Raw genomic sequence first — 115,343 nt, forward strand, 5'->3', positions numbered from 1 at the left:
TCCTAAAAACTTCATTGTGAAAAACTATGTTCCACAAATTGAGGTACTTACGTATACAAAATTATTTATTACACACGGTGGAATGAATAGTACACATGAAGGACTTTATAATGGGGTTCCACTAATTGTAATTCCACAAAGTGCGGATCAGCCAGTAATCGCAAAGCAAGTGGAGAATCTTGGGGCAGGAATTAAGTTACATACGAAAGAATTAACTGAGGATCAACTACGTGAAAGTGTAGATCTAGTATTAAATAACTCTTCATTCAAAGAAACTGCTTTGAATATGAAGGAGTCTTTCCAAAAATCAGGTGGGTATAAAAAAGCTGTTGATGAAATTATTAAATTTACAAATCGGTATTAAAAATATACATGTGAAAAGTGTCTATATGAAGCGAGGAATGGATTATATGGAAAGAATGAAAATACTAAATGTGAATTTTGATGATATGAGAGCTACACCCTTTTTCCAAGTGGAGGTGAAAAATAGAATTAGATTTGACACAGAATTATTTGAGGGTAATTTGAGAAAATTAAGAGGGATTTTGACTGAACTTTTTAAAAGTCCTGATGCAATTGATATTTCATTTACTTCCGGTTATATAACATATGGTAAAAGTAAGAGAATAAATGAGAAAACAAAAATCGGAAGATTCATGAAGATTAAAAATTGGACAGAAACGCAAGTAGACGATGATGATCTTAAAAGTACAATAATATTTACTACGATTAAAGGTGTACATAAAGATGAAGTATATAAGTATTGCAAGTATATCATAAATGGTGGTCAGCAAGCGTATATTTCTTTTTATAACGATACTTATTTGTTATATATAAATTCAGATGTAATTGATATTATTTCAGCAGATGCAAGTTTAATAGAAAAATTAAAACTTCAATACAGAGAAGAATATGATAAGTTTTATCCCGCATTAACGGGCAGTAAAACTCCCACCTCAAAATTCAGGTGGAGCAAAGAAGTTAGGTGGGAGATCAACTGCCCGTAAACGCCCGATTGGTTCAACTAATAATCAGTGGGGGATGAACAAAACCCCCACTGATTAAAGTTTCACTTTATGAAATAGAAGAATTAGAATAGGATACAGAAAAGGTGTTATATAAATCAATAATGCAGATTTATATAACACCTTTTCTTATGATAACACTTTCGTCATAAGAATATGCGCAATTCCATCTTCCATAAATACATCAGAAGAAGTTTGATAGCCTAATTTTGTATAAAACCCTTCAGCTTGTGTTTGACCGTGTAGTTTAACTTTGTTTGCTTCTTTGTTACGAGCAATCTCTTCTAATGCTTGGATTATTACTTTTCCTAATCCGTATTTGCGATAGTCTTTTAAAATACAAATTCTTTCTAGTTTACCCATTCCGTCCACAAAACGTATACGGCCAGTTCCTACAGGAAGTTCATTATAATAAACTAATATATGTTTGCATGTCTCGCCAATTTGGTCATATGTATCGAATTCATCCTCAAGAGGGACACCTTGCTCTTTTACAAACACTTCTTTTCGAATGTGAAAGGCAGTTTCTAAATCAGTAAGTTCTGTTATGAGTTTTGATTGCAAATTGTTCAGCCCTTTCTAGTGTGATATGAATGTGTTTTCATAGTATATCATACTGTAATGCTATAAAAGAAAAAACTGACTTGCAAGAGTCAGCCTTTAAAATGGTCAATATTTTTTTATACCGTTTTTTGTTCCGATGATCGCTTTACTCGTCATATTGATAAATAATCCTGTTTCAACTACACCAGTAATCATCTTTAACTCTTTATTTGTATCATTTGGATTCAATATTTTGCTTGGAAAAATACAATCAATAATTAAATTGCCGTTATCAGTTATAAATGGTCTGCCATCTTTCATACGTAAACGTGTTTCACAACCTAAAGATTGAACTCTCTTTTCAGTTTGCTTCCAAGAGAAGGGGATGATTTCAATAGGAAGTGGAAAGGCACCTAAGTGTGAAACGAGTTTGGATTCATCTGCAATAATAATAAGTTCTTTAGAGGAGGCGGCAACAATTTTTTCGCGAAGTAATGCACCACCGCCACCTTTTATTAATTGTAAATCATTATTGATTTCATCTGCACCATCGATTGTAAGATCGAGTATGTCGGTTTCATTTAAAGAGATTAACGGAATAGATAGTTGTTTAGCTAATACTTCAGTTTCTTTTGATGTCGGTACAGCTTGAATAGATAAACCTTCTTGCACACGTTTCCCTAACTTTTGTATTGTCCAATATACAGTTGAACCCGTACCAAGTCCAACCTTCATTCCATCTTTTACAAAGCCAGCAGCATATTCACCGGCTAGCTGTTTTAAATTCATTATTTTACTCCGCCGGACGTGGTCCAGCATCTAAACCGGAACTTTCAACTGTAAGTATTGGGCGAACAGTAATATCTTTATGTACACGCATTTGGCACGATAATCGTAAGTGGTCTTCAATTCCTTTTTCCGTAATAGCTTGTTTTTCATCATTTGTAGCCTCACAAAAATCACCTGCAATGACTTCAACTCTACAAGTTGTACATCTTGCTTTGCCACCGCAACGATGAAGAATGTGTACACCGTTATCTTCAAGTGCTAATACTAGTTTTGTCCCTTCTTCAACATCAAAAGTTCCGGTACCTTCAACTGTTAATTTTGGCAAATTGATTCCTCCTCATGTAAAATGCTATATAACATATTTATGACCCGTATTCATGAACATAAACATAAAATTTATTATAAGCCCCGTAACTTTTTTATTTGTTCAATCGTTTATTAAGTAAGCGCTGAAAAGGAGTGGTTATTTTGTGCACAAAAATAACTCAGGTTTTAAAGGATCATATCGATATGAATCATTCAAATATAAATTTTTTAATTACACATTATGCAGAGGTAAAAAGATACTGTACGTTTTTGACGAAAAACAAATGGGATGGGGAAGACCTTGCCCAAGAAGCAATTTGCAAAGTTCTTCAAAAGTATAGTGAGAAGGAAATTTGTATAACGCTTCTGTATAAAATAGCAAGAAACCGGTGGCTAGACCAAATGAAGTCAAAATCAGTTCAAGAGAAAATAGAGGAACAAATTACATTTGAAGAACCACATGAAAAAATTGCAGATTTGCATGAAATGGTAGGGAAAGTATTATCTTCGTTAAATGTGCAACAATCTGTAATTTTATTATTAAAGGATGTTTTTCAATATAGTATCGCGGATATTGCTAAAGTATGTTCGGTATCAGAAGGTGCAGTGAAAGCATCGTTATTTAGGAGTAGAAATAGGCTGAAAACTGTAAGTGAAGAGGGTATTGAAATAGTGGAGTACACGGATGATGTTGAAATCGTTGTAACTTCTATTCGAGAAGAAAGACCTGAATTGTTGACGAAACTTCTCCCAACAATAGATTTCACTAAGTTACCATCAATACAACCGGTGTTATTATTCAGTATGAAAAAACCTTATTCTTACAGTTGTATGCTTAATGCGGCATAAAACAGATGGAGGGATTTATAATGAGTGTAATTCCTTACGTAATAGAACAAACGAAATTAGGAGAACGCTCCTATGATATATATTCAAGATTATTAAAAGACCGAATTATTATGATTGGTTCAGAAATTAACGATCAAGTTGCAAGCAGTGTAGTAGCACAATTATTGTTTTTAGAAGCGGAAGATGCAGAAAAAGATATATTCCTGTATATCAATAGTCCAGGCGGTTCAACGACAGCGGGATTTGCAATATTAGATACGATGAACCTTATTAAACCAGATGTGCAAACACTTTGTATGGGCTTTGCGGCATCATTTGGTGCGCTTTTACTATTAGCTGGCGCAAAGGGAAAAAGATTTGCGCTCCCTAACAGTGAAATCATGATTCATCAACCGCTCGGCGGTGTAAAAGGGCAAGCAACGGAGATTGAAATTACAGCAAAAAGAATATTAAAGTTAAAACATGATATTAACAAAATCATATCTGATCGAACAGGGCAACCAGTAGAAAAGGTAGCTCATGATACAGAAAGAGATTATTTTATGACGGCAGTAGAAGCGAAGGAATATGGAATTGTTGATGCAGTTATTGAGAAAAAATAACATAAAACAGGCTAGAGAATATGCTAAATCCTCTAGCCTGTTTTTGTTATTCTTTATTCTTTTATCCATTCATCAACTAAAGCTTGATTCTCTTTAATCCATTTTCGCGCGGCTTCTTCTGGATCTTTCGTTTTATTTAGCATGACCATTAAAGTACCTAGTTGTTCATCGCTCATTTTCCATTTGTCAAAGTATTTCACAATATCAGGATGATCTTTTTCGAAACCTTTACGAACGGAGTAATAAATGTCATCTTTTTCACCATATACTTTCTTAGGGTCTTTTAAATATTTTAAATCGAATTCTGAAAAGCCCCAATGAGGATTCCAAAGCGTAACAGCGATTGGTTTCTTTTTCGTATATGCCTTCTTTAGTTCGCTCATCATCGCAGCTTCTGAAGATTGGACAAGTTTTAGTTTTATATCATATGCCTTCATTGCTTTATCCGTTAAATTCATCAGGCTACTGCCAGGTTCAATCCCAACAATTTTATTATCTAGCTCATCTTTATGTGCATTTAAATCTTCAATACTGTTAACGTTTTTCACATAAGAAGGGACGACTAAACCAAGCCCGGTACCTTCATACCATTTTGATTTTAAAACAATGTCATTTTTATAGCGAGCATTTAATGGTTTATCCGTAACAGGAAGCCATACTTCTAGATTCGCATCAACATCACCACGTGCGACGCCAGTCCATATCGCAGCTTTTTCTAAATACATGAGTTCAACTTTATAGCCTTTTTCTTCTAATAAAACTTTCCACATATTTGCGGTTGCGATATTTTCTTTCCAACTTGTTACACCAAGTTTAATTTTTCCTTTCGAATTTGCATTTGTTGCATTACAAGAAGTGAAAATCATACTAATAAATAGTAACAGACTTATAATCCATATTTTTTTTCGCATTCAAAACCTCCTGTGAAGCTTTTGCTTTTTATAAATTAATCTATAAGTGAACCTTCTTATTATGAACGGAAACAAGAATTTTTAAAGAAATCTTATATATGTCATTTTTATGTAATATTTCTCTGTAAAATCGCAACACTATGTAAATAGATGGGTAGAAAAGGAGTAGTGACATGGATAATACAAAGGTACGTGTTGAAAATGTAACAAAAGTCTTTGGGAAACATCCGCAACGAGCGCTTACCTTATTAAAAGAAGGAAAAAGCAAATCGGAAATTTTAAAGGAGACAGGAATGAACGTTGGTGTGAAAAAGGCAACGTTTGAAGTATACACTGGAGAAATTTTCGTTATTATGGGTTTGTCTGGTAGTGGGAAATCAACGCTAGTTCGAATGCTAAATCAATTAATCAAACCGACAGCCGGGCATATATACATAGATGGTGAAGACATCGCAACGATGGGAAAAGAAGAATTGCGAAGAGTAAGAAGGACGAAAATGAGTATGGTTTTTCAGAAGTTTGCTTTATTTCCACATCGTACGGTAATACAAAACGTTGCGTACGGGTTAGAAATTCAAGGAGTTCCAGTAGAGGAACGAGAAAATAAGGCGTTAGAATCGCTACAGTTAGTAGGACTCGATCATCATAAAGATAATTACCCTAGTCAACTTAGTGGTGGTATGCAGCAGCGTGTTGGAATTGCAAGGGCACTAACGAATAATCCAGATGTATTACTAATGGACGAGTCATTTAGTGCATTAGATCCACTAATTCGAAAAGAAATGCAAGATGAATTGTTAGAGTTACAAGATAAAATGGAAAAAACAATTATTTTTATTACACATGATTTAGATGAAGCTCTTCGAATTGGTGATCGTATCGCATTAATGAAAGATGGAGAAATTGTCCAAATTGGAACACCGGAAGAAATTATGATGAGCCCTGCAAATGAATTTGTAGAGAAATTCGTTGCGGATGTGAATTTAGGAAAAGTAATTACGGCAGAATCTATTTTAAAAAGACCAGAAACGTTATTAATCGATCGTGGGCCGCGTGTAGCTCTGCAAATTATGAGAAATGCAGGTGTTTCTACGGTATATGTTGTGAACAAAAAGTATGAGTTTTTAGGTATTTTAACAGCGGATGATGCAAGTAAAGCAATGAAAAAACAATGGCCAATTGCTGATTTATTACTTAACGATATTCCACACGTTTATCTAGATACATTACTGGAAGAAACGTATGCAAAAATGGCGGAGATGAAATATCCATTACCCGTAATTGATGAAAAGAAAAGGTTGAGAGGAATTATTAAACGTGAAAGTGTCATTCAAGCTCTTGCAGGAAACATCGAGGAAGAGGTGAAAGACGATGAATAATATTCCGCGCATTCCATTAGGAGAATGGGTCGATTCATTTGTTGCAAGTTTATATGAGCACTTTGAAGGCTTGTTCCGAGGATTCTCCTATATTATCGGTGGATTTGTTGATTTACTCACTAATTTTTTAACAATAATACCAGCCATAGTGATGATTATCATCTTATGTTTCCTCATTTGGTACACAACGAGGAAATTATCTTTAGTCATTTTTACGCTCATCGGATTATTATTTATTTTAAATATTAACTACTGGGCACAAACGATGCAAACATTAGCGCTCGTACTTACGTCAGTTATTATTTCAATTATTATCGGCATTCCCATTGGCATTTTAGCATCTCAAAATGAACGTTTCTCAAAATTTTTAAAGCCGACATTAGATTTTATGCAAACAATGCCGGCATTCGTCTATCTCATTCCCGCGATAACATTTTTTGGAGTAGGCGTCGTACCAGGCATTATTGCTTCCGTTATTTTTGCTATGCCACCGACAATCAGATTTACAGACTTAGGGATTAGACAAGTTCCAGAAGATTTAATTGAAGCTGCGAATGCATTTGGCTCTACCGCATCACAAAAATTATTTAAAGTACAATTACCGCTCGCAACCGGAACGATCATGGCTGGCGTGAATCAAAGTATTATGCTTTCGTTATCAATGGTTGTAACAGCTTCACTTGTAGGAGCGCCAGGACTTGGCGTCGATGTATATCGCTCTGTAACACAAGTAAATATCGGAATGGGATTTGAAGCTGGACTAGCTATCGTCGTGATTGCGATTATATTAGACCGAATTACGCAAGGGTTTTATACAAAAAGAAAATAATTCAAAAAACACACTTTATACTACAAAGTGTGTTTTTTGAATTCGAATTACATCCGAACAATAACAGAACCTCCAGCTGGTGCACAAACTTGGTTTTGCTGTTGTTCCATTGATTTAATTAAATGATTATTTTCTTCGATTAAAGAGATCAATTTAGCTAATTGGCTTTCAAGACTTGCGATGCGCTGCATCATGTATTGCGAATCATAATGCAGTGTATTCCTTACTGGATGGAGGGAGTAAGCATATTGTTGATTTATATTTGGATTCCAATGAGGATACATTTGAATCGTTCCTCCTTCAATAAATTACTGATCTTTCTTATAGTAAATGCCTATGTATATGTAATGGTGACTTGAAAATTCTTTCAAACGAAGAGGATTATGTAGGGGGAATGGAAAAGTAATAAAGTACATTTTTTGGAAATTTTCAAGCGGAATAGTAAATATATTAGGAGACAGCAACGTTCATGTAAATGGATATTATATGGGGAGAAATTATGAGAGGAGATGCTATTTTGTCTAATAATAAAAAAAGAAATGATGCTATGACAATTGGTGTCGCTATAGGTGTTGTAATTGGTGTAATTCCTGGTGTATTTACTGATCATATAGCAATCGGAATAGCGATTGGGATTGCAGTTGGAATGGGGATTACGCTTTTGAAGAAATAATGAGTTGTAAATTATTTTAATGTGAAAATTATCGATTTAAGAGATTGAATTTTCGGAATATAAAACCTATTTTTCCTTTTTTTATGATATTATATATGCAAAGGATGGTGATGGATATGCCAATACACAATCAAGCAGAACAAAACTGCTTCATTTGTGAAAAACATAAAGGGAACATTACAGTTCCAGGTGGAGCTATTTACGAAGATGAACTCATTTACGTTGGACATGTCCATTGGGATGCAGAAGAAACATATCTTGGTTATGCAATGATTGATATAAAGAGACATGTACCTGGTCTCGCTGAATTAACTGAAGATGAGGCAAAGGCATTCGGACTGATAACAAGTAGAGTAAGTAAAGCGCTTAAAGAAAGCGAAGGAGCAGAACATATTTATACTTTCGTTTCAGGTAATGGTGTACCACATATGCATATGCACATTATACCGCGTTATCCAAATACACCAAAAGAGTTTTGGTCACCGACTGAAGTAGCAAATTGGACTGGTGCACCACATGGAGATTCAGAGAAAATTAAAAAACTATGCGAAAGAATACGAAAGTATATGGTAAATGAGTATGCATACAACAAATAATACACAATATTCATGGGTTGGAAGTAGGGAAATGTGTTTAGACGAAGTTTCAGTAAAGCAATATGGTGATATCGTACTTGGTAGATACGGCGGGAATATAAGTGCCGGAGCAAAAAAGAATGAAGACGGTGCATTAGTTTTGTCGAATGGTGATTGGGAATTCGCCGTTATATTAGACGGACATAATAGTACAGAAAGTGTGGATTTAGTAGTACATACAATCCAAAAAGAATATGAAAATATAAAAGTGATTATGAAAGAATCAATTGAAACCGTATTTCGATCTGTTGAAAATTATATACTTACGATATTTCAATCCCGCTCATTTAAAGAAAAGTGCGAAAGGGTAAAAGGTGAAACTGCTTGCTTAATATGCGTAAGAAAAGAAAATTACATATGGTGGCTTTCCATAGGTGATTGCTTAGTTTATGTATTTCATGATGAATTACATAAATTAGGACAATATACATTGAATCAACGCCACTTTTACGAATGGATTGGAAATGTAAACACATTTGATTTACCCGTTCCTTGCTATTCTTCAGGAATTCGTGAACTACGTACTGGAAAGAATCGAATTGTAATGGTGACAGATGGGGTATTAGAATGCGGGGAACGCCGTTATGAAACGCCATTAAACCTATACAGTGATATGAATAAAAATAATATAGCGCTTAAAGAAAATGTTCACAATATTTTAGAACACGTTCATCATCAATTAGGACGAGATAGTGCGACCATTATTAGTTGGGACCTAGAAAACAAAACAAATGCTACGTATCCGAGTGATCAGCCGGAGAAAATTAAAGTGAAAAAATAAAAAGGAGAGGGTTTTCTGTCAGTTACAAAAATATCCTTATTAATTTTATGGGTGCTATCTTTATTGGTTTTTGAAAGAATAGCGAGAAGACAGTTAAATATACCGAAACAAAAAGGATGGAATAACCAATATGTGAATGATACACATAAGTGGGGAAATAGAATTATCATTTCCTCTTATATAGTTGTTATTGCTATAAGCACTTTTCTTCCAAATCGTATATATATGGGCTATGTACCTCTTTTATTTTTTATTACGTTATATGGATTTCAATCATATATGGAGTGGAAATATGATAAGGAATCGCGGGAGTTTTTGATTTCATTATTAGGAGTTGCAGCATTAATAATAACAGGGTTCATACTATATTTCTTCCTTTAATATAGTATAAATTTAAGGCAAGAAGGAGAGAAGAAATAAAAAGACCTTTATTACGTGCAGAAGTGATCATTTTTAATGAAGATCATTCAAGAATACTCGTTCAATAACCGTTAATATAGTCCACTTTATTTTAAACAATTCAATGAAGTAATAGGAGGAATGATATTGAGAACCTATACATTTTGGATTATAATTTTTGTTTTTTGTATAGCGGGCTACTTTTTGGATCGATTTTTAAGAAAAAAATTGAATATGCCAAAGAGCGGGTTTTGGGGATATAATAAATATGTAAATAGCTTACATAAAAAATTGGAAATAGGACTGCTTTTTGTTTATTTAATAACTAGTTTTATTTACATCTTTAAATTCGAAAGCACTAATATTTGGTTTATCATTTTCACTTATTTAGGGGTTACGTGGATCCTAAGGACATGGATGGAATGGAAGTATGATAGAGAATCGAAAGAATATATTTTTTCGATAATTGGATTATTTGCATTTATTTTTATGACTTCGATGCTATTTTACTTCGTTCCACCTGCTACATAATAAAAAAATATTGATGCAAGAGATATAAGGGGATGGATTATGTTGGATTTAACCGTAATTTTAAAATGGATTCGTGAAAAATATAAAGAGAAATCACTTATAATAATAGGTATTGATGGTACAGATGTTGAGATCATAAAGTAAATAGTAACCATTTATCTGAAAGGTGATAAATGGTTACTATTCGTGTGAAAATTACATTTTCTTAAAGCTCCTCAATACAAGAAACTCCCACAATCTCCAAGGAAGAACCTTCTTCGCAAAGATCATAAATTTTACACCTTTCCCAATTGGGTATCGTAATGTAGTACGCCTTGCTTCAGCAATTTCTACGATTTTATTTGCAACATCTATCGGATTACCAAGTGTATCGTTGCCATTGTTTATGTGCTTTTGTATTTTATCCATATATTCTTTGTAAGGAGAGGTTGTATCAGATTGGTTTTCAGCTAATTGTTTCCCAACTTCCCATATGTTCGTATTATAAGAACCAGGTTCAAGTAAGGCAACGTCTATTCCGAAAGGCTTTACTTCTAAGCGAAGTGATTCACTCCAGCCTTCTAATGCATATTTTGAAGAAACGTAAGGAGATAGTCCAGGGAATCCGACTTGACCGCTAATGCTGCTTATATTAATGATTTTTCCACTTTTCTGTTCTCTCATAAATGGTAAAACAAGCTGAGTGATTGATATAGCTCCAAAAAGATTCGTTTCAAATTGTTTTCGGTAGTCCTCTACAGGGAGTTCTTCTATAAAGCCCCCAGTTGCATATCCTGCATTATTTATAAGTAGGTCTATTCTGTTTATTTCTTTTAAAAATAATTGGAAGTTATGTATAGAATTTTGATCTGTTACATCTAATTGTTGTACTTGTATATGTTGTTGTAAGTTGAGTTTAGTAGCTTGAGATATTAATTCAACTTGTTTTTCAAGATGTCGCATTGTAGCAATGACTAAATAGTCTTTTTTCGCAAGTTCAAGTGTCGTTAATAGTCCGAATCCACTTGATGCCCCTGTAATAACCGCGATTTTTTTATTCATTGGTCGCTCGCTTTCTTTTTCTTTTATCATAACGAGTTATGGGGATAAAATCTATTTATTGTATAAGGATATTTGTTATAATTGAAAATAATTATCAATTAAATTTTAGTTTTATATAAAAGGAGTGTGGATTTCATGAAGACTAACGGTTTTCATGATATTTTTCATAAATACTTTCATGGTTTACAAGTTGTAGAGGAAAAACATATGAATATGCCCAAAACAATAGGTAAGGGTGAAATACGAAGATGGACTTCATTTTCAGGAATGGAAATTGTGTTATCAAATTATCAATTTCATAAAAATCATCGCATCCAGTTTGCATCTGATGCAGCAATGGTGGAGCTTAATTTTTGTTTACAAGGGTTCGGAGGAGTGCAAGTTGGTCATTCTTCGTATGAATTAATGAATGGAAATAGCTATTTATATTTTATGAATGATTTTGATGTATTATTTGAATATGAAAAAGAAACGCCTCTATATTCATTAGCGATTGGGATTCCTGTACAATTGTTTAATCATTTCATGATGAATAATGCTATTGAAAAAAGTCTTGATTTTCATTCTATATTAGGAAATCAATCTTTTAAAAAGTTTCAAAATCCAATTGATTCTATAACATCTAATCTTATTAAGAGAATGATAGAGCATCCCCAAAAGGATCGTATTAGTCAACTAGAATTAGAAAGTAAAGCGCTCGAATTGCTTTCTATACATTTTGGGAGAGTGTTGCTTAATGATTGTGACGCAAATAAAAGGAGTCAATTATCAAAAAAGGATTTGAATAAAATAAAACAGGCTGAAGAAATTTTACTTCAACGAATGGAATCACCCCCATCATTATTAGAATTGGCTAAAATAGTAGGATTAAATGATTATAAATTAAAAATTGGATTTAAAGAATTATTTGGGATGTCCACATTTGCATATTTACGAGAGAAACGTATGGAACATGCGATAGATTTACTACGTTCGGGAAATAGTAATGTGACCGAAACGGCATTTGCAGTTGGATACAATAATGTCAGTCATTTTTCAGAGTTATTTCGTAAAAAATATGGAATGAATCCATCAAAACTTTTACGTATTTATTAACGTAAAACAGGAATAATCCGCTATACCGTAAATTCCTCCGTCATTTGGTAGTTGCTTTTTGTAATGGTCATTATAATTACAAACAACATCCAATTGGAAATAACTTTTTATGGAGGAATTTAAATGAAAGAGCGGAATGAAAGTCATTTTTGGCTATTTGTATTAACAGGGATGTTTCTTATTATAACCACGACTGGATTTGCTCGTATGGCATATGGAATTATATTGCCATTTATGCAGGAAGGACTCAGTTTGTCTACAGCTCAATCAGGTATGTTAGGAACTATACTCTTTTTAGGGTATTTATTAACAGTCGGAACATCTGGAATACTTACTATCCGTTTTGGAGCAAAATCAGTTTTATTAATAGGGAGTTGGCTCGTCGTTATAAGTTTAATAGGATTAGCATTTGTTTCCTCATTTTGGATAGCCTCTATTTGTATGCTATGTTCTGGAGCTGGAAGTGCTCTTGTATATACACCACTCATGTCAATAACAGTAGGATGGTTTCCAGAAAAAAGAGGAACTGCAATGGGGCTGTTATTAAGCGGTGCTGGCATAGGCATGCTATTTAGTGGAATAATTGTTCCTTATATAGTACGTATATTTCCAGAGTATAGTTGGCGTGGTTCATGGCTTTTGTTTGGCGTTATTACATGTATTGTTGTATTCGTTGCCTCAATTGTTTTGAAAAATCCAGAAGTTACTGAAGATGAGGGGGAAAGGAATAATAAGTCGTTTTTATGGAAAACGAAAGAGTTATACATCATTGCATGGATGTATTTTATTGTGGGCGTTGTTTATTTAATTCCAAATTTATATCAAACTAGTTTTATGATTAATAATGGTATTGCGGCATCAATTTCGGGAACTGTTTATGCGATTGCAGGAATGTTTTCAATCGTAGGAGCTCCTGTCTGGGGATTGATTTCGGATCGGATTGGTATAAAGAAGACGTTATGTATTGCACTTTTATTAGCTGTAATAGGTGATATGATTCCAATTATATTTGGACATATCATTGGCTTTATCATGTCGGCAATTATTTGGGGTTCCAGCCTCGGAGGTATCCTTTTATTAATTCAAGTTGCTGCTTCAAAGCAAGTATCTCCGAAATATGTCTCAATGGCAATTAGTTTTATATCCGTTTTCTATGCAGTTGGTCAAATGATTGGACCAGGACTTGCAGGATGGATTATCGGGGAAAGTGGTTATACAACAGCTTATGGATTAGGTGCTTTCGGTTTCTTTATGTGCATATGTTTGGGATTAAGGCTAAAAAGAGGGGATCTGGCAAACTCAGCGTATATAGAGAAGTGAGTATTGTCTTGAAATGAATCTTTTTAACGGGGGGAAGCAAAGTGTTCCATGTTAAAGACGTATTAGCAGATCAGTTATTAGCAAATGCGAATGATCCTAGTTGGTATATTCCGTTTTCAGATGCAGTTAAGGATTTATCTGAGAGAGAAGCTTTCTGGAAACCGAATGAAGAGAGTAATAGTATAGCTGAAATTGTACAACATTTACTGTATTGGAACTCGACGTGGCAAACAAGGTATAAAGAATCAAATGTTAATGCCGTGCCCGCTATTGGTGATAATAACAAAAGTTTTATGCTATCTGATAATCAAACATTTGAAGAATTAAGAGAAAAACTCCTAGAGAAACTGTTACAATGGCAAAATCTCATAAATGAAGACAAGGTTGAAAGTGATGTAATTGGATTTCCTGTATCTGCAAAGTGGTGGGAAATATTAGCTAATGTAACGACTCATAATGCGTATCATATTGGTCAAATTATGTACATTCGGAAATTGCAGAAGAGTTTTGATAGTGAATAATGTAATGATTCTCTAATTTATTTGAAGCAAATTATGAAGCATTATTGTAGGCCGTAAGACACGCTGTACATGCTTGAAGGTAGAAAGACCAGTCTAAAATGACTGGTCTTTCTACTATCTAATAATATTTAAGTAGCAATTTAGGTGAAACTATATAAAAATATAGTTCCACCTATTCAATTGAAATGCCCTGTTACTATTTAATTTCAATAGCTGAAGTTATATCGTTCCAATCTGCAGCTAAATTAGCAGTTTGACCATACCAATCAGAGTGTCTAAAGGAGACACCTTTTCCATATCCTTGAGTTGAAGAATGTTCCCATAGCGTTGTTGAATAACTTGCAGAAGGTGAAGCTGTACTTACAGAAGAAATTCTGTCGTTCCAGCTAGAAGGTAGGTTTTTAAAGCCACTGCTCCAATAAATATACTGTCCACCTTTATTTTGATGCTCATAAAAATCGGTACTACCAGCACCACTACCTAAAGGGTTAATTTGATTTTTAAGTGCCTTTTTATCCTTTTCAATAAAAGCATTCAATGTTTCTCTGCTAGTAAAGCCATAAGCTAACCAATCTCCATTTTCATTTTGCTTAGGTAGTACCATAGTAATTTGGATGTCTTTTTTTGATTGATCGCTTAATTTTGTGAATGAATTAACATTCTTTTCATCAACTTTTAAATAATCAAATGATTTAATTGTATTATCTTTTTCTGCAGCACTTACTACTCCTAATCCTCCAGTTAATGCAAAACCTGCTACTAATGTCCCTGCTACTAATTTCTTCAACATATAACCATCCCTTTTTGTTTAGATTTTTGTACAGGAAAATCTTGTACAAGTAAAATGTAATCTAGTTTTATATTTTTGTAAATATTCTGAAGTTTTAGAAATAAAAGGCGGAATATTTACAGTTTTACATTTTCTTTTTAGAAAAAACAGTTATTAGAATGATATAATAAATAGATTAATTACTTTTTCTGGATATAAATATATTTTAGGAGAAATGTCTTTGAAATATTTCACAAAAGATTGGTATAAAGAAATGCAAATTTCAGGATTTGTAAAATTCATAGAGTCGATAGAAGAATGGGAAGCGATGGAGCAAGATTATAAACAAAGTTTGAAAGAAGAGGTGGAAGAAAGGAAAGAAGAATTATTAAAGTTTCTTCCTGAGTCACTGCATCCGTATATTCATAACAACACAATTAATTCAGAATGTCCGCCCGATAAATTAAAGAAATTTTTGCTGGAGTGGAACGAGGATTACGAGAAAAGAATAACTCATTTAGATCAATCCTATATAGAACATTTTAATTTTATTAAGAAAAATCTTCCGTCAAATGTCGTTCAACTTCATGAGTTCTCTCTACATGATAGTGTGGTTCTCTCAGCAGAGAGAACATCAAAAGATACACTAACTATATTTTTGGATTGTAGTGGTACTTTTAGCGATTTCGATAAACTTCAAGTTTCTTTTACAGGAGTGACAAAATGTTCTATACCTGAAAATTTTGAAGGTGCTTGGTGGCTATACCATGAAATAGAGCTTACTGAAGACGGTTTTGAATTGGGTGTTTTATTTGATTGTCCATTTGAAGAAGTAACGATTTGTGCAAAAGATGTATTGCTTGAGAAAAAATAACTTAGTCATTTGTATATTAACTTATAATAAAGAGAGTTTCTTTTGCTGAAGTTTACAAGTCCGATAACAAAAAAACAGTCATTTAAGACTGTTTTTTTATTTTGATACTAGATTCTCAAGCTTCCAATATGTATCTGTTAACGGAGCAACTTTACTATCTATGTACAAATACATATTATTTAAATCTTTTGGTGAATTTTTCATATTAAATACAATGTCAGTAGTTAAAGAGAACTCAGATGGAACCTTTTCAGCGTTCTCATTTTGTATAAATTCACCTTTGTATTTTTCACCAGTTTTTTCATCTTTTATGAAATATTTTATTTCTGTAAGATCTATTGTTTGTCCGTCAGCACGAGCATTATTAATTGTAACACGAGCTGTAAGACGCCACTCTTTGTCTATTTTTTCGAATTTTGCATTTTCAACTGTTGCTCTATAGTATCCGTTTTTAAATATTTCCCCATAATGCATTGCATTCTTTTCGAGAGCGCTCTTTTCTTGTTTTGGTGTAGTACTACCATTACATCCTGCCATGATTCCTGTAAATATTAATGCTGTACAAGTTACTTTAATTAAAGATTTCATAGTAATTCCTTTCTGTATTTAAAAGTAAAACATAGGAATAATTTTACATCATCAGGAAAATAAATGGGAGTCTTTTTGTGGAATATGCAAATATGCATGTATTTGGTATTAAAATTAATGAAATAGAAAGAGAGAAAAAACTCGCATAAAGCTGGGGGAATAAGAATTGAAAATATTGTAAAACGGAAGAAACGTGCATATAATTAACATGAAGTTTAAATTTCTGAATCTTCAATAATGGTGGTGAGAACATGTTCACGGAAGAGCGTAGAGAGAAAATTTTAGAGCTACTTAAAAAAGACGGAAGAGTAATCGCAAAAGATCTTGCAGAAATATTTGATATGTCTATTGATTCTATAAGAAGAGATCTATCTATTATGGAAAAGGATGGTTTTTTAAAAAGAACTCATGGAGGTGCAATAGAGTTTGCCCGAGTGAGGAACTTAGCCGCAGATCCATCTAAACGTTATAGTAATGGCTCTAAATATGAGGATGCAATTGCAAAAATCGCAGCTTCTTACATACAAGAAGGTTATTCAATTTTTATTGGGGGCGCTTCTATTCATTATGCAATGTTAAAATATTTACCTGAAACATCATTTACAGTTATTACGAATTCTATAGAAATAGCTAGTAAGTTACGGGAATATGAGAACATTGATACGTACTTAATTGGTGGCAAGGTGAAACCATCAGGAAATATGACGGATACACTTGCCTCTGAATCGATTAGTAGTTTTACTATTGATCTTTATTTTTCTACAGGTGGTGGTATTTCATTACACGGTATAAGTACTGCAACACCTGAAGTTGCTTATTTTAGCAAAAGGGTAAGTGAAATTGCTAGAAAAAATATTTGTTTAGCTCCCCATAATAAACTCGGAATAGATTGCTTTATTAAAGGAGAGTCCTTAAAAGAAATTGACCTTATAATAACAGATGAAGAGGCTAGTAAAGAAACTATTCAAGGATTTGAGAAACAAGGTAAACAAATAGTAATAGCGCCAATAGACTGCATTTAAAAGGAGTTTGAAATGATTATAAAAGGACAAGAGTTTCATATAAATGGATTAACTTATACAATTCGTTCTGCAGCTGAAACAGATGCAGATCAGTTATCAAAAATACGAGTTCAGATCGATGGAGAAACTGAAAATATGGATAGAGAAGAAGGTGAGGGGTTTATAGATACGGAGGGATTCCAAAAAATAATAAAAACAGATAGTGAAAAAACGAGAAATCTCTTTTTAGTTACGGAAGTACATAACCGTATCGTTGGATTTTCGAGATGTGAAGGATCTGATTTAACGAAATTATCTCATAAAGTAGAATTCGGAGTTTGTATTTTTAAAGAGTATTGGGGATATGGAATTGGGAAAAATCTATTACAAAAATCAATAAAGTGGGCTGATGAAAATGAAGTGAAAAAGATAGCATTACAAGTGCTAGAGACAAATGAGAAAGCCATTCAGCTTTATAAAAAGTTAGGTTTTGAGGTAGAAGGTATTCTAAAAAATGATAAAAAACTGTCGGATGGTAAGTATTATAATACGGTAGTAATGGGAAGGTTTACTGATACTTTTCATAAAAGAGGTGCAGAAGTATGTTTTACAGAAGGAAGTACTATGTAGTAAAAAATGAATTCATAGAAATATTTAATGATCATTTCAATGATACTAATTTACCTAATCAATTAAAATATGGTTCTCGTTTAATAGGACGCTGGATGAAAGATAATAATGATGGTACGACTGAAGTATTTGCAATATGGGAATACGATAGTTATGAAGATTATGAAGAAATTGAAACTAAAATTAGAAGTGACAAGATGCATGTTAGAAGAATACATGATTGGTATGAAAAACATGGAGGGAAAGAATATGTTTTACGAGAGTACATAATAGAAATGAAAAATGAAGAGTTACTATGTACTGTAAAATGATAGGGAGTGAAGCCTAATGGAGATTAGAACGAAATTATATATTAGCTTAGCATCCACTATTTTATTCGCAATAGCGATGATAGTTTTCTTTATAAATAACAATCCGCAAAAGTGGTTTTGGTTATGTATTTTCTTTGGATCCATTATACAAAATATAGTGCTACTAAAAAAGAATAAAGAAGCGCATTAAAATATTCGAATTTTTAACATACTTGTATCTTTTTCTAATTATGTTGAAAACACTATTTCTCCTGTTCGATTGAGTCTTCACATCATGGTAACTTCAATTGCCCATGCGTTTGAACGTGAATTAGCATTCAAATACATCAAAATAAACTATATTTAATTCACCGCTTTTTAGATGAAATTGCTAGTGATGGAGAAGTTGTTATTTGTAATCAATTTTCAAAATATAAATGGACGGGAAATATGCGAAACGTAAATATCATTTTATTACAGACAATGATGGGAAATCAAAATAAATTGAGTTACAAAATGGAAATGTTTCATTAGCTGCAAAACTATTAGATGTGCCACGCAGTACGTTTTATAAACGTATGCAAAAATTCAGGCTAAAAAGTAGATTTTTGTAATCTGCTTTTTCTTTTTGGACTCACGTTCTGTCGGAATGTGCGCTTGCCAGGGAAATAATAGAATAGTCAGAAGAGAAATTTCCTATAGGGGGGTAAAATGTGAAGTATATTGAATTTGGAATCGGGAATAGGTGGTTTGTTCGAACTGAAACTGAAAATAAAGATGGAACTGAATTTGAGGAACGCGGAATTATAAAACCGATTTATTTTGAGTCTTTATATGTACGAATTTGGTTACGGAAAACGTGTTTTATTTTAGATACGAAAGAAGGCTTTAAGAAAATAAGAAAAAGTAGAGCTGAGTATAAGTTTATTGTTGGAATGGTGAGTAGGTTAAAACAATAGAATCAAACAGGGGGTGTTCTTATGATTAGAATTACCACATTCATACTCGCAATTATTGTAATGGTCTATTCCATCTATAGTTGGAATGATGATTCGAAACAAAGTATGCTCATTTTACAATTACTTTTAGGTTTTATGCTTGCTGGGATGGGGATACAAAACTTTAAGAAGGATGAAAAAGAGAATAGGAATATGGGGCTTTTGCTATTACTTACATCACTTTTTTGTATTATTGTATCGTTAATAAAATATTTTAAATAAACCGTTACTAAGCATATTGAGTAACGGCTTTTTGAGGTTATAATGTGCTATTTATATAACCCCGTCGTATACATTACCGTTAAAGTATGTACAATTTCTTCTAACTCTAGTTCTTTATCATTTTGCACGATTGTCCAAAGAAACGTTTCATTCATCGCGAACCAACCACGTGCTACAATCTCTTTATTTAATTCAGGCTGCGCCAATCCACTTTCTTGAGAGTAAGTAATATCCTGTGTAATACTTTTTATAAAGCGTTCACGAATCTCATCCCATTTTTGACTTATCTCTCTTGATAATCCTATTGCTTCTTCGACAACTTGCAAAATATCCCGTTCTTCTTCCGCTAATTGTAAGAATGCTCTAACTTGACTTTGAATCATATCACATGCTTCTAACTTTGTTTGAGGGGAAAAAGAACGATCTGCAATATCATAAAAGCGATTCATCACATCTTCCATCAAAACGACGAGGAGAGCATCTTTGTTTTTAAAGTATACATATGCTGTTCCATAACCAGTTTCTGCATGTTTAATAATTTGCGTGATTGTAGTTTTCTGAAATCCGTTTTTTATAAAAATAGTATAACCGGAATGTAATAGTTTCTTTTTCGTTTCTAAGGAGCGGTGTTTTCTTGTTGAAAGAGTAGAGTTTTTCAAAGAATCACCTCTTTATACTGAAATGTCTGAAAATATAATTGTATTGTAAAAGAAGTTCGTATATAAAGTCAACTGACATAATATCATTGACGTTATATCAATTTAAGTGATATATTTCAATTAGTTAGAATAAAAAGAAAATTAAAAGAAGGTGACACCATGTATAAAGAACCATTTCAACCAACTTATGAGTATGCGCTTGAATGTGATAAACATGATGAACTGAAAGATTTTCAAACCGAATTTTATAAAAAAGAAGGAACAATATATTTAGATGGTAACTCTTTAGGGTTGCTTTCAAAAAGAGCAGAGAAAGCGTTACTTACTTTGCTAGATTCATGGAAAGAGTTTGGAATTGATGGATGGACTGAAGGTGAGCATCCGTGGTTTTTCCTTTCGGAGAAATTGGGTGAATTGACAGCACCTCTTATTGGAGCTTTGCCGGAAGAAACAATTGTAACCGGTTCCACGACTGCGAATATACATCAAGTTATTGCGACGTTTTATGAGCCGAAAGGAATACGTACAAAAATTCTTGCGGATGAATTAACATTTCCGTCAGATATTTATGCGCTTCAAAGTCAAATTCGTTTAAAAGGATTAGATCCAGAGGAACATCTAGTTCAAGTGAAAAGTAGAGATGGTAGAACACTTTCAGAAGAAGATATTATTTATGCGATGACCGATGATATCGCTTTAATTTTATTGCCTTCTGTACTATATAGAAGCGGACAAATTCTTGATATGAAGCGATTAACAGCTGAGGCTCATAAACGTGGTATTCATATCGGTTTTGACTTATGTCATTCAATCGGTTCTATTCCGCATCATTTTAACGAATGGGATGTAGATTTCGCTGTATGGTGTAATTATAAATATTTAAATGCAGGTCCTGGTGGTGTTGCAGGTTTATATGTGAATAAAAAACATTTCGATAGACTTCCAGGATTATCGGGTTGGTTTAGCTCTAGAAAGGATAAGCAGTTTGATATGGAACATTCATTAACTGCGGCTGATCATGCTGGGGCCTATCAAATAGGGACACCTCACGTATTAAGTATTGCACCATTAATCGGTTCTCTTGAAATTTTTAAAGATGCCCGTATTGAGAAATTACGTGAAAAGTCATTACATATAACAAGATATATGCTCGATTTAATTCAATTGGAGTTAAATGATATGGGATTTACAATCGGAAATCCGCTAGAGGATGAAAAACGAGGCGGGCATATTTATTTAGAACACGCTGAGGCGGCGCGTATATGTAAGGCGTTAAAAGCAAATGGAGTGATTCCAGACTTTAGAGCTCCAAATGGAGTTAGACTTGCGCCTGTTGCTTTATACAATACGTATGAGGAAGTATGGAACTCTGTACAAATCTTAAAGAAAATTATGAAAAATGAAGAATATAAAAACTTTGAAAATAAGCGAGAGGTTGTGGCGTAAGCATGAAAACATCGCAGTGGATTGATATTTCACAACCGCTAAATAATGATATCGCGACGTGGCCAGGGGATACACCGTTCTCGTATGAAGTTTCATGGGCAAAAAAAGACAGTGGTTCAGTAAATGTCGGAAAGTTAACGATGAGTATCCATACAGGTACTCATATTGATGCACCTTTTCATTTTGATAATGACGGTAAGAAGGTGTTGGATTTAGATATTCAAGTTTATGTTGGCCCAGCGCGAATCATTGACGTTTCTAATCTTGAAAGCATCGGGAAAAAGGAATTAGAAAACTTTCATTTAGAAGGTGTAGAACGATTGTTATTACGTACATCTTCACATGGTAAAGCAAATGAATTCCCAGATGTAATCCCGCATTTACGCGCAGATATTGCAGCCTTTCTTTCTGAAAAGGGAATTCGTTTAATCGGGGTGAACGTACCATCTGTTGATCCTTTAGATGATAAAGAACTAACAGCACATCATCAATTATTTAAACACGGAATTCACATTTTAGAAAATGTCGTACTCGATCACGTAGCAGACGGCGATTACGAACTTATTGCCTTACCACTTGCATTAACAGATGCAGATGGAAGTCCAGTTCGCGCTGTTATTAGACCAATATAAATAGAAATATATAAAAGGGGCGTTTGATTAATATGAAAGAAAACGAAAAGGTAATTATGGAAAAAGGGATTCACACTGATTTTAAGGAGAATATGACGTACGGAGAGTATTTACAGCTAGATAGCTTATTATCTAGTCAACAAAGATTATCAGATCATCATGATGAAATGTTATTTATCGTTATTCACCAAGCGAGTGAGCTTTGGATGAAACTAATTTTACATGAACTGAATGCAGCAATTGAATCTATTAAACAAGATAAATTACCACCAGCTTTTAAAATGTTAGCACGTGTATCAAAAATTCAGTCGCAAATTATTCAATCTTGGGATATTCTTGCGACATTAACGCCATCAGAATATATTGAGTTCCGTGATTCACTTGGTCAGGCTTCCGGTTTTCAATCGTATCAATATCGAATGATTGAGTATGCACTTGGTTATAAAACACCACATGCATTAAAGATTTATGAAAAGGACCCAGAATTACATGCTCGTCTTCATAAAGCACTTCATGCACCAAGTTTGTATGATGTGGCGATACAAGCGCTTGTTAAAGAAGGATTCCCAATTCATAAAGATGTATTAAATCGTGATGTTACGCAGCCTTACGAAGAGGATGCAACTGTAGAAGCGGCTTGGATAGAAGTATATGCGGACGTGCAAAAATATTGGGATTTATATCAGCTTGCAGAGAAATTAATAGATATTGAAGACTGGCTACAACAATGGCGTTTCCGTCATATGAAAACGGTAGAACGAATTATTGGTCATAAAATGGGAACAGGTGGCTCTTCTGGCGTATCTTATTTAAAGCGAGTGCTTGATCAATGCTTCTTCCCAGAGCTTTGGAACGTTCGAACGAAATTATAAAAAAAACTTGTCAGCTATTAGATGCTGGCAAGTTTTTTTTTTGTTTTAAAAACAAATATGATTTAATAGAGAGAACGAGATAAAATGAGACAAACAATAAATACAATATAAGCATTTAGATGGAGGAAGATTTCTTGAATTTCGAGCAATTACAAAATAAATTTGAAAAGAAAAAGGTTAATACATTTCTTGTTTATCAAAAGGGGGAATTAACGACTGAGTACTATAAAACGATAGACTGTGCAAATGACTTATTTAAAATTAATTCGATTACAAAAAGTATCGTATCTATATTAATTGGTATCGCAATTGATAAAGGATTTATAAATGATATACATACACAAATCACAACATGGATTCAAAATGCACCGGAGAAAAAGAGGGAACTAACGCTGTATCATTTATTAACGATGACAACAGGAGAAGATTGGCAAGAGTTCGGAAATGGGGTTATTTTCCCAAATGACTTTGTGGAATCAGACAATTGGGTGCAATACATTTTAGAAAAGCCGCTCATTGAAGAAATGGGTACGAAAATGAATTATAATTCAGGCTCTTCTCACTTACTTAGTTACATCATTCAAGAAGCAACTGGAATGTCGACGGAGCAGTTCGCGAAAAAGTATTTATTTGAGCCGTTAAACATTACGGAGTATGAGTGGCAACAAGACCCGCAAGGTATATATGTTGGCGGATTCGGTATGAAAATGAAATCTATAGACTTATTAAAGTTAGGGAAATTATGTTTGAACAATGGATATTGGAAGGGGAATGAAATTGTATCATCGAAATGGTTAGCAGAATCAAATACAGCTCTATTTGAAACGTATGAACATGTCGGGGCATATGGATATCACTGGTGGGTATTAAATAACGAAAGATTTCACATACCGTATTGTATATATTTTGCTATGGGATACGGAGGGCAATACATTATTATCATTCCGCAGTTAGAGCTCATAGCTGTAATTAGTAGTCACATGCCAAAACGTGGCCTCGTACCATTAAAGTTATTTATAGAGCATATAAAAAATAATCCTCCTTATTAAGGAAGAAGTATATAAAGAAACCTCTGTCTGTATGTAAAGACGGAGGTTTCTTTGTTTTACCGATTTGTCTTCTGAAAGGACATCTTTAAAAATTTCTCTGTTTTCGTATCAAACTCTACATCCACAAAAACACCATACTCTTTTCCACCCTCACGTAGCCATAATTTAAACTTTTCAACTGTTATTTGAACAGTTTTTGGTTTTCTACCTATATGAAGGTAATCGATAATCTCAGCTTTCGGATATTGTTCTTTCGTTTTTTCAACGGCTAGTTTACCCCATTTTGCATAGGGCGGCTGTGCGTGAACGATAGATGGACCAGTATATATATTTGAACATGTTGTTAGTAAAAAAATCGAGAATGCTATACGTGTAAAAAAACACTTCATAATAAGCTCCTTTTACTCTTTTTTTATATTGTGTGCATATATCTTCAAGCATATAAGTTTGGCTTTTTTTGTCTTCTTTACATAAAAGCTTCACATTTACAAAACATAACCATGAATTCATTCTGTATTTAAGGAGGGAAACATATGCGTCAAAAAGGTTTTTTGAAGCTAGCAGTTTTACTTACCTTTATTGGCTTAACTTTAATGGTAAGTAGTATACAAACCAAAAATGTAGAAGCCTTTTCTAATCAAGTAATTCAAAGGGGAGCATCTGGAGAAGATGTCGTTGAACTGCAAACTCGTTTGAAATATAACGGATTTTATACGGGAAAAGTTGATGGTGTTTTCGGATGGGGTACATATTGGGCGCTTCGAAACTTTCAGCAAAAATTCGGATTGCCAGTTGATGGTTTAGCGGGTGCTAAAACGAAGCAAATGCTGGTAAAGGCAACAAAGTATGATAAGTCGACCGCTAATAAAGGTACAGCAACTAATAAAGGGAATAGCGGTGGTACTGCGCAAGAAAATAAACCACCACAAAGTAAAGGGACAAATGTTCCAAACGGTTATTCTCAAAATGACATTCAGCTAATGGCAAACGCTGTATATGGAGAGTCACGTGGTGAGCCTTATTTAGGACAAGTTGCAGTGGCTGCGGTAATTTTAAATCGTGTCACAAGTGCATCGTTTCCAAATACCGTTTCAGGTGTAATCTTTGAACCGAGAGCCTTTACAGCAGTAGCAGATGGACAAATATATTTAACACCAAATGAAAATGCGAAAAAAGCCGTATTAGATGCAATCAATGGATGGGATCCAACTGGGAATGCATTATATTATTTCAACCCAGATACTGCGACAAGTAAATGGATTTGGACTCGTCCACAAATTAAAAAAATTGGTAAGCATATTTTCTGTAAATAGAGCGGAGGTGGAAACATGTTACGAGGTATTATCATCGTATTGTTAACAGTAGGTGTAGTCGGAACAGGGTATTGGGGCTATAAAGAGCATCAAGAGAAAAATGCAGTATTAATTCGAGCGGAAAATAGTTATCAGCGTGCGTTTCATGATTTAGCATATGAAGTTGATTTATTACACGATAAAATTGGAACAACACTGGCGATGAATTCACGTTCCTCATTATCGCCAGCTTTAGTAGATGTATGGCGTTTAACATCAGAGGCTCGTTCTGATGTAGGACAATTACCTTTAACATTAATGCCATTTAATAAAACGGAAGAGTTCCTTGCGAATATCGGTGATTTTAGTTATCGTGCAGCGGTTCGTGATTTAGAAAAAGATCCGTTAAATGATCAAGAATATAAAACGTTACAAGGCTTATATTCAAATGCAGGAAATATACAAGATGAACTGAGAAAAGTGCAGCATCTTGTATTGAAAAATAATCTTCGCTGGATGGATGTAGAAATGGCTCTTGCGTCAAACCAAGACCCAGCAGATAACACAATTATCGATGGATTAAAGACGGTAGAAAAGAATGTAACATCATACTCGTCCACAAACTTTGGACCGACTTTTACAAGTGCACAAAAGAATAAAAAAGGCGGATTTGAGGCAAAAGGAAAGGCGATTTCGAAAGAGGAAGCGGAAAAAATCGCGAAATCATTTTTAAACTTAAAAGGGAATGAAAAAGTAGAAGTTGAGAAAAGTGGAAAAGGTGCAAAAGAATCATTCTACAGTGTGAAAATTCAAGATCCAGCAACGAACAATGAGTATTATATGGATATTACCGGAAAAGGTGGATATCCAATTTGGGTAATGAACAACCGAGAAATTAAAGAGCAAAAAATTAGTTTAAATGATGCAGGAAGTAAAGGATTAACATTTTTAAAGGATCATAAGTTTACAAATATGGAGCTATTTGATAGTTCTCAATATGATAATATCGGTGTGTTTACGTACGTTGTAAATGAAAATGGAGTGCGTATTTATCCAGAAGCAATCCAAATGAAAATTGCTTTAGATGACGGATCAATCGTTGGTTTTTCTGCGAAAGAATATTTAGCATCGCATCAAAAACGAACAATCCCTAATGCGAAGCTATCCGCTTCAGATGCGAGAAAGAAAATAAACCCCGATGTAAAAGTTATGGAAGAACGTAAAGCAGTAGTAGTAAATGACTTGCATAATGAAGTGCTTTGCTATGAGTTTGTTGGTACTTTAGGGAAAGATACGTACCAAATTTTCATTAACGCAAATAATGGAGCAGAAGAAAAAGTGAAGAAGATGCAAGCTGTTGAAAAAATTTATGATTAAACATCAATGATAAAGTGGTGAAAATAATGAAAATCATTATATATATGTTAATGCTTTGTTTCGTTATTACTGGATGTAGCATTGGAAAAAAAGACAATCCTAATGAAAAGCCAGAACAAAAAAATGTCTCGATGAAAAATGTTACGTATACAAATAAATCAAATAAGCCAAATGAAAAAGCAGCTGATCATCTGGCATCTTTAGCTGCAAGTATACCTGGTGTAAACGATGCGACAGCAGTAGTAGTTGGGAAATATGCTGTTGTAGGTATTGATGTAAAAGCGAAACTTGATCGAACTCGCGTTGAGTCAATTAAGTATTCTGTTGCAGAAAGTTTGAAGAATGACCCAAATGGTGCTAATGCAGTCGTTGTAGCAGATGTTGATACGTATGAAAGATTAAAACAAATAGGCAAGCAAATTAAGAATGGTAAAACGGGTGAAGGTATACTTGATGAATTAGCAGCAATTGTTGGCCGTGTAATGCCGCAAGTTCCAAATGATATGATTGAAAATAGAGAAACAAACCCGATTAAAGACAATGATAAACAATTACCAAAAGATGAAGAACAAGAACTTCGAAAAGAACAAGATGATCAGTCAAATAATCATTTGAAAAAATAGTGGAAACCCCGTACTAAATCGTACGGGGTTTTGTTTTTAAATTAAATATTCAGTTTATTTTTAAGGGAAAATATGGTTTAATAATGAGGGGAGGGACAACCGTTATGATAAAAAAAAGCAAACTCATATTGTGTAGTTTATGCATAGGTTTTAGTATGACAGCGTGTGACCAGAAGAAAGAAGTGAAGAAGAAAATCGCTACATCTTCTACTATAACGGAAAATAAAAATCAAAAATCCATTAATAAAAATCATTTCTCAAATATTAATGAAGGAATGACATATTTAGAAGTGAAAGATTTAATCGGTTTTGAAGGGGAGTTACTCATAGAAGAAGGGGAAGAACATTCTACACGAATTAAACAAATTTTTGCTTGGAAAGGAAACGATCCAAAATCATTTGCTGAAATTACATTTTTGGATGGAAAAGTGCATTCTAAAACACAGCAAGGTTTAAGTTAATAACTTGAAGGAATGGGAGAGTTAAGCATGAACATACATACAGGAGAAATACAATTAGTTCCGTATAAGGAGCAGTACAAAGAGATAATACAATCATTTATTTTACCAAGTGAACAAGTTCAATTTACGGCGAATCCAGGTGAATTACTGGAGAAAGCAAAAAATGATCGAACGAAAAATGTAGTTGTTATTTTAGACTATAACGGAGTACCTGTAGGTGTATTTATATTACAAACAGGTGATAGAGTACAGGAGTTTACAGAAAATAAGGATGCCATACTTTTAACTTCTTTTTCTATTAATCATAATAAACAAAGGAAAGGATATGTTAAAAAATCATTGGCGTTATTACAAGAGTTTGTAAAATGTTATTATCCAATAAAAAATGAAGTGATTCTTGCTGTAAATGAAAAAAATATTCCGGCACAAAAGTTATATGAGAAAGTTGGATTTCAAGATAGAGGATTTAGAAGAATGGGACCAATTGGACAACAATTCATATTACATTTACCGATAACCAAATAATTTAAAAAGCTTACTCTTGAAAAATCATGAAGTAAGCTTTTTTGTTTGAGATATTGTCCATGCATGATATGTTAGATGAATTAAAGCCAGTATCCGAGAAATATGAAGGTGCAAAACAATTCGATTGTTAAGCATTTAAATACGTGAGGGGGAATCATATGACAATTTATATTGCACTACTACGGGGAATTAATGTAGGTGGACATAAAGTAATCAAAATGGCAGATTTGAAAAAAATGTTTGAATCAATAGGGTTAAAAAAAGTGAAAACATATATTCAAAGTGGAAATGTAGTGTTTGAGTCAGAAGAAGAGATAAGTTTTTTAAAGGAACGAATTGAATGTGAAATTAAGAACGTTTTTGATTTCAATGTTCCAGTCATGTTAAGAGCAAATGATGAATTTATTAATATTATTAAAAAGTGTCCTTACGAGACCCATTCGCTATTAGAAGGAGAAAGTGTACATGTGGCCTTTTTAGCTAATCCACTTTCTGAAGAAGACAGTAAGCGGTTACTTATGTACAAAAGTGACATAGAAGATTGCCATATCGAAGGAAGAGTAGTGTATTTATTTTTCAAAAAAAGCATTCGGAATTCTAAACTAATGAACCAGTTTCAAAAATTACATACGCCAGCTACAGTACGGAACTGGCGGACTGTGAATAAGCTGAAAGCAATAGCAGGAGGTATTGAAACATAAAAAAGTGGTTTTCTGTAAATAGAAAACCACTTTTTTTATTTATATTGTTTGGCGACAATGAGTTCAACGATAGGATAAATAAAGAATGAAGAACAAAGTGCGATAAACAGAGGTAGGTTCTTTATTTCATCGAGTAATAGGGATGAAAATCCTTCTGAAAATATTAAAATAAGAAATATCACACACATAAGTACAAAATAAGAAATTTTAAAGCTTTTATAGGTAATTTGTTGTCCCATCTCATCTTGACTTTCTTCCGATACTCCGTTTGGATCTCCCCATGTAATATGATTTATTAAATTACTAAGTATTAAAGAGGCAGCGAAAATAGTCCCGCCCAAAATTGAACCTTCAGTTATGTATTTGTATGTGCCATGTACAAGTATAGCGATTAAAGATAAAGTTATGATTACAAAAATAATTTTTTTAGTATTCAATATATAATTGCACCTCCATCTTTGTAAAAAACTCTTTACATCCATAGTATAAAATTGGAAAAGTTTTATGTCAAACATTTTTTACATAAGAAGTGAATGTTTACGATATTTTGTTTTTGAGATAAATAAAAAATTACAGTACATTTGAATGTAAAAGAATGAGCTCGCATATATTTGGAAGGGATGTCAGATTAATTTAGGGGGTAGTTATGTCTATTCTTTTAAAAGCTGGTGCAGATGCAGGAAATAATGGTTTGAAGTTAATGGTGAAAGGGCAGGAACCTATTTTTATTCCGAGTATTTATTCCTTATATATAGGTGAGCCTACGGGGTTGTTAGATGAGGGTGAAGTTTCATCGTCAGAATTAGAGAATCACATTGATGTGACCATTAGTTCTCCATCGCTAATGTTAAATAATGTGCGATACATCGTTGGAGAAAAAGTGATTCAAGATCAATTAAAAGGTACAGAAGTGGAGAAGAAATCAAATAAATCTACTGATGAGTTAATGGTCATTACAATCCTTTCAGGTTTAGCGATAAGTGCTATGCGTCAAAGTCCAACTTCAAGTCATATTAATATTCGTTATGATTTATCTGTTGCTCTTCCAATGCAACTTATTACACAGGAAATCGCTGCTGAAAATTCGAAACGGTATATGGGTAATCACAAGGTCATATTCCATTATCCAAATGGACGCGATGTTACGATTAATGTTTCTATTGAGTTTTGTAAATGTCTACCTGAAGGCGCTTCTGGGACGTGGGGGATTGTATATGATGAGGACGGAAATGTTGTGAAACATAAAATAGAATGTGAACAAAATCAAGTTTCAGAAATTGATTTTGTAGATAAAACTTTATTGTCTTTTGATATTGGTGCGGGGACGACGGAAGAAGTTGTTTCATTAGGGGTAAATTTCCGTCCGCAATTAAGTAAAGGATTATCGTACGGTGTAAAAGAAACGTTACTACAAATTATTACGAGGTGGAATCGGAAATATCCTACGAAAACAATTGATAGTATTACAGAATTTAATCAAATTTATTTAAATGAAAAGCACCCAAGAAATGCATTGTTAGTTGAGGAATCGCAACCAGCGTTTTTAGGTTTAGCAGCACGTGTCGCAACGGATATTATTAACAAAATTGATGATATGAAAGACGATCCATATGTATTTATTTATGGTGGGGGTGCAGTTATTATTAAAAATAGCTTAAAAATGATTTTGAAACAAAAAGGACGCTTGAAAAATGTAATTTTTGTAGATAACCCGTTATTCACCAATGCTCGTGGGTTATTAGTATATACATGCTCGCCAAAATATAGAGAGCATAAGCAAAAAGAGTTAGGGTTTACAAACTTAACGATAAGTTAGTTGGTGGAAGTATGCGATCTAGGCGATATAAACGTGGTGATCGAGTGAAAATTAATATTAATAAATCAGTATCGCCTGAAATGATTGCTTGGATTAATAAACAATCTAATCCAACTAATTTCTTTTTCTTTGCGGCCCAGCAATTATTTAAACAAGTAGGAGATATTGATGTATCAAAAACCTTGCCAAGTAGCCATGTTTTTTCTTTATATGTAGAACCATCATCTCTATTAAAAGTTGAAATGAATCCATTTAAAAACGTACCACTAGAAAATAGTAAATCCGCCGAAAACGTAAAAAAAAAATCGTGGGAATCTGTTGATCAGTTAGATTGTCCATTCTTTTGAACATAGAAAAATATAGGTAGAGCCCATCACTATACATATAAATGCAGTGATGGGTTTTTGTTATTGTATCGTAATCATTATAAATAGAAGGGACAAAAAAATTTGTGCCCCTTCTAATAGTTGTTCTTATCTTATATGGGATATATGTTCTGAAACTGCTTTAATAATTTTATCCCAGTCATCGGGATGATTCTCGTGTCCTGTACCTTCAAGGGCTAATAGCTTTGAGTTCGGAATTTCATCAATAAGTGCGAGTCCATGTTCAAGTGGAAGAGCTGTATCGTCCGTACCATGAATTACTAAAGTAGGTACTAGTAACGACTTTAGTATACCTTCATAAGAATCATCACCTGTAAGGAGGGCGTGATTAAACATGCTTAATAGATTGTTAGCACGTTCTATTTCTTGCTTTACTTGTTTCAAAGTTCTTGCTTCATCAAATATACGCTTTGATCCACAGAGTAGACGTGATCCTGTAACTAAATATTTCGCTATAGTATCTTTATTTGTCCAATCTAAATTCGCACCATTAGCATGATGTGTCAAAATTCTTTCATCCATTGGAGGCAAATCCCGAGTATTGTTATCAGATCCAATAACGCTTGTTGCTAGTAATGTTAAGGTCAAAATTCTTTCTGGGTGCTTTACTGCAGCAATTTGAGCAATCATACCTCCTAATGACATGCCCAGAAGATGTGCCTTGTCAATATGATACGCATCGAGTACCCCGATTGCATCTTCAGCCATGTCTGCTACAGTGTAATTGGAAGTCCCAGGCTCATATGTAACAGAGCGCCCAACATCACGATTATCATAGCGAATGACAAATCTTCCTGTGCTAGCCAACCTTTCACAAAATTCTTCATCCCAATAAACCATTGAACACGTAGCTCCCATAATTAATAAAATTGCTGGATTGTTAGGATTGCCAAAGCTTTCTGTACATATATCAATACCGTTTACTTTGAAAACTTGTTCACTCATAGTACACTCTCCGTTTCATTTAAAGGTCATTAACAAATAAAGAGAAATATAACTTTGGGTGTTTCTTAAACTTATACTAGATAAAGTAAGATAAATGTTTTTTGCACTCAAGATGCTTAATTAGTAGAGTAGCATAAATATCACCTCCAAATATATTTATTTTTATTTAAAACAAAATATTTTGAAAAATAATTATAATTTATTAAAATAAACAACAAGGAGGAGAGGAAATGAAAGCAATTGTTATTAATCAATATGGTAGTGTTGAAGAATTACAAGAAAGACAAGTTCCAAAGCCGGTTGTTAAATGTAATGAAGTATTAATACGTATACACGCAACATCTGTCAATCCTGTTGATTGGAAAATAAGAAAGGGAGACTTACAAGAAAAGCTGCAATTTTCATTTCCAATTACATTAGGTTTAGATGTTGCTGGAATAGTTGAAGAAATTGGAGAAGATGTGAATCATTTTAAAATAGGAGATAAAGTGTTTACGAAACCTGAAAATATAGGGAAAGGTTCTTATGCTGAATACATTACAGTGAAATCAAATTTAGTAGCGCAAATGCCTAAGAATCTTAATTTTGAAGAAGCAGCATCTATACCTCTTGCAGGGCTTACAGCTTGGCAAAGTCTTGTCGATTATGCACAAATAAAAGAAAATGACCGAGTATTAATTCATGCTGGAGCGGGCGGAGTAGGGAGTTTTGCAATTCAAATCGCAAAATCATTTGGGGCCTTTGTCGCAACAACTGCAAGTAGTAAAAATGAAGAGTTTTTAAAGTGTTTAGGGGCTGACCTTGTTATTGATTATAAAAAAGATAAATTTGAAGAGCTACTATCAGATTGTGATATTGTGTTAGATACAATCGGCGGAGAAGTACAAGAAAAAAGTTTTCAAATTATTAAATCTGGCGGTGTTCTAGTTTCTATCGTTCATGAACCACTTCATGAAGTAAAGGGCATAAAATCAGGGTTTTTATGGTTGAAACCAAGTGGGAAGCAATTAGACGAATTAACTAGTTTGATCCAGGATAAAAAAATAAAACCGATTATTAGTAAGGTTGTTTCGTTTAATGAAAAAGGAGTTAGAGAAGCTCATATTTTGAGTGAAAGTCAGCATACTAGAGGGAAAATTGTAATTACGATGGAATGATATTTACATAAATATACGAGTGGTGACTATAAAAAATAAAAATTGTCACCACTCATATAAACTACAATTTTTGCTACCGTGAATACATTTTTGGACATTCATCACCACTTGGTTCGTAAAAACAATGACTTTTAAATTGTCCTGCAAACGGCTGATTATACCACTCGGGCGGGCAAGCTCCGACTGGACGAAAATACCAAAGAGCCCATCGTGCTGGCCAGCGCCATTCACCTTGTAAAACTTTTCTTGCGATTTCTTTTTCTGATTCACGGGCACGTTGATAAAAGTATCCGTATTGAACCGCTTCAAATCCGCCAGGGCTTTGATATACTGCATCACGCACAGATCGAAGTTGTTTAAAATCTAAGCAATCACAAAATACACGATTTACTACAACACATCCAACAAGTTGTTCACCTTGTCGTCCTTCGCCCTCAGCTTCAGCACGTATTAAACGTGCTAGTAAATCAACGTCACTTTCGTTGTATGGAATAAGGGGCATAGTGATACCACCTTTCTATAACTGTTATAGTAAAGAGTGTATGTTTCAAAATGAGCTAAGTGCATTTTTCTTTAAAATAACTACTAATTTTAAAAAGGAGCTTATACGGAAAAAAGCTAATTATTATATAGAAGATAAAAAACGAAAAAGGAGAGGTACTATGCATCGTATTCATAAAGAACATATCATTTACGCAATGTCACCAGAAAATAATCCATGTATTGAAGTAGAAATCGGAAGCCGTCTTGTATTTGAAACATATGATTGCTTTGAAAATCAAATTGATTCGGAAAATGTCGTATTTCAAGAACTAGATTGGAATCGAATTAATCCAGCGACTGGACCTGTATATATTAAAGGCGCAGAACCTGGCGATATTTTAGTAGTAACGATTGAAAAGATTAAAATTTCAGAGCAGGGTGTTTTAACTACAGGTGCGAACCTTGGTGTAATGGGTGATGAGCTAAATGAAAATACAGTGAAAATTGTCCCAATCCAAAATGAGTATGTAATATTTTCGGATGAACTCCAAATACCAATTAATCCGATGATTGGTGTCATTGGCACCGCCCCTAAAGAAGACAGTATTTCATGTGGTACGCCGCATGATCATGGCGGGAATATGGATTGTAAAGAGATAAAAGAAGGAACAACATTACTATTACCGGTAAATGTCCCTGGGGCACTATTAGCGTTAGGTGATTTACACGCTGCGATGGGTGATGGTGAAATTGGTGTTAGTGGCGTAGAGGTTGCTGGCGAGGTAACTGTAACAGTTCAAACTATAAAAGGAAAGAATTGGCCACTACCGATGGCTATCCAAAAAGAAAAAATGATGACTATTGCTTCAGAGAAATTGTTAGATGCTGCTGCGAATCGTGCTGTACATAATATGGTGACATTTTTACATGAAGAATTAGAAATGTCTAAAGCTGATGCAACTCTTTTATTATCAGCAGCAGGTAATTTGAAAATTTGTCAAGTTGTGGATCCACTGAAAACGGCGCGGATGGAACTAGGGATGGATTATGTGGAGAAGCTAGGATTTACTCTGAGTGAATTTTATATTAAATAGATAAAGATCGAAAAAGGATACTTTTGTATAAAAGTGTTCTTTTTTAATTTACGTATATAGTGAAAAGAGGTAGTATTTATTTTGTATAAGTATATTAGATTGTGGATCGAAAAGGAGTAAAACAATGGTTAAAATTATGATTGTTGAAGATGATATGAAAATTGCGGAACTATTATCAACATATGTTTCAAAATACGGATATCAAGGAATTATTGTATCGGATTTCCAAAATGTATTAGATTTATTTTTGGAGGAACAACCAGAGTTAGTTTTATTAGATATTAATTTACCAAGTTTTGATGGTTACTATTGGTGTCGTCAAATTCGCGGGGTTTCTACATGTCCGATTTTATTTATTTCGGCCCGTGAAGGTACGATGGATCAAGTTATGGCATTAGAAAATGGTGGCGATGATTTTATTCCGAAGCCTTTTCACTATGAAGTTGTAATGGCGAAAATTCGTAGCCATTTAAGACGTGCTTATGGAGATTATGCACCGAAACTAGAAGAACGAATGGTTGAGCAACAAGGTCTTTGTTTATATCCCGAAAGACTTGTATTAAAACTTAGGAACCAAGAGATTGATATTACGAGAAACGAAGCCATTTTATTAGAGATGTTAATGAAAAACTATCCGCGTGTTGTAAGCAGAGAAGTGTTATTAAATAAATTATGGGATAGTGAATCCTATGTTGATGACAATACATTAAGTGTAAATACAACACGTGTGCGGAAAAAATTAAAAACGTTACATATTGAAGGAGCAATTGAAACAATTCGTAGTGTTGGATATAGATTACATATTACTTGGGATAATGGTATGGAAAAATGATAAAGCTGTTTATACGTGATCATATACCACTTATTTGTTTTACAGTGATCCAACTACTAGCCATATTCCTAGTTTATTGGTTTGATGGGCATAATCATATTTCAACGGCATTATATGCAATGTTTTTAGGTGCTTTTTTTATGGTAAGTTATTTAGTATTTCGTTATTTTACACATCGTTCTTTTTATGAGCGTTTAGCAAATCCGTTGCAATCTTTGGATGAATCTGTTCAAAAATCTGATTTTGCAGTTTTATCTACTGCACTTCAAGATTTACTCGAAGTGCAATATCGCCATTATCAAAATCAGCTCCAGTTACAAGAGAGAAAAAATAATGATCATTTAACCTTTATGAATCAGTGGATTCATCAAATGAAAACACCTTTATCTGTAATAGAATTAATTACACAGGATGAAGTGGATTCACGTTTTGAAAGTATTAATGAGGAAACAGACAGGTTGAAAAAAGGGTTAGAGATGGCACTGTATGTCGCACGTTTAGAGGCATTTACACAAGATTTTTATGTGGAAAGAGTACAACTACATAAAATAGTGAATGATTCTGTACATGAACATAAACGCTTTTTTATCCGGAATTTTGTATATCCAGAGCTTGAAATTGATAAGGGTATTACTGTAGAAAGTGATACGAAATGGTTACAATTTTTAATTGGACAAATTATATCGAATGCGATTAAATATTCATCAGGTAGTAGAGAAAAGATTAAAGTGAAAGCATGTAAGGAAGGTAATACAGTTGTACTTGAAATTATCGATAGTGGCGTAGGGATACCGAAGCAAGATTTACCAAGAGTATTTAAACCTTTCTTTACAGGAGAAAACGGTAGAGATTTTAAAGAATCAACAGGAATGGGACTATATCTTGTATATGAAATTACAAAACAATTAGGACATATTGTAGAGATCCATTCAGAGGTTGGTAAAGGTACTGTTGTACGAATTAAATTTTGTAATGTGTAAAAAGTAATTCAGGCTAAAGAACTTTAACTATAAGTTTTTTAGCCTTGTTTTATATCCTTGATAAAGTTCGAGAATGAAAGATTATTTATCTAAGAGAATTTAAAAGAACATGATGAGGTTAAAAGAAATAGTAGGCCTATAAACGTTTTTTAGTAATAAAAGAGAAATCTTTGAGAGTTGTAAATGATAGGAGGATTGAAATGGATATTCGAAAAATGAGATATTTCATAACAGTGGCAGAAGAATTAAACTTTAGTCGTGCAGCAGAACGTCTTATGATGGCACAACCTCCTTTAAGCCAAGAAATTCGTAAATTAGAAGATGAATTGGGCGTTCAACTTTTCCATCGAACAAAAAGAATGGTTGAACTGACCAGTGCCGGGAAGATATTTTTAGAAGGTGCGCGGCAAACGTTGCTTCAAGTAGATAGAACTATTAAAGAAACACAGCTTGCGGATGAAGGGAAAATAGGACATTTAATAATTGGTTTTGTCGATTCAACAGAAACCGTTATAGAGATATTAAAAAAGTTTCGAGAACGGTTTCCTAAAATACAGCTCATATTACGCGAGATGACAACAGACCAGCAAATAAAAGCGCTCTATGAAAAACAAATTCATATTGGATTTATTCGTTCCAAGCAAAATAATGAAATATTATCTTCCGAAGTTTGTTCTGAGGAATGTTTAAAATTGGTTTTGCATGAAGATCATCCTTTAGTTTCGTTACCTAACATTTCAATCAAATTATTAGTTGATGAACCATTCATTTTATTTCCTCGTCATTTTGGTACAAACTTTTACGATTTAATTATTAGTTACTTTTGGGAACATGGAGTAAGTTTAAATATTGTTCAAGAAGCGATTCAAATGCAAACGATTGTGAATTTAGTTGCAGCAGGAATGGGGATTTCTGTCGTTCCATCATCGGTGGAAAGTTATAAAAAATCGGGTGTCATGTATAAAGACATTCAAGAAAATACACCGAAAATAAATTTATATGTTGGATGGAGACAAGATGAAAAGTCTGTCGTGTTAGAGAACTTATTAACAGTTGTTAGAGAGGTTTATACGACTTCACAATTTGAATTTGAAAAGTAAAGGCCCATCTTGATGGGATGGGCAGTGGGAAAATTGGATAGAAAAATTTCTATTTTTATTTTAAAGTCACTGAAGATTCAACCTGTTTTACTCGGATCGTACTCAGCGAAACCTTTTAGTACATTATCAATCTGATCCATAATTTCAGGTTGCAATTTAACACTAGAAGCAATTACGTTTTCTCTTATTTGCTCCGGATTTGAAGCGCCGATAATCGCAGAGGAAACAGCTGGATTTTGTAGTACCCAAGCAACTGCGAGTTGAGATAGGGTAAGATTAGTTTCTTGTGCGATGGGATTGAGTTTCTGAATTGCAGTGAGTACATCATCACTCATCCAACGTTGCACGAGTTTGTGGAAAAATGGTTTACCAGCATCTGAATTAGCACGTGATTGAGTCGGTATTGGTTTACCTGGTTGATATTTTCCAGTGAGAATGCCTTGTGCGAGGGGAGACCATACAACTTGACCAAGTCCCTCACGTTGACATGTTGGTATTACATCAGTTTCAATAATTCGCCACAACATCGAATATTGAGGTTGGCTAGCGATAAGTGGAATGTTCAATTCTCGTGCAAGTGCTGCACCGCGGGTAATTTGTTCTGATGTCCATTCACTTACGCCTAAGTAAAGGACTTTACCTTGTCTTACAAGATCAGCAAAAGCTAACATCGTTTCCTCAAGGGGAGTTGTTGTATCAAATCTATGTGCATAATAGACATCAATGTAGTCTGTCTGTAACCTGCGTAAAGATGCATTACAATTTTCTAAAATATGTTTTCGTGATAAGCCTCTATCATTTTTTCCAGGTCCAGTCGGATGGCATACTTTTGTACATAGTTCTATACTTTCTCGGCGTATACCTTGCAAAGAGCGGCCAAGTACTTCCTCGGCTATAGCGTCTGAATAAACATCGGCAGTATCGAACGTTGTAATTCCGACATCTAGTGCGGCTTTCACACAATTATTTGCAGTATCTTCGTTTACTTTTCCGCCATGGTTAATCCAGTTCCCGTATGCAATCTTACTTACTGTTAATCCACTGTTTCCAAGTTTGCTAAACTCCATTGTAGTATCCTCCTTTTAAAATGATATCTTAATTATAAGAACTGAAATTTAATGTGTATAATATATAATTTATTGGGGATTTATATAAAAAATATATAAGTGAGAGCGCTTAGAAGTTTACATGATAGTAAAATCTAAAGCAGTAGCACATATAATTGCATTTACTCATACTGTACTATTATGGTACAATCTGGTTACTAACGACGGAAAGGAATGATGGGTGGACGATGATTAACTAATCTTATTTTTAAATGTTGAAATTAAATAAATTTCAATTTATAAAAAATAGGATTAGTCTGCCCGATTTCCATACAATAGTATTGCTATTTATTTTGCGTAATAGCTTATTTGGGTATAAATATTTTAATGACTAATCCTGCCAAATTAATTTGGGAGGATTTTTTTGTTCTCCCTTAATGAAAGGGATCGGTAATATGAAAGAACTTTTAAAATTAAATGATGTTTATGTTGAAATAATGGAAAATACTTTATTAGAGAAAATGAATGTTACAGTAAAACAAGGGGATGTTATCGGATTAATTGGTAAAAATGGTGCTGGTAAATCAACGTTACTTCAATTAATTAATGGGAAGATTGAGCCATCAAAAGGTACTGTTGAATGGCAGCAAATGAATGTGACAACGGCATATGTTGAACAAGAAACAGAATCCTTTATTAGTAATGATGTGATTGCAAAAGAAGCCGAACTTCTTGCGAAATGGGGCGTGCCAACGAACGATTTTCTTACTTTAAGTGGTGGTGAAAAGCTGAAAGTTCGACTAGCAAAAGGATTTGCCGAAAATCCTAATTTATTAATATTAGACGAACCGACAAACCATTTAGATGAGACGAGTACGGAATTTCTTATTAAACAAATCAAAAATATGAGAGGTACAACTATCGTCGTATCGCATGATCGATATTTTTTAGATGTTGTCGCAACAAAAATATGGTCAATTGAGGATAAGAAATTAATTGACCATAGCGGTAATTATACGAGTTATATGAAAGTACGTGAGCAAAAAAGAATGACGCAGCAGCGTGAATATGAAAAACAGCAAAAAAAGATAGAACAAGTAGAATCACAAATAAACGAATTAAGTTCATGGTCACAAAAGGCACATGCACAGTCTACAAAACAAGAAGGTTTTAAAGAGTTTTATCGAGTAAAAGCGAAGCGAACAGATGCACAAGTTAAGTCAAAACGAAAACGTCTCGAAAAAGAGCTTGAAAAATCGAAAGTTGAACGTGTTAAAGAAGAGTATTCAGTTGAGTTCTCTATTCAAGCGAATAAAAAAGTAGGAAAACGCTTCTTAGAAGTAAAGAAATTAAAAAAAGACTTTCATGGAAAGACATTATTTGAAAACGTTAATTTTACAATCCAACACGGTGAGAAGGTAGCGATTGTTGGACCAAACGGTAGCGGGAAAACAACATTACTGAAGATGATTATGGGAACGGAAACTGCTGAAGGAGAAGTATGGATTTCACCATCAGCAAACATCGGTTATTTAACACAAGAAGTATTTGATTTACCACTTGATAAAACACCAGAAGATTTATTTTATAAAGAGACATTTGAAGAAAGAGGAAAAGTCCAAAATTTAATGAAACATTTAGGGTTCCAAGCTTCTCAATGGAAAGAGCCGATTGAGCAAATGAGCATGGGAGAACGAGTGAAGTGTAAGCTAATGACGTATATTTTAGAGGAAAAAGATGTACTTATTTTAGATGAGCCGACAAATCATCTAGACTTACCTTCAAGGGAACAGCTTGAAAATACATTGGCTGAGTATAATGGAACATTAGTTATAGTTTCTCACGATCGATATTTTCTAGGGAAAACAACTAACACGAAACTCGTGTTTTCAAATAATACGATACAAAAGCAGTTAGAAGAACCTACTAAAACAAGAGATGATATTGAAGAGCTACGTTTAACGTTAGAAACAGAGAGACAAGAAGTATTAGGTAAATTAAGCTTTTTAACTTCTAAGGATAAAGGATATAAAGAACTTGACGAACGATTTATAGAACTTACGAAGCAGATTAAGGCGCTTTAACGTAAGTAAGGGGGGATTAACATGGGAGAAGAGAGTTCGACTAAGTTATTTAGAATAGATTGTGGAGATATATACCTACAAGAGTTTACCATCAAAGATGCAGAGAGTATTTATAAAATAGCAAAGCAACCGGAAATAGAAAAGTTTTTGCCAGACTGGAAATCAACGAAAGAACAAAGGGTTGATTGGGTTGCAAATTATGAAATACCAGCAAACAAAGCATTTCTTGATGCAGTGACAAATACGTCTAACATAGATGATTATATATTAAAGCTAGGAATATTTAAGAAAGCCGCAAATGAATTTATTGGATGGTGCTGTACGGGTATTAAAGAAGAACTCCCTTCACCAAATAGAGAAATTATGTATGCTATTTCCAGTGAGTATCAAAATAATGGTTACGCTAAGAAAGCGACTAAAGGGTTGATTGACTATTTGTTCAAAAATACAACTTTAGATGTCCTAAATGCAATTGCTTTAATCAACAACATACCATCAAATAAAGTAATTAAAAATTGTGGGTTTACTTATCTGAGTCAACAAACGATAGAAAACCAACTATATAATCATTATCTATTGAGTAAATCAGAATGGATAAAAAATATAGCTCTTTAAAAGGAGCTATAATGAAATGATTACAAAAAAGCTTAGAGCTAAAACTCTGAGCTTTTTTACGTACTATTTACTTTTTGATTTTACTTGTGAATTATAAGTTGTTATTCATCATTTTGAAGTTGTATAGTTATTTTTTATAATATATTGCATGTTGTTAATAAAGAATATAAGTTGTCCCGGCGTTAGAGATAAGTAGCATTGTATTTCATGCCACTATACAATTATTATAAGATAGTTATACGTTAATTTTAGTTTAAAAACATTTTTATTATCAGTTTTTTTAGAAATCTTACAAGCGTGTAAGATAAATGAAAGATGAATCAATATGAGCTGTAAGACAATTCCTTTACACTTTATAGTGAGCAGTACAAATGAAGGGGGAATATAAATGGAAATTTTACATGCAAAAAGTATTAGTAAAGTATATAAAGGGAAAGTACCTTTTAAAGCATTGGTAGATATTGATTTATCAATTCAAGAAGGTGAATTTATAGGGATTATGGGGCCATCAGGGAGCGGGAAAACAACGTTATTAAATATGGTATCTACTATCGACTCTCCAACATCGGGAGAAATATTAATAAATGGTACAAATCCTTTCCAGTTGACATCGGAAGAATTAGCTTTATTCCGTAGAAAAAAATTAGGATTTGTTTTTCAATCATTCAATCTTCTCAGCACACTTACAGTAAAAGAAAACATTGTATTGCCAATGACATTAGATGGTGTTTCTGTACAAGAAATGAACAAACGAGTGGAAGAAGTTGCAGACAAATTAAATATTACAGATATATTGAGTAAAAGAACGTTTGAAATATCAGGGGGGCAAGCTCAAAGAACGGCAATCGCTCGTGCAATCGTTCATAAGCCGCAATTATTACTTGCAGATGAACCGACAGGGAACTTAGACTCTAAATCATCAAATGATGTAATGGAGATGCTAGATACTCTAAATAAAGAAGAAAAAGCAACGATGATGTTAGTTACACACGATCCGTATGCTGCGAGTTTTTGCAGCAGAGTCATATTTATTAAAGATGGTCAACTATATAACGAAATTTATTGTGGTGAAAGCAGGCAAGCCTTTTATCAAAAGATTATGGATGTTCTTTCTTTGTTAGGGGGGAAAAGGCATGACTTTTCGTCAGTTCGCATTTAATAATATTTTTCGTAATAAGCGTACTTATGCTGCTCACTTTTTAAGTAGTGCATTTTCTATTATGATTTTCTTTACGTATGCTCTTTTATTATTTCATCCTGATTTACAAGGCGAGTTAAAATCGACAAGTGCAACAATAAGTGCATTGGGTACAATGGGATTTACAATTTCGCAAGGTTTGATTTTTATATTTTCATTTTTCTTCATTCTATATTCAGTAAGTTCATTCTTAAAAACGCGTAAGAAAGAATTTGGCATATTAATGATGCAAGGCATGTCAATGAGACAGCTTAAAAAATTATTATTGATTGAAAATATGTTAATTGGATTTGGTTCAATTTGTATAGGCATTCTCATAGGTCTCATATTTTCTAAACTAGTTTTGTTGATAAGTGCAAGTGTTTTAACGATTAGTAATGGCTTACCTTTTTATATACCAGTGCAGGCTGTATTATTAACAGTCATCACATTTTTTTTCTTATTTTTTATTGTTTCGCTATTTACATTTAAAATGATAAAAGTAACAGAACTGGTGGAACTTATACAAGCAGAGGAAAAGCCAAAGCCAGAACCGAAAGCTACCATTTTATTATCGCTACTTTCTTTAATTAGTATAGGGTTTGGGTATTTTTCAGTATTTCGTTTTATTTCAAGTCATAGTTTTATCTTACTTGGAACCGGTGTGCTTTTAGTAATTATAGGGACGTACTTTTTATATACGCAATGTAGCGTTTATATATTGTATCTTGCGAAAAGAAGTGAATCTTTCTTTTTAAAGAGAACAAATATACTAACATTTTCAGAATTGATTTATCGTATGAAAGATAATGCAACGATGTTTTTTATAGTATCTATTATTTCAGCAGTTGCATTTACAGCAATTGGTACAACAGCCGCTCTTGGAAATCAAGAATTGGTAAGAATGACCAATCCGTATACATTTCTGTATGAAAGCTCTGAAAATGACAAAGAGGTAGATAAACATCTCTCTATTATAAAAAAACATCTTGCTGATGCTAATATTCCGTATCGAATGGCTTCATCTTCAAATATTTATACAGAAAGTAACGTAAATGTAATGAAGTTAAGCGAATATAACGAGCTTGCAAGAGTACTCGGATATCAACAAGAAACGATTGAAAAAGAAGATGAAATTTTACTAATCCCTGGAATGGTATCACAAAAACAAGAATTTAAAAATGGTGATTATAAAAAGCATATTGAAGTCATCCAAGGAGATTGGACAAAGACATTTCGTGTGAAAAAAGCTGTAGAAAATTTAGTTTTACCACATGATTCTAGAAGTATTTATATTGCTGTTCAAGATCAGGTGTATGATGGAATCCCTAATATTAGTGAACGAGATGGTATAGGTACTCCATATCGTACTTACGGATTTGTTGTAGGTGATTGGATGAAAACAAAAGAGATTTCAAACCAATTAATTAGTATATTCGATAAAAATACTAGAGAAGAAAATTTCGTATTTCGAGCTCTAACAATAGAGTTGTTTAGTGCAAAGCAAACGAATGGCTTACTACTTATGGCAAGTGTTTTAGTCGGAATCGTCTTCTTTACATTCGCTGCTAGTTTTATCTATTTCCGATTATATACTGATTTGGACCGGGATCAACAGCAATATAAAATGATTTCGAAAATGGGATTAAGTAAACGAGAGTTAAAAAAAGTTGTAACGAGACAGTTATTATTAATGTTCTTCTTACCGATTATCGTTGCAGTGATTCACACTGTAGTTGCTTATACGGCATTACAACAATTAGTCAATTTTTCTATTTTAAATAGCTCTATCTTTATTTTAATTTCATTTATATGTATACAAGTTTTATATTTCTTTATAACTCGTTGGCGTTACCTACAAAAGCTTTATAAGATTATGGAGCAATAGAGTATATTAGCTTGTAAGATTACACGAAAGTATGTGAAAAAATGAAGTGAATGATGAAAGGAACCGTGATGAAAAGAACTTTAACTATTTCAATGTTAACTATACTACTTTTAATAAGCTTCAGTGCATGCTCTAAAAATGAAAACTCATTTCCAGCAAACGGTGTATTAATAATTGGAGATGAAAATAATATTTCTCCAATTATTAATCGTTATCAGGAAATTACAACTGAAAATGGAGTGTTTTCTGTGAAAAAAGGTGATTTTGGAAATGGCCAGGTATTAATTTTAAATGAATCTACAGCACAAGCGATGATTAAAGCAAAGCTTTTTCGTAAACGAGATAATGGATCCAATTTTAAACCAATAGATACGTTGCCGAAATTCCCAAAAGAAGGCTCACTATTATTTACACATGAAGACGAAAAGAATATGAAAAGTATTAAATTAGAAGGAATAGAGATTCCTGTTACATATGATAGTGACGCTTGGATAGGAAACACTCGTAAATATCCAACGCAATGGTATGTGATTGTAGCAAAAAATAGTGAATATAAGGAAATAAAAGCAAATGAAACGAAAATGCATCTTCTTCAATTAAAGAAATCTCTAGGTGACGAAAAACCTAAAATGTCGACAGATAATACAATGATTAATGAGAATGTAAAAGTAAAAAAGCTAATTAAAGGTATCGAAGGAAAAGTATCAGTTCAATTTGTAACGATTGGAGAAAAATCTTAAAAAAGAGTTCAAGGTTGATAAAAACTTTATCAATCTTGAACTCTTTGTAGTTATAGGCCATTTAGATTACATTACTTCATTTAATCGAGTTTCGCTCGTTTTTTCAATCACATTTGAACTTTGAACCGAACTATTTTGAGCTTCCTTTTCTTTACGGGATTTTTGTAGCATTTCAAGTAGATCCATAAAGGAACACCTTTATCTTTCAACATCTTCCATAAATCTAATTCGTTAAATTTATGCTCAGGTTGTTTCATTTCTTTTTCAGATGAACGAATATCAAATTTGATTGGATCATTTGATTTCTTATCTTCAAGTTTAGTAGAAGAGATAGTATTATGCTCAAGACTAGAAGGAGTTATTTTAGTAGATTGAGATAATGTATGAATGTTTAATCCGATTTGCATGCTTTTTCCCTCCTTTTCAAGCAATGAAATTAGTATTCTTATGATTTCTAAATCCAGTTAACATGAGGAAAGTATATTTAATTATAAATTCAAATAATAAGATTTACAAGTTGTATTGTAAAAAGTAAATACTAAATTGAATTAATATTTATCAACATTTGTGTATGTTTTCTATATATACAATGTATATAAAATATTTTACATTATGTTTAAGTTAAAAACTAATTGTGTAAATCTTTTTCATAGAAAAATGTAAACGTTTTATTAGGGGGGGGAGTATGGGGAATTTATATTTAAAAATATGTTTTTTTGCGTTAGTGACTGTCTGTTCAGTCGCTGCGAAAACAACTTATGCAGAAGAGAGACAACAAAATAATTATCCTATCATTTTAGTGAATGGATTTGCCGGATGGGGTAGAGAGGAAATGCTAGGGGTTAAATATTGGGGTGGTGTTCATGATATACAGGAAGATTTAAAAAGAAATAATTATACAGTATATACTGCTGCTGTTGGGCCTGTTTCTAGTAACTGGGATCGGGCATGTGAATTATATGCGCAAATTAACGGTGGAACAGTAGATTACGGTGCGGCGCATGCTGAGATATATGGACATAATCGCTTTGGCAGAACTTATAGTGGTTTTGCACCGAATTGGAGTGAAACCAATAAAATCCATTTAGTCGGACATAGCATGGGTGGACAAACGACAAGAACATTAGTGCAGCTATTAAAAGAAGGAAGTTTTGAAGAAAAGAATTATGTGAAAAATCATCCGAACATAAATATATCGCTGCTATTTGAGGGTGGTAAATCATATGTTCATAGTGTTACAACTTTAGCAACTCCTCACAATGGTACAACACTTGCAGACGGAAGTCTCCTGTTGCCGTTCGTTAAAGATTTACTCATTACAGCTGCAAGTTTAGGTGGAAACAATAATTTATCATTATATGATTTTAAATTGGATCAATGGGATATAAAAAAGAATGCTGGAGAGTCCTTTTTCCAATATACTGATCGTATTTTAAATAGTTCAATTTGGGAAAATACAAAAGATATAAGTCAATGGGATCTAAGTACTGATGGAGCAAAGGAGTTAAATAATTGGGTAAAGACGCAATCAGATGTGTATTACTTATCGTATAGTGGACATGCATCGCAAGTGGCACCTATAACAGGCTTACATCTACCTCATATAACGATGAATAAAGTGCTAATGGGGAATGCATTCTTCTTAGGTTCTTATGCAAGATATGAAGAAAATCGACCATTAATAGATACTTCTTGGTGGCAAAATGACGGTGTAGTAAATACAAATTCTATGATTGCACCATCTTCTAATGCTGCTGTAAATAATAATGAGTCATTACAGGTTGGAAAATGGAATCATATCGAAACGAAAGCAAATTGGGATCATCTTGATATGGTAGGGCTTAGTGTTTCAGACACGTTAGGTTTTTCTAACATTCAAGAGTTTTATAGAACAATTGCAGAAAAATTATCACGGTTACCGAAATAGATAATAATAAAGCGCTCTCGATGGAATTCGAGGGCGCTTTATATTATATTGAAAGAGGGATTTGGTAGAAAAATATGGGGGGATATTATGAAAATTCAAGTGGTATTATCAGGGTATGGGACAGTTGGTAAAGAATTTATTAAATTATTAAACGAAAAATATTTATATATAAATGAAACATATGGAATTGAGTTAGTTGTTAGTGGAGTGATAGGAAGAAATATTGCAATACATAACGGGAAAGGTTTGCAGATTAATGATTTATTGACGTATGGTGATGGTTCTGCGGCAATTGAAAAATATATCGAACATTATCCAGAGGACCACGGAACGATTAATATAAATGGTACTGTATTGATTGAATCAACTGCTACAAATCTTAAAAATGGAAATCCAGGGAAACAGTATATGAAACAAGCTATTGAAAATCAAATGGATATAGTAGCTATTTCAAAAGGTGCACTTGTTACAGCTTGGAGTGAACTAAATGAGGCAGCACGTATTTCAGGCTCACGTATTCGGTATAGCGGCGCAACTGCGGCTGCGTTACCAACATTAGACATTGGACAACTAAGTTTAGCAGGTTGTCATATTGAAAAAATAGAAGGAATATTGAACGGGACAACAAATTATATTCTTACAAAGATGTATGAAGAAGATAAGACGTTTGAAGAAGCATTGCAAGAAGCGCAAAATAAAGGAATTGCGGAGACTAACCCGTTATTAGATATAAGCGGGATGGATAGCGCTTGTAAATTATTACTTTTGACGAATAGTTTAATGGGAACAGATTATTCACTTAAAGATATACAAATAAACGGAATAGAGCATGTTACAACGCAACAAATTCAAAATGCAAAGGAACAAAATAAATCTATTAAATTAATTGCATTAGCATATAAAGATGATGATAGAAAGATAAACTTAAAAGTACAACCATGTGATATAGAGAGAGCGCACCCGTTAGCAAATATAAATGGCACGGAAAAAGGAATCACGTTCTTTACAGATACAATGGGGCAAGTTACTACAATTGGTGGAGCTTCTAATCCACAAGGGGCAGCGGCCGCTGCTTTAAAAGATGTAATCAATTTATATCGAAAGGATTTATAGGCTTTATAACCGTACCGCTATTCATAAAAAACACATATGTAGTGGACCTTTTGAGAATGAAATAAATATGCAAAAATAATTGCAGGGGGTAAGGCATTGTTTAAAGATTTTAAAGTTGTAAAAGATCGTCCCGTTTATATTCAATTAAAGGATTATTTGAAAAAGATGATTATGAAAGGGCATTTGTTAGGGAACCAAAAAATCCCATCAACAAGGGAACTGAGTGAATTACTATCTGTGAGTAGAAATACAGTGCTCTCTGCATATGCGGATTTAGAACAAGAAGGATTAATTTATGCAGTTAAAGGAAAAGGGAATTTTGTTGCGAAGGTGGATATTTCTAACACTTCGTCTGTTGAAATAGATTGGAAAAATAAACTCAATACAGTTACCGCATTAGCGGATGAATTAGATTTAATGAAACATGGTGTTCGCTGGGAAAAAGGAATGATTGTTTTTAATAGTATAGCCCCGGATGAAAAGCTATTTGATGTTGAAAATTTCAAAAGAGCTTTTCTTACTCGCATGTCCATTGAAGGGGATATCGTATTGAACTACGGATATGCAAAAGGTTATAAACCGTTAATGAATTATTTACTTCATTACATGGAAATGAAAGGTGTAGATATTTCGAACAAAGATATTCTAATTACAAATGGATTTACAGAAGGATTAGATATTGTATTATCTTCTTTATCGAAGAAATCAGGACGTGTTATTTGTGAGAACCCAACTCATCATGCTGCATTGAAGCTTTTTCGTTTACATGGACTTGAAGTTCATGGAATTAATATGAATGATGATGGTATTGATACGATTGAAGTAGAAAAAAGTTTGCGTGAAAAGGATTTTGATTTCGCGTATTTAATCCCTTCTTATCATAATCCAACTGGTATTGTTACGAGTTCGGAGAAAAGAACGGAATTGATGGGATTATTTTCAAAATATAAGATTCCTATTATAGAAGATGGTTTTAATGAAGAATTACGTTATTCAGGTTCACATTTAGCCCCCTTATTAACTTTTTCTGGGGCCGGTAATAATGTGATTTATATTAGTAGTTTTTCAAAGGTACTTTTCCCCGGTTTACGTGTAGGTTGGATCATTGCAGATAAAGAACTGATACATTATTTAGAAAGTGTTAAAAGAGCAAGAACGATTCACACTTCTACGTTAGATCAAGCTGTTCTGTTTCAATATTTACATGAAGGATATTTTGAAAAATATTTAAAAAAAGCAAGATCTGTTTATAAGAAAAAATATGAGTTAGCTGTTGGGGCGTGTAATCAGTACATTCCGTTTAAAAGAATGACTGGAGATGGTGGACTTCATTTGTTTATAGAGTTGGAAGAAAAAATTCAAGCCCGCATACTTTTACAAAAGTGTTATGAGAAAGGCGTTACGTTTTCTCCTGGAGATGTTTTTTACTCTGATGGAGGAGGAGCGAACACTTTCCGATTAGGATTTTCGCGTTTGAAAGAAAAGGAAATAGTTAGCGGGATTCAAATAATTGGTGAAACATTAAAAAATGAAACTTGGAGTTGAGAAAATGAGAATTGGCGTTATTATGGGAGGAGTATCCTCTGAAAAACAAGTATCAATTATGACTGGGAATGAAATGATTGCACATTTAGATAAGAGTAAGTATGAAATAGTTCCAATTACGTTAAATGAAAAAATGGATTTAATTGAAAAAGCGAAAGACATTGATTTTGCTTTGCTAGCATTACACGGAAAATACGGAGAAGATGGTACAGTTCAAGGGACGCTTGAGAGTTTAGGTATTCCTTATAGCGGTAGCAATATGTTATCTAGCGGTATATGTATGGATAAAAATATTTCGAAAAAGATTTTGCGTTATGAAGGAGTAGAAACACCAGAATGGATTGAACTTACAAAAATGGATGATCTAAAGCTTGAAGAGTTAGATAAGATAGGATTTCCGTTAGTGGTAAAACCTAACTCTGGTGGCTCAAGTGTTGGAGTAAAGATCGTTAATGATAAAAACGAATTAATCTCAATGCTGGAAACTGTATTCGAATGGGATTCTGAAGTAGTAATTGAGAAGTATATAAAAGGTGACGAGATTACATGTTCAATTTTTGATGGCCAACAGTTACCTATCATTTCGATTCGACATGCAGCTGAGTTTTTTGACTACAATGCAAAATACGATGATGTTAGTACAATTGAAGAAGTTATTGAACTTCCAACTGAAATTAAGGAACGTGTAAATAAAGCGTCAATGGCTTGTTATAAAGCATTAAAATGTAGTGTTTATGCAAGGGTTGATATGATGGTGAAGGACGGAATTCCATATGTAATGGAGGTTAATACATTACCAGGGATGACACAATCAAGTTTACTGCCGAAAAGTGCAGATGCAGCGGGAATTAGCTATAGTAAGCTATTAGATATGATCATTGAAACTTCATTAAAAGTAAGGAAAGAAGAAGGTTTTTAAGATAATTGTACAATTAAAACTTTTGATAGTTCCACGAAGTATGCTATGATAATTACAATACGACAACTAAATATTTATCCACTAGAGGGGCCTTTTATAGGCTGAGATCAAATGTAATTTTGAGACTCTTAGTACCTGATCTGGTTAATGCCAGCGTAGGGAAGTGGGGCAGACATGATATTTTATGCATAAATTAATACTGTCTATTTCACTTTCTTTACGCCTGTAAAGAAAGTTTTTTTATTTTACAGCTTTAATAAAGGGGATAAATACTTATATTTTATAAATTATTGGAGGGATTTAAATGACTTTTTCACAATCATTACGTAAAGAAGTAGATTCAATTTGGGAAGCGAGTTTCAATCATCCTTTTGTAAAAAAGCTTGGCGAAGGAACGTTAGATTTAGCTAGTTTCCGTTATTATGTGCTTCAAGATTCATATTATTTAAGTCATTTTGCTAGAGTACAAACGTTAGGTGCTGCAAAGGCTCTTGAATTAGAAACGACGGCCCGTATGGCGCATCATGCACAAAATACGTATGAAGCTGAGTTATCTTTACATGAGAATTTCGCAAAGAAATTAGGGATTACGAAAGAAGAAAAAGATAATTTTATTCCTGCGCCAACTGCATATGCATATACATCTCATATGTATCGTGCAGCTTATGAAGGGCATTTAGGAGATATTATTGCGGCTATTTTACCTTGTTATTGGTTATATCATGAAATTGGTGAACGATTAAAAGAATGTCAACCAGAAGAACCAATTTATCAAGAATGGATTTCTGCATATGGTTCGGATTGGTTCCGTACTCTAGTAGAAGAGCAAATTACACGATTAGATACGATTGCTGAAAAAGTAACAGAGGCAGACCGTAATCGTATGAGACAACATTTTATTTTTAGTAGTCAATATGAATATTCATTTTGGGAAATGGCATATACATTAGAAAAATGGCCGGTGAATGAAGAAGTTAAAGGTGTTATTTAATAAAGAGTATATAAAAGGTATCGCTATATAAAGAGGTGATACCTTTTATTATATTTAGTTTCTGTGATTTTTTTGTAAATCATAGATGAAAAATAAAATAATGTATTATAATGATTTTGTGATGCAGGTGATGACATAAGGAGGTAGTTATATGTTAATAGTAACTTTTTATTAATTTGGTTTTAATAATATATTATTTATATAATTGAATGTAATTTAACTATTGCCTTTAATATACTTGGTTAAAATTTGATTCGTTTATGCTTAAAAAATTGGTATCTTTTCTAGTATTATTCATGATCAATATAAATTAAGAGAGGAAGTATTAATAATATGGAAAAATTACGGTTATTAACATTTAAAAATATAGTAGAACCCCTCTATAATGAGAAAGTATCGTATATTTACTTTCCTATTGAATGGCTTGAGATTGTAGATATACATTATAGAACATTTTTATTAACGAGCAAATTAAAACTTGTAAATGAAAGATTGTATGATATGTTTTCTGATATATTGTTCATTCAGCATGATCCATATGTATTAAAGGAAGATACACCTTGGATTGTAGCAAAAGAACCAATGAGACAAGAACAGTTAGACTATATTTTCCAAAGCTGGTATGAGGTTATTCATGATTGGAAACCGAATAAATTAATAGATCCACCACATGTAGAATGGCAGTATGATTTAATTAGTAATTTACCAGTATTACATGATAAAAAAACGTTTTCTAAATGGGTACCAGCTTTAATTACTCATATCTTTTGCGAACAGCCTTTACGTATGGAAAATAAGAAAGAGGAAGAAATATATTTTTCGCCACTGCGATCACAAGATGTTTTTGAAGCGATGTCTGAGCCAATTAAAGATAAAGAAACACATGATTATTTCGCTTATGTATATCGGTTTGAATACGTAACTCGTGGAGGTGAGAATATTCCGCTATTAAAAGTATCCGTAGGTATTAGGCGGTTTTATCAACAATATAATCATAAAGATATTCCTATACTTTTAGGGCGAAAGCGGAGCCAAATACTGATTTCAACTCCTGAATTTGAATTAAATAAGAAAAAGCAAAGGTTTATAAAGTTAAAAGTGCAACAAGCTGAAAAAGGAATAAAATGGATTAAACGTTTTAGAAATTTAAAAGATGAGTATAGGATAGGTGGAGAAGTTAAATTAGAGGACATTCTCCAATGTCCGAAAGAGTATATTAGAGGAACTAATGTAAGAGTGCTTCTTCCATATAACGAAAATATATATAAAGTTCAAGGAACAAAAATAAAATTTGGTATAAAAGTAAGAGAAAAAGAGGAACTTTTTAATGAATTCCAACTAAGCTTCCCATATTTCACATCACTTCCAGAATGTGAAAAAGTATTAACTAATAATGAGAATGAGTTATTACCTTTATTTGCTCCAAAGGGATTAGACACAATTACGTTAGAAGTATGGTCAGATGATATAATAATAGAGATAGAACAAGCGTTATTAGATAGCAAAATAGTTTTAGCTCAAAATGAAGATTCATCCTATGTATTAAATGCAGATAATCCGGTGTTGTTAAAAATTGAAAGATACAACATTGAAAAATTATTACAAAATCCATATAGAATGCAATATAGCCATAAAAACAAAAAGAAACTTGTAGACGATGTCGTAAAAGCTGTACATGTTACGGCAGGTGAGCAAAATGAAATGAAATTAGCATTAATTGCAATGAAAAATTGTGATGGCCGCGAAAAAATTAATCCAAAGCAAATCATTCGGGAAGGATTCGCTCGAACGGAACGTATTTCAGCATTTATTAATTTATTTATTGGACAAAGTGTATCTAAAAAAGAAATTATTAATGCCATTCTTAGTTTGTTAGAACAAAAGGGGTTCTTAAAGCGTAGTTGGAATAAGATAGAATTACCGGGGATAATTGTAAATTTATCAATTGAGAAAATGTCTAAATATGATTTCTTACCTATTTTTTCAAAAATAAATGGGAGAGAAATATTATATAAATTATATGGTCAAGAAGAATGGGGCACAATTGATCATACTTTATTACATATAGGTAATAATAAAGTGTTTTTACCACAACCATCAAAAAGGAATGATATAGGAGTCAGTTTTAAACAATTTATGTCAGAAACATTAGTTGAAATTTCACAAGATGCACATAAACAAAATAAAGAAGTTTATTTTATTGTAGATGCAAACATGAGGAAATATTGGATAGAGGAATTGCAAAATGAAAGCGTTAATATTGGGATTTCACCTGAAATAATCTCAAATTTTAAAGAAGATATAAACATAATTAGAATTAATACTAACTCAGATGTACCGAACTATATTATTAGAGACCAAGAATATGTTATGGATGAAACGAGATTATTTGTAGATCAAATGGGAATTTACTATAGCACGGCTGCATACGAATTAAATTGTAATGAGATAGTACAGCAGCACATACTCGAAGTTATCCCGTTTGGTGTAAAATCTGAGGAAAGAGAAGAAATCGCCAAAATGATACATTACATGTGCTGTAAATCAACCTTGCTCTCGGAACAAAATATTCATAATACGCATGTAATGCATATGGTTAAATTAATTAAAAATTATACTACAGATATTGATTCAAGGGAGTTTAAAGAATTCAGTGACGAATTAGATGAAGATGTAATAATTTTAGAAAAAGAAGATGCATTGATATTAATATAAATAATAGTATACAAATCCTGCTAGTCATAATGAGCGGGATTTGTCATTTTTCATTGTAAATATAGATATGATTTGTCATGTATATTTTCGTTTTCATATTTACTTTATTTACTTTTGGGATTAAGATGTTTTTTAGAAATATCACAACTACATCACAAAGATTTTTCAATTAATATGAAATGTATATTTTGTGAAACTGAAAAAAGAATTTGAAAGGAATGGGGAATTGTGAAGAAATTAGATGTGCTATTAATGGTACTGAGCGGCCTCTTTCCAGTTGCGGGTATTATGAAGCAAATACCTCTAGAACAATCTTTATTTATTGGAGGACTTTTATTTTTTACTAGTTTCGGTAGTTACTTTGCGAAAAAGCTATATTCACGTATATGTAGCTGGATAGCATATGCGCCATTTATAACATTACTGTTAGTCATTTGGAATCAGGATATTTCAACAAGTTCAATAATTGCGAACGCGAAAATCGCCGCTTGCATTGCGTTAATTCCGTGTTTATTCCGGTTTCGTACATACGGTCTTACTTTGGGCTTATTCTCATTATGGGCCGCTTTACTATGGGATATAAAAGAAGTACAGTCGTTAGTCATACTTGAGCGTATGACTAGTTTAATGACAAGCCATTACCTATATATTCTCCTTTTAGTTGGAGGACTTATATTAGGTGGATTACTTGCGATGTTATTATACCGTAAAGAGAAAGACAATGATAAAGAAAATACTAATGTATTTAAACAAAAAAAGAAACGTAAAAGGCTATCCTTTAAGATTCGTCTTCCAAGATTACCGAAACTTAAAATGAAATTATTTAAGTTTAGTGGAAAAGCATCTAAACATAAAACACCAGAAAGAGTCCATGAGCATAATTACGAAGAAGAAGTTGCGAAATATGAAATGACAGAGCAAATAGATCAAAACAATGAAGGCACTGTTCAAGGACAAACAAGGATGGAACGCCGAAGAAGTAGGTATAATGCATAATGAAATGTAGTAACCTCTTAATGATTAATCATTAAGGGGTTTTTTATGTAATTAAATTTAGTTTGCTAATGAAGGATTCATAGCATATGTTAAAGGTGGGACTTCAATAAAATAATGGGAGGACAAAATGCTTATTATTATATATACATCTACTTGTATATTATTCTTAGTTAGCTTTTTACATGTTTATTGGGCTTTCGGAGGTAAGTGGGGGACAAATAGTGTTATTCCAACTAAATCTGGAGAAAAAGCGTTTACGCCTCGGGGAGGAATGACATTATTCATTGCATTACTATTAAGTATGGCAGCAATAATTTTATTACAACAAGCAAATATTGTTCATTTTGCAGTTCCTCATTTAATTATTCAAACGGGTTCCTGGATTTGTATGATTGTGTTTTTCATAAGGGTAATTGGTGAGTTTTATTATTTTGGTATCTTTAAACGAAAAAAAGATACTCATTTTGCTAGAATGGATACTATTTTATATATTCCCCTTTGTCTTTTTTTAACTCTCACATTCCTATTAGTAATAATAAAGTGAACATATATGATACACTATAATCTACGTTATTTTAGTAATGAATAGAGGGATTTACATGATAGATAAAATTAAAAATGTTGTCGATGAAATGTATGAGGATGAAGCAAAACATTTACTGCAAAGCATTCTTATACAATTAGATTTATTAGAAGAGAACTATAGTGAAGATACGATTAAACACTTGATGAGTATACCTAAGCAACTGACGAATAATACATCTTATAAAAGAAATGTAAAAGAAAGTACACATATTCATATCACTTTTGATGAATCAACAGGCGGATGTTTAAAACATATGTTAAGTCAAGAAGAACTATTTGAGGAGAGTGTTGTTGCATTCTCTGAATTCTTTTCAATTGGACCGATTAATCAATTACATACGAATAAAGGGCAACTCGCAAGACAGCAATGGTTATTAAACAACTTAACTTCTTATGATAGTTATTTTGAAGAAGAATATTTACCAAGATTTATGGAAACTTTAGAAGAACTACATTCTATTCCTAATGAAACACCGATTACCATTTGGAAGGCAGATAACGCACATGAACATGTAGGCCTTTGTTTTGTAATGGCGCAATTAAAAGGTAAGAAAAATATTCGAATCATTAATACATCTGAAGTGAGTAGAGAAATATTAAACCAAGAGTATGATATACGTGGAACGGGAGAATTATCGCCCGAAAGTTTAGCTACTTTCCAAAAAAGTTTTGCAGAATCACCGTTTTTAACTAAAGAAAGCAGAGTGAATCTTGAACACGAGTGGGATAGTTTATCGAATAGCATGGAATTTTTAAGAGTTTGGAAAGACAATGAAGTGCATTCTGTACAAGAAGAATATTTTGACCAATTCATTATTGAGTGTGCGAAAAAAGTAGGTGCTGATAAAGACTTCCTTAAAGCTCCGAGAGTAATTGGTGAAGCGCTTGGCCTTGTAGAGCAATTAGTTGGGGATACTTTCTTAGAGTATCGCTTGAAAGTATTAATTAAACAAGAGGTATTTGAATTTGAAGGTTTATTAGAAGAAATGCGTTTTTATAGTGTGAAGTTGAAAAAATAATAATATATTCCGTTTATAAAAATAGCTCGTATTTTTGAAAAAAAGATACGAGCTTTATTTTTTTAGTTTAATTTGGGCTATACATAAGCTTCCGATAGGTGTTATATCACATATGAATGTTAAAGGTAATGAATGAAAAGAAGGTGATTTGTTAATATGTATAACCAACAAAATTATCCATATGATCAAACGATGTATTATAATCCACAACAATACGGATATGAACCTGATATCGAAGTTAGAGAGGTTGAACTAGAAGATTATAGACCAGATGATGCGGAAGATGCTCCAACGTCACCACCACCGTCACAAGCTCCGTCTTTACCATCCACATTTGCTTCTCCTGCACAAGCAGGCAATATGAAATCATGGATGTGTAACTGTTTAGGAAGATGGGGATATTTACGTTTACATCGTCCTGGTCCATTCGGAAGAGACTTATGGTTTTTTCCGACAGAAGTAAGAAGAAGTGGGGTATCCGGCTACACTTGGCAAGCTGGTCGCCGCCGTAAAGTAAGTTATCGATATCAACAAATTAGTAATTTTATGTGCTTCGCATAATGGGAAGTGAGAGGGTAGAATGATTTTACTCTCTCACTTTTTTATTTTTCAATATTCGAAGTAAGATTTTAATTGAAAATTTACAATTTTTCAGTTCTTATTGAAGTATAATTCAAATGTTGGGTTGATTTTTAAAAACAATTGAGAGTGAGGGAATGTAATGTCAATTAAAAATAAGGTTGGCCGAAAAATAGAGTATGGCATTAATTTAGCTTCTGCTCAGTTTAAAGAAGATGCTTATGAGATTTATAAAGAATCGCGAAAAGTGCAACCTATTTTATTTGTTAATAAAGTCGAGATTGGTACAGAATGGCTCATTACAAGATATGAAGATGCCTTGCCACTTTTAAAAGATAATCGCTTAAAAAAAGATCCAAATAATGTATTTTCTAAAGATACAATGAACATGTTTCTTTCTGTTGACAATAGTGATCATTTAACAACGCATATGTTAAATTCCGATCCACCTAACCATAATCGGTTACGATCTCTAGTACAAAAAGCTTTTACACCGAAGATGATTACGCAATTAGAAGGAAGAATTCAGCAAATCGCAGATGATTTAATAAATGATGCCCAGCAAAAAGGTACATTAAATCTTGTAGATGATTATGCATTTCCATTACCAATCAATGTAATAAGTGAAATGCTCGGTATTCCAAAAGAGGATCAAGCAAAGTTTAGAATTTGGTCGCATGCTGTCATTGCCTCCCCAGTAACACCTGAAGAAATAAAAGATACTGAAAAGCAACTATCTGAATTTATTACATATCTTCAATATTTAGTTGATGTAAAACGACAAGATCCTGAAGAGGATTTGGTGAGTGCTTTAATACTTGCTGAAAGTGAGGGACATAAACTTAGTGCCCCGGAACTATACTCAATGATTATGTTACTTATCGTAGCTGGACACGAGACAACTGTGAATTTAATTACAAATACGGTATTAGCACTTCTCGAAAATCCTGATCAATTACAGTTATTAAAAGAAAATTCAAAACTAATTGATTCAGCTATAGAGGAAGGATTGCGATATTATTCTCCAGTTGAGGTTACAACTGCAAGATGGGCGGCTGAGCCGTTTCAAATTCACGATCAAACAATCCAAAAAGGAGACATGGTTATTATTGCATTAGCTTCAGCAAACCGTGATGAATCAGTATTTGAAAAGCCAGAAGTATTCGATATTACAAGGGATAATAACCGTCACATTGCCTTTGGACATGGTAGCCATTTCTGTTTAGGGGCACCACTTGCTAGGTTAGAAGCAAAGATAGCTATTTCTACTTTGTTAAAGCGTTTGCCTTCGTTACAAATAAAAGGTGAGCGTGAAAAAATTAATTGGGAAGGTAATTATTTAATGCGTTCTTTAGAGGAATTACCATTGTCTTTTTAGAATAGTTATATTGAGACATGCATACACGATAAATGATTAACATAAAGTATGTATGTGTTATTTAAATTCGAAACGGAAGGGTGAAAACATCCCAATGATCAACTAATTCTATTTGTAAGAGATCTTCGTTAAAAGACGAAATATTCTTCTGAATAGGATTAGTATGTGCATGTATAGAAAAGGGATGTATTTCGCACTGCGAAAAATATAATCTTTTCATATGATTTGTGCTGCCTCCTATTCAGAACACGAAATAGGAGGCTTTTTTATGTCGACGACTGTAGAAACGAAACAAAATCATGGGGTAGCACAAGTCTTAAAAAATCGATTTGTGCAAGCGATTCTAGCATCAGCATTATTTTTACAAATTGGAATTTGGGTTCGGAACTTTGCGGTATTACTTTATGTTATGGAAATGACGAAAGGAGATGCATTCGCAATTTCGATGATTTCAGTTGCTGAATTTGCTCCAATTTTTATTTTTTCCTTTATTGGAGGAACTTTTGCTGATAGGTGGAAGCCGAAGAGGACAATGATATGGTGCGAAACGTTAAGTTCATTATCTGTGTTCGTAGTATTAATTACTCTTATGTTTGGTACGTGGAAAATCGTGTTTTTTGTTACGCTCATTTCGGCAATTCTTTCACAGTTTTCCCAACCATCTGGAATGAAATTATTTAAACAGCATTTATCGACAGAACAAATTCAATTAGCCATGTCATTATATCAAACGATATTTGCAATATTTATGGTGTTAGGACCGATTATTGGAACATTTATCTTTCACAGTTTTGGAATCTATATTTCAATAATAATTACTGGTATCGCATTTTTACTTGCTGCAGTTGTATTGTTATTTCTTCCGAAAGATCTTGAAAACGAAGCAGAGAAAAAAGAAATAACTCTATTGCAGGAAATGATTGATGGTATTCAATATGTAAAAAAGAAAAAAGCATTAACTTTGCTCGGTCTATGTTTTATGGCAGCTGGACTCGGTATAGGGCTTATCCAGCCACTTGGAATATTTATTGTGACAGAACAACTAGGATTATCAAAAGAAAGTTTACAATGGTTATTAACAGTAAATGGTGCAGGGATGATTGTCGGCGGAGCTTTAGCAATGATATTCGCGAAAAACGTGGCCCCGCAAAAGATGTTAATTGTAGGTATGCTTGGTCAGGCAATCGGAATTGGTATTATAGGTTATTCCACAAATTTATGGGTTACACTTACTGCACAACTTTTTAGTGGGTTAGCTCTACCGTGTATTCAAATTGGGATTAATACGCTTATTATTCAAAATAGTGATACGGATTTTATTGGACGCGTGAATGGTATTCTAAGTCCATTATTTACTGGTTCTATGGTAGTAACGATGAGTATTGCTGGAGCGTTAAAAGAAACCTTTTCTTTAAGTACAATGTATGAAGGGACAGCTCTATTATTTATAATTGGATTATTGTTTATTTTACCTATATATAATCTAAAGCCAGTTATAGCAGTAGAAAGTGAAATAAATGGTAAAGGAAGTGCTGTGCAACATGAATCCTAATCCAAATGTTAAATACCCTATTGAAGGAAATCAAAACGTTCATTTTATAAAAAATACAATAACGAAATCTAATATATTTGTTGGTGACTATTCTTATTATGATGCGAAAGATGGAGAAACATTTGAAGATCGAGTATTATATCATTATGAATTTATTGGAGATCGGCTTACCATTGGAAAGTTTTGTTGTATTGCAAATGGAGTTACCTTTATTATGAACGGAGCGAATCACCGGATGGATGGATTTTCGGCATATCCATTTAATATATTTGGAAATGGGTGGGAGAAGTATACACCTAGTTTGTCTGATTTACCTTACAAAGGTGATACAGTTATAGGAAATGACGTTTGGATTGGTATGGATACAACTATTATGCCAGGAATAAAAATAGGGGATGGTGCAATCATTGCAGCTAAATCTGTTGTGACTAGAGATGTCGTACCATATACAATTGTTGGCGGAAACCCTGCAAATAAAATAAAGGAACGATTCACAAATACAATAATAGAAGAATTATTGCAAATTCAATGGTGGCATTTTGACATTGAAAAAATAACCGAAAATATAGATGCTATTGTACAAGGAGATATTGAACCATTAAGAAAGTTAAAAAGGTAATAAAAAATGCATGACAAAGAGTATCATACCTCCGAATTTTGTTAATGATAATAGAACAAGGAGGTGTGATACTATGGCACAAGACGTTTTATGTGAAGTAAACAACTGTAAATTTTGGGCTAACGGCAATAAATGTAGTGCAGATGCAATTTATGTAGTAAGTCATAAAGGTAAACATGCATCTACAACTGAAGAAACAGATTGCAAAACTTTTGATCCAGAAGTATAAATTTTTGAAGGGTAACCAAATCGTGGTTGCCCTTTTATTAATTATAGTATTGATAATAAATCTCATTTTCATTCATTGTTTTTAACTTTTCTTTTTATTTTTTCATATTTTCTTCATAAGTGATGTAATCCAGAGCAATTCATGTTCAATACGTGATTTACTAAATTCAATGACTTCTGTAATAAAAGATGAGCTAACATCTAAAGATTGAATAGCAGTATGCTGTTTATGTAGTACGTCTTGGCGTATTGTTAAAATTTCTTTTCTAGCTTCGTAATCAAGTTTCTCAAATAGCGCGATACGTACAAGGAACTCAGCGTTATTTGTCGCAATTTTTTCGGGAAACTCTCTTAACATTTCAGAAAAAATTTCTTCACCTGTTTCAGTTATGTCGTACATATTTCGGTTTGGCTTTCCGACTTGTTTATGTATTTCTTTCGTTATAGCCCCCATATTTTCGAAGCGCCGAAGAGCGGGATAAAGTGTATTATGATTTAATTCGAAATTCTCACCTAACCGATTTTGAACATTTTTCTTTATTTCATATCCATGTTTTGGTCCAGTCGTTAATTCTGCTAGTAATAAAATGTCAACGTACATAAAAATCCCCCTTATATATTTCTCAAGTTCTCCAATGAAAAATCTCCTTTAACATATGTTAAAATAACATATGTTAGATTATACAACTTTGAACTACCGACCTAACACTTTTATTGTAAAAGAAAAGGGAGGAAAGAACTATGGCTTCGCCTGAAAATGTGATTTTAGTTCATGAAATTTCAAAGCTGAAAACAAAAGAAGAATTGTGGAATCCGTATGAGTGGTATCAATTTATGAGGGAGAATCATCCGGTTCATTATGATGAGGAGCAGGATGTATGGAATGTTTTTTTATACGATGATGTAAATCGAGTTTTATCGGATTATCGCTTGTTTTCAAGTAGAAGGGAGCGAAGACAATTCGCAATCCCTCCTTTAGAAACTAGAATAAATATAAATTCTACTGATCCACCAGAACATCGCAATGTACGTTCTATTGTTTCTAAAGCATTTACTCCAAGAAGTTTAGAGCAATGGAAACCCCGAATACAGGCTATCGCAAACGAACTTGTACAACATATTGGAAAATATAGTGAGGTTAATATCGTTGAAGAGTTTGCTGCACCTTTACCTGTTACCGTCATATCCGATTTATTAGGAGTACCAACAACTGACCGTAAAAAAATTAAAGAATGGTCTGATATTTTATTTATGCCGTATAGTAAAGATAAATTTAACGATTTGGATGTAGAAAAAGGAATTGCGTTAAATGAATTTAAAGCATACCTTCTTCCAATTGTTCAAGATAAAAGATATCATTTAACCGACGATATTATTTCAGATTTAATACGAGCTGAATATGAAGGTGAAAGATTAACCGATGAAGAAATTGTAACTTTTTCTTTAGGGTTATTAGCGGCAGGTAATGAAACTACTACAAATTTAATTATTAATAGCTTTTATTGCTTTTTAGTGGATTCCCCTGGAATTTATGAAGAGTTAAGAAAAGAACCTACATTAATTTCAAAAGCGATTGAGGAAGTTTTACGCTATCGCTTTCCCGTTACATTAGCTAGGAGGATTACAGAGGACACCAATATATTTGGACCTTTTATGAAAAAGGATCAAATGATTGTTGCATGGGTAAGTGCAGCAAATTTAGATGAGAAAAAGTTTTCACAAGCCTCTAAATTTAATATACACCGAATAGGAAATGAAAAGCATTTAACCTTTGGTAAAGGTCCTCATTTTTGCTTAGGGGCACCACTTGCACGTTTAGAAGCCGAGATTGCATTAACTACCTTTATAAATGCTTTTGAAAAAATAGAGCTATCTTCATCTTTCAATTTAGAAAAATGTATATTGGAAAATGAACAAACTTTGAAATTCTTACCTATTCGCTTAAAAACTCAATAAACTGTTCAGCAAGGTACAAAATTACTGTACCTTGTTTTTTATTTCTCAATTGTAAAATTTTAGTGTGTTTTATAGTATGGAAGTGTGTAGAAAAAGAGTAGAGGAGGATGCTTATGTTAACGTGCAATGGGAGTAAAACGTTTCAAACGTTTATTAAAGCTGTAACTGATTTAATAGATGGTGATTTATTAGAAGAACAAATCGTGTGTGAAATTGAAACATTACTAGAAGAACTTTTAGAAAAGAAAACATGGCTTCCGTTAGATAAACAGAAGGCGAATTCGGCTCAATATGCACGACACTTACTGTATGAAGATCCGTTAAAACGTTTTGAAGTATTAGCTCTCGTATGGAAAGATGGACAATCTACACCATTACATGATCATGATGGCACATGGGGAGTAGAAGGCGTTTTTTCAGGAAGGATAATGGTGCAGAACTTTGTACAAACGAAGCAGCTTGGAAATTCACTTTCTTATTTAACACACATAGGAAATCTTTATTTGGGAGAAGGCGAAACCGATAAAGTAATTCCACCAGCTGATTGTCATATTCTTGAAATAGCTGAAAATGAAAGCGTAATCACTATTCATATATACGGAAAACGTTTAGAAAAGTTTAAAGTATATATCCCAACAGAAGAAAAAAATGTATACATGTGTGAGACAAAATATATTAGTTATAATTCATAGCTTAAAATCCAAAGCTTTTCTTTAAAAAGAACAGCTTTGGATTTTATTTTTAATTATTTCTTGACCTGAAACGCTTTTCATAAATTATAAATAAGGAGTACTTCACGAGATTCGTATGAAAACGATACCTTATATTTCATAAAAACTCGTGTATTTATAGAAAGTGGTGAAGAAATAATGAAATTAATCGCAATTGATTTAGATGGAACTCTTCTTTCGGGGAATAAAATGATTAGTAAAGAGAATGCAGAAGCAATTCGAAAATGTCAAGAAGCTGGCCATGTTGTAGCAATTTGTACAGGACGTTCTATTGTGGATATTGAACGACTATTGTTAGAAGTGAATTTAGAATGTCCGATTATTGCTGAAAATGGTGCACTTATTTATACAGATAAAAAGATGATGAAGAGATACCCAATTCAAAATACGCAAGCACTAGAGATTATAGAATATCTTGAAGAGAATGATTTGTATTATCAACTTTATACTAATAAAGGTGTGTATGTACCAGATTATGGAGTAGAGAGTGTACGAAATGAAATCGAGTATGTAAAGAATTCAAAAGAAAATTTCAACTTGAAAGAGTTAGAAACGATTGCTGCATTATACCTTGAGCATACAGCATTTCATAGTACAGAAAGTTGTAAACCAATTGTAGAAATGGATATACATGTGCATAAACTTTTACCGTTTTCTTATGACATAGAGAAATTAAAAAAATTAAAAGAAACGTTTCTGCATAATACAGATTTAGCTATTACATCTTCCTATTGGCATAATTTAGAGATTAATCATCGAGATGCTCAAAAAGGAAATGGATTATATACTTTAGCAAAACATCTTAATATTCCAGTTGAAAACACTGTAGCAATAGGCGATGGCTTAAACGATGTTTCTATGATGGAGAAAGCAAATATATCAATTGCAATGGGAAATGCAGTTGAAGAAATAAAAGCGATGTGTCAATACGAAACGTTAACAAATGAAGAACATGGTGTCGCACATGCTTTATATAAATATGTAATGTAATAAAAAAAGAAAAAAAGAATCCAAATAGATTCTTTTTTTCTTTTTATTAGGGGTAAGGTATTCTATGAGATTCATAGAATCCTTATTACAACTCATTATATAGAATATATTGGAATAAATGTTTATATTTTTCATTAAAGTTGTGAAGCTTTTGTGAATTTTACGGTTATTGTATTTTTATACTGCTACTAGCAGCGCGTAACAATCCCGTATTATTTTCTGTTTTTAATTGAAAAATAGAATTTGTTTGAATAATTATTCTACAGCTATATACCTAGGGGCACTTTCTTCGTATAATGAAGAAGTATGAATTTTGAATTTGTATAAATTTTACATATCGAGGTGAAAAAGGAATGAATGCGCGGCTAATGGAACTTATTGATGTGAGTACAATAGAAACCATGGCAGAACAATTTTATAAATTAACCAACATATCACATCAACTTCTTGATGCTGAAAACGAATGTATATTTTCATTTGGAATTAATGAAATGAAAGTATGTAAACTTCCAAAAATTGAAATCCCCCTTTTCTTATACAATCAATATTTAGGATCTTTTGTTGTATGGTCCAAAAGAAGCGAAATCTTAAATTGCCAGAAATATTTTGAAATGCTTTCTAACCTCATTATAGATGGGGTGAAAAAAGTAGTTCAAAGTAAAAATACATCGTTACTTTCTCGAAAAGAGGAAGAACTGCATACAATCTTACAAAACATGCCTGTTATGGTTGATGCGCTTGACTATAATGGAGATTTTGTTTTGTGGAATCGAGAATGCGAGATTGTAACAGGTTATACTGCTGAAGAAATAATTGGGAATCCAAACGCACTTCGATTACTGTATCCTGACCATAATTATCGCTATCAAATACAAAATAAATTTTTGACTCATGGAAAAAATTTTAGAGATTGGGAAATGCGTTTAACATGTAAAAATGGTGAAATTAAAACGATAATGTGGTCCAATATATCAGAGCAGTTTCCTGTAACAGGATTTAGTTACTGGGCTGTTGGTGTAGATATTACACATTTAAAAGCGATAGAAGAGCAATTGAAACAACAAACCTCTGAATTAGAATTAATTTTTAAAGCTTTACCAGATTTATGTTTTTTAACAGAAGATGACGGGACAATTATAGATTATAAAGCAGGGTCCCCTACAAAATTTTACGTACCCGCAGAAGTTTTTATGGGGAAAAAGTTTTACGAAATATTACCGTCTCCAGTAGCACAGCAATTTCAAGAAGCAATTCGCCAATTGAAAGAAGAAGGAAAGAATGTAATTGTAGAATATCCTCTAACACTTAATGGAAGCATCGATTTCTTTGAAGCTAGATGTTTACCATTATTACAAGATAAAATTATGATCATTGTACGCGATATTACAGAGCGAAAAAAGGCAGAAGAATTGCTAAATAAATCAGATACACTTGCAGCAATTGGTCAATTAGCAGCTGGTGTAGCTCATGAGGTTAGAAACCCATTAACTGTAATTAAAGGGTTTATACAGTTATTCCAAATTAATAAAGAAGATCAAGAAAAATATTTTGACCTTATGCTTTCCGAAATAGAAAGAATAGAAGCAATCCTCCAAGAGTTTTTGTCGATCGCTAAAACAGATGAAATAAATACAGAAAAGAAAAATATTTATCAAATTTTTAAAAGTGTTGTATCGCTAATTAATACAAAAGCAATTATGACAAATATTCAAGTTGAACTATTTACAGATTCCGAAGAGATCATTATTGAATGCTCAGAAAATCAATTGAAACAAGTATTTATTAATATTTTGCAAAATTCAATTGAAGCAATGCCCGATGGTGGGAGAATTTCAATCCACATAAAAGAAATACATGAAAATGGTGTCATTATTAGTGTAATAGATGAAGGAATAGGAATACCTGAAGAAAGAATTAAAAGATTAGGTGAACCTTTTTATAGTACGAAAGAAAAAGGTACTGGTATTGGATTGATGTTAAGTTATAAAATTATTGAAAGTCATCAAGGAACAATAAGTATAATGAGTGAGGTTGGCGTCGGGACAACTGTAACTATTTATTTGCCGAAAAATCAGATTAAACAATCTTTATCAAATTGTGATGATAGATGTATTTCAATACGTTCTAATACTAACTCCTAAAATACGTAATACCCAATAACAAAGTTAAGCTTTTGTTATTGGGTATTTTTATATTTAATTTATTAAACTTTACCTTTTCTTTATGTTTGTTTTAATTTCTATTAAGTTTTAAACGTTATATTAATATGTGTACAAAGTAATGTGTGGAAGTTGTACATTACTTTTAATATAGAAAGTTAAAAATCTTTTAAAATGTTGTAAGGAGGAGATTATGACAAGGTGAAAAAGAAAGAGGGAAAAAGTGGTAGAGCAATACCGATGCGGTTAAATATTTTATTCTTTTGTGTATTTTTATTGTTTTCTGCCATGATTATACAGTTAGGTAAAGTGCAAATTGTCGATGGAGAGACGTATAAAAATGAAGTAGAGAAGAGAGAAAATGCAACTGTAAGTCTTTCCGTTCCGCGTGGGAAAATATTTGATCGGGAAGGGAATCCAGTTGTTGATAATAAGTCTTTACGCACGATTACGTATACAAAGATGAAAGGCGTAAAATCAGAAGATATACTAAAAACTGCAAGACAACTTGCAGAAATAATTGAAATGCCACAAGAAGATATAGATAAATTAACTGAGACGGATAAGAAAGATTTTTGGATGCAATTAAATCCAAAACTTACCGAAAACCTAGTATCTAAAAAAGAAATAAGTACATTTAGAGAGAAGGATATTAGCGGAAAGAAGCTAGATAAAAAAATAGAAGAGTTAAAAAGAAAACGAATTACAGATAAAAATCTTCAAGAATTAACAGATAAAGATATAAAAGTGTTGGCTATTAAAAGTAAAATGACTTCTGGTTATCAAATGGCACCTCAAATTATTAAAAAAGATGTTAGTGAAAAGGAATATACGGTGATTAGTGAAAATTTAGCAAATCTTCCAGGGGTAGATGCATCAGTTGATTGGGAGAGAATTTATGTAAATGATGGCCTATTCCGCTCTGTCCTTGGTAATGTTTCAAATGCTGATGAAGGATTGCCACGTGAACGATTAGATTATTATTTAGTGCGTGATTATAGTCGAAATGATAGAATCGGCAAAAGTTACATTGAACAGCAATACGAGGATGCACTTCATGGTACAAAAAAAGAAGTAAGAAGCATCGCTGATAAACAAGGCAATACAATGAGAACGGAAACAGTTTCGGAAGGGAAAAGCGGAAAGAATTTAACTTTAACAATTGATATGGAATTACAGAAAAAAGTTGAAGAGAGCATAGAAAAAATATTAAAGGCATATAAAGGTTCAGAATCAATGTTAGATCGTGCTTTCGTTGTAATGATGAATCCGAAAAACGGTCAAGTATTATCAATGGCTGGGAAAAAGCTTGTAGAAAAAGACGGGAAAACGGAAATAGAAGATTATGCTTTAGGAACAATGACAAGTTCATACGAGCTTGGATCAACTGTTAAAGGTGCGACAGTATTAACCGGATTTGAAACGAAAGCTATAACACCAGGTACATATTTTTATGATGCACCAATGAAGTTTAAAGGAACTAAGGAAAAAAAGTCTTGGAAAGAGTTCGGAAATATTGATGATCTAAGGGCGTTACAAGTTTCTTCAAACGTTTATATGTTTAATACAGCATTAAAAATTGCAGGTGTGGATTATGTGAAAAATAGTTCATTAAATATTAAACAGGAATACTTTGATAAAATGAGGTATTATTTCAGGCAATTTGGATTAGGTGTTCCAACAGGCATCGATTTACCGAATGAAACAGCTGGACAAATTGGTAAAAAAGATAATCAACCTGGTTTCTTACTAGACTATTCGATTGGTCAGTATGATACGTATACACCACTTCAGCTTGTACAGTATATTTCGACTATCGCAAACGGCGGTTATCGAATGAAACCACAAATTGTTCAAGAGATTAGAGAACAAACCGTTCAAAAGGATGAAATCGGTAAAGTGGTGCATGCCATAGAACCCGTTGTTTTAAATAGAATTGATATGAAAGAAGAATATATCAATCAAGTAAAAGAAGGATTTAGAAGAGTATTCCAAGAAGGTGATGGAACGGGGGTAAGGGTGTTCCAAAAAGCACCATATAAACCAGCTGGCAAAACTGGAACTGCACAGACCGTATACGGTGGAGAAAGTGATATTGGGAGAAATGAAAAAGGTGATCGTAGAGAATGCTATAATTTAACATTAGCAGGATATGCACCATATGATGATCCAGAAGTAGCGTTTTCGGTTGTAGTACCATGGGTTATAAATGATAAGTCTGGTATTAACTCTGATATTGGAAAAGAAGTTTTAGATGCTTATTTTGAATTGAAAAATAAGCGATTAAATGGCGAGGATACAAAAGTAGATAATCCAAAAGAGGATTAGAAAATATGAAACGTCTCTAGTATTTAAATGGACTAGAGACGTTTTTACATATGTATAGATTAGAAATGAGGTATGTATGAATCGTTTTATATTTAAATGTTTTGGGAAATTATGCATCTTTATTTTAGTGACTGGAGCGCTTATTTTAATAAATAAATCTTTTTATTTTGCATGGTAGAAGGAATTTCAATGCAGCCAACTTTAGATGAAAAAGATCGTATATTAGTTAATAAAGCTAGTCTATATTTATCTTCCTTTCATCATGGAGATGTAGTGATAATAAAAAAAGAAAATGAGCCTACATACTATGTGAAACGAATTATTGGATTACCAGGGGATAAAATACTACTAAAAAATGATGTAGTATATATAAATGAAGAAAAACAAGTTGAGTCGTATATAAAGTTAGATGTGTTACAAATATCAAATCGTTTTTCAAATTTTCCAGAAATAAAAGTACCCTCACATAAATTGTTTGTATTAGGAGATAATCGTAATCATAGTAAAGATAGTAGGAATACGCTCGGACTTATTGATGAGTCAAATGTGATAGGTAAGGTAGAAATGGTTTATTATCCATTTGATCAAATGAAAAGAATAAAGTAATTTTGTTGAAAAGTATTATATTAATTACTCACCTTTTATATATAAATGCATATATTGATAGCATAGGACAAGCCAAAAGGCTTGTACCTTACCTCACTGAACACTCCTTATCACAGCTAGGCATCTACTATTGTAGATGCCTTTTTTATATTGATAATTATTTATCAATATAAATTGGCAAGAGTATTAGGTCTTTTAGGGGAAGCTTATCTGTAAAAATAACTGTAACGAGAATGAAATTTAAGGAGTGAGGAATCAGTGCTTAATATTTTAATGGTTAATTTTCCAGCAGAGGGACATGTGAATCCTACTTTAAGTTTAGTAAAATCCTTTACTGAACGGGGCGATAACGTACATTATATTACTACGGAAAATTTCAGGGAAAGGCTAGAAGAGATGGGAGCTATTGTACATTCTCATCTAGATTTATTAAAAGAAATCTCTATTGATACTGATACATTATCTGGATTAAACAAATTCTTTAGAGTTCATGTTCAAACTTCTTTATTTATATTAGAAATTACAAAACAGTTATCTAAAAGTATAAATTTTGACTTCGTATTATATGATATATTTGGCGCTGGAGAATTAGTAAAGGAATATTTACAAATTCCCGGCGTAGTTTCTTCTCCTATATTTTTAATTCCAATAGAGCTTTTAAAAACCTTGCCTTTTCATCCAAATACAGAAGTACCATTTCAGCCTGATGAACTCACTAAACAGTTACTTTTTCAAATGGACAATGAATTTGGAGTTACACCAAAAAATAATCTTCAATTTATGAATAATGAGGGCGATATTTGTTTCGTGTATACAAGTCGATATTTTCAACCTAGTAGTAATTTATTCGGGGGAAATAACATTTTTATTGGGCCAAGTTTTCCAAAACGAAAAATAATCGGAGAATTTCCACTTGAAATGCTAAAAGATAAAAAGGTTATTTATATTTCAATGGGGACGCTCCTTGAAGGGCTCGAACCATTTTTTAATACTTGTATTGACGCTTTCTCAGACTTTGAAGGGATAGTTGTAATGGCAGTAGGTGATAGAAATGATATTTCAAAAATAAAACTAGCACCGGACCATTTTTTAATAGCTCCATACGTACCTCAGTCGGAAATATTAGGCGAAGCAGATGTATTTATTACACATGGCGGAATGAATAGCGTACACGATGCAATCCACTACAATGTCCCATTTGTTATAATACCGCATGATAAAGATCAGCCTATGATAGCCCAAAGACTAACTGAGCTTGAAGCAGCGTATAAATTATCAAAAGATAATGTTAATGTACTGTCCTTAAAAGAAGCGGTAACCGAAGTTCTTTTAAACGAAAAGTATAAACATGGTATAAAAAAACTTAATGATAGTTTTTTAGACTGTGGTGGTTCAAAAAAAGCGATTGCGGTCATTGATTCACTTTTAAATAAAGTGAAACTTTAATCAGTGGAGTTTTTTTCATCCCCTACTGATTATTATCCCACACTAATCGGGCTTTTGCGGGATAAATGGTTTTGAGATTATAAAAGCATAGAGGCTATCACCTTTATGCTTTTATAATGTTATCCAGCAAATTGTACAGCTGTATTCGCATGTAAATAAGCGGTATCAAAAACAGGAACCGATAGATCACTTTGTGAAATGAGCAAAGGAATTTCTGTACAGCCAAGTAGTATTCCTTCAGCACCGTTTTTAATTAATGTATTTGTGATTTGTAATAGCCTTTCTTTTGATGTTTCTGAAATAATCCCTCTACTGAGTTCTTGTAAAATGACATGATGGATGAAAGTTCTATCTTCTTCATTTGGGATAATTGTCTCAATGTTGTAATTTGCTAGTCTTGATTTATAGAAGTCTTGTTCCATCGTTTGTTTTGTTCCTAAAAGTCCGATACGATTAATATTATATTCTATCACTTTTTTAGCACTTACATCTCCAATGTGGAGGAGTGGTATTGATATTGCCTTTTCTACTTCCTCAGCAAATAGATGTACAGTATTAGAACACATTAGTAAACATTCAGCTCCAGAGTTTTCTACCTTTTTGGCTACTGTGACTAATTCATTTTTCACTTCTTCATATTGATGATTTTGTAATAATGTAGTTACCTCACCAAAGTCCATGCTATATAAAATAAGCTTCGCATTTTGATCATATTGAGAGAGGGTTAGTGTATTTATATGTTTATAGTATAACGATGTTGATTCCCAACTTAGTCCGCCAATTAGGCCAATAACTTTCATAATGCATTCCTCCCGTAACAATTTTGAATTCATTATTTCATAATTCCGATAAGAATAAAATGATTTAAACGAAATATTTATAGAAAAATAAAAACATTAAGAAAAGTGTTGAATTTTTTAATTGTTAGTGCCATAATACAGATTACAAATACATACTTATCCAGAGAGGTAGAGGGAACGGCCCTACGAAGCCTCAGCAACCCCTATGTAAATGCATAGGAAGGTGCTAATTCCGCAGAGGACATTTATATGTCTTTTGAAAGATAAGAGGATTCTTGTACGTGAAAGAAAATGACCTCTTAATTTAAGGGGTCATTTTTTGTTATATAGAAAGGAAGTGTCGATGCATAATTCATTTTCAAAATAAATATAGAGTATTAAAAGCGGGATAATAGGAGAGGAGAATTGTAATGAACAAATTAACGACAAAGCTAGTAGTAGCTATTGGAATTGGAGCAGCTTTATACGGGGTCTTAGGGCTTTGGGGATTTTCTATCGCACCCAATACATTTATTAAACCAGCATTGGCTATATTAACAGTTTTTTGTGCGTTATTTGGCCCAGTAGCAGGACTATTAATAGGGCTTATTGGTCATACCGTTACAGATACGATCGCTGGTTGGGGTATTTGGTGGGGATGGGTGTTTAGTTCGGGGATTATCGGATTTTCAATGGGTCTTATACAAAAAAGAACTGGTTTCAGTGTAAAAAATGGAGCGTATAATAACCGTGATATTTCTTATTTTGCAATAGCGGGGTTAGTTGGAATTGTCATTGCCATTATATTTGCTGGTGCATTCGATATTATTGTGATGGGAGAACCGTTTGACAAAATCGTTATACAAGTACTAGGAGCAACCATTTCAGACATTATCGTATTTTTAGTTCTTGGATTACCAATCACGATTGGTCTAGCTAAAGCAAATAAGAAACATACACATTTAAAAATTGAAAAGTAGGGATGTATACATGCAACCAATTATATCTTTTGAACAATTTACCTTTCAATATGGGCATGCCGCACAGCCTACTTTAAAAGAAATTACATTTCATATATATCCTGGGGAAAAGGTACTAATAGCTGGAAGAAGTGGTTCAGGTAAGTCAACATTAGCTCATTGTATTAATGGGCTAATCCCATTTTCTTACGAAGGGATTAGTACTGGTAATATTTTAATAGCTGGAAAGGATCCGAGAGAGGGAAGTATTTTTGAACAGAGTAAACATGTAGGAACAATATTACAAGATCAAGATTCACAATTTATTGGTCTTACTGTCGAAGAAGATGTAGCATTTTCATTAGAAAACGAATGTGTAAATCAAAATGAAATGAAAAAAATTGTTAATGATTCTTTAAAAAAAGTAAACATGCAGAATTTTCATGCACAAAGTCCTCATGAATTATCAGGAGGTCAAAAACAGACAGTCTCTCTTGCAGGTCTGCTAACGACAAATGCAGATATATTATTGTTTGATGAACCGTTAGCTAACTTAGATCCAGCAAGTAGTTTGAATACTATAGAACTCATTAAAGATATTCATGAGAAATATAATAAAACAATTGTAATTATTGAACATCGAATAGAAGAAATTTTAAACCTTGATTTAGACAAAATTATTTTAATCGATGAAGGAGAAGTTATTGCCATTGGTTCACCGGATAGTATTTTAAATTCTAATATATTACCAAATATCGGACTAAGAGAACCTATTTATATAGAGGCGCTAAAGAAATTAAATTTTGACAGTAATAATGTTAGGGTATTTCCAATTGAAAATCTTCGTAATGCAGGCGTTCATAGCCTATTAAAGAACTGGATGCAGAAGCAAGTTTCATCAAAAAACAAATATATTAAAAAAGCTTTATGCAAGATAGAAAATTTATCATTTACGTATAATAACAAACATACAGCCTTAGAAGATATCAACCTTTCAATAGGAGAGGGAGAAATAGTAGCGTTATTGGGTCATAATGGAGCAGGGAAATCGACATTAGCTCATACTTTTATAGGAATAAATAAAACAAAGAATGGGAGAATAACATTCGATGGAGAAAATATAAATTGTTGGTCTATTCGTAAACGCGGGGAAGTTATTTCTTACGTTATGCAAAACCCAAATCAAATGATTACACAGCCTACTGTTTTAGAAGAGGTTTCATATTCATTAAAATTAAAAAAGGTTTCTAAAGATGAGATTGAGACAAGAGTCGAAAAAGTTTTAAGAATTTGTGGATTATATCCATTTCGTAACTGGCCAATTCAGGCATTAAGCTATGGACAAAAAAAGAGGCTTACTATTGCATCTGTCCTTATAACAAACCCAAAACTTATTGTATTAGATGAGCCGACAGCTGGACAAGATTATTACCATTACAAACAGTTTATGTCGTTTATTAGAAAACTGGCTGAAAGGGGCATATCCTTTATTATTATCACACACGATATGAATCTTGCTTTAGAATATGCAGATCGAGCGGTAGTTCTGCATGAAGGGAAAATTATTGCGGACAATACTGTATCTGCTGTTTTAGGGGATCAAGGAACGTTACAAAGAGCTAATCTACGGGAGATTTCATTAATAAAACTAGCTAAATTAAGCGAAATTCCAACTCCAGAAACGTTTGTGAAACTTTATATTGAGGCTAATAGGAGGGAGGAATATGCATAATACGTATTTTTATCGTATGGATGGTGCAATTAAATTATCTTTATTTATATTTTGTATGACACTTACTTTTTTATTTTTTGATTTTCGTATATTGCTAACTTTATTTATTGTTGGATGTATCGGCCTCTTAATTGCAAAAATTCAATTGCGTAAAATTATAGTTATTTTCAGCGTTATATTTACATTTAGTTTATTAAATTCCGTTATGATTCTTCTCATTACGCCCACCCATGGATCGGAATTAACGGGATCGTATACCTCTTTTTTTTATATAGGTTATGCAACAATTACATATGAAACTTTATTTTATGCAGCTACACTTTCATTGAAATATTTTACGTTATTACCATTTACACTTCTTTTTATTTATACAACTCATCCAAGTGAATTTGTGAGTAGCTTAAATAAATTTGCTGTTCCTTATCAAATTTCATATGCAATAAATATTGCACTGCGTTATATACCAAGCATTCAATCTGAATATATAATCATTAGACACGCACAGGAAGCAAGAGGCGTACCTTTTGAAAAAGGAGAAGCCAGCTTGTGGATTCGTATGAAAAACCGTGTTTTAATTTTTTGGCCACTTATTATTCATTCATTAGAAAGGATTGATACTGTTTCAAATGCAATGGATTTAAGAGGTTTTGGAAAAAAGGATAAACGAACGTGGTACTATGCAAAGGACGCACAAAAGGAGGATTACATCACACTTTTTGTTGGTATTATCATTTTGGTTATTGCAGTTTACTTAAAGCTGAATGTATTCCAAAGTTTCTGGTACCCATTTTAAAGCACTCTCAATAGAGTGCTTTTACTAATTTTTATGAAGACATGCTCAAAAAAAGGAGATACACATACTGTATAATACGAACCAGTTAAAATGATCATCTACCTATTAGTTTTCAAACCAAAAGGAGGAGAAAATATGAGTTTCGGTGGTTCTTGTGGTTTTGGTGGAGGTTTCGCTTTATTAGTTGTGTTATTTATTTTATTAATTATTGTTGGATGTAGCTGTTGGAGCTAAGGGTACTAATTTCTAATTAGTCTCTTCTAAATGTAAACTAAAAAAACATAGCAGATACTTTTTGTATCGAAATAAATGAAAAAGGAGCTTAATAGCTCCTTTTTCATTTATTATACGAAATCTCCTCATTATTGCATTTAGGTAAAGTGATAGTTAAGGTAGTTCCTTTATTGATAACACTTTGGATTTTCAATGTGCCTCGCATCGTTTCGATAATTTTTACAGCAACCATTGTTCCTAAACCAGTACCTTTCGTTTTTGTACTAAAATATGGTTCGCCAAATCGATTAATTTGCTCTTGCGACATTCCAATTCCACTATCTTGAATCCGTATTATGACCTTATTATTACTAACAGTTGCAGAAATAATAAGATCACCGCCATTCGGCATTGCTTCAATACTGTTTTTAATTAAGTTTAAAAAACATTGATGGAAGTGCTGTGTATTACCAATAATTGTTCCACTGGAGAACTCTTTTGTAATATTAATAGTATTCATGTTACAAAAAGGCAACATCATATTAATAACTCGATTTAACTCGTGCTCCACTGAAATATGATCTAGTCTTTCTGAAGCCGGCTTGGCAAAAGTTAAGTAATCATCAATAATTGCTTGTGCACGATTTAACTCTTCAAGAATATGTTCAATATACTCATCTTTGGATTGTTGAGTTATATTGGGTGTTTTTAAAAGTTGTGTAAATCCTTTTACAACAGTCAATGGATTCCTTACTTCATGTGAAATACTTGCAGCGAGTTGGCTGACAATCTCCATTTTTTCAACTTTTATTAATTTTGATCGCATGAATATTGCATCTTTTAAAACTTCATTAAAATAGACCATAAATAATATTAAAATAGTTGGTAATAGAATAAAATAAATAATGTACAAATTATTCACTTCAAAATCTGATAGAGTTAAAACAATTACTGTTGTAAATATTGCAAGGAAAAAAGTTAAAAACATAGATGAAGCTACTTTTATTTTCCTATTGTATGTATTAAATTTTGATGATGCGAATGCTGTAATTATTAACATCGTTCCATAAACAATGATTGTTAACAGGCTAAAACCATAAAACATAAAACGTATTATTAATAAAATCATGAGTAATGCAATACCGACAGGAAATCCACCATAAAGTGTACCAATTAAAAAGGGGATTTGTCTTAAATCGTGAATATAGTTTTCATCCATATAGATGGGATACCGCATACATAAAATTAGTGGGATACTCGTACAAAGAATGATAAGTAGTTTCTTATATTTCTTCCCGAAGTACCCACTATCATAAATAAAATAAAAAACAAATATACTGCTTAAAATATAAAGAAGATTATTTAAAACATTTTGATTAATATAAACAAAGTTCATAATACATGCCCCGTTATTCTGAATTTCAATCCCATATGTATTATACATTATAAAAGTACAAGTTTTACATACACATTTTATAATGTATATAGTTTTTATAGCTTTTCAGTGTTATAGACTTTTAACCATGCATTATTAAACTCTTCCATTGACGCATAGCGCTCACTACGAATTTCATTTACAGCACGGTATGCTACTTCATATAATCCTTCGCTAGCTTCCCATTTTATAAAGGAACGATCTTGCCCGCCACCTAAAAGTGCAAAAGCTATAGCCCCCATATTAAATACATTTGTTTTCCCGTCTATTATATCGTTAAATTGAAACTCCTCAGGTGACATAAAACGAGATGACCCCCACATTCGCCCCATCTTATTTATATACGGTTTTTTACTGTATAAATCAATGTCACAAATTTTTGTTTCATTAGTTTCAAAATTGTACAATATACTACCGTCATAAAAATCAATAGCTACATAGTTTTTGTGTTCAACGGAAGTATGGAAATTAAAAATAGAATTTAATGAAATCAGCCTGTCTTTAACGGATAATATCTTATATTTATAAAATGGTGAGTTAGGATCATTATATTTTGCTGGGGGTGGGAAACTCCAGTGTGGGTGAAGACATTCACCGTCAAACCAATCAAAAATTAAAACATATCCATGTTGTACAGTGTAGTGATCAATTAAACTTATAAGAGTAACGTGTTTTAATTCATTGTATATAGTAACTGAGTTTTTTAATCTTTGTATAGCTTCATTTGTAGAAGCATTATATGCGAGTGTTTGTGCCCCTGCATATTTAATAAAGCTCTTTTTCCCATTCTTTTCAACACCGAAACTTATATTACCGGAATCTTGTTGGTCAAATACTGCAAATACTGTTCCTAGTTTCGTAAGCCAATCAAAATTATGATGTTTTTTTAGTTGGAATGTGACAGTATCTAATTGAATTTCAACTGGAATATCTTTCATTATTCACCTCATATTTAATATAATTAAGTTGTCTAATACAGTATTCGACATATTTTGTAAAATCCCTATGTTAATAAACTTAAATTTTTTAAATATAATAATGTGCAGTTATAAGGAGGAAAGAAAATGGATGGAAAAATCATAATTAAACCGTACCAACATTATTGGCATACAGAGTTTTTAAATGAAAAAAATAAAATTTTGCCGTTACTAAATGAAGAAATTATTGCTATTGAACATATAGGAAGCACAGCCGTAGAAGGATTAGGGGCTAAACCTCTTATTGATATGATGATCGGCGTAACAAATTTACAAATTACCGAAAATTGGAGGGAAACCCTAGAAGAAATTGGCTATGAATATGTTCCTAAAAAAACACCTAATTGGCGTTTTTTTAGAAAAGGGAAATGGAGAGCTGGTACCCACCATTTGCATGTTTATATTTATAATAGTGAAGAATGGAAGAACAACCTTTTATTTCGAGACTTTCTAAAAAATCATGAGTGGGCACGTGAAGAATATAGAGTATTAAAAGAGATGCTTGCTGCTGCATATCCTTTTGATCGTGTTTCATATACAAATGCAAAAGCACCGTTTATTCGAAATATATTAACATTGGCCAAAAAGAGTATTAACAAAGTATAAGTAGTATCAATTAAAGTCCTTCCTACAAAAAAGTGTGGGGAGGATTTTGTTTTTTCATCATAATGATTTTTATTATTTTTCAGTTGTTACAATCAGATTATTTTATTTATTTCGATATTTTTAGTACATTAAAATTATTAAGGGGGATTATTAATGAAAGCTATTGTACATCAACATAAAAAAGGATTAGAAGGTTTAGAATATAAATTATTACCTGAGATAACGCCTAATGTAGGAGAAGTTAAAGTGAAATTAAAAACAGCAGGCTTAAATCATCGTGATTTATTTATAATAAATAATAGAAAAGAAATGGAATTACCTTTAATTTTAGGATCAGATGGTGCAGGTATTGTTACGGAATTAGGAGAAGGTGTTTCAAATAGCGCACTACATACAGAGGTTATTATAAATCCTAGTATTGGATGGAATAATACTCACGAAATACCAGAGTTACCTGAAGTACTAGGTGGACCAGCAAATGGTACGTTTGCCGAATCTGTTATTGTACCAGCTGAAAATATAGTAAAAAAGCCACCATATCTTACGTGGGAAGAATCTGGTGTTTTATCTTTATCGGCATTAACTGCATATAGAGCGCTTTTTACAAAAGGTAGATTGAAATCTGAAGAACATGTTCTAATTCCGGGAATTGGCGGTGGTGTAGCTACTTATGCTATGTTATTTGCTAAAGCAATTGGAGCAAAGGTAAGTGTTACTTCAAGGATAGAGAGTAAAAGAAAGACTGCAGAAAACTATGGCGCAGACTTTTCATTTAATAGTTCTGGTATTTGGGAAGAGTGCTTACATGGAGAAAAAGTAGATTTAATTATAGATAGTATAGGTCCGGCGACTTTCTTGAAATATTTTGATATATTAAAACCAAATGGAAGAATCGTTAACTTTGGTGCAAGTTCAGGAGATAAAATTGAATTACCGTTACGAGCATTATTTTATAATCAAATCGATATTATGGGAACATCAATGGGGAGCAGTGAGGAATTTAATGAGATGATTCATTTTATAGAGGAACATAATATTAAACCAGTCATTGATAAAGTATATCCATTAGAAGAAGCAATTCAAGCTTTAAATCGAATGCAGCAAGGAGAACAATTCGGTAATATTGCCCTTCGTATGGAATAAAAATATGATTTCGTTGACAGTATATTGAAATGAACATGTTAAGTATTCTATTCATACATAGAGTGATTACCATACTATTTTAAATGTTTTATAGCCTTTATACATATTTAGCTCTTGTAAATAGTTACACGAATGTCAAATGAATAGTAGAAAAATGAGAATTTGATGAGAAAAGCTTAAGCCCATTTTCATATTGATATTGTATACTGTGTAAATCAAGAACACTTGTATCTTTATTTAAAGTGCAATAAGAAATAATAAGGAGAGAGTAATATGAATTACACAGTATTTCAATGGGTTAATAATTTTGCTGGATCATCCGAGCTATTAGATGCACTAATGATCGCTATTACAAATAGTGTTCCATATGTCGCTATACTATTCATGCTTATCCTATGGTTCAATAATGGAAAGAAAGAGAATGCAATTAAAAAACAATATACAGTATTATATACAACACTTTCAGTCAGTATTGCATTATTAGTAAATGTTCTTATACATGCGGTATATTATCATCCGCGTCCTTTTATTACACATCATGTAAATCAATTAGTACCGCATGCAGCAGATTCATCATTTGTAAGTGATCATTCTGTACTTGTATTTTCTATTGCTTTCGTATTTATTCTAAGAGGAGAAAAACTTAAATATATTGCGCTTATATGGGCAATATTAGTCGGTGTATCACGCATGTACGTAGGTGTTCATTATCCTCTAGATATACTTGGTGCTGCGTTCTTAACATTTATTACAAGTGTATTAGTGATGCAAAGCGCACGTATATTTGAACCGTTAGCAAGTTTTATTTTCAAAATGTATGCACTAGTAGCAAAACGAGTGCCTTTTTTAGCGAAATATAACCATATAGCTTAATCTTAAGAACCTACAAAAAGTAGGTTCTTTTTTGAAAATTCTTAAATTTCACTTACCGTATTTTATGTTAAAAAATATAAAATTAATAAAAAACCAATAGCAACAGAGCTGGTTTTCTTATTGCTATAGAGGAATTAGTAAAAAAACTTCGAAAAAGATAGTATCTAATATAATAAAGAACATATTTAGTAGCGCATCTTTACATTAATACATTGGAAAAGAAAGGAGATAAGTATGCATAAACTTCAAACGAATAAAGGCGCTCGATATATGATGATTGCTTTTATTGTTTTGTTTCTTACTATGCTTTTACGTATATTTTATATTCAAGCAGTAGGAGTCGTGCATAATGTTAACGTAAAAGATCTTGCGGATGAACAACAAAATAAAAATGGAGTTTTAGAGGCAAATCGCGGGACAATTTATGATCAAAACGGTAAAGTATTAGTCCAAGACTCAACGACATATCGCATCGTTGTAAACTTAAAAGGAAAAGATAAATTAAAAGATAAAGAAGATACTGCACAACGTTTAGCAGATGCGCTTGAAGTTGATAAAGAGGAGATCATGAAAAATTTTCATGAAGGACGTACGCAAGTTGAAATTGGTAAAATTGGACGTAACTTATCTAGAGAAGCGAAGGAAGAGATTAAACATTTGAAAATACCAGGTGTATCGTTTACAACAGAAAAAGCCAGAGTATACCCAAATGAAGACTTCGCCTCGTATATACTTGGTTTTGCAAGACCAGATGATAAAGGTAATGCGGAGGGGAAGTTTGGGCTTGAAGAAAGTTTGGATAAATATTTACGCTCTACAAACGGAAATGTAAAATATGTAGGTTCACGAAGTGGTATCCCACTTACAAATAATATAGGAAAAGTAGAACCTGCTAAAAATGGAAATAACGTATATCTTACGCTTGATAAACAAATTAATAGTTTTTTAGAAGACGCGATGAACAAAGCGGAGCAACACTATGATCCTTCTATGTTAGTAGGAATCATTGCAGATCCAAAAACAGGTAAGATTTTGGCAATGTCTAGTAAGCCTAGTTATAATCCTAACAAAGGAGACATTGAATATTTTTTAAACGATCCAATTGCAAATGCATTCGAACCAGGGTCTACAATGAAAGTTTTTACACTAGCTGCTGCAATTAATGAAGGTGTATATAACGGGAAAGAATATTTCCAATCAGGAAAATACGCAGTTGGTTCAGCAGAGATTAAAGATCATAATGGCGGCTATGGATGGGGCTCAATTACATTTGATGAAGGGTTTGAACGGTCATCGAACGTTGCTTTCTCTATTTTAGAAGACCAGTTACTGAAACCAAATAAATTCAAGAAATATATGAATAAATTTGGTTTCAATCAAAAAACAGGGATAGATTTGCCTGGAGAAAGCAAAAATACATTATTGTTAAATACTCAAATTCAACAAGTTACTACTTCTTTCGGCCAAGGCTCAACTGTAACTCCTATTCAAATCGTACAAGCGGCCGCAGCTATAGCAAATGACGGGAAAATGATGCAACCTTATATTGTTGATAAAGTTGTAAATCCAACAAATAAACAAGTTATTATGGAAAATCAACCTAAAGAAATTGGGAATCCGATAAAAAAAGAGACTGCAGAAGAGGTAAGGAACTTAATGGAGCGTGTTATAACATCATCTAAAGGAACGGGAACGATGTATAAAATTGATGGTTATCCGATTGGTGGTAAAACAGGGACAGCACAAATTCCGAATCCTGAAAATGGACGATATATGGAAGGGAAAGATAATTATATTTTTTCATTCTTAGGAATGGCTCCAATTGATGATCCGCAATTAGTTGTATATTTAGCCATTAAGCAACCTAAGTTAAAGGGGAATGAATACGGTGCTCAGCCTCTTGCTGAAATTTTTAAACCAGTTATGAAAAATAGTCTAGAATATTTAAAAGTGAAACCATATACAGAAAAACAAATGGCAGATGCAACAAAGCAATCTGAAATAAAAGTACAAAATTATGTAAATCAAACGATGGATACTGTAAAAAACATTGCAGAAAAGGAGAAACTTCAGCCAGTATTATTAGGAGAAGGAAAGATAATAAAACAATATCCACAGACTGGCGAGGTAATGAGTGAAGGAGATCGTATATTTCTAGTAGGAAATAATGTAAAAATGCCTAACCTAAAAGGTTGGTCAATGCGTGATGTTATGTATTTCTCTAAGTTGTTGAAATTAGATTTAAAAACAACAGGTACAGGGTATGTATCCAGTCAAAGCATTGAAAAGGGACAATATATACAAGAAGGTGATACTTTAAAACTAGATTTGGAACCACCTCTAGAACCATTAGTAGAAGCGAGTACAAATTAATATCGAATTTTGTAAGAGTCTATAGTATAATAGGCTCTTTTTGTTAGAGTTACAAGCAATTTCACGCACCGTATTTTTTATTAATAAAAAATAAAGTTACAAAATTATAAAGGATGTTCACTTTCTTAAAAAACTGATTATTCTTTTTAATCATTTACAATATAAAGCCTATATGATAATATGGATAAAATTACATGCGATGATGAGAAGAGTAGATAAAATGAATTTTTCACAGAGAGCTCTATTTAGCTGAAAAGGAGCAAAAATTTTTTATTGAATCAAGCCTCTGAGCAGCACATCGGAACCTTTAATAAAGGGGGTGGTGTGACGGGAGCTCCCGTTATAGAGCTAAGGTATAAGCGTTATGCAGTACCTGATAAGGTTAATATGGCGACATATTAATAAACTAGGGTGGCACCGCGATGATAAATCTCGTCCCTAAGACTTTAAGTCTTGGGGGTGGGATTTTTTTGTTGGTTTAAAACAATTTAGAAAGCGGGTGCCTAAAGTGAAGAAATTACTTAAAGATTGGAAATATCCTTTATTACTACTGTCCGGAGTTGGTATTGCAAATTTAGGTGCATGGATTTACTTAATAGCACTTAATGTACTTGTCTATAATATGGGCGGCTCAGCTTTAGCGGTTGCTACTTTATATGTAATTAAACCATTTGCGACCTTATTTACAAACGCTTGGTCAGGAAGTATGATAGATCGTTTAAATAAACGAAAGTTAATGATTCACCTCGATATATACCGAGCAGTATTTATCGCCATTTTACCCTTGGTTCCATCCCTTTGGATTGTCTATCTCTTAGTATTTTTTATAAGCATGGCTAGTGCGATTTATGAGCCAACTGCTATGACATATATGACGAAATTAATTCCAGTAGAGCAAAGACAACGTTTCAACTCACTACGTAGTTTAATAGGATCTGGTGCATTTTTAATTGGTCCAGCAGTGGCGGGGATGTTATTAATAACTGGTACACCAGAGTTTGCTATATATATGAATGCTATAGCATTTCTGTTATCAGGGTTAATTACATTACTTTTACCTAATCTTGATAAAAAATACGATTCTAATATATCAGGTGATAAGTTATCTCTAACTATACTAAGAAAAGATTGGAACATAGTTTTAAATTTCAGCAAAAAATCTGTGTATATAGTATGTGTTTACTTCCTATTCCAAGGAATGATGGTCTTAGCTACCGCTATAGATTCACTTGAACTATCGTTTGCGAAAGAAGTTTTATTGTTAACAGATAGTGAATATGGTTTCCTAGTTAGTATCGCTGGAGCGGGTTTTATTTTAGGAGCCATAACTAATACAATTTTGTCGAGGAAATTAGCACCTTCATTTCTAATTGGGATAGGATCATTATTCATTGCAATCGGATATTTGATTTATGCTTTTTCAAGTGAGTTTTTAATAGCTGCTATCGGATTCATTATTCTATCTTTCTCTATGGCATATGCAAATACAGGATTTTACACATTTTATCAAAATAACGTTCCGGTTCATATGATGGGACGAATCGGGAGTATATACGGACTCGTTATAGCTGTTTCAACAATTTTTATAACGATTTTGTTCGGCATTGCAACTCAATTTACTTCTATACAACTTGTAGTCATTGTAGGCGTATTGGTAATGCTACTTATTACTATCATATTGTGCGTGTTTACTTTATTACCATCGCAGTCTAAGGTATATTCCGCTGAATCAATAAATTCTAAATAGTTCCCTTGGTTTTTATTTGAAACTTAAGTGGGGTGAATAGGAGGTTTCTTTCCCCTATATATGGAAAAATAATAAGGAGAAAGAACAATATCGATAAACAAGGGTGGTTATTATGATAAAAACAAAAGATCAAATAGAGAAAATTGTAAAAGGAATACATCAGAATATAGATTTTTCTGGGGTGGTCTTAATAAAAAAAGATGATGATATTATTTATGAAAATTCATTTGGATATGCTAACCGAAGTGAATGTATAAACAATACACTACAAACAAAATTCGGAATTGCCTCAGGATGTAAATTATTCACTGCTATCAGTATCTGTCAACTTGTTGAAAGAGGTGTAATTACTTTTCATACAAAGTTAAAGGATTGTCTACATATTAAATTTCCAAACTTTAATGAAGATATTACAGTACATCAACTTTTAACGCATAGTTCAGGTATTCCAGATTATTTTGATGAAAGTATCATGGATAACTTTGAAGATCTTTGGAAACAGACCCCTATGTATCTTTTAAAAAGTTTAAAAGAATTTTTACCATTATTCCAAAACAGTAATATGATGTTTACACCCGGAAGTAAGTTTTACTATAATAATGCAGGTTTTATTATACTTGGATTAATTATAGAACAACAGACAGGACTTGAATTTACGGAATATATAGAAAGAAACATATTTGTTCCAGTTGGCATGAATGATTCAGGCTATTTCTCTTTAGATAATTTACCAAAACATACAGCTCTCGGATATATAAAGGATGGAAATAGTCAAAAATGGAGAACAAATGCATACTCTATACCCATAAAAGGAGGTTCTGATGGTGGTGCTTATATTACTGCACCAGACATGATGAAATTTTGGGAAGCTCTATTTAACAACGAAATATTAAGCTACGAATATACGAAGTTACTTTTAACTCCTCATATTTTGGTGAATAATAGCCAGTCTTACGGCTATGGAATATGGATTGAGAAAAGACAAGGAAATATTTTTAAATATCATGTAATGGGATATGATCCAGGCGTGAGTTTTCGCTCGGCCGTATATCCAGACTTAGGAATTACATTAGTTATTCCATCAAATAAAGGGGCAGGACCTGAAAAACTAATGGTAGAAATAGAAGGAGCTTTTTAATTACAGGGATATAAAAATTAGAGCATATAAAAAGAAGACGAAATAGGCTGGGTACGTTGCCGTTCGTTATCTTTTTTAGATACAGCATATTATGACAATGTACTTAGAGGGAAAGAAAAATATGAAAATCCCGCAAATGAAGGTTTCTCTTTAATGAATTTACAATAATATAAAGATGCATTATTCCGTATGACAAAACCATCCTGCGAAAAGTCCTATAGATATAGAAGCGAATAATTAAGATAAAGGGATGTGTTAGCGATTTGCATATGATTAACGGTAGTTTATTTATTATTTTGGGGGTTATCTGTTATTTATTTGCCCGAAGTATATTAATTGGGTTCAAAAATAAAAAGCATGTGAATTGGTGGAAAGAATTAATTAGTTTTCTATTTGCAGTATACATTTGTATGGTTGTTGCAGTAACCTTATTCCCTTTACCAATCGGGTTTCCTTCTAGTCTTGAAAATCTTAATCGGTCAGTCAATATTATTCCTTTTGCATCAATTATTAAAGATATCGGTCAATTAGGGAGTGCTTATGATGGTGATGTCCTATTCACGATTGGTCTAATCGTAAGAAATGTAGGCGGGAATATTTTATTATTAATGCCTTTAGGGTTTTTAGCACCACTTATATGGAATAAATTCAAAAAAGTTAAAAATACTATTTTATTAGGTTTTATCATATCGGTTAGTATAGAATTGTTACAATTAATCGAGTCATTAGTTAATGGATGGGGACGTATTACCGATATTGATGATGTAATCTGTAACGTTCTAGGTTCTATAATTGGATATTCCATTTATAAAATCGCTTTAAAATTAGCTGCTACATTTAACATTCAAGTATTAGATAAAACTAACTCTAAAGGTGTAGAATTTATTGATAAATAAAAGTTTAAACCAGTTTAGGAATGTACTAATAAAGCTACTAAAGACGTACGAGTAGAAAGTACGTCTTTTTACTTTTATAAATACTGCTTAAGGCTGATGGGAAATCACATTCCGTATTTTACAAATTAAAGTAGCTATCGTATTTCAAGTATGGTATGAACAGAGGCGAATATAATTTTCAAAGGTAAACAAGTATATAGGAGGACTCTAAATGGATATTCTATTTGTTATTCTACTTGTTATTCTTATAATTGTATTAATGCAAGGTAAGGAATACAAAGTGAATATTAATCGTATTTGGCTCATTCCGGCTTTGCTGTGCTTTGTAACAATCCAGTCCATTATTCATATGGGACAATTAAATATATTTCACATACTATTATTCGTTGCAATGCTCGGAATTGGATTGGGTCTTGGAGTTATTAGGGGAAAAGCTTTAACATTTCGATTAGATAGTGAAACAGGTCATGTATTACGAAAAGGAAATTGGTTAAGTACAATTATTCTCCTTGTTATTTTAGGTGCAAAGATTTTGATTAAGCAAAGTATGTTTCCTGGCAGTACTCACCACACATTAATGGTTGTAACGAATGCCTTTTTATGTATCACATTAGGTACCGTAATTAGTAGACGCTATTATATTTGGAAAAAATATAATGAATTAATACAAAAAGCGTAAATACATTCGTCTCTTGTTTAACAACGCTGTGAACGGTAATACTAAATAATATTGAACTTTTACAACAAGGGATGATAATATGATATTCATTTACACAGATTTCGGTGGAACGCATACAACCTCGCTAGCTGCAGCTTATCATTTGAATAAATTACCAACTGATCGGAAGTTAACGAAAGAAGAAATTTTAAATGTGGAGTACTTTAATAAATTGAAAACAGAAGATATGGGGAAAATTATTTTCCATGGACAAGATGAATATGGGAATCCCGTATATACAATTGGCTGCGGGGCATCAAAGGTCGTTGTACCTGCAATGAAGCATTTAGGAGAGATTCTGCAAAAACATTATCAAAACCATGATAAGATTATTTTTTCTAATACATCACCAACAGTTCCATTGCCAATGACTTTAGGTGGTTTGTTTTCTAGAAGATTTCATATTGATTTTATTGGTGTACCGTTACTAGTATGGGGAGCAAAAATTTGCTGTGATAACATCCAGCGGCTTGTCAGTTATACGAAAGAAGCGGGGCGAATGACGAATGATTATGTTGTTATTTTAGATAACGAAACATTTAAGTAATGTAATGTTAAAAGAAGGCCGGAAAATTTTGTGGTTTTCTTTTTTTTGATAAATAGACAAAAAACATTCACATTTATTATACATCTACTATAGCCAAAATAATAAAGTCCTGTTACTATTACAGGGGATATTCTCTTTTCGTAAGATAAATATATAGAAAAGTCAGAAAAGAGGAACAGAATAAGGGAGGAACAACATGAAGCGTGTTGCTTGGTTTACTGATAGTACAACTGCGAGTTTTACAACAGATGGTGATAACTTTGTTATCCCAATTGAAGTTATTATTGATGGAGTGTCTTATAAGGATTGTGAAGAAGGAGTTCATAAACGTCTTTATGAAGCGTTAAATGACGGAAGAACCGTTACTACTTCGCAACCTAACATAGGGGAAATGGTAGAATTATTTACTAAATGCAAAGAAGAATATGAAGAAGGCTTTGCAGTTGCTATTAGCGGAAAAGTAAGTGGGACCTATCAAAATATGAAGTTAGCTGCTGATATGGCAGGTTTCCCTTTAACTGTATTAGATAGTGAAACGACAAGTTATCCAATGGATGAACTTTTGAGAAAAGCTAAAACGTTGTACAATGATGGTATGACTTTACAAGATATACATAAAACATTAGTAGATGAAAAAAGAAGGCCCTTTTATGTATTTCCAAAAAGCCTAAAAGGTTTATATGCAAGTGGTCGAGTAAAGGGAGTTCAATTTTTACTTGGAAGTTTATTAAGTGTCAACTTAATCTTAGAAGTAAAAGGCGGAGAACTTTTACTTGAAAAGAAAGTGCGTAAAATCCAAAAATGTAGAGAATACATTAAAAATGAGCTTGAAAAAGAATTACCAAAAGTACTTCATATGTTCTATGCTAACGATAAAGATGGAGCTGAAGAATGGATTTCAGATATTAAACAAGCATTCCCTGAAATGGATTTCAAACTTTATCCATTACCAATTTCATTTGCTGTTCATGCAGGTGAAGGTACAATAGCAATAAGTTATTAAGAGTAAAACCCGTGAATGATTCGCGGGTTTTTTATTTTTATTTAATTAAATCAAAAATGTGGTCCCGACACACCTCCATCAAGCTTAGAAATCGATGGTTCTCCAAAACAAGCCATGAGAGATTTTATCGCAACGCATCCAACGTTATCAGAATCAATTCATGAAGCTGTGTTACAAGCAATAGGGCATGCTTAATAGGAAAAAAACAAGTATAATCGAATCTAGGTTTATACTCGTTTTTCTTTCAAATAGGAGAAATTATTTTAAAACCCAGTTTTCTGCTTCATGACGAATACGAATGAAACGACGATATGTACCTTCACGTTGGATTAGTTCTTCGTGTGTTCCTTTTTGAACAATTTTTCCGTTTTCAAGTACAACGATTTGATGGGCGTTTTGAATTGTTGCAAGTCGATGGGCAATAATGAGCGTGGTTTTTCCTTTTGTCAGCTCATCAAGTGCACATTGAATGAGCGATTCATTTTCAGGATCAAGGCTTGCGGTTGCTTCATCTAAAATAATAATTGGCGCGTTTTTCAAGATAGCACGGGCGATAGAAATACGTTGTTTTTCACCTCCAGATAGAGAAGATCCACCATCTGTTAGCACCGCACTATACTCATCTTTAAGTGACATGATAAAGTCGTGACATTGCGCTTTTTTTGCCGCCTCAATCACTTGGTCTTTCGTCGCCTTAGGATTACCGAAATGTATATTGTTATAAATAGAATCATTGAATAAATAAACATTTTGGAATACCATGCTAATCGATGACATTAATGTATGAAGACTTAATTCATTAATATTCATACCATTAATTGTAATAGCTCCCTTATCTACATCATAAAAACGAGCGATTAAGTTACATAGTGTCGTTTTACCAGAACCAGACGGACCGACAATTGCAGTTGTTGTTCCTTCTTTTATATGAAGTGAGACATCTTGGATAATTGGGCGATCACTATAGCTAAATGAAACATGATCGAACGTGATATCAAAATGTTTTAAATGTATATCTTTACCTTTTGTATCGACAAATTCTGTTTGTTCAATAGCATCCAGCTTATCTAGCATATTGTCAACTGTTTCAAGAACGTGTGTGGCATCACTAATTGGCTCAATACTATCAAACATAACGAAAGAAAATAGTGTGATTAAAATCAGGTCAGAAAACTCCATATCACCGGATAAAACAAGTGACGAAGCAACGAGAACAAGTAAAACTGATGCAAGTTTCAGCCCCATACGGTGACCGACATTATAAATACCAAATGACTTTTGAATTTCAATGTTGACATTTTTACTATTTTTAAAGGCCTTGTTAATATTTCGTGATGCTATACCTTCTTGGTTGAAGCTTTTTACAACCAACATACCACGTAAGTATTCAAGTGTATTGTTAATGAGTTCATGTTGACTTTGTTGATGCACGGGTGCCTTTTTCCGGCTATGTTTTTGTAGTAATTGTAAAAAGATCATAGATAGTATAACGCCCGCAATTGCAATAAGTGCCATAATGGGATTGTAGAACAATAAGAATAAAATCATCGTAAATGTCATGATATAACCATTTACAACAATATCAATCATTTTCATTGCCATCATTTCCACAAATGATAAATCGGTAGTTACAATACCATTAATATCACCTGTACGGTACTTATTGAAAAAACCGAGTGAAACTCCTTTTAATGTGTTCCCAAGCTGAATGCGATGTGATGCAGCGAGTTCATAACCGACACTCTCTTGATAAACAGCTTTTAAATAAGAAAAGAGGAATCGCCCTAAAATTGCTATCACCATAAATAAAAGGAGTAACCAAATTGTTTGTGAAGTTAATTCTTTTGTACCATGATAGTCATCGAGCATATATTGCAGTCCTTTAGCAGAAATGACAATGGGTAAAGTAATACAAATAGCTTGGAAAAATGAGAAGACGAACCCAAGATATACGCGCTTTTTATAAGGACCAGTCCAATTCAGAATTCGTTTTATAATCTTAAACATTGGAATGTCCCTCCTTAGTTATATAGTCTGATTGAATGTCTTTTTTACTTGCACCAATATGTGCTCGCCATAGTTTTTGATACAAATTATTACTTTGTAAGAGCTGGTCATGGGTACCCATAGTATGAACATTGCCACTTTGTAAGACGACAATTTGATCAGCGTGTTTAATCGTTGATAATCGATGAGCAATAACAATTAGTGTTTTATTTGAAGCTAACTCATTAAATGCTTTTTGAATTTCAGCTTCATTTTCAGGATCTGTGAACGCTGTTGCTTCATCTAAAATAATAATTGGTGCATCCTTTAAAATAGCACGAGCAATCGCAAGACGCTGCTTTTCACCGCCAGATAGTTTTTTGCCAGCTTCACCAGAGTCCGTTTGATAGCCATTTGGTAATGCTTTAATAAATTCATCGCAACGAGCAAGGCGAGCTGCATGGAAAACTTCATCGTCTGAAGCATTCGGATTCCCCATGCGAATATTCTCTAATATACTTGTACGGAAAAGGAAATTATCTTGTGCAACATAGCTAATCATCTTACTGAAATCGTTTGGATGAATATCTTTAATATTGATGCCACCAATGTTGATACTTCCATCAGATACATCCCAAAAGCGTGTTATGAGCCGAGCGATAGTGGATTTACCACTACCAGACGGACCGACAAGTGCGGTATAGTTACGCTCAGGAATAATTAACGATAGATCGCGGATAACTTTATGTTCTTCGTTGTAACCAAATGCAACATGATTCATCTCTATTTGAAAGTGAGTTGGTACTAGATTGTAAGTAGGGGCAACTGATAATGCTTCTAGATGTAAGTAGTCCTTTGTATCATTCACTGCATATTCGATAGATTTAAAATCATTAACGAAAGTTGTCAATTGCATGAGCGGATGAATTAATCCCATCGATAAAGTTAATGAGATAATAAGTTCTGCTGGTTCAATAGTACCATTTTGGTAAAGAAGCAATCCGACTGGAAGCGTTCCAACAAGCGTTGAGGGGAGGGTCGCATTCCCGAGAGTCATTAAAGGCCATGTGCTACGGAACCAATTTAATGTGTAATCCTTAAATGATGTAATAGCATGAGAGAACTTTTTGTAAGATTTGTTTGTTTGATTAAATGTTTTAATGACTTCAATTCCTTCTACATACTCAACAATCACACTGTTAACGTGGTTGCTAGCCTCCATGTAATTTTTGTATTGTGAATTAAAGTTGCGCATCATGATCATATAAATCATGAACGCGATTGGTACGGTAATGAGTGTAGCTAACGCCATTCGATAATCGATTGTTAACAAGTAAATAAAAACACCAATTGGTAATAAAATATTGGATAGCCCTTCAGGGATAATATGGGCAAGTGGAAGTTCTAATGTTTCAACACGATCAACGATGACATTTTTCATCTTACCAACAGGTCGATTGATAATGTGTCCAAGTGGTGCACGCATGAGGCGCTCAGCTAATCGCAAACGAATATTCTCTAAAATACTGTAAGCAACTTGATGTGAGTAATAACTTGAGAGTGCATGAAATACTGTTTGTACGAAATAGCCACAGGTAGCAATGAAAATCCAATAGCTAATGCTACTTATCGTTTGGGTACCGTCTATTAATAGTTTAAGAATATAATAGATGGCTACATAAGGAACGAGTCCACCAATAACGCTAACAATAGCTAAGAAAATAGAAATGATCATTAAGTGTCTAAAGGGAGCTGCAAATTGTAAAATCGAGTGAATCCAATGTTTCTTTTTAGCAGGGTGTGTATAATGTTCCATATTTTCACGTCCTTTATGATGTAAATGTTTTAATTTCTTTTATACGACCGTTTGCAATTCCAAGTATTTCATCACAAGAAAGAGCAATCAGTTCAGGGTCATGAGTAATAATAAATAGCTGTTTTTTTATTTGCGTAAAATGCTTGTATAAAGCCCAGTATTCATAAAACCTTGTACAGTTAATTTTTTTGTCACCCTAATGAAACTCCTTTCTGTTTTGAGGTCCTTATATAAATCCAATTAATATATTTAGAATATTCTACATTATGTATTTTATCGAGAATGATTCTCAATGTCAATATGTGGATGTGGAATGAAATTATAAGTATAGTACTCTTTGACAAGGAAAGTGGGAGCTGTTGATGGTTCTTAAAAGGGAGGCCTTGTGTAGCTCTCTTTAGCAGGCAGAGTAAGATTTCTAGCGCAAAAGTTAGAGAAAAGAGGGTGGTTCATCTAAACGTACGAAATCTGTAATTTTTTAATTTTTCTTTTAAAAGTTTTTAATAATAACCTATTGATATTGGGTTGACCCGAGAACTTACACTGTACGTAATACAAAGTTAAGCGGGAGGGAAAAGTTATGGAGAGTTTACAAATACAGTTACAAAATGAAAAAAGCAATCAAGAACTAAGAAATAAAAGATGTTTATTTTGCAATAAAGTCCTTTACAAAATAATAATGTTGTTTAAAAATCCTTCTTTAACTAAAGTGATAGATGGTCGAAGTAAAGGCAGTAATAAAGAAGCGCCATTCCTAATGTGGACTGGCACTTTGTAAAATACAAAATTTATTATTTGATTTCGGCTGTGGAATTTGATTTATCTATTTTGTATTTACTAATAAATGTGTTAATGCTTGCTTTAATGGTGTAGCCTGACGTTCTAATAAGAAATTCAAATGGGTATGTGTTGATTCTAATCCTCCTTCACGAATCCCTTTTTGAGTCATTACTAACATTGGAAGGTAGGCTTCAGGTACTCCAGCACCTTTTAACATTTCTTCATAAGAAGAGTCATCTACTTCTAATAAAGGAATTTCTTTTCCTAATACTTCACTTAATGTATCAACAAATTGCTGTTGTTTTAAATTTTCACCAGAAAGTTCATAAATCTTATTTTTGTGACCATCAGCTACCAAAACATTCGCTGTTGCTTCAGCTAAATCCGGACGATATACCCAACCGATTTTCCCTTCTCCTGCAGAAGTCACCCAAGGGGCACCAGCCATACAGCTTTGAATTGTACCAAGTTCATTTTCTACATACCAGTTGTTACGCAGAATCACATAAGGAATACCTGATTCGATAATTGCTACTTCACGTGCTCTATGCATGCCTGCTAGGAAGAAGTCATTTCCTTCTGCTCTTGTAACACTTGGATAAATAATTTGTTTTACACCTGTTGCTTTTGCAGCTTCTACTGCATTTGTATGCTGGCGTATAACTGTATCAAAGTCACCAAATGTTGACATGATGAATAAACGATCAACATCTTTGAATGCTGAAAACAAGGTTTCTTGATTTTCAAAATCCGTTACACGTACTTCTAAGCCTTGTTCCTTATAGCTAAGTGCTTTTTCAGACTTGTCATCACGTACACCAACAATTATTTCTTCAATTGATAATCTGGTAAGTAAATACTCAGCAATTTTAGAACCTAAATTTCCGTTTGCACCTGTTACTAAAACTTTCATACAATCTCCTCCGTTACATACAGCGTTATTTTTGATTTTTGTATACATTACATATACTATTTCTTAAGAAGGATTTATGTAAGTAGGCACAATTTAATAACATAGTCATAAAAATAGTACTTAGAGAAAAAGGAGATTTTATTATGGCACGTTTTAGTTATCAAGGTGAATCGGTTTCTGAAGAAACACAGCAAGAAATTTGTCCATTAACAGTTACCCAAAATGCAATTGCAGGAAGATGGAAAATCGTGATTTTATGGCATTTAAGCAAAAATGAAATTATTAGGTTTAATGAATTATTGAGGATGTTACCTGGCATCTCAAAAGGAATCTTAACTAGACAATTAAGAGAGCTTGAAGAGGACGAGCTAGTACACAGAGAAGTTTATAAAGTTGTTCCACCAAAGGTAGAATATTCTTTAACAGAGCAGGGGGAAAAATTTATACCTGTATTAGAAGCAATGCAAGTCTGGGGTAAAGATTTACTAAATAAAAAAATAGAGATGTATGAAAGGCATAAGGACTAATAAATTGTACTGGAAAACTATCGTAATTCAGCTGTCTTTCTAATAACAATCTTATCAATATCATCTTCTTCATCACCAATAAATAACCCGCGCTCTTTTAAATATGTTTCGAAGTATAAATCCGCTTCTGCGCGTTCATCATACGGTTTTACAGATAGAACGAAACCTAATTTGTTTTGCTCTTCTAAATAAGAAGTAGAGATGTAGGCTGGTACATTGTGGCGTAAAAAGAGTTCTTTAACCGGAATAATCATATCTTTCATTAATTTTGTTAACATACCCATTTCAAACTCAAAATTAAAGCGATCTATACTAGATAAATCCGCGAATACTACACCAATAAAACCTGTATTAAATACTTCTTGATATTCTACTTCTTCGTTACCGTAAAAATTCTTTTCGATTAAATAATTTATAAAGTAAGCAACGCCATCACTTTGTTCAAACGGTTTTGTTGAAAGAACAAAACCGATTTTCTTTTGTTTATGTAAATACACACATGACATGTATGCGGAGATATTATGTTCTTTAAATAATGCACTCGTTGCCCCAGATAGACCATCTAGTACGTGATGAACAATTTGAAGTTTTTTACGAGCGAAATAATAGGATTTCTTTTGTAACTCCAATGTATCAATAAAGACAGAGCCGATAAAGCCTGTATTTGAAATAATAGGTGTTTGCTTTTTTCTTCCTCTGCGCTTTGCTTGAGTCATTGTTGAAATCATCCCTTCATGTACAAATAAATTAAAAAGAACATTTGTTCGTATATTTATATTTTACTATTAAAACGCTCTAAAGTAAAGGGTTTTTGACGAAAAAACAATAAAAAAGACACCTGTAAAAGGTGTCTTAAACGCTGTAGGGAATAGGGTTCATCCCGATTATTTATATTATGATACAGAAACAATCTCTTCTGTATCTTCTACATCTAAATGACAGTCCATAGTACGAACATCCTGATCTTCATGACTTCCAAAATAAATAGTAATTTTCATATGTATCGCTCCTTTATTCTAGGAATACCTAAAATAATTACTAGTAATGTTAATATTTATTATATACCACTTTTTTCATTCCGACAATGTTATATCATTTTTAATTCTTATTATGCTACATCGTGTGATATAAAGGGGGATATCATTGATTAAGTGAAATTTCTTATATGTTATATTTAATATAAGAGTTATTAAATTATTACTTTCTATGAAAGGAGCACGATTGATGAATTGTCAAAAGTTACTTATAGATAATTTTATATACAAAACTTCATATGTTGCTCGTCATGTGCAAGGGATGAGTGTAAAGAAAACGAAGGATTATATTTCCGTTAACTGTGGTTTACCTACAGATACATTTAATATTATTACTTTATTAAACAAGAACTTAACGGAAGGAAACGAGGAATTATGTGCGGAGATAGAATACTTTAATCAAAAGAGATTCCCAATGAGTGTTTGGTTTTGGGATGAGGAGCAAGAGCAGACTATTAAGAGTGCATTAATAAAATTTGGCTTAAAAGAAGCGGAACATAATATTGCTATGGTTGCAGACTTAAAAATAATTCATCCAATAATAGACATTCCAGTAGGTTTTACAATACAAAAAGCAACATCACCAAAACAAATACAACAATTTGGCGAAACATTAGCGGCTTTATTCGGTACATCAGTAGAAGGTACTCACGTTCAAGCGTACTATAATCAAATTTCTTCTTTAGATTTATGGAATAGTGACGACATAAAACTATACTTAGGTCTTTATAAAGGTGAGGTAGTATCTGTTGGCTCTTTAGTATGTACGAAAGATAGTGTCGGTATTTATGATATAGCGACTAAAGAAGAAATGAGAGGACAAGGATTCGGCTCTACTATGTTTACTTTCTTGCTGCAAGAAGCTAAACAACTAAAAAATAATTATTGCGTATTACAAGCTTCACCTGATGGAATAAATATTTATAAAAGATCCGGTTTTCAAGCTGTAGGACAAATGACAGTTTTTGAAAATCGGCATTTATTTGAGTAAATCATCCAAGTCAAATTGTTTTAAATATAGGAGTTAACATACCGTTATGAAAAAAACATCTATAATTACTATCATTTGTTTCTTCATCGTAATAAGCATCTTTGTTTTTCAACAAGTAAATGAACATAATTATATAAAAACTACTAATCAATCAAATCATATAAAAAACATCGCGCATAGAGGTGCTTCTGCATATGCACCAGAACATACAATAGCAGCTTATACATTAGGACAACAATTAAAAGGTGACTATATAGAAATAGATCTCCAAATGACAAAAGACGGACATTTAGTAGCTATGCATGATGAAACATTAAACCGTACAACTAACGGTATGGGATTAGTTAAAGAACATACATTAGAAGAAATAAAGAAACTAAATGCAGGATCTTTTTTCAATAAAAAGCATTCAAATTTAGCAAAGAAAGAATTTGAAGATGCTAAAGTTCCAACACTAGAAGAAATTATTGAAACGTTTGGACATAATGCTAACTATTATATCGAAACAAAATCACCAGATGAATATCCTGGAATGGAAGAAAAACTATTAGAAATTATAAATCGCTACCAAATAAATGATAAAGCTATTATTCAATCATTTAGTCAAGAAAGTCTGCGAAAAATTCATAGTTTAAATCCCGATATACCACTAGTACAATTATTATCATATAAAAAAGCAGTTCAATTAACAGAATCAGAAATAGAAAAATATAAAACATACTGCATAGGTCTTGGTATGAATTACAAATATATTGATGCAGCCTACGTAAAAAAAATAAAGAATTATGGATTAGAAGTTCATCCATTTACAGTAGATAATGAAAAAGATATGAAAAAGTTACTAGTATGGGGTGTAGACGGCATGTTTACTAATTATCCGGATCGTTTACATTCAATATTGGATTTGAAAAATCATAAATAAAAAGAATTACCCGATAGGAAATGATGTACGGCTGTTTTCCTGATGGCAACATAATTGAATACATTGAGCCGAAGTTTAAATAACTATGCAAAAGAGAAAACAAAAAGAATCCAATAAAAATATTGGATTCTTTTTATTTAGTTCTATGCACCCATCGTGAAACAATAGGATAATGAAATTCTTTATTTTGTAATTCATATAAAATCCCTTTAAGTGGTCCTAAAATTACGGCGGCTAAAAGTATTATATATAGTGGAATTGTTCCAAAAATAACAAATAAGGAATTTGTACTCAAGTCAATGTGTAATAAGGAAAGCATGATCGTACGGATTACTACGAAGTTCCAAAGAAATACAGCGAGCCATACTCCAAATTGGAAAAGGGCTGATTCTAGATTCATCTCTTTTATACTTTGTGATTTGAAAACGAAATAAAGTATGAGCGGTATAAAGAAAAGTGTATTACCAAAGAGGAAAAAGGCCAAGAAAGATAATAAAGTAATTGCATGTATCACTAGTTTAATGTTTTTATCTTGTGATAGTATCATTAAAATCCTCCTATATTTAATTTAGATGGTAAAAAACAATATAAACCATTATATCATAGGAAATATGAAATCTAAATAATCATACTATTCGCTGTATTAAGCATAATTTTTCATAAGATTACTCAGAAAGTAATCAAAATGCAACTAATTTTTCCTCTGTTTTTTATATTTTTTTGATACACTGGCTACGAGAGGAATGCCAATTAAGGTAGGTAAAAACCAAAACCATATAGGCGGCAGTAAATTAATAATTGGAATATGAATTCCGACGTTTACTAAAAGTGCGGTTACGGCACCGATATAGGAGCCTAACATACCTCTAATATGGTGGCGAATCCAATTTTTCCAACGCTTTTTTCTTGCAAGGTAGCCATAAATCGCAAATGAATAAGAGAAAATTGCTACATAAAATAAATATGCGATTTCATCCCACTTTATAATGGCCAATATAATTGCCGTCAGGGTTATGACAACATAAGATGCATGATATATTTCGCCCCATTCCGTATGTTTTCCTTTCTTTTTTTGAGCAACCATCGCTACAATACCAGTAATTAAACATATGGTTCCAAATAATATGTGTATGGTCAAAAGAATGTTGAAAATGCTCATAAAAGTTCCTCCTTTTTTATTTTTATAGTATTGCAGTATAGGAGAAAAGTTGAAAAATATAGTTAGTTCGCCTTAATATATTGAAATAAAGGTATTCCTAGAACAAAATGAAATGATTAAATTTTTTCTCAAATTTAGTGAGATGAGTATTACGTTAAATGAAGGAGAGACTTCTATGTTTACATCTATCACATACTTACAATCTGGGAACGATAAACAACAAAAAGTTTACGAAGTTATGAATAAACTAAACATAATGGCGGATTTAGCTTTGTATAGTCCTGTACTTTGCGGGACAATCCCTATTAGAATTGATACCCTTCACTCTGACTTGGATATTGTAATGGAAGTACATGATTATGATGTTTTTGAACAGGAAATTAGATCTTTGTATGGTTCATATGAAGGATTTGAAATGAAAAAGAAAAACATTAGAAATATCTTAACAATAAAGGCAACTTTTCAATTTGAAGGTTTTGAATTTGAATTATTTGGTCAACCGCGGCCAGTGCGTAACCAAAATGCATATAAACATATGATAGTGGAGCACATGCTATTAATACAGCATCCCCATATTAGAAAAAAAATCATCCAATTAAAAGAACAAGGCATAAAAACAGAACCAGCTTTTGCACAAGTATTAAAAATTGACGGAGATCCTTATGAAGAACTTATTTTATTAGGACAGGAAATGAGATTGTGGTAAATAAGGTACACATAAAAATCCTCTTTATATAAAAGAGGATTTTTATTATGCCATTAACTTACGAATCAAATTACTTAATATATAAATATCTTGAGTAATTTGTTCAGGGGAAGCATATCCATACGATAAGCGTATGCACTGATCCGATTCTTCTTCATAAATACGTCCTGGGTTTAAAAGAACTCCCTTTGATAGTGCTTCTGAAAACAGTTTTTTCATTGGAATGTTAGGTACAACCGTTAGCCATATAAAAAATCCACCACTTGGAATATCCCATGTAGCAATATCTGCACAATACTTGTCTAAAGCTTGTAACATCATTCGTCTGCGCTCTTTCAGGTGGATCCTTACGTTCGCAACGTGTTCTTCATAAAATCCTTTACTCAACCATTCTGCAGCAACTCTTTGTGATAAAGAACTTGATCCATAGTCAGTTTGCATTTTTATGTCTGACAATCTCTCAATAACAGGCTCTGGCCCGATAATCCAACCAATCCTAAGTCCTGGGCTAAGTGTTTTAGATAGACTACCGATATATAAAACATGCCCATGTTTATCCATCGACTTTAAAGGAGGAGGCGGTAGTTCATCCATCCATAACTCACGGTAAATATCATCTTCAATGATAGGCAATTGTTCTTTTTCGCAAACTTTTAGTATCTCTTTTCGTCGCTCTTTGGACATTAATACCCCCGTTGGATTTTGAAAGCAAGGTATCAAATATAAAATATTTTTCTTTTGACTATATTTAATTCGTCTTAACAAGTCATTAGGGAAAATGCCCTGTTGATCCATATGTATTCCAGCAAGGTGGATATTAGCTGATTGAAATACGTGAAGCGAATATAAGTAAGAAGGTTGTTCAAGTAATACAGTTGATTCTCTATGTAATAGACCGATTGATATTAATTGTAATGCCTGTAATGCACCAGAGACTATTAATATAGAACTTGGTGATGCATTTATTCCAAATGATTTTACATAATTACTTATTGCTTCACGTAAAGGGAAATATCCTTTTTATTCTTCATATCCGAAATAATCTAGTTCCTCACATACGTTTTGCATAATGAATTGCATAGTTTCTAACGGGAAAAGATGAGGTGCAAGTTCACCTTTACTAAGATGGATAAGTTTTTTATTTGCTTCTGCCTCATTTATTTCTCGTACCATTAATTTGCTTGGTTTATGAATACCAGCCTTTACATATTCACTCCAATCGGGCGGGGGATTAGTCGCTAATAATGACCATGTATTATTCTTTACAATTGTTCCTGACCCGATTTGCCCTTGAATTAAGCCATCTGCCATAAGTTCTTCTAGTGCGGTTATTACAGTACTACGATTTACATGAAATAATTTCGCTAACTGCCGCTGGCTAGGAACCTTACTTCCAATCGGCCATTCTCCGTATTCAATTTTTTCTTTCATATAGTCTATTATCTGCCGATATTTAGGCAGTTTTTTATCAGTAGACATATTAAAAACTCCCTCATTCATTTTAAAAATGCAAAGTGGTTGGTTTTTTCGAGGATTAACTGGTTGAAGACATTGTATCAACTATTAAATATGATGAAAAGAAATAATTGGTAATCAGAAAATGGCTGGTTTATTGGAGAGGGAGAGAAAATATGCATAATAAAAAATGGGATTTTCGTATTGTATGTGCTCACGCTTTTACGATTCTTATATGGGGAACAGCTTTTCCAGGAATTCGGATGGGACTTGAAGCTTACACACCTGAACACCTCACATTGCTACGATTACTAATCGCTTCTTTGATTCTTCTTCTATTTTCACTTATATACAAATTAAGTTTACCTGATTTGAAAGATATTCCAGTAATTTTTATATTTGGCGCTCTGGGGTTTACGATTTATCATATTGCACTGAATTACGGTGAAAAGAGTGTGAATGCTGGACCTGCTAGTTTCATTGTATCGGTAACACCGATATTAACTGCAATTCTTGCTTCTATTTTTTTGAATGAAAAAATGAAATTTAATGGTTGGATTGGTGGTGTAATTTGTTTAATAGGAATTGCTTTTTTATCGTTAAGTCAAGGAGATTCCATTCAATTGAATAGTGGGGGATTACTAATATTATTGGCGGCAATTTCAGAAAGTCTATTTTTCGTTTTTCAAAGGCCATACTTAAAAAAGTACGGTTTCTTGCCATTTACAATATATACAATTTGGTCTGGCACTGTATTTATGCTTATTTTTTTGCCAGGGATTTATCAAGAAATCGTAACAGCTCCTATAGAAATTACTTTGAGTGTTATATATTTAGGTATGTTCCCGACAGTACTGCCGTATATTGCATTAGCATATATTACATCCCATGCCAGTGCTTCTGAGGCAACAAGTTCTCTATATTTAACACCAGTAACTGCATGTATTATCGCTTGGATATGGTTAGGTGAGGTGCCAACCTTTGTTTCGATAATTGGAGGGGGAATTACTATACTTGGAGTTGTGATTGCTCATTTAACATTTAATAAAGATGATTATAAGCAAATTGAGAGTGAAAAAGTATGGTAAGACATCCCTGCGAGTATTTGCAATTTGAATGCAAAATTTCGGATTAATAACAGGCTTTCAATTCTATAAATATAGTGGGAAAAATTTATATTAAAATCAGTTAGTCCAATATTTGTACGAGATTTAATTAAACTGGTAGATTATTTATCTGCAAAAGAACTAGCATAATGCTAGTTCTTTTTTATCAATACATTACTCACCATTAATATTTGCTTAGAACTGTATAGATTTAAATTATTTCCACATATACATAATTATCTTACCTATGAAAGGAGTGCATTTCTTGGAGAAGGTTTTATTTTTTGGAGACCCAGGTATTGATGATTCGTTTGCAATTATGTATGGCTTACTGCATCCTGAAATTGAAATTGTTGGTATCGTAACTGGATATGGAAATGTTGAACATATACATGCCGCTCATAATGCCGCATATATTTTACAGTTAGCAAACAGACAAGATATTCCTGTAATTAGCGGTGCAACAGGCCCACTTACAAATGAGATTACAACGTATTACCCTGAAATCCATGGACCAGAAGGATTAGGACCCATCCATATACCGGAAAGTGTGTTATCTATTCCTATATACAATTTTGGTAGTATTGCTGCGATTCTTGTAAAGTATGGCGAAGATTTAACAATTGTCGATGTAGGAAGATCTACCTCGTTAGCGATTGCTTTTAATTTATGGAACGACTTGATGTTAAATATAAAAGGAATTTATTTTATGGGTGGTGTCTTTTTAGAAGCAGGGAATGTTACTCCATTAGCAGAGGCAAACGTGTACGGAGATCCTATAGCAAGTCAAATTGTATTTCAGCAAGCGAAAAATATAACGTTATTCCCTTTAAATGTAACAAATAAAACAGTTTTAACCCCAAATGTATTTACTTATATTTTAGCTAATACAAAAAATCCATTTAAACCGATTATGAAACCCATGTACGATTATTATTTATCAGCATACCAAAAGCTTAATCCATCTATTGAAGGGCCATTATTACACGATGTACTTGCTATAAGCGGTTTAGTGAATCCTACTTTTTTAAATTATACATCCCGAAAAGTGACTGTGGATATTTGCGGCGAAACGAAGGGACAAACTTTTGCTGATTTTCGCCCACACTCTAAATCTGAAGGGGCGCGTATAGCTTTACAATTAGATGAGGAAAAATTTATTCAGGATTTTATGAAAATCATGTTATAAGTTTATGTCGAAAAAGGGAATCATTTCACTCCGTTGAATATAAAAGATAAATTCTCTTTTTAAAGGAGCTTAAAATAGTGAACGTCCAATTAAAAATTGTTACGAGAGAAAATTGGGAAGATACATTAAAGTTACAAGTTAAAGAAAATCAAATACAATTTGTTCCGGCAGTGGCAGTATCACTTGCTAAAGTATACATAAAACCAGATGGTGCAAATGTCGAATATATTCCATTCGCTATATATAATGGTGACCTTATAGTTGGTTTTGTTATGCATGCTTTTGTACGAGAGTCAACAGATATGTATTGGATTAACGGATTTATCATTGATGAAAAAGAGCAAGGAAAAGGATATGGAAAAGCAGCATTACAGGAACTCATTAACTTAATAAAAAATAACTTTAAAGAGTGTGAGGAAATTAGATTAACTGTCCATAAAGATAATATTTATGCAAAGAAACTATATGAAGGTTATGGTTTTAAACCATTAGGAAATGTATATGACGGCGAGGAAGTATATCGCTTATTGTTGTTGAAATAAAGATGTACTGTTTTGAATAAAGTTATATCGTGTATTTATAGTGAAAAGGAAGAGAACATCTAGAATTGAAAGATCGATTAAGAAACTGCTTAGAAACAATAAGTTGTTCCGTTAAAGGGAGCCATATTGCGGAGAAGTGATTTTACTAAATTATTGCAAACCAAATTCACGCAATTATTTAAACATTTTATTATAAAACAGTATTTATATATACTTAAACTATCATTAATAAAAACATCAATGGAGGAACTAATATGAAAGAAAGTAATAAAGAGGAGTTATCACTAGAGCAACGTGAAGAATTATTACAAACATTGAAAGATCGTTTTGAGAATAACATGAACCGCCATACAGGTCTAGAGTGGGCTAATGTTCAAAAGAAGCTGGATGTTAATGCTGAAAAGTTGTGGTCACTCAATGAAATGGAACGAACTGGTGGCGAACCTGATGTTGTTGATTTTGATAAAGAAAACGGCGAATACATTTTTTATGATTGTTCAGCAGAAAGTCCTAAAGGGCGTAGAAGTGTTTGTTACGATCTTGAAGCGTTAGAATCAAGAAAGAAACATAAACCAGAAAATAACGCTATTGATATGGCAACTGCCATGGGTATTGAACTATTAACGGAAGAAGAATATCGTGCGTTGCATAATCTTGAAAATTTCGATATGAAGACGTCGAGTTGGGTGCAAACACCTTCTTCTGTTAGAGAACTTGGCGGTGCCCTTTTTTGCGATTATCGCTTTGGCCATGTCTTTGTGTATCACAACGGAGCAGAATCCTACTATGCCGCAAGGGGTTTTCGAGGTTCACTAAGAGTCTAAAATTTGTACAAACAGGTAAATTTGAATTTGAGAATGAATTTACCTAGAGAAATTCATTCTTTAGCTATTAGCTTCAATTGTGGAGCCACATAGAAAGGGAATAATCAAACCTTTTTATAAACGAATGAATCAACTAAAAAAGAGTATGTTTTGATAATTTTCTTCATAAACATACTCTTTTTTAGAATCATTTATCAAAATTATTAGTTTTAATTTAAAAAATGTTCTCTTACAGTTATTAATAATGTTCATCCCTATGAAACACCTATGATTTATATTATCCCGCTTTTAAATGACAATTTTCGAGCAAGTATAAAGTGAATGATTAGGAGGAATACAAGATGAAAAGTAAATTCCATCATATTGTACGAGCTATCATGATAAAAGATGAAAAATTACTAGTTGCTGAATACATAGGGCATCACTATTTTTTACCCGGTGGCCATGTTGAAATTGGAGAATCAGTAGAGAATGCACTACTAAGAGAGTTACGGGAAGAACTTGGAGTAACTTGCAGTATAAAACAATTTTTAGGCGTCATAGAAAATCAATGGCAAGACAACGAAACCCTCCACCATGAAATTAACCACATTTTTGAAATAGATTCAAATGAGTTAAAATCCGATTTCACTCCAATATCTAAAGAGTCCCATTTAGCATTTCACTGGATTGATTTTAATAAAGAAAATATAAATTCCTATACAATAATGCTGACACCTTCAGTAAAAGAATTACTAGAAAGAAAATTAAGTGATGAACTATTAACTTGCTGGATTAGTAACTTTTAATTGTCTCTATTTATATTAATTCCGTCCACTAAAAGAATATAAAGAAAATAGGCTCATAAACAAGGTACATCACCTAGTGTAAAGTCATATTTTGTTGATGTACGCATTTAGTCTATAGCCTTATTTCTACTTTATTTCTAAAAGTAAATAAACTCGAAAATTTGGACGGAATTTACATTTGTAAATGGAGGGTTTCATAATGAATGAGTTTCAACAAGAACTACAAGCGTTAAACCTTAATGCTTATCAACCTGGTAATGTTGTGTATTGGGATCAGCAACAAAATCAATATCCATATTACTACATTCAAGACGATGCACGTCGTTGTGGCGGATGCGGTGGCGGCGGACGTTGTGGCGGTGGCGGCTGTGGTGGTCGCTGTGGTGGTTGTGGCGGCGGACGTTGCGGCGGTTGCGTAGGTTGTGTAGGCTGTGGTGGTTGTTTCAGCTGTTCTAATTGCTGGAACTGGTGGATTATTTAAGTACTATAGATCAATAATATTTCACATGAAAGAAAAGTGCAGATGCAAAGTTATAATGTATTGAAACTTTTCTTTCATGCTGTTATTTTTATATGTTTTAGGGGGATATTTATTTGTACAAATATGAAAAATTAATTTCATGGGTAGAAAACATTAAAGAGACAAATCAAAGTTCTACGGCAGCACTTTGTATTATGAAAGATAATAAGATTGTGCTAGAGCATTATAGTGGAACGCATTCAAATACTCCTACTAGTAAAAAAGTAACTATATCTTCACAATTCAATGTCGCTTCCGCAAGAAAAAGCTATTTAGGATTAATGGTAGCTTATGCAGTTTATGAGGGGAAAATAAAATCTCTTGATGACGAGGCTGTAAATTATTTTAAAGAATATGATCCTTCATTACTTGGAAAGACAACGATAAGACATTTAGTAACTCATTCACACGGTTTAAATGAAACCGATGATGGGACAGCTTTTCGTGAATTTGAGCCGGGACAAGCTTGGGCGTACAGAGATATTAATGTAAGAATGGTGACGCAGCTTATTTATCAACTGTATAATAAGAGTTTTCCTGAACTATTAAAGGAGCGTGTATTCATACCTGCTGATTTCAAAGAAACTGGATGGAGAATAAAACAAGATGATAATTTAGTTAAGGTTGTTGTAAACCCAGATGAAGATGCAATAAGTAGTGTTGGTGCAGTAGATGACGGCTCCGAGAAAAATCTTTTTGTCTCTTCGAGAGAATTTGCCTACTGGGGGAACCTGCATTTAAATAAAGGGTTTTTAAATGGTAAACAAATTGTGCCAAAAGAAGTTATAGCACTTGCTACGAGCTTACAAAGTCCAGAGTATACAAATAAAGAACTACCTCAAAACGGGTTGTTTTGGTTCGTTCAAAATGAACCTGCTCTATTTAGCGAACTTGGTGAGCGAGTTCCTAAAGGTTCCTATCAAATATTAGGAATTACAGGACCAACGATATTAGTCATTCCAGAATATAATGTCGTCGTTGCTAAAATGTACAATAAAAGATACAACTATGGTGGGGATAATTATTTATATTATTTACGCGAGTTTAGCAATTTAGTCGCTGATACATTTAGTAGCGGTAATAGGGCATAATTACTCCTATAACAAAAAGGAGTGAACGAAAGTGAAAGATAAAGTGAGCAAAAATAAAAAGCAAAATATAAAAGATGTAAATACAGAACAAAATGCGATTTATAGCGATCCGAAAGATGCAGCTAATATGCAAACTGTACCGCAACCGAAAGATTTCGAGGAAATTGAATATTAATTTTCTCTCCGACTTTTTTATGAAAGAAAAATACGTCTTAAGTCTCATCACATTTAGAAAATTATTTGATAATATATGTACATAAGCATTTGAAAATGTCTTATCTTAACAAAGCTTTCTTTAAATATATCTGTATATAACCTACAAAAAGGCACTTCTTTATGAAGTGTCTTTTTGTATAAACTAAGTTAATTTCCATTTTCCGTACAGTATCTTGCATTTAAACATGGATATACTAACTGTGAAAATTCATGTCATGATAAAAGAAGAGGACAGTTAGTATGAAACAAAAATCAATAAATCCGTTGCTAATTGTTCTAGGTACAATCATTGTTCAAATTGGCCTAGGAACAATTTATACATGGAGTTTGTTTAATCAACCCCTTGTTAGTAAGTTCGGCTGGAACCTAAATGCAGTAGCAATAACTTTCTCTATCACGAGCTTTTCTTTATCTTTCTCAACTTTATTCGCAGGAAAGTTACAGAAAAAGTTAGGACTTCGTAAACTTATCGCTACGGCAGGAATTGTTCTAGGACTCGGTTTAATACTTAGTTCACAAGTTTCTTCATTACCACTACTTTATTTATTAGCCGGTGTTGTCGTTGGCTATGCAGATGGAACAGCTTATATTACATCACTATCTAATTTAATTAAATGGTTTCCAAACCGTAAAGGGCTTATTTCTGGTATATCTGTTTCAGCGTATGGAATGGGTAGCTTAATCTTTAGATATGTAAACGGAAATCTTATCGATAGTTTTGGTGTATCACAAGCATTTTTATATTGGGGTATTATCGTCTTGCTTTTAGTATTAATCGGATCGTTCTTCTTACGCGAAGCAACTGTAAGTAACACCGCAACTGAAACATTACACAATGACTATACTCCACGTGAAATGATGCGAACTAAACAAGTATATTTCTTGTTTTTCATGTTATTCACTTCCTGTATGGGTGGTTTATATTTAATTGGTATGGTAAAAGACATTGGAGTGCAGCTCGTTGGTCTTAGTGCAGCAACCGCAGCTAACGCCGTCGCAATGATTGCAATCTTTAATACAATAGGTAGAATTATTCTTGGAACGTTATCAGATAAAATAGGTCGATTAAAAATTGTCTCTGCTACATTTATTATTATTGGATTATCCGTCTTTACTTTAAGTTTTATTCCACTAAATTACGGGATTTATTTTGCTTGTGTAGCAAGTGTTGCTTTTTGCTTTGGTGGTAATATCACCATCTTCCCAGCAATTGTGGGAGACTTCTTCGGATTAAAAAATCATAGTACAAATTACGGTATTGTTTACCAAGGTTTCGGATTTGGTGCACTTGCAGGATCATTCATCGGTGCAATACTTGGAGGGTTTCAACCAACCTTCATTACAATTGGTGTTTTAAGTATTATATCATTCGTTATCTCTATAGTAATTCGCCCTCCAAATGCAGAAAAGAAGAAGGAAATAAAACAGTTAAATCGAAAAATAGCTTAATGCTTAGAAAGAGTCCTTATACTAGGGCTCTTTTTCATTACAAAATACTGTATAAACAATAGATGACATTCAAAAAATCTAATTTTATCCTTGTACTTATTTCATAATCTAACATTAAAGAAGATAGGACATTCCGATTATTAAATTGAATAAATAATATAAAGGGGCGTGATAGTTAAAATGAAAATAGTAAAGCAATAGGTACAAGAAGATAGTGATTACATAAGAGAAAAAGTAATTAAATATAACCAAAAACAACTTTCAAATGAAGAAAAAACACTTTCAGAAAAGATTAGTTTTATAGTGAAAAATGAAAAAGAAGAAATAGTAGGAGGGATAACGGCAATCACATTTTGGCACCATGTACATGTTGACTTCCTATGGGTTTCTGAAGAATATAGACACGAAGGTTACGGAAGCAATTTAATGAATCTTATTGAAGAATTTGCAATTGAAAAAGAATGTAGGCTCATCAAATTAGATACTTTTAGTTTCCAAGCCCCTAATTTCTATAAGAAGCATGGGTATAAAGTGATCGGAGTCAGTAAAGGTCATCCTAAAGGACATAATCACTACTATTTAGAAAAAAGGTTGTAAAAAGCATATTGAATTTATAGTTGCTATTGCTTGGTATTCTTTAAACGAATCGATTTTTCAACATTTAGAGGGCGTATTTTGATTATTCTTTTTCAAAACACGTTCTTTTTCTTTTTTGTGAATAAAAACAATTTAATGATAGAATGAAACGAAGACAGAAAATTCTTATCATTAAAAGGGGTTACCTATGAAAAAAGTAAATGTTACATACGCGCTTCTATATGATGAAACTCATGAAAAGCTATTAATGGTTAAAAATAAAGGGAAAAATGGTTCTTATTACACTTTACCAGGTGGAGCAGTTAAATTTGGTGAAACGTTAGAAGAGGCAGCAATTCGTGAAGTAAAAGAAGAAACAGGGCTAGATATATCCGTAAAAGGAATTTGTTCCATTAGTGAAGCCTTTTTTGAGGAGAGAGGACATCATGCAATCTTCTTTAATTTTTTAGGAGAAATAATAGGAGGAGAAATATGTATATCGCGTCCAAAAGAGATTGAAGAGATTACCTGGATGGAATTAGATTCAGCAGAACCTTATTTACGTATACCAGAACACTTAAAAGGTGTTTTACAAAAGAAAGAAATAGTTCCTTATATTTTTAATGGAACTATTATTCATCAATCTTCATAAAGATAGTATTTCATTTAAGGCGGGGGAAAAATGGAGTTTATCATTAATCACAAACAATTTACACAAGCTCTTTCAGAAGTAAGTAAAGCTATCTCAACAAAAACTTTAATTCCTATATTATCCGGAATAAAAATAACAGCAGATCAATCTGGAATTACTTTAATCGCAAGCAATTCGAATATTTTCATTGAAAAATTTATACCTATTTCAATTGAAGACGAACAAATTGCAACTATTTTAAAAGCAGGGAGTATTGTTGTACCAGCAAAGTATTTCATTGAAATTATTAAAAAAATGCCAAGTGAGATTTTAATAACAAGTATGAATGAGCAATTGATTACAATTCAATCTGATGAAATTACTTTAAACTTAAATGGATTCTCGGCGAACGACTTTCCAAATGTACCATTTATAGACGAACATGCAGAAATACAAGTAGAAACGGAACAGTTGCTTGAAGTCTTTAAACAAACTGTCTTTGCAGCTGCTAAAAATGAATCTAGACCCGTTCTTACTGGTGTACATTTCGTTATTGATCATAACAAATTAATTTGTGCTGCTACTGATTCGCACAGACTGGCTTTACGTGAAATACCCATTTCTTCACATGCGAAATTAAATTGCATTGTACCAAGTTCCACTATTAGTGAACTACTAAAATTAATGAACAGTAATTCAAATTTAGTATACATATATCTTTCAGAGAGTCACATTATTTTTAAATTCAGTACAATTACGTTGTATTCAAGGCTTATTGAAGGAAAATATCCTAATATATTCGGCCTAATTCCAAATGAATCCCAAACGGTTATTAATATAGATAGAAAAAAGATTTTACAAGGTGTAGATCGGTCAAGTTTATTGGCTAGTGAATGGGCAAACAACAACGTTAACTTAGAAATCATCGACGAATTCACAATACAAATCTCTTCTAACGCTTCTCAGATTGGTAAAATATCAGAAACACAACACATCGATGCTATTCACGGTGAAAAGCAATTAAATATATCTTTCGATGGACGATATATGGTCGATACTTTAAAAGCAATAAAAGAAGATAGAGTTACTTTAAGTTTTGGTGGTTCCATGAGACCGATATTAATTGAGGCAGGTGAACAATCTGCAGCAGTATATTTAATATCACCTGTTAGAACTTATTGAGAACAAAGTGATGCTGAGACTGTTCCTTCTTTTATAGAATGAGCCAGTCGCAAAACATCCTCTAGTCAAAATATTTTTGAAGAAAAGGTTTCTGGGTAGTAGAGGGTTTACGAAGTGTTGTCCATTAACAAGATGCTATATGTGACATACCCGAAAATCCAATTTCACATTTTCCTATACTGTGACTTTTCTGTGTTATCATGAACTGTGAAAAGGTGTTTTTTATTTGGAATGAATTTGTAACAAAATAATTATGAAGATGATCAACTAATAAATTTTTACACATAAGGAGATAAAACTATGGCAAAAAACAAATTACTAAGAATGGACAATATCGGCATCGTTGTAGAATCCCTTGATGACGCAATCTCTTTCTTCGAGGAGATTGGCTTGAACCTCGAAGGGCGAACCACTGTCGAAGGTGAATGGTCCGGTCGCGTAACTGGATTGGGTTCTCAGTGCGTAGAGATTGCTGTGATGGTTACCCCAGATGGCCACAGCCGAATTGAACTTTCGCGATTTCTCACCCCACCTACTATAGCAGATCACCGGACTGCTCCTGTAAACGCCCTCGGTTATCTACGCGTCATGTTCACCGTTGAAGACATTGACGAAATGGTATCCAGACTTACTAAGAATGGTGCTCAGCTCGTTGGCGAAGTGGTTCAGTACGAGGACTCGTATCGGCTCTGTTACATTCGTGGAACTGAAGGACTTCTAATCGGTTTGGCGGAACAACTCGGTAACAAATAAGTAAGTGGATGTTTTATAAAAAGCCTTTACTGCAATATACATTACTGAAGTGAAAATTGAAACTTTGGGTATATATAACTAGCATTACTATTATAATGCCCTTAATTATTTACTTAGCATTGGCAGCCTCTAGCGAAAAAGATACTCTTACTCAATTAAAAAAGGCCCAAAATATCCCATCTGCTATTCAAGATTCAAACAATATAGAAGACCCTACAGGATATTAGACAAAAGAAAAGATGAAAAATGAAATTCCAGTAGATAAAATAGAGGATTTTAATAGATGAGTCATATATGAATAAAAAGCGAACCATCAATATTAAATCGGTTCGCTTTTTATTATAATTATACCTCTCGCCACCAAGCTGACGTAGGATACTCTTTAGATTTTAACGTAATAGCTTCACCGATTTGCGGCGTTGCAATATTAACCCCTAAACGATTTGCTTCTTTCGTAACTCGCTCAATTGGATCACTCCATTCATGTAATGATAATGTAAAAGCACCCCAATGAATAGGAACAAGCAATTCTCCTTTAACGTCAATATGAGCTTGCACTGTTTCTTCTGGCAACATATGAATTGCAGACCATCTCGTATCGTATTGCCCGCATTCCATTAAAGTAAGATCGAATGGACCGTATTTATTACCAATTTCCTCAAAGTGCGGAGCATATCCACTATCACCACTAAAGAAGACTTTCGTTTCTTGACCAAGGATAACCCATGAACACCATAACGAACTATCTCTATCTGTCATACTTCGTCCAGAAAAATGCCTTGCAGGTGTACAAACTAATTTAATATTATCAAACGTAATTTCATCCCACCAATTATGCTCACTAATTTTACTAGGTGAAACACCCCATTTAATAAGATAACGCGCAACTCCAGTCGGAACATAAAAGTGCTTTGCACGATCTTTTAACTGCATAATACTTTTGTAATTTAAATGGTCATAGTGATTATGCGAAATGATAATCGCATCAATTTCCTGAAGGTCTTCACGTTCTAAAGAAAAAGCACCACTATAACGTTTACTATTAAAAACAGGAAACGGGGAAGAGGCATCGCCAAACATAGGATCTAATAACAGCTTTTTACCTTCTATTTTTAAAAGAGCAGCAGAATGTCCAAACCATGTAATACTCTCTAAAGACTCATTATCTTTATTCGATAAAACAATAGGTAAATTCTTTATAGGACGCAGCTTTGTTTTTATTTTAAAGTAATCAGTCATTAAACCTATAATATCTTTTGGTTTAAAACTTACATCAGTATGAATTTGATTTATATATTTCTTTTTCATTAGTTCTCCTTTTTACGTTTAACAATATACGTATGTTGTTATTCTAACTGTTATTAGTGTAAACTATATCGTTTTACCTTTCATCTTTAATGCAGTACATTTAATAAATTCTTCAAATTTATTATTTATATATATAAAATAGAATTCATTTAGCAGCAGCTAAAACTAATATTATGTATTTGTAAATTGTTTTGTTTAAGTAAATTCTTTCTCATACACAACAAAGAACGTACGTTTCGTTATATGTTATAGAAGCTGGTAGGTAACTAATTATCCAAAGGAAGGAGATTCTATAAATGCTGGAAGAAAGAAAAAAGAAGTCAAAATGTAAACTATCAAAATCTGAAATGATTCAGCTTTATACAGAAGGGAAGAGTACCTCAGAAATAGCTGTACTTGCCAATGTGTCTGCTAGGTATATATGCATGGTTTTAACAGACAATAACGTTCCAAGACGAGCAAGAGGTAGTTGGAAGAGAAAGTATGCCATAAAAGAAGATTATTTTAAAACTTGGTCAAATAATATGGCTTATATTTTAGGATTTATAACAGCAGACGGTGTTATACCAAAAGAAAATCAATGCGTCAGTATCTCGCAAAAAGAAAGTAACATTCTAAACGATATAAAAAAAGAATTAAACACAAACCAGCCACTTTACCAAAACAAAAAAACAGGCGTATATATGTTAAACCTCAATAGTAAAATAATTAAAGACGATCTTATGAATATCCACGGAATCAAGCCGTGTAAATCATTTACTGTAGAATTTCCATTCGTACCAGAAGAATATCTGCATCATTTTATTCGAGGGTATTTTGATGGAGATGGTTATGTCAATTATGAAACATATACAGTAAGTTTTGTAGGAGGATCATATAATTTTATGAACTCTTTAAACCAAGTTCTGCAAAATTACAACTTAAATTCTAACCTTTTAAATCAAAATACACATTATCGTGTCATGCTGACTGGGAGAAAATCAA

At 32.8% G+C, this 115,343-nt stretch carries 121 protein-coding genes, 4 pseudogenes, 2 riboswitches and 1 other annotated feature (2 of these 128 only partly in view); of the genes and pseudogenes, 98 read left to right on the forward strand and 27 right to left on the reverse strand.

The genetic code is table 11. The features are described from left to right. Positions 1-364: the 3' portion of a macrolide family glycosyltransferase gene (locus MKX77_RS10600; RefSeq protein WP_341306583.1), read on the forward strand. The gene continues 833 nt to the left of window position 1, outside the view; the window shows 364 of its 1,197 coding nt (coding positions 834-1,197); its start codon lies off the left edge, out of view; it ends in the stop codon at positions 362-364. 46 nt (positions 365-410) lie between these two features. Continuing rightward, positions 411-1,007 (forward strand): phosphatase, encoded by a 597-nt coding sequence (locus MKX77_RS10605; protein ID WP_341307950.1) that lies wholly within the window; start codon positions 411-413, stop codon positions 1,005-1,007. Between the two features lie 147 nt (positions 1,008-1,154). Here the strand turns inward: MKX77_RS10605 and MKX77_RS10610 are convergent, their stop codons facing one another. From MKX77_RS10610 to MKX77_RS10620, 3 genes are all read right to left on the reverse strand, one after another. After that, positions 1,155-1,589 carry a GNAT family N-acetyltransferase gene (locus MKX77_RS10610; RefSeq protein WP_341306584.1) on the reverse strand — a complete coding sequence of 145 codons (435 nt, stop codon included), beginning with the start codon at positions 1,587-1,589 and terminating at the stop codon, positions 1,155-1,157. 105 nt (positions 1,590-1,694) lie between these two features. After that, positions 1,695-2,357 carry a ribose-5-phosphate isomerase RpiA gene (gene rpiA / locus MKX77_RS10615; RefSeq protein ID WP_341306585.1) on the reverse strand — a complete coding sequence of 221 codons (663 nt, stop codon included), beginning with the start codon at positions 2,355-2,357 and terminating at the stop codon, positions 1,695-1,697. Between the two features lie 4 nt (positions 2,358-2,361). After that, positions 2,362-2,682 (reverse strand): 2Fe-2S iron-sulfur cluster-binding protein, encoded by a 321-nt coding sequence (locus MKX77_RS10620; protein ID WP_002147392.1) that lies wholly within the window; start codon positions 2,680-2,682, stop codon positions 2,362-2,364. A 143-nt stretch (positions 2,683-2,825) separates the two neighbouring features. On the opposite strand from MKX77_RS10620, the gene MKX77_RS10625 reads away from it, so the two are divergent. Together MKX77_RS10625 and clpP are read left to right on the forward strand one after the other, a co-directional pair. Further along, the gene (locus tag MKX77_RS10625) at positions 2,826-3,512 is read left to right on the forward strand and encodes an RNA polymerase subunit sigma-70 (protein ID WP_341306586.1); all 687 of its coding nucleotides are present in this window, start codon (positions 2,826-2,828) and stop codon (positions 3,510-3,512) included. Positions 3,513-3,532: 20 nt separating this feature from the next. Beyond that, the gene (clpP, locus tag MKX77_RS10630) at positions 3,533-4,114 is read left to right on the forward strand and encodes an ATP-dependent Clp endopeptidase proteolytic subunit ClpP (protein WP_002136712.1); all 582 of its coding nucleotides are present in this window, start codon (positions 3,533-3,535) and stop codon (positions 4,112-4,114) included. A 53-nt stretch (positions 4,115-4,167) separates the two neighbouring features. Here the strand turns inward: clpP and MKX77_RS10635 are convergent, their stop codons facing one another. Next, complete coding sequence (locus tag MKX77_RS10635) at positions 4,168-5,025, reverse strand: glycine betaine ABC transporter substrate-binding protein (RefSeq protein ID WP_341306587.1); 858 nt, start codon at positions 5,023-5,025, stop codon at positions 4,168-4,170. A 173-nt stretch (positions 5,026-5,198) separates the two neighbouring features. Between MKX77_RS10635 and MKX77_RS10640 the strand changes: the two genes are divergently transcribed. Both MKX77_RS10640 and MKX77_RS10645 read left to right on the forward strand, forming a co-directional pair. Continuing rightward, on the forward strand, positions 5,199-6,404 hold the full coding sequence (locus tag MKX77_RS10640) for a quaternary amine ABC transporter ATP-binding protein (protein WP_002013036.1): 1,206 nt from the start codon (positions 5,199-5,201) through the stop codon (positions 6,402-6,404). Beyond that, complete coding sequence (locus MKX77_RS10645; RefSeq protein ID WP_002127727.1) at positions 6,397-7,233, forward strand: ABC transporter permease; 837 nt, start codon at positions 6,397-6,399, stop codon at positions 7,231-7,233. Before MKX77_RS10640 ends, MKX77_RS10645 begins: the two co-directional genes overlap by 8 nt. Positions 7,234-7,280: 47 nt before the next feature. On the opposite strand, the gene MKX77_RS10650 is transcribed toward MKX77_RS10645, so the two are convergent. After that, a complete protein-coding gene (locus MKX77_RS10650; protein ID WP_341306588.1) occupies positions 7,281-7,517 on the reverse strand; it encodes a hypothetical protein in 237 nt (78 codons plus the stop codon). A 215-nt stretch (positions 7,518-7,732) separates the two neighbouring features. Here MKX77_RS10650 and MKX77_RS10655 point away from each other — a divergent pair, with 215 nt between their 5' ends. The 5 genes from MKX77_RS10655 to MKX77_RS10675 all read left to right on the forward strand — a co-directional run bounded on the left by MKX77_RS10655 (position 7,733) and on the right by MKX77_RS10675 (position 10,252). Continuing rightward, positions 7,733-7,906: a septum formation initiator gene (locus MKX77_RS10655; RefSeq protein ID WP_341306589.1), complete on the forward strand. Its 174-nt coding sequence runs from the start codon at positions 7,733-7,735 to the stop codon at positions 7,904-7,906. Between the two features lie 104 nt (positions 7,907-8,010). Next, complete coding sequence (locus MKX77_RS10660; protein WP_341307951.1) at positions 8,011-8,502, forward strand: HIT family protein; 492 nt, start codon at positions 8,011-8,013, stop codon at positions 8,500-8,502. Beyond that, on the forward strand, positions 8,486-9,322 hold the full coding sequence (locus tag MKX77_RS10665) for a PP2C family serine/threonine-protein phosphatase (RefSeq protein WP_341306590.1): 837 nt from the start codon (positions 8,486-8,488) through the stop codon (positions 9,320-9,322). The genes MKX77_RS10660 and MKX77_RS10665 overlap by 17 nt, the downstream gene beginning before the upstream one ends. Positions 9,323-9,385: 63 nt before the next feature. After that, the gene (locus MKX77_RS10670) at positions 9,386-9,703 is read left to right on the forward strand and encodes a DUF4181 domain-containing protein (RefSeq protein WP_080784428.1); all 318 of its coding nucleotides are present in this window, start codon (positions 9,386-9,388) and stop codon (positions 9,701-9,703) included. Between the two features lie 165 nt (positions 9,704-9,868). Then, positions 9,869-10,252, forward strand: a complete 384-nt coding sequence (locus tag MKX77_RS10675) for a DUF4181 domain-containing protein (RefSeq protein ID WP_215553301.1) — start codon at positions 9,869-9,871, stop codon at positions 10,250-10,252. A 195-nt stretch (positions 10,253-10,447) separates the two neighbouring features. On the opposite strand, the gene MKX77_RS10680 is transcribed toward MKX77_RS10675, so the two are convergent. Beyond that, positions 10,448-11,293 carry an oxidoreductase gene (locus MKX77_RS10680; RefSeq protein WP_341306591.1) on the reverse strand — a complete coding sequence of 282 codons (846 nt, stop codon included), beginning with the start codon at positions 11,291-11,293 and terminating at the stop codon, positions 10,448-10,450. Between the two features lie 135 nt (positions 11,294-11,428). Here MKX77_RS10680 and MKX77_RS10685 point away from each other — a divergent pair, with 135 nt between their 5' ends. The 3 genes from MKX77_RS10685 (at position 11,429) to MKX77_RS10695 (ending at position 14,229) form a co-directional block, all read left to right on the forward strand. Continuing rightward, positions 11,429-12,388 (forward strand): helix-turn-helix domain-containing protein, encoded by a 960-nt coding sequence (locus MKX77_RS10685; RefSeq protein ID WP_341306592.1) that lies wholly within the window; start codon positions 11,429-11,431, stop codon positions 12,386-12,388. A gap of 123 nt (positions 12,389-12,511) precedes the next feature. Continuing rightward, on the forward strand, positions 12,512-13,708 hold the full coding sequence (locus MKX77_RS10690; protein WP_341306593.1) for an MFS transporter: 1,197 nt from the start codon (positions 12,512-12,514) through the stop codon (positions 13,706-13,708). 41 nt (positions 13,709-13,749) lie between these two features. Beyond that, the gene (locus MKX77_RS10695; protein WP_341306594.1) at positions 13,750-14,229 is read left to right on the forward strand and encodes a DinB family protein; all 480 of its coding nucleotides are present in this window, start codon (positions 13,750-13,752) and stop codon (positions 14,227-14,229) included. Positions 14,230-14,425: 196 nt separating this feature from the next. Here MKX77_RS10695 and MKX77_RS10700 read toward each other — a convergent pair whose 3' ends face one another. After that, on the reverse strand, positions 14,426-15,019 hold the full coding sequence (locus MKX77_RS10700; RefSeq protein ID WP_000914462.1) for a hypothetical protein: 594 nt from the start codon (positions 15,017-15,019) through the stop codon (positions 14,426-14,428). Between the two features lie 220 nt (positions 15,020-15,239). Between MKX77_RS10700 and MKX77_RS10705 the strand changes: the two genes are divergently transcribed. Then, entirely contained in the window at positions 15,240-15,872 is a 633-nt protein-coding gene (locus MKX77_RS10705) for a DUF4085 family protein (protein WP_341306595.1), read from the forward strand. A gap of 96 nt (positions 15,873-15,968) precedes the next feature. Here MKX77_RS10705 and MKX77_RS10710 read toward each other — a convergent pair whose 3' ends face one another. Continuing rightward, on the reverse strand, positions 15,969-16,460 hold the full coding sequence (locus tag MKX77_RS10710) for a hypothetical protein (RefSeq protein ID WP_215553293.1): 492 nt from the start codon (positions 16,458-16,460) through the stop codon (positions 15,969-15,971). A 251-nt stretch (positions 16,461-16,711) separates the two neighbouring features. Between MKX77_RS10710 and MKX77_RS10715 the strand changes: the two genes are divergently transcribed. The 7 genes and pseudogenes from MKX77_RS10715 to MKX77_RS10745 all read left to right on the forward strand — a co-directional run bounded on the left by MKX77_RS10715 (position 16,712) and on the right by MKX77_RS10745 (position 19,601). Then, on the forward strand, positions 16,712-17,482 hold the full coding sequence (locus MKX77_RS10715) for a DeoR/GlpR family DNA-binding transcription regulator (protein WP_341306596.1): 771 nt from the start codon (positions 16,712-16,714) through the stop codon (positions 17,480-17,482). 12 nt (positions 17,483-17,494) lie between these two features. Then, on the forward strand, positions 17,495-18,091 hold the full coding sequence (locus MKX77_RS10720; protein ID WP_341306597.1) for a GNAT family N-acetyltransferase: 597 nt from the start codon (positions 17,495-17,497) through the stop codon (positions 18,089-18,091). Then, on the forward strand, positions 18,064-18,402 hold the full coding sequence (locus tag MKX77_RS10725; RefSeq protein WP_215553290.1) for an NIPSNAP family protein: 339 nt from the start codon (positions 18,064-18,066) through the stop codon (positions 18,400-18,402). Before MKX77_RS10720 ends, MKX77_RS10725 begins: the two co-directional genes overlap by 28 nt. 16 nt (positions 18,403-18,418) lie before the next feature. Next, positions 18,419-18,592, forward strand: a complete 174-nt coding sequence (locus tag MKX77_RS10730; RefSeq protein WP_215553289.1) for a hypothetical protein — start codon at positions 18,419-18,421, stop codon at positions 18,590-18,592. Between the two features lie 200 nt (positions 18,593-18,792). Next, positions 18,793-18,995 (forward strand): annotated as a pseudogene (locus tag MKX77_RS10735) (helix-turn-helix domain-containing protein); the annotation flags it as partial. Between the two features lie 99 nt (positions 18,996-19,094). Further along, on the forward strand, positions 19,095-19,340 hold the full coding sequence (locus MKX77_RS10740) for a DUF3977 family protein (RefSeq protein ID WP_341306598.1): 246 nt from the start codon (positions 19,095-19,097) through the stop codon (positions 19,338-19,340). A 21-nt stretch (positions 19,341-19,361) separates the two neighbouring features. Beyond that, positions 19,362-19,601, forward strand: coding sequence for a DUF3953 domain-containing protein (locus MKX77_RS10745; RefSeq protein ID WP_193658006.1), 240 nt, complete (start codon positions 19,362-19,364; stop codon positions 19,599-19,601). Positions 19,602-19,648: 47 nt separating this feature from the next. Here the strand turns inward: MKX77_RS10745 and MKX77_RS10750 are convergent, their stop codons facing one another. Continuing rightward, positions 19,649-20,260 (reverse strand): TetR/AcrR family transcriptional regulator, encoded by a 612-nt coding sequence (locus MKX77_RS10750; protein WP_341306599.1) that lies wholly within the window; start codon positions 20,258-20,260, stop codon positions 19,649-19,651. A 159-nt stretch (positions 20,261-20,419) separates the two neighbouring features. Between MKX77_RS10750 and kynU the strand changes: the two genes are divergently transcribed. From kynU to MKX77_RS10770, 4 genes are all read left to right on the forward strand, one after another. Then, positions 20,420-21,706 carry a kynureninase gene (gene kynU, locus MKX77_RS10755; protein WP_341306600.1) on the forward strand — a complete coding sequence of 429 codons (1,287 nt, stop codon included), beginning with the start codon at positions 20,420-20,422 and terminating at the stop codon, positions 21,704-21,706. A 2-nt stretch (positions 21,707-21,708) separates the two neighbouring features. Further along, positions 21,709-22,338, forward strand: coding sequence for an arylformamidase (gene kynB / locus MKX77_RS10760; protein WP_341306601.1), 630 nt, complete (start codon positions 21,709-21,711; stop codon positions 22,336-22,338). A 32-nt stretch (positions 22,339-22,370) separates the two neighbouring features. Beyond that, positions 22,371-23,210 (forward strand): tryptophan 2,3-dioxygenase, encoded by an 840-nt coding sequence (gene kynA, locus MKX77_RS10765; protein WP_000661975.1) that lies wholly within the window; start codon positions 22,371-22,373, stop codon positions 23,208-23,210. A 134-nt stretch (positions 23,211-23,344) separates the two neighbouring features. After that, entirely contained in the window at positions 23,345-24,259 is a 915-nt protein-coding gene (locus MKX77_RS10770; RefSeq protein WP_341306602.1) for a serine hydrolase domain-containing protein, read from the forward strand. 56 nt (positions 24,260-24,315) lie between these two features. Here the strand turns inward: MKX77_RS10770 and MKX77_RS10775 are convergent, their stop codons facing one another. Next, positions 24,316-24,648, reverse strand: a complete 333-nt coding sequence (locus MKX77_RS10775; protein ID WP_215553282.1) for a YqzG/YhdC family protein — start codon at positions 24,646-24,648, stop codon at positions 24,316-24,318. A 204-nt stretch (positions 24,649-24,852) separates the two neighbouring features. Here MKX77_RS10775 and sleB point away from each other — a divergent pair, with 204 nt between their 5' ends. From sleB to MKX77_RS10805, 6 genes are all read left to right on the forward strand, one after another. Then, positions 24,853-25,572, forward strand: a complete 720-nt coding sequence (gene sleB / locus MKX77_RS10780; RefSeq protein WP_445819112.1) for a spore cortex-lytic enzyme — start codon at positions 24,853-24,855, stop codon at positions 25,570-25,572. A 15-nt stretch (positions 25,573-25,587) separates the two neighbouring features. Continuing rightward, positions 25,588-26,928: a germination protein YpeB gene (gene ypeB, locus MKX77_RS10785; protein ID WP_341306604.1), complete on the forward strand. Its 1,341-nt coding sequence runs from the start codon at positions 25,588-25,590 to the stop codon at positions 26,926-26,928. Between the two features lie 26 nt (positions 26,929-26,954). Continuing rightward, the gene (locus MKX77_RS10790) at positions 26,955-27,551 is read left to right on the forward strand and encodes a YhcN/YlaJ family sporulation lipoprotein (RefSeq protein WP_002110243.1); all 597 of its coding nucleotides are present in this window, start codon (positions 26,955-26,957) and stop codon (positions 27,549-27,551) included. Positions 27,552-27,655: 104 nt separating this feature from the next. After that, the gene (locus tag MKX77_RS10795; RefSeq protein ID WP_341306605.1) at positions 27,656-28,012 is read left to right on the forward strand and encodes a hypothetical protein; all 357 of its coding nucleotides are present in this window, start codon (positions 27,656-27,658) and stop codon (positions 28,010-28,012) included. A 27-nt stretch (positions 28,013-28,039) separates the two neighbouring features. Next, positions 28,040-28,537 carry a GNAT family N-acetyltransferase gene (locus tag MKX77_RS10800; protein ID WP_341306606.1) on the forward strand — a complete coding sequence of 166 codons (498 nt, stop codon included), beginning with the start codon at positions 28,040-28,042 and terminating at the stop codon, positions 28,535-28,537. Between the two features lie 158 nt (positions 28,538-28,695). Beyond that, positions 28,696-29,238 (forward strand): DUF1697 domain-containing protein, encoded by a 543-nt coding sequence (locus MKX77_RS10805; protein WP_341306607.1) that lies wholly within the window; start codon positions 28,696-28,698, stop codon positions 29,236-29,238. A gap of 35 nt (positions 29,239-29,273) precedes the next feature. Here the strand turns inward: MKX77_RS10805 and MKX77_RS10810 are convergent, their stop codons facing one another. Then, on the reverse strand, positions 29,274-29,675 hold the full coding sequence (locus MKX77_RS10810) for a hypothetical protein (protein ID WP_341306608.1): 402 nt from the start codon (positions 29,673-29,675) through the stop codon (positions 29,274-29,276). A 209-nt stretch (positions 29,676-29,884) separates the two neighbouring features. Between MKX77_RS10810 and MKX77_RS10815 the strand changes: the two genes are divergently transcribed. Continuing rightward, on the forward strand, positions 29,885-31,054 hold the full coding sequence (locus tag MKX77_RS10815) for a ParM/StbA family protein (RefSeq protein ID WP_078181333.1): 1,170 nt from the start codon (positions 29,885-29,887) through the stop codon (positions 31,052-31,054). A gap of 11 nt (positions 31,055-31,065) precedes the next feature. Further along, positions 31,066-31,401, forward strand: coding sequence for a hypothetical protein (locus MKX77_RS10820; RefSeq protein WP_341306609.1), 336 nt, complete (start codon positions 31,066-31,068; stop codon positions 31,399-31,401). 126 nt (positions 31,402-31,527) lie between these two features. Here the strand turns inward: MKX77_RS10820 and MKX77_RS10825 are convergent, their stop codons facing one another. Further along, positions 31,528-32,385 (reverse strand): alpha/beta fold hydrolase, encoded by an 858-nt coding sequence (locus MKX77_RS10825; RefSeq protein ID WP_341306610.1) that lies wholly within the window; start codon positions 32,383-32,385, stop codon positions 31,528-31,530. A 230-nt stretch (positions 32,386-32,615) separates the two neighbouring features. Here MKX77_RS10825 and MKX77_RS10830 point away from each other — a divergent pair, with 230 nt between their 5' ends. Then, a complete protein-coding gene (locus tag MKX77_RS10830; protein ID WP_341306611.1) occupies positions 32,616-33,542 on the forward strand; it encodes an NADP-dependent oxidoreductase in 927 nt (308 codons plus the stop codon). Positions 33,543-33,615: 73 nt separating this feature from the next. On the opposite strand, the gene MKX77_RS10835 is transcribed toward MKX77_RS10830, so the two are convergent. After that, positions 33,616-34,044 carry a cell wall hydrolase gene (locus MKX77_RS10835; protein WP_002013108.1) on the reverse strand — a complete coding sequence of 143 codons (429 nt, stop codon included), beginning with the start codon at positions 34,042-34,044 and terminating at the stop codon, positions 33,616-33,618. A 160-nt stretch (positions 34,045-34,204) separates the two neighbouring features. Here MKX77_RS10835 and MKX77_RS10840 point away from each other — a divergent pair, with 160 nt between their 5' ends. From MKX77_RS10840 to MKX77_RS10855, 4 genes are all read left to right on the forward strand, one after another. Further along, the gene (locus tag MKX77_RS10840; RefSeq protein WP_341306612.1) at positions 34,205-35,119 is read left to right on the forward strand and encodes an acetamidase/formamidase family protein; all 915 of its coding nucleotides are present in this window, start codon (positions 34,205-34,207) and stop codon (positions 35,117-35,119) included. A gap of 124 nt (positions 35,120-35,243) precedes the next feature. Further along, a complete protein-coding gene (locus MKX77_RS10845; protein WP_215556534.1) occupies positions 35,244-35,951 on the forward strand; it encodes a response regulator transcription factor in 708 nt (235 codons plus the stop codon). Next, positions 35,948-36,931, forward strand: a complete 984-nt coding sequence (locus MKX77_RS10850) for a sensor histidine kinase (RefSeq protein WP_341306613.1) — start codon at positions 35,948-35,950, stop codon at positions 36,929-36,931. Before MKX77_RS10845 ends, MKX77_RS10850 begins: the two co-directional genes overlap by 4 nt. Positions 36,932-37,131: 200 nt before the next feature. After that, positions 37,132-38,031 (forward strand): LysR substrate-binding domain-containing protein, encoded by a 900-nt coding sequence (locus MKX77_RS10855; RefSeq protein ID WP_341306614.1) that lies wholly within the window; start codon positions 37,132-37,134, stop codon positions 38,029-38,031. Positions 38,032-38,108: 77 nt separating this feature from the next. Here the strand turns inward: MKX77_RS10855 and MKX77_RS10860 are convergent, their stop codons facing one another. After that, positions 38,109-39,098: an aldo/keto reductase family protein gene (locus MKX77_RS10860; RefSeq protein WP_341306615.1), complete on the reverse strand. Its 990-nt coding sequence runs from the start codon at positions 39,096-39,098 to the stop codon at positions 38,109-38,111. Between the two features lie 434 nt (positions 39,099-39,532). Here MKX77_RS10860 and abc-f point away from each other — a divergent pair, with 434 nt between their 5' ends. The 5 genes from abc-f (at position 39,533) to MKX77_RS10885 (ending at position 45,581) form a co-directional block, all read left to right on the forward strand. Next, positions 39,533-41,161 (forward strand): ribosomal protection-like ABC-F family protein, encoded by a 1,629-nt coding sequence (gene abc-f / locus MKX77_RS10865; RefSeq protein ID WP_341306616.1) that lies wholly within the window; start codon positions 39,533-39,535, stop codon positions 41,159-41,161. Between the two features lie 21 nt (positions 41,162-41,182). Then, positions 41,183-41,776, forward strand: a complete 594-nt coding sequence (locus MKX77_RS10870) for a GNAT family N-acetyltransferase (protein WP_341306617.1) — start codon at positions 41,183-41,185, stop codon at positions 41,774-41,776. 388 nt (positions 41,777-42,164) lie between these two features. Then, positions 42,165-42,935 (forward strand): ABC transporter ATP-binding protein, encoded by a 771-nt coding sequence (locus MKX77_RS10875; protein ID WP_341306618.1) that lies wholly within the window; start codon positions 42,165-42,167, stop codon positions 42,933-42,935. Then, on the forward strand, positions 42,910-44,841 hold the full coding sequence (locus tag MKX77_RS10880) for an ABC transporter permease (protein WP_341306619.1): 1,932 nt from the start codon (positions 42,910-42,912) through the stop codon (positions 44,839-44,841). Before MKX77_RS10875 ends, MKX77_RS10880 begins: the two co-directional genes overlap by 26 nt. 68 nt (positions 44,842-44,909) lie before the next feature. Then, a complete protein-coding gene (locus MKX77_RS10885) occupies positions 44,910-45,581 on the forward strand; it encodes a lipoprotein BA_5634 family protein (protein WP_341306620.1) in 672 nt (223 codons plus the stop codon). A 66-nt stretch (positions 45,582-45,647) separates the two neighbouring features. Here MKX77_RS10885 and MKX77_RS10890 read toward each other — a convergent pair. Beyond that, positions 45,648-45,988 (reverse strand): annotated as a pseudogene (locus MKX77_RS10890) (DUF3914 domain-containing protein). A 278-nt stretch (positions 45,989-46,266) separates the two neighbouring features. Here MKX77_RS10890 and MKX77_RS10895 point away from each other — a divergent pair. From MKX77_RS10895 to MKX77_RS10960, 14 genes are all read left to right on the forward strand, one after another. Further along, positions 46,267-47,508: an esterase/lipase family protein gene (locus MKX77_RS10895; RefSeq protein WP_341306621.1), complete on the forward strand. Its 1,242-nt coding sequence runs from the start codon at positions 46,267-46,269 to the stop codon at positions 47,506-47,508. 87 nt (positions 47,509-47,595) lie between these two features. Continuing rightward, complete coding sequence (locus MKX77_RS10900; RefSeq protein ID WP_341306622.1) at positions 47,596-48,621, forward strand: homoserine dehydrogenase; 1,026 nt, start codon at positions 47,596-47,598, stop codon at positions 48,619-48,621. Between the two features lie 96 nt (positions 48,622-48,717). After that, the gene (pdxR, locus tag MKX77_RS10905; RefSeq protein WP_215556523.1) at positions 48,718-50,166 is read left to right on the forward strand and encodes a MocR-like pyridoxine biosynthesis transcription factor PdxR; all 1,449 of its coding nucleotides are present in this window, start codon (positions 48,718-48,720) and stop codon (positions 50,164-50,166) included. 4 nt (positions 50,167-50,170) lie between these two features. Then, positions 50,171-51,085: a D-alanine--D-alanine ligase gene (locus MKX77_RS10910; RefSeq protein ID WP_215556522.1), complete on the forward strand. Its 915-nt coding sequence runs from the start codon at positions 50,171-50,173 to the stop codon at positions 51,083-51,085. Between the two features lie 73 nt (positions 51,086-51,158). After that, positions 51,159-51,264: riboswitch (TPP riboswitch) on the forward strand. 125 nt (positions 51,265-51,389) lie between these two features. Continuing rightward, positions 51,390-52,076 carry a thiaminase II gene (gene tenA, locus MKX77_RS10915; protein ID WP_341306623.1) on the forward strand — a complete coding sequence of 229 codons (687 nt, stop codon included), beginning with the start codon at positions 51,390-51,392 and terminating at the stop codon, positions 52,074-52,076. 333 nt (positions 52,077-52,409) lie between these two features. Further along, positions 52,410-54,791, forward strand: coding sequence for a pPIWI_RE module domain-containing protein (locus MKX77_RS10920; protein WP_341306624.1), 2,382 nt, complete (start codon positions 52,410-52,412; stop codon positions 54,789-54,791). A 228-nt stretch (positions 54,792-55,019) separates the two neighbouring features. After that, on the forward strand, positions 55,020-55,787 hold the full coding sequence (locus tag MKX77_RS10925; protein WP_341306625.1) for a DUF3959 family protein: 768 nt from the start codon (positions 55,020-55,022) through the stop codon (positions 55,785-55,787). A 127-nt stretch (positions 55,788-55,914) separates the two neighbouring features. Next, complete coding sequence (locus MKX77_RS10930) at positions 55,915-56,331, forward strand: DUF3995 domain-containing protein (RefSeq protein ID WP_215556601.1); 417 nt, start codon at positions 55,915-55,917, stop codon at positions 56,329-56,331. A gap of 55 nt (positions 56,332-56,386) precedes the next feature. Beyond that, positions 56,387-57,391 (forward strand): DUF1835 domain-containing protein, encoded by a 1,005-nt coding sequence (locus MKX77_RS10935; RefSeq protein WP_341306626.1) that lies wholly within the window; start codon positions 56,387-56,389, stop codon positions 57,389-57,391. A gap of 156 nt (positions 57,392-57,547) precedes the next feature. Continuing rightward, on the forward strand, positions 57,548-57,952 hold the full coding sequence (locus MKX77_RS10940; RefSeq protein ID WP_002110206.1) for a hypothetical protein: 405 nt from the start codon (positions 57,548-57,550) through the stop codon (positions 57,950-57,952). Between the two features lie 160 nt (positions 57,953-58,112). After that, positions 58,113-59,348, forward strand: coding sequence for a cytochrome P450 family protein (locus tag MKX77_RS10945; RefSeq protein WP_341306627.1), 1,236 nt, complete (start codon positions 58,113-58,115; stop codon positions 59,346-59,348). 268 nt (positions 59,349-59,616) lie between these two features. After that, the gene (locus tag MKX77_RS10950) at positions 59,617-60,900 is read left to right on the forward strand and encodes an MFS transporter (RefSeq protein WP_341306628.1); all 1,284 of its coding nucleotides are present in this window, start codon (positions 59,617-59,619) and stop codon (positions 60,898-60,900) included. After that, on the forward strand, positions 60,890-61,519 hold the full coding sequence (locus tag MKX77_RS10955) for a Vat family streptogramin A O-acetyltransferase (RefSeq protein ID WP_002127653.1): 630 nt from the start codon (positions 60,890-60,892) through the stop codon (positions 61,517-61,519). The genes MKX77_RS10950 and MKX77_RS10955 overlap by 11 nt, the downstream gene beginning before the upstream one ends. Positions 61,520-61,592: 73 nt before the next feature. Continuing rightward, positions 61,593-61,748, forward strand: a complete 156-nt coding sequence (locus MKX77_RS10960; RefSeq protein WP_000046089.1) for a DUF1540 domain-containing protein — start codon at positions 61,593-61,595, stop codon at positions 61,746-61,748. Between the two features lie 102 nt (positions 61,749-61,850). On the opposite strand, the gene MKX77_RS10965 is transcribed toward MKX77_RS10960, so the two are convergent. Then, positions 61,851-62,348 (reverse strand): PadR family transcriptional regulator, encoded by a 498-nt coding sequence (locus tag MKX77_RS10965; protein WP_215556514.1) that lies wholly within the window; start codon positions 62,346-62,348, stop codon positions 61,851-61,853. A 140-nt stretch (positions 62,349-62,488) separates the two neighbouring features. Between MKX77_RS10965 and MKX77_RS10970 the strand changes: the two genes are divergently transcribed. The 7 genes and pseudogenes from MKX77_RS10970 (at position 62,489) to MKX77_RS11000 (ending at position 71,963) form a co-directional block, all read left to right on the forward strand. Further along, complete coding sequence (locus tag MKX77_RS10970) at positions 62,489-63,703, forward strand: cytochrome P450 (protein ID WP_215556513.1); 1,215 nt, start codon at positions 62,489-62,491, stop codon at positions 63,701-63,703. 113 nt (positions 63,704-63,816) lie between these two features. Beyond that, positions 63,817-64,395, forward strand: a complete 579-nt coding sequence (locus tag MKX77_RS10975; RefSeq protein ID WP_215556512.1) for a cysteine dioxygenase family protein — start codon at positions 63,817-63,819, stop codon at positions 64,393-64,395. A gap of 177 nt (positions 64,396-64,572) precedes the next feature. Then, entirely contained in the window at positions 64,573-65,424 is an 852-nt protein-coding gene (locus MKX77_RS10980; RefSeq protein ID WP_215556511.1) for a Cof-type HAD-IIB family hydrolase, read from the forward strand. Between the two features lie 353 nt (positions 65,425-65,777). After that, positions 65,778-67,565, forward strand: coding sequence for an ATP-binding protein (locus tag MKX77_RS10985; RefSeq protein ID WP_341306629.1), 1,788 nt, complete (start codon positions 65,778-65,780; stop codon positions 67,563-67,565). A 219-nt stretch (positions 67,566-67,784) separates the two neighbouring features. Then, a complete protein-coding gene (locus MKX77_RS10990; protein WP_341306630.1) occupies positions 67,785-69,911 on the forward strand; it encodes a peptidoglycan D,D-transpeptidase FtsI family protein in 2,127 nt (708 codons plus the stop codon). 76 nt (positions 69,912-69,987) lie between these two features. Beyond that, positions 69,988-70,517, forward strand: a pseudogene (gene lepB, locus MKX77_RS10995) (signal peptidase I). A gap of 258 nt (positions 70,518-70,775) precedes the next feature. Continuing rightward, positions 70,776-71,963: a macrolide family glycosyltransferase gene (locus MKX77_RS11000; RefSeq protein WP_341306631.1), complete on the forward strand. Its 1,188-nt coding sequence runs from the start codon at positions 70,776-70,778 to the stop codon at positions 71,961-71,963. Positions 71,964-72,082: 119 nt separating this feature from the next. Here MKX77_RS11000 and MKX77_RS11005 read toward each other — a convergent pair whose 3' ends face one another. Then, entirely contained in the window at positions 72,083-72,763 is a 681-nt protein-coding gene (locus MKX77_RS11005) for an aspartate/glutamate racemase family protein (RefSeq protein ID WP_341306632.1), read from the reverse strand. A 153-nt stretch (positions 72,764-72,916) separates the two neighbouring features. Further along, positions 72,917-73,033: riboswitch (SAM riboswitch) on the forward strand. A 140-nt stretch (positions 73,034-73,173) separates the two neighbouring features. Between MKX77_RS11005 and MKX77_RS11010 the strand changes: the two genes are divergently transcribed. From MKX77_RS11010 to MKX77_RS11025, 4 genes are all read left to right on the forward strand, one after another. Then, entirely contained in the window at positions 73,174-73,722 is a 549-nt protein-coding gene (locus MKX77_RS11010) for an ECF-type riboflavin transporter substrate-binding protein (protein ID WP_341306633.1), read from the forward strand. Between the two features lie 10 nt (positions 73,723-73,732). Next, positions 73,733-75,433 carry an ABC transporter ATP-binding protein gene (locus tag MKX77_RS11015; RefSeq protein WP_341306634.1) on the forward strand — a complete coding sequence of 567 codons (1,701 nt, stop codon included), beginning with the start codon at positions 73,733-73,735 and terminating at the stop codon, positions 75,431-75,433. Further along, positions 75,426-76,226, forward strand: a complete 801-nt coding sequence (locus MKX77_RS11020; protein WP_341306635.1) for an energy-coupling factor transporter transmembrane component T family protein — start codon at positions 75,426-75,428, stop codon at positions 76,224-76,226. Before MKX77_RS11015 ends, MKX77_RS11020 begins: the two co-directional genes overlap by 8 nt. 135 nt (positions 76,227-76,361) lie before the next feature. Next, entirely contained in the window at positions 76,362-76,460 is a 99-nt protein-coding gene (locus MKX77_RS11025) for a YjcZ family sporulation protein (protein ID WP_000007808.1), read from the forward strand. Positions 76,461-76,563: 103 nt separating this feature from the next. Here the strand turns inward: MKX77_RS11025 and MKX77_RS11030 are convergent, their stop codons facing one another. Both MKX77_RS11030 and MKX77_RS11035 read right to left on the reverse strand, forming a co-directional pair. Further along, positions 76,564-77,883, reverse strand: a complete 1,320-nt coding sequence (locus tag MKX77_RS11030) for a sensor histidine kinase (protein ID WP_341306636.1) — start codon at positions 77,881-77,883, stop codon at positions 76,564-76,566. Positions 77,884-77,930: 47 nt separating this feature from the next. Further along, positions 77,931-78,812 carry a serine/threonine protein kinase gene (locus MKX77_RS11035; RefSeq protein WP_341306637.1) on the reverse strand — a complete coding sequence of 294 codons (882 nt, stop codon included), beginning with the start codon at positions 78,810-78,812 and terminating at the stop codon, positions 77,931-77,933. 126 nt (positions 78,813-78,938) lie between these two features. On the opposite strand from MKX77_RS11035, the gene MKX77_RS11040 reads away from it, so the two are divergent. From MKX77_RS11040 to MKX77_RS11085, 10 genes are all read left to right on the forward strand, one after another. Then, entirely contained in the window at positions 78,939-79,457 is a 519-nt protein-coding gene (locus MKX77_RS11040) for a GrpB family protein (protein ID WP_341306638.1), read from the forward strand. 153 nt (positions 79,458-79,610) lie between these two features. After that, entirely contained in the window at positions 79,611-80,600 is a 990-nt protein-coding gene (locus MKX77_RS11045) for a zinc-binding dehydrogenase (protein ID WP_341306639.1), read from the forward strand. 273 nt (positions 80,601-80,873) lie between these two features. Further along, positions 80,874-81,473, forward strand: a complete 600-nt coding sequence (locus tag MKX77_RS11050) for an undecaprenyl-diphosphatase (protein ID WP_341306640.1) — start codon at positions 80,874-80,876, stop codon at positions 81,471-81,473. A 234-nt stretch (positions 81,474-81,707) separates the two neighbouring features. Continuing rightward, positions 81,708-83,846, forward strand: coding sequence for a penicillin-binding protein (locus MKX77_RS11055; protein ID WP_341306641.1), 2,139 nt, complete (start codon positions 81,708-81,710; stop codon positions 83,844-83,846). A gap of 190 nt (positions 83,847-84,036) precedes the next feature. After that, positions 84,037-84,289, forward strand: a binding site (T-box leader). Between the two features lie 65 nt (positions 84,290-84,354). Further along, positions 84,355-85,593, forward strand: coding sequence for an MFS transporter (locus MKX77_RS11060; protein WP_341306642.1), 1,239 nt, complete (start codon positions 84,355-84,357; stop codon positions 85,591-85,593). Positions 85,594-85,705: 112 nt separating this feature from the next. Next, entirely contained in the window at positions 85,706-86,731 is a 1,026-nt protein-coding gene (locus MKX77_RS11065; protein WP_341306643.1) for a serine hydrolase domain-containing protein, read from the forward strand. A gap of 263 nt (positions 86,732-86,994) precedes the next feature. Next, the gene (locus MKX77_RS11070) at positions 86,995-87,627 is read left to right on the forward strand and encodes a VanZ family protein (protein WP_341306644.1); all 633 of its coding nucleotides are present in this window, start codon (positions 86,995-86,997) and stop codon (positions 87,625-87,627) included. A 211-nt stretch (positions 87,628-87,838) separates the two neighbouring features. Continuing rightward, positions 87,839-88,306 carry a DUF1453 domain-containing protein gene (locus tag MKX77_RS11075; protein ID WP_341306645.1) on the forward strand — a complete coding sequence of 156 codons (468 nt, stop codon included), beginning with the start codon at positions 87,839-87,841 and terminating at the stop codon, positions 88,304-88,306. A 79-nt stretch (positions 88,307-88,385) separates the two neighbouring features. Beyond that, complete coding sequence (locus tag MKX77_RS11080) at positions 88,386-88,892, forward strand: DUF3189 family protein (RefSeq protein ID WP_002085266.1); 507 nt, start codon at positions 88,386-88,388, stop codon at positions 88,890-88,892. A gap of 196 nt (positions 88,893-89,088) precedes the next feature. Then, positions 89,089-89,895, forward strand: a complete 807-nt coding sequence (locus tag MKX77_RS11085) for a DegV family protein (protein WP_002127627.1) — start codon at positions 89,089-89,091, stop codon at positions 89,893-89,895. Between the two features lie 258 nt (positions 89,896-90,153). Here MKX77_RS11085 and MKX77_RS11090 read toward each other — a convergent pair whose 3' ends face one another. Further along, the gene (locus tag MKX77_RS11090; protein ID WP_341306646.1) at positions 90,154-91,902 is read right to left on the reverse strand and encodes an ABC transporter ATP-binding protein; all 1,749 of its coding nucleotides are present in this window, start codon (positions 91,900-91,902) and stop codon (positions 90,154-90,156) included. Further along, on the reverse strand, positions 91,895-93,697 hold the full coding sequence (locus tag MKX77_RS11095) for an ABC transporter ATP-binding protein (RefSeq protein ID WP_341306647.1): 1,803 nt from the start codon (positions 93,695-93,697) through the stop codon (positions 91,895-91,897). The genes MKX77_RS11090 and MKX77_RS11095 overlap by 8 nt, the downstream gene beginning before the upstream one ends. Positions 93,698-94,277: 580 nt before the next feature. Here MKX77_RS11095 and MKX77_RS11100 point away from each other — a divergent pair. Then, a complete protein-coding gene (locus MKX77_RS11100) occupies positions 94,278-94,475 on the forward strand; it encodes a hypothetical protein (protein ID WP_341306648.1) in 198 nt (65 codons plus the stop codon). A 45-nt stretch (positions 94,476-94,520) separates the two neighbouring features. On the opposite strand, the gene MKX77_RS11105 is transcribed toward MKX77_RS11100, so the two are convergent. Further along, entirely contained in the window at positions 94,521-95,390 is an 870-nt protein-coding gene (locus MKX77_RS11105) for an SDR family oxidoreductase (RefSeq protein WP_341306649.1), read from the reverse strand. Positions 95,391-95,533: 143 nt separating this feature from the next. Between MKX77_RS11105 and MKX77_RS11110 the strand changes: the two genes are divergently transcribed. Beyond that, the gene (locus MKX77_RS11110) at positions 95,534-95,917 is read left to right on the forward strand and encodes a winged helix-turn-helix transcriptional regulator (RefSeq protein ID WP_341306650.1); all 384 of its coding nucleotides are present in this window, start codon (positions 95,534-95,536) and stop codon (positions 95,915-95,917) included. Between the two features lie 17 nt (positions 95,918-95,934). On the opposite strand, the gene MKX77_RS11115 is transcribed toward MKX77_RS11110, so the two are convergent. Further along, on the reverse strand, positions 95,935-96,633 hold the full coding sequence (locus tag MKX77_RS11115) for a hypothetical protein (RefSeq protein ID WP_341306651.1): 699 nt from the start codon (positions 96,631-96,633) through the stop codon (positions 95,935-95,937). Positions 96,634-97,141: 508 nt separating this feature from the next. Between MKX77_RS11115 and MKX77_RS11120 the strand changes: the two genes are divergently transcribed. Together MKX77_RS11120 and MKX77_RS11125 are read left to right on the forward strand one after the other, a co-directional pair. Continuing rightward, the gene (locus MKX77_RS11120) at positions 97,142-97,942 is read left to right on the forward strand and encodes a GNAT family N-acetyltransferase (protein WP_341306652.1); all 801 of its coding nucleotides are present in this window, start codon (positions 97,142-97,144) and stop codon (positions 97,940-97,942) included. 46 nt (positions 97,943-97,988) lie between these two features. Then, entirely contained in the window at positions 97,989-98,864 is an 876-nt protein-coding gene (locus MKX77_RS11125; RefSeq protein WP_341306653.1) for a glycerophosphodiester phosphodiesterase, read from the forward strand. 133 nt (positions 98,865-98,997) lie between these two features. On the opposite strand, the gene MKX77_RS11130 is transcribed toward MKX77_RS11125, so the two are convergent. Both MKX77_RS11130 and MKX77_RS11135 read right to left on the reverse strand, forming a co-directional pair. Continuing rightward, positions 98,998-99,411 carry a DUF4870 domain-containing protein gene (locus tag MKX77_RS11130; RefSeq protein WP_002141962.1) on the reverse strand — a complete coding sequence of 138 codons (414 nt, stop codon included), beginning with the start codon at positions 99,409-99,411 and terminating at the stop codon, positions 98,998-99,000. Positions 99,412-99,555: 144 nt separating this feature from the next. Beyond that, a complete protein-coding gene (locus MKX77_RS11135; protein ID WP_002136583.1) occupies positions 99,556-100,023 on the reverse strand; it encodes a DUF2306 domain-containing protein in 468 nt (155 codons plus the stop codon). 175 nt (positions 100,024-100,198) lie between these two features. Between MKX77_RS11135 and MKX77_RS11140 the strand changes: the two genes are divergently transcribed. After that, entirely contained in the window at positions 100,199-100,729 is a 531-nt protein-coding gene (locus MKX77_RS11140; RefSeq protein WP_002136582.1) for a DUF4269 domain-containing protein, read from the forward strand. A gap of 45 nt (positions 100,730-100,774) precedes the next feature. Here MKX77_RS11140 and pdxR (MKX77_RS11145) read toward each other — a convergent pair. Then, positions 100,775-102,208: pseudogene (gene pdxR, locus MKX77_RS11145) on the reverse strand (MocR-like pyridoxine biosynthesis transcription factor PdxR). A 152-nt stretch (positions 102,209-102,360) separates the two neighbouring features. Here pdxR (MKX77_RS11145) and MKX77_RS11150 point away from each other — a divergent pair. The 13 genes from MKX77_RS11150 to MKX77_RS11210 all read left to right on the forward strand — a co-directional run bounded on the left by MKX77_RS11150 (position 102,361) and on the right by MKX77_RS11210 (position 113,051). Continuing rightward, positions 102,361-103,272: a DMT family transporter gene (locus MKX77_RS11150; RefSeq protein ID WP_341306654.1), complete on the forward strand. Its 912-nt coding sequence runs from the start codon at positions 102,361-102,363 to the stop codon at positions 103,270-103,272. 283 nt (positions 103,273-103,555) lie between these two features. Beyond that, a complete protein-coding gene (locus MKX77_RS11155) occupies positions 103,556-104,479 on the forward strand; it encodes a nucleoside hydrolase (protein WP_341306655.1) in 924 nt (307 codons plus the stop codon). 77 nt (positions 104,480-104,556) lie between these two features. Beyond that, positions 104,557-105,021: a GNAT family N-acetyltransferase gene (locus tag MKX77_RS11160; RefSeq protein ID WP_341306656.1), complete on the forward strand. Its 465-nt coding sequence runs from the start codon at positions 104,557-104,559 to the stop codon at positions 105,019-105,021. A gap of 254 nt (positions 105,022-105,275) precedes the next feature. Beyond that, positions 105,276-105,845, forward strand: a complete 570-nt coding sequence (locus tag MKX77_RS11165) for a DUF4256 domain-containing protein (RefSeq protein ID WP_341306657.1) — start codon at positions 105,276-105,278, stop codon at positions 105,843-105,845. A 341-nt stretch (positions 105,846-106,186) separates the two neighbouring features. Beyond that, positions 106,187-106,633, forward strand: coding sequence for an NUDIX domain-containing protein (locus MKX77_RS11170; protein ID WP_341306658.1), 447 nt, complete (start codon positions 106,187-106,189; stop codon positions 106,631-106,633). A 199-nt stretch (positions 106,634-106,832) separates the two neighbouring features. Next, positions 106,833-107,114 carry a heterocycloanthracin/sonorensin family bacteriocin gene (locus MKX77_RS11175; protein ID WP_341306659.1) on the forward strand — a complete coding sequence of 94 codons (282 nt, stop codon included), beginning with the start codon at positions 106,833-106,835 and terminating at the stop codon, positions 107,112-107,114. 113 nt (positions 107,115-107,227) lie between these two features. After that, on the forward strand, positions 107,228-108,244 hold the full coding sequence (locus MKX77_RS11180) for a serine hydrolase domain-containing protein (protein ID WP_341306660.1): 1,017 nt from the start codon (positions 107,228-107,230) through the stop codon (positions 108,242-108,244). Between the two features lie 31 nt (positions 108,245-108,275). After that, on the forward strand, positions 108,276-108,419 hold the full coding sequence (locus MKX77_RS11185) for a hypothetical protein (protein ID WP_215556479.1): 144 nt from the start codon (positions 108,276-108,278) through the stop codon (positions 108,417-108,419). A 281-nt stretch (positions 108,420-108,700) separates the two neighbouring features. After that, complete coding sequence (locus MKX77_RS11190; protein WP_341306661.1) at positions 108,701-109,909, forward strand: L-lactate MFS transporter; 1,209 nt, start codon at positions 108,701-108,703, stop codon at positions 109,907-109,909. A 222-nt stretch (positions 109,910-110,131) separates the two neighbouring features. Then, positions 110,132-110,506: a GNAT family N-acetyltransferase gene (locus tag MKX77_RS11195; protein WP_341307952.1), complete on the forward strand. Its 375-nt coding sequence runs from the start codon at positions 110,132-110,134 to the stop codon at positions 110,504-110,506. Positions 110,507-110,693: 187 nt separating this feature from the next. Further along, positions 110,694-111,137 carry an NUDIX hydrolase gene (locus MKX77_RS11200; protein WP_341306662.1) on the forward strand — a complete coding sequence of 148 codons (444 nt, stop codon included), beginning with the start codon at positions 110,694-110,696 and terminating at the stop codon, positions 111,135-111,137. A gap of 30 nt (positions 111,138-111,167) precedes the next feature. After that, positions 111,168-112,298 carry a DNA polymerase III subunit beta gene (gene dnaN, locus MKX77_RS11205; protein ID WP_341306663.1) on the forward strand — a complete coding sequence of 377 codons (1,131 nt, stop codon included), beginning with the start codon at positions 111,168-111,170 and terminating at the stop codon, positions 112,296-112,298. A 300-nt stretch (positions 112,299-112,598) separates the two neighbouring features. Continuing rightward, positions 112,599-113,051: a VOC family protein gene (locus MKX77_RS11210; protein ID WP_215556475.1), complete on the forward strand. Its 453-nt coding sequence runs from the start codon at positions 112,599-112,601 to the stop codon at positions 113,049-113,051. A 345-nt stretch (positions 113,052-113,396) separates the two neighbouring features. Here MKX77_RS11210 and MKX77_RS11215 read toward each other — a convergent pair whose 3' ends face one another. Beyond that, positions 113,397-114,359 (reverse strand): MBL fold metallo-hydrolase, encoded by a 963-nt coding sequence (locus MKX77_RS11215; RefSeq protein ID WP_215556474.1) that lies wholly within the window; start codon positions 114,357-114,359, stop codon positions 113,397-113,399. A 296-nt stretch (positions 114,360-114,655) separates the two neighbouring features. Between MKX77_RS11215 and MKX77_RS11220 the strand changes: the two genes are divergently transcribed. After that, positions 114,656-115,343: the 5' portion of an LAGLIDADG family homing endonuclease gene (locus MKX77_RS11220; protein ID WP_341306664.1), read on the forward strand. The gene runs 314 nt beyond the window's last position; 688 of the gene's 1,002 nt are visible here — the first part of the coding sequence; its start codon is at positions 114,656-114,658; the stop codon falls past the right edge of the window.

Source organism: Bacillus sp. FSL R9-9410 (assembly GCF_038050385.1).
In the GTDB taxonomy this organism is placed as follows: domain Bacteria; phylum Bacillota; class Bacilli; order Bacillales; family Bacillaceae_G; genus Bacillus_A; species Bacillus_A cereus_U.

Coding starts and splice junctions, on each gene's coding strand:
- MKX77_RS10605 (WP_341307950.1), top strand. CDS start 411: ATGGAAAGAATGAAAATACTAAATGTGAATTTTGATGATATGAGAGCT.
- rpiA (WP_341306585.1), bottom strand. CDS start 2,357: ATGAATTTAAAACAGCTAGCCGGTGAATATGCTGCTGGCTTTGTAAAA.
- clpP (WP_002136712.1), top strand. CDS start 3,533: ATGAGTGTAATTCCTTACGTAATAGAACAAACGAAATTAGGAGAACGC.
- MKX77_RS10635 (WP_341306587.1), bottom strand. CDS start 5,025: ATGCGAAAAAAAATATGGATTATAAGTCTGTTACTATTTATTAGTATG.
- MKX77_RS10640 (WP_002013036.1), top strand. CDS start 5,199: ATGGATAATACAAAGGTACGTGTTGAAAATGTAACAAAAGTCTTTGGG.
- MKX77_RS10645 (WP_002127727.1), top strand. CDS start 6,397: ATGAATAATATTCCGCGCATTCCATTAGGAGAATGGGTCGATTCATTT.
- MKX77_RS10650 (WP_341306588.1), bottom strand. CDS start 7,517: ATGTATCCTCATTGGAATCCAAATATAAATCAACAATATGCTTACTCC.
- MKX77_RS10655 (WP_341306589.1), top strand. CDS start 7,733: ATGAGAGGAGATGCTATTTTGTCTAATAATAAAAAAAGAAATGATGCT.
- MKX77_RS10660 (WP_341307951.1), top strand. CDS start 8,011: ATGGTGATGGATATGCCAATACACAATCAAGCAGAACAAAACTGCTTC.
- MKX77_RS10665 (WP_341306590.1), top strand. CDS start 8,486: ATGCATACAACAAATAATACACAATATTCATGGGTTGGAAGTAGGGAA.
- MKX77_RS10680 (WP_341306591.1), bottom strand. CDS start 11,293: ATGAATAAAAAAATCGCGGTTATTACAGGGGCATCAAGTGGATTCGGA.
- MKX77_RS10685 (WP_341306592.1), top strand. CDS start 11,429: ATGAAGACTAACGGTTTTCATGATATTTTTCATAAATACTTTCATGGT.
- MKX77_RS10690 (WP_341306593.1), top strand. CDS start 12,512: ATGAAAGAGCGGAATGAAAGTCATTTTTGGCTATTTGTATTAACAGGG.
- MKX77_RS10700 (WP_000914462.1), bottom strand. CDS start 15,019: ATGTTGAAGAAATTAGTAGCAGGGACATTAGTAGCAGGTTTTGCATTA.
- MKX77_RS10710 (WP_215553293.1), bottom strand. CDS start 16,460: ATGAAATCTTTAATTAAAGTAACTTGTACAGCATTAATATTTACAGGA.
- MKX77_RS10715 (WP_341306596.1), top strand. CDS start 16,712: ATGTTCACGGAAGAGCGTAGAGAGAAAATTTTAGAGCTACTTAAAAAA.
- MKX77_RS10720 (WP_341306597.1), top strand. CDS start 17,495: ATGATTATAAAAGGACAAGAGTTTCATATAAATGGATTAACTTATACA.
- MKX77_RS10725 (WP_215553290.1), top strand. CDS start 18,064: ATGTTTTACAGAAGGAAGTACTATGTAGTAAAAAATGAATTCATAGAA.
- MKX77_RS10730 (WP_215553289.1), top strand. CDS start 18,419: ATGGAGATTAGAACGAAATTATATATTAGCTTAGCATCCACTATTTTA.
- MKX77_RS10745 (WP_193658006.1), top strand. CDS start 19,362: ATGATTAGAATTACCACATTCATACTCGCAATTATTGTAATGGTCTAT.
- kynU (WP_341306600.1), top strand. CDS start 20,420: ATGTATAAAGAACCATTTCAACCAACTTATGAGTATGCGCTTGAATGT.
- kynB (WP_341306601.1), top strand. CDS start 21,709: ATGAAAACATCGCAGTGGATTGATATTTCACAACCGCTAAATAATGAT.
- kynA (WP_000661975.1), top strand. CDS start 22,371: ATGAAAGAAAACGAAAAGGTAATTATGGAAAAAGGGATTCACACTGAT.
- MKX77_RS10775 (WP_215553282.1), bottom strand. CDS start 24,648: ATGAAGTGTTTTTTTACACGTATAGCATTCTCGATTTTTTTACTAACA.
- sleB (WP_445819112.1), top strand. CDS start 24,853: ATGGTAAGTAGTATACAAACCAAAAATGTAGAAGCCTTTTCTAATCAA.
- ypeB (WP_341306604.1), top strand. CDS start 25,588: ATGTTACGAGGTATTATCATCGTATTGTTAACAGTAGGTGTAGTCGGA.
- MKX77_RS10790 (WP_002110243.1), top strand. CDS start 26,955: ATGAAAATCATTATATATATGTTAATGCTTTGTTTCGTTATTACTGGA.
- MKX77_RS10795 (WP_341306605.1), top strand. CDS start 27,656: ATGATAAAAAAAAGCAAACTCATATTGTGTAGTTTATGCATAGGTTTT.
- MKX77_RS10800 (WP_341306606.1), top strand. CDS start 28,040: ATGAACATACATACAGGAGAAATACAATTAGTTCCGTATAAGGAGCAG.
- MKX77_RS10805 (WP_341306607.1), top strand. CDS start 28,696: ATGACAATTTATATTGCACTACTACGGGGAATTAATGTAGGTGGACAT.
- MKX77_RS10815 (WP_078181333.1), top strand. CDS start 29,885: ATGTCTATTCTTTTAAAAGCTGGTGCAGATGCAGGAAATAATGGTTTG.
- MKX77_RS10820 (WP_341306609.1), top strand. CDS start 31,066: ATGCGATCTAGGCGATATAAACGTGGTGATCGAGTGAAAATTAATATT.
- MKX77_RS10825 (WP_341306610.1), bottom strand. CDS start 32,385: ATGAGTGAACAAGTTTTCAAAGTAAACGGTATTGATATATGTACAGAA.
- MKX77_RS10830 (WP_341306611.1), top strand. CDS start 32,616: ATGAAAGCAATTGTTATTAATCAATATGGTAGTGTTGAAGAATTACAA.
- MKX77_RS10835 (WP_002013108.1), bottom strand. CDS start 34,044: ATGCCCCTTATTCCATACAACGAAAGTGACGTTGATTTACTAGCACGT.
- MKX77_RS10840 (WP_341306612.1), top strand. CDS start 34,205: ATGCATCGTATTCATAAAGAACATATCATTTACGCAATGTCACCAGAA.
- MKX77_RS10845 (WP_215556534.1), top strand. CDS start 35,244: ATGGTTAAAATTATGATTGTTGAAGATGATATGAAAATTGCGGAACTA.
- MKX77_RS10850 (WP_341306613.1), top strand. CDS start 35,948: ATGATAAAGCTGTTTATACGTGATCATATACCACTTATTTGTTTTACA.
- MKX77_RS10855 (WP_341306614.1), top strand. CDS start 37,132: ATGGATATTCGAAAAATGAGATATTTCATAACAGTGGCAGAAGAATTA.
- MKX77_RS10860 (WP_341306615.1), bottom strand. CDS start 39,098: ATGGAGTTTAGCAAACTTGGAAACAGTGGATTAACAGTAAGTAAGATT.
- abc-f (WP_341306616.1), top strand. CDS start 39,533: ATGAAAGAACTTTTAAAATTAAATGATGTTTATGTTGAAATAATGGAA.
- MKX77_RS10870 (WP_341306617.1), top strand. CDS start 41,183: ATGGGAGAAGAGAGTTCGACTAAGTTATTTAGAATAGATTGTGGAGAT.
- MKX77_RS10875 (WP_341306618.1), top strand. CDS start 42,165: ATGGAAATTTTACATGCAAAAAGTATTAGTAAAGTATATAAAGGGAAA.
- MKX77_RS10880 (WP_341306619.1), top strand. CDS start 42,910: ATGACTTTTCGTCAGTTCGCATTTAATAATATTTTTCGTAATAAGCGT.
- MKX77_RS10885 (WP_341306620.1), top strand. CDS start 44,910: ATGAAAAGAACTTTAACTATTTCAATGTTAACTATACTACTTTTAATA.
- MKX77_RS10895 (WP_341306621.1), top strand. CDS start 46,267: ATGGGGAATTTATATTTAAAAATATGTTTTTTTGCGTTAGTGACTGTC.
- MKX77_RS10900 (WP_341306622.1), top strand. CDS start 47,596: ATGAAAATTCAAGTGGTATTATCAGGGTATGGGACAGTTGGTAAAGAA.
- MKX77_RS10910 (WP_215556522.1), top strand. CDS start 50,171: ATGAGAATTGGCGTTATTATGGGAGGAGTATCCTCTGAAAAACAAGTA.
- tenA (WP_341306623.1), top strand. CDS start 51,390: ATGACTTTTTCACAATCATTACGTAAAGAAGTAGATTCAATTTGGGAA.
- MKX77_RS10920 (WP_341306624.1), top strand. CDS start 52,410: ATGGAAAAATTACGGTTATTAACATTTAAAAATATAGTAGAACCCCTC.
- MKX77_RS10930 (WP_215556601.1), top strand. CDS start 55,915: ATGCTTATTATTATATATACATCTACTTGTATATTATTCTTAGTTAGC.
- MKX77_RS10935 (WP_341306626.1), top strand. CDS start 56,387: ATGATAGATAAAATTAAAAATGTTGTCGATGAAATGTATGAGGATGAA.
- MKX77_RS10940 (WP_002110206.1), top strand. CDS start 57,548: ATGTATAACCAACAAAATTATCCATATGATCAAACGATGTATTATAAT.
- MKX77_RS10945 (WP_341306627.1), top strand. CDS start 58,113: ATGTCAATTAAAAATAAGGTTGGCCGAAAAATAGAGTATGGCATTAAT.
- MKX77_RS10950 (WP_341306628.1), top strand. CDS start 59,617: ATGTCGACGACTGTAGAAACGAAACAAAATCATGGGGTAGCACAAGTC.
- MKX77_RS10955 (WP_002127653.1), top strand. CDS start 60,890: ATGAATCCTAATCCAAATGTTAAATACCCTATTGAAGGAAATCAAAAC.
- MKX77_RS10960 (WP_000046089.1), top strand. CDS start 61,593: ATGGCACAAGACGTTTTATGTGAAGTAAACAACTGTAAATTTTGGGCT.
- MKX77_RS10965 (WP_215556514.1), bottom strand. CDS start 62,348: ATGTACGTTGACATTTTATTACTAGCAGAATTAACGACTGGACCAAAA.
- MKX77_RS10970 (WP_215556513.1), top strand. CDS start 62,489: ATGGCTTCGCCTGAAAATGTGATTTTAGTTCATGAAATTTCAAAGCTG.
- MKX77_RS10975 (WP_215556512.1), top strand. CDS start 63,817: ATGTTAACGTGCAATGGGAGTAAAACGTTTCAAACGTTTATTAAAGCT.
- MKX77_RS10980 (WP_215556511.1), top strand. CDS start 64,573: ATGAAATTAATCGCAATTGATTTAGATGGAACTCTTCTTTCGGGGAAT.
- MKX77_RS10985 (WP_341306629.1), top strand. CDS start 65,778: ATGAATGCGCGGCTAATGGAACTTATTGATGTGAGTACAATAGAAACC.
- MKX77_RS11005 (WP_341306632.1), bottom strand. CDS start 72,763: ATGAAAGTTATTGGCCTAATTGGCGGACTAAGTTGGGAATCAACATCG.
- MKX77_RS11010 (WP_341306633.1), top strand. CDS start 73,174: ATGAACAAATTAACGACAAAGCTAGTAGTAGCTATTGGAATTGGAGCA.
- MKX77_RS11015 (WP_341306634.1), top strand. CDS start 73,733: ATGCAACCAATTATATCTTTTGAACAATTTACCTTTCAATATGGGCAT.
- MKX77_RS11020 (WP_341306635.1), top strand. CDS start 75,426: ATGCATAATACGTATTTTTATCGTATGGATGGTGCAATTAAATTATCT.
- MKX77_RS11025 (WP_000007808.1), top strand. CDS start 76,362: ATGAGTTTCGGTGGTTCTTGTGGTTTTGGTGGAGGTTTCGCTTTATTA.
- MKX77_RS11030 (WP_341306636.1), bottom strand. CDS start 77,883: ATGTATAATACATATGGGATTGAAATTCAGAATAACGGGGCATGTATT.
- MKX77_RS11035 (WP_341306637.1), bottom strand. CDS start 78,812: ATGAAAGATATTCCAGTTGAAATTCAATTAGATACTGTCACATTCCAA.
- MKX77_RS11040 (WP_341306638.1), top strand. CDS start 78,939: ATGGATGGAAAAATCATAATTAAACCGTACCAACATTATTGGCATACA.
- MKX77_RS11045 (WP_341306639.1), top strand. CDS start 79,611: ATGAAAGCTATTGTACATCAACATAAAAAAGGATTAGAAGGTTTAGAA.
- MKX77_RS11050 (WP_341306640.1), top strand. CDS start 80,874: ATGAATTACACAGTATTTCAATGGGTTAATAATTTTGCTGGATCATCC.
- MKX77_RS11055 (WP_341306641.1), top strand. CDS start 81,708: ATGCATAAACTTCAAACGAATAAAGGCGCTCGATATATGATGATTGCT.
- MKX77_RS11065 (WP_341306643.1), top strand. CDS start 85,706: ATGATAAAAACAAAAGATCAAATAGAGAAAATTGTAAAAGGAATACAT.
- MKX77_RS11075 (WP_341306645.1), top strand. CDS start 87,839: ATGGATATTCTATTTGTTATTCTACTTGTTATTCTTATAATTGTATTA.
- MKX77_RS11080 (WP_002085266.1), top strand. CDS start 88,386: ATGATATTCATTTACACAGATTTCGGTGGAACGCATACAACCTCGCTA.
- MKX77_RS11085 (WP_002127627.1), top strand. CDS start 89,089: ATGAAGCGTGTTGCTTGGTTTACTGATAGTACAACTGCGAGTTTTACA.
- MKX77_RS11090 (WP_341306646.1), bottom strand. CDS start 91,902: ATGTTTAAGATTATAAAACGAATTCTGAATTGGACTGGTCCTTATAAA.
- MKX77_RS11095 (WP_341306647.1), bottom strand. CDS start 93,697: ATGGAACATTATACACACCCTGCTAAAAAGAAACATTGGATTCACTCG.
- MKX77_RS11100 (WP_341306648.1), top strand. CDS start 94,278: ATGGAGAGTTTACAAATACAGTTACAAAATGAAAAAAGCAATCAAGAA.
- MKX77_RS11105 (WP_341306649.1), bottom strand. CDS start 95,390: ATGAAAGTTTTAGTAACAGGTGCAAACGGAAATTTAGGTTCTAAAATT.
- MKX77_RS11110 (WP_341306650.1), top strand. CDS start 95,534: ATGGCACGTTTTAGTTATCAAGGTGAATCGGTTTCTGAAGAAACACAG.
- MKX77_RS11115 (WP_341306651.1), bottom strand. CDS start 96,633: ATGACTCAAGCAAAGCGCAGAGGAAGAAAAAAGCAAACACCTATTATT.
- MKX77_RS11120 (WP_341306652.1), top strand. CDS start 97,142: ATGAATTGTCAAAAGTTACTTATAGATAATTTTATATACAAAACTTCA.
- MKX77_RS11125 (WP_341306653.1), top strand. CDS start 97,989: ATGAAAAAAACATCTATAATTACTATCATTTGTTTCTTCATCGTAATA.
- MKX77_RS11130 (WP_002141962.1), bottom strand. CDS start 99,411: ATGATACTATCACAAGATAAAAACATTAAACTAGTGATACATGCAATT.
- MKX77_RS11135 (WP_002136583.1), bottom strand. CDS start 100,023: ATGAGCATTTTCAACATTCTTTTGACCATACACATATTATTTGGAACC.
- MKX77_RS11140 (WP_002136582.1), top strand. CDS start 100,199: ATGTTTACATCTATCACATACTTACAATCTGGGAACGATAAACAACAA.
- MKX77_RS11150 (WP_341306654.1), top strand. CDS start 102,361: ATGCATAATAAAAAATGGGATTTTCGTATTGTATGTGCTCACGCTTTT.
- MKX77_RS11165 (WP_341306657.1), top strand. CDS start 105,276: ATGAAAGAAAGTAATAAAGAGGAGTTATCACTAGAGCAACGTGAAGAA.
- MKX77_RS11170 (WP_341306658.1), top strand. CDS start 106,187: ATGAAAAGTAAATTCCATCATATTGTACGAGCTATCATGATAAAAGAT.
- MKX77_RS11175 (WP_341306659.1), top strand. CDS start 106,833: ATGAATGAGTTTCAACAAGAACTACAAGCGTTAAACCTTAATGCTTAT.
- MKX77_RS11190 (WP_341306661.1), top strand. CDS start 108,701: ATGAAACAAAAATCAATAAATCCGTTGCTAATTGTTCTAGGTACAATC.
- MKX77_RS11200 (WP_341306662.1), top strand. CDS start 110,694: ATGAAAAAAGTAAATGTTACATACGCGCTTCTATATGATGAAACTCAT.
- dnaN (WP_341306663.1), top strand. CDS start 111,168: ATGGAGTTTATCATTAATCACAAACAATTTACACAAGCTCTTTCAGAA.
- MKX77_RS11210 (WP_215556475.1), top strand. CDS start 112,599: ATGGCAAAAAACAAATTACTAAGAATGGACAATATCGGCATCGTTGTA.
- MKX77_RS11215 (WP_215556474.1), bottom strand. CDS start 114,359: ATGAAAAAGAAATATATAAATCAAATTCATACTGATGTAAGTTTTAAA.